The 110,405-nt window shown below is 64.5% G+C and carries 107 protein-coding genes and 2 tRNA genes (2 of these 109 only partly in view); 59 read left to right on the top strand and 50 right to left on the bottom strand.

The annotated features are described in order from the left end of the window. From AC54AG_RS03600 to AC54AG_RS03565, 8 genes are all read right to left on the bottom strand, one after another. A protein-coding gene (locus AC54AG_RS03600) for an ABC transporter permease (protein ID WP_035822080.1) crosses the window boundary here: on the bottom strand, positions 1 to 165 show its start. Its footprint begins 600 nt before the window's first position; only the first 165 of its 765 coding nucleotides appear in the window; it begins with the start codon at positions 163 to 165; its stop codon lies off the left edge, out of view. 2 nt (positions 166 to 167) lie between these two features. Beyond that, positions 168 to 1,412, bottom strand: a complete 1,245-nt coding sequence (locus tag AC54AG_RS03595; protein ID WP_035822077.1) for an ABC transporter substrate-binding protein — start codon at positions 1,410 to 1,412, stop codon at positions 168 to 170. Between the two features lie 17 nt (positions 1,413 to 1,429). Next, positions 1,430 to 2,224, bottom strand: a complete 795-nt coding sequence (locus AC54AG_RS03590) for an ABC transporter ATP-binding protein (protein WP_496629513.1) — start codon at positions 2,222 to 2,224, stop codon at positions 1,430 to 1,432. Beyond that, positions 2,221 to 3,306, bottom strand: coding sequence for an acyl-CoA dehydrogenase family protein (locus AC54AG_RS03585; RefSeq protein WP_496629512.1), 1,086 nt, complete (start codon positions 3,304 to 3,306; stop codon positions 2,221 to 2,223). Before AC54AG_RS03585 ends, AC54AG_RS03590 begins: the two co-directional genes overlap by 4 nt. Position 3,307: 1 nt before the next feature. Beyond that, complete coding sequence (locus AC54AG_RS03580; RefSeq protein WP_072455073.1) at positions 3,308 to 3,862, bottom strand: carboxymuconolactone decarboxylase family protein; 555 nt, start codon at positions 3,860 to 3,862, stop codon at positions 3,308 to 3,310. Positions 3,863 to 3,991: 129 nt separating this feature from the next. After that, on the bottom strand, positions 3,992 to 4,912 hold the full coding sequence (locus tag AC54AG_RS03575) for an AraC family transcriptional regulator (RefSeq protein WP_139090772.1): 921 nt from the start codon (positions 4,910 to 4,912) through the stop codon (positions 3,992 to 3,994). A 93-nt stretch (positions 4,913 to 5,005) separates the two neighbouring features. Then, on the bottom strand, positions 5,006 to 5,845 hold the full coding sequence (locus AC54AG_RS03570) for a symmetrical bis(5'-nucleosyl)-tetraphosphatase (protein WP_496629511.1): 840 nt from the start codon (positions 5,843 to 5,845) through the stop codon (positions 5,006 to 5,008). Positions 5,846 to 5,969: 124 nt separating this feature from the next. Next, positions 5,970 to 6,104, bottom strand: a complete 135-nt coding sequence (locus tag AC54AG_RS03565) for a hypothetical protein (RefSeq protein WP_331777077.1) — start codon at positions 6,102 to 6,104, stop codon at positions 5,970 to 5,972. Positions 6,105 to 6,285: 181 nt separating this feature from the next. Here AC54AG_RS03565 and AC54AG_RS03560 point away from each other — a divergent pair, with 181 nt between their 5' ends. From AC54AG_RS03560 to waaA, 4 genes are all read left to right on the top strand, one after another. After that, positions 6,286 to 6,594, top strand: a complete 309-nt coding sequence (locus AC54AG_RS03560) for an H-NS histone family protein (protein WP_070301219.1) — start codon at positions 6,286 to 6,288, stop codon at positions 6,592 to 6,594. A 103-nt stretch (positions 6,595 to 6,697) separates the two neighbouring features. Next, entirely contained in the window at positions 6,698 to 8,092 is a 1,395-nt protein-coding gene (locus AC54AG_RS03555; RefSeq protein WP_034746728.1) for a phosphomannomutase/phosphoglucomutase, read from the top strand. Between the two features lie 4 nt (positions 8,093 to 8,096). Beyond that, positions 8,097 to 9,119, top strand: a complete 1,023-nt coding sequence (gene waaC, locus AC54AG_RS03550) for a lipopolysaccharide heptosyltransferase I (protein ID WP_496629510.1) — start codon at positions 8,097 to 8,099, stop codon at positions 9,117 to 9,119. A gap of 18 nt (positions 9,120 to 9,137) precedes the next feature. Next, positions 9,138 to 10,412 carry a lipid IV(A) 3-deoxy-D-manno-octulosonic acid transferase gene (gene waaA / locus AC54AG_RS03545; RefSeq protein ID WP_496629509.1) on the top strand — a complete coding sequence of 425 codons (1,275 nt, stop codon included), beginning with the start codon at positions 9,138 to 9,140 and terminating at the stop codon, positions 10,410 to 10,412. Positions 10,413 to 10,514: 102 nt separating this feature from the next. Here the strand turns inward: waaA and AC54AG_RS03540 are convergent, their stop codons facing one another. The 11 genes from AC54AG_RS03540 to miaB all read right to left on the bottom strand — a co-directional run bounded on the left by AC54AG_RS03540 (position 10,515) and on the right by miaB (position 21,930). Continuing rightward, positions 10,515 to 11,438, bottom strand: coding sequence for a M48 family metallopeptidase (locus AC54AG_RS03540; RefSeq protein WP_496629508.1), 924 nt, complete (start codon positions 11,436 to 11,438; stop codon positions 10,515 to 10,517). Positions 11,439 to 11,482: 44 nt separating this feature from the next. After that, positions 11,483 to 12,223 carry a lysophospholipid acyltransferase family protein gene (locus AC54AG_RS03535; protein ID WP_034746739.1) on the bottom strand — a complete coding sequence of 247 codons (741 nt, stop codon included), beginning with the start codon at positions 12,221 to 12,223 and terminating at the stop codon, positions 11,483 to 11,485. Between the two features lie 16 nt (positions 12,224 to 12,239). After that, complete coding sequence (gene gmhB / locus AC54AG_RS03530; RefSeq protein ID WP_072455078.1) at positions 12,240 to 12,827, bottom strand: D-glycero-beta-D-manno-heptose 1,7-bisphosphate 7-phosphatase; 588 nt, start codon at positions 12,825 to 12,827, stop codon at positions 12,240 to 12,242. Then, positions 12,827 to 14,929, bottom strand: a complete 2,103-nt coding sequence (gene glyS, locus AC54AG_RS03525) for a glycine--tRNA ligase subunit beta (RefSeq protein WP_496629507.1) — start codon at positions 14,927 to 14,929, stop codon at positions 12,827 to 12,829. Before glyS ends, gmhB begins: the two co-directional genes overlap by 1 nt. Before the next feature lie 39 nt (positions 14,930 to 14,968). Further along, positions 14,969 to 15,886 (bottom strand): glycine--tRNA ligase subunit alpha, encoded by a 918-nt coding sequence (glyQ, locus tag AC54AG_RS03520; RefSeq protein WP_034746745.1) that lies wholly within the window; start codon positions 15,884 to 15,886, stop codon positions 14,969 to 14,971. 147 nt (positions 15,887 to 16,033) lie between these two features. Further along, the gene (gene lnt / locus AC54AG_RS03515; protein ID WP_496629506.1) at positions 16,034 to 17,614 is read right to left on the bottom strand and encodes an apolipoprotein N-acyltransferase; all 1,581 of its coding nucleotides are present in this window, start codon (positions 17,612 to 17,614) and stop codon (positions 16,034 to 16,036) included. Between the two features lie 16 nt (positions 17,615 to 17,630). Then, positions 17,631 to 18,509 (bottom strand): CorC family transporter, encoded by an 879-nt coding sequence (locus tag AC54AG_RS03510; RefSeq protein WP_034746750.1) that lies wholly within the window; start codon positions 18,507 to 18,509, stop codon positions 17,631 to 17,633. A 117-nt stretch (positions 18,510 to 18,626) separates the two neighbouring features. Next, positions 18,627 to 19,049 (bottom strand): DUF4259 domain-containing protein, encoded by a 423-nt coding sequence (locus AC54AG_RS03505; RefSeq protein WP_496629505.1) that lies wholly within the window; start codon positions 19,047 to 19,049, stop codon positions 18,627 to 18,629. Between the two features lie 4 nt (positions 19,050 to 19,053). Next, a complete protein-coding gene (gene ybeY, locus AC54AG_RS03500; protein ID WP_034746756.1) occupies positions 19,054 to 19,518 on the bottom strand; it encodes an rRNA maturation RNase YbeY in 465 nt (154 codons plus the stop codon). Then, positions 19,502 to 20,566, bottom strand: coding sequence for a PhoH family protein (locus tag AC54AG_RS03495; RefSeq protein WP_034746759.1), 1,065 nt, complete (start codon positions 20,564 to 20,566; stop codon positions 19,502 to 19,504). Before AC54AG_RS03495 ends, ybeY begins: the two co-directional genes overlap by 17 nt. Further along, positions 20,563 to 21,930, bottom strand: coding sequence for a tRNA (N6-isopentenyl adenosine(37)-C2)-methylthiotransferase MiaB (miaB, locus tag AC54AG_RS03490; RefSeq protein WP_496629504.1), 1,368 nt, complete (start codon positions 21,928 to 21,930; stop codon positions 20,563 to 20,565). Before miaB ends, AC54AG_RS03495 begins: the two co-directional genes overlap by 4 nt. A gap of 662 nt (positions 21,931 to 22,592) precedes the next feature. On the opposite strand from miaB, the gene AC54AG_RS03485 reads away from it, so the two are divergent. Beyond that, complete coding sequence (locus tag AC54AG_RS03485; RefSeq protein ID WP_034746769.1) at positions 22,593 to 22,919, top strand: hypothetical protein; 327 nt, start codon at positions 22,593 to 22,595, stop codon at positions 22,917 to 22,919. A gap of 152 nt (positions 22,920 to 23,071) precedes the next feature. On the opposite strand, the gene AC54AG_RS03480 is transcribed toward AC54AG_RS03485, so the two are convergent. Together AC54AG_RS03480 and AC54AG_RS03475 are read right to left on the bottom strand one after the other, a co-directional pair. Further along, positions 23,072 to 23,917 (bottom strand): HDOD domain-containing protein, encoded by an 846-nt coding sequence (locus AC54AG_RS03480; RefSeq protein ID WP_496629503.1) that lies wholly within the window; start codon positions 23,915 to 23,917, stop codon positions 23,072 to 23,074. Further along, positions 23,914 to 24,252, bottom strand: a complete 339-nt coding sequence (locus AC54AG_RS03475) for a hypothetical protein (RefSeq protein WP_257620210.1) — start codon at positions 24,250 to 24,252, stop codon at positions 23,914 to 23,916. The genes AC54AG_RS03480 and AC54AG_RS03475 overlap by 4 nt, the downstream gene beginning before the upstream one ends. Positions 24,253 to 24,459: 207 nt before the next feature. Between AC54AG_RS03475 and AC54AG_RS03470 the strand changes: the two genes are divergently transcribed. The 4 genes from AC54AG_RS03470 to AC54AG_RS03455 are packed head-to-tail and all read left to right on the top strand — an operon-like array spanning position 24,460 to position 27,203. Next, on the top strand, positions 24,460 to 26,025 hold the full coding sequence (locus AC54AG_RS03470; protein WP_496629502.1) for a sensor histidine kinase: 1,566 nt from the start codon (positions 24,460 to 24,462) through the stop codon (positions 26,023 to 26,025). Positions 26,026 to 26,038: 13 nt separating this feature from the next. Next, complete coding sequence (locus AC54AG_RS03465) at positions 26,039 to 26,626, top strand: DUF1697 domain-containing protein (RefSeq protein ID WP_496629501.1); 588 nt, start codon at positions 26,039 to 26,041, stop codon at positions 26,624 to 26,626. Next, positions 26,626 to 27,027 (top strand): DUF3224 domain-containing protein, encoded by a 402-nt coding sequence (locus tag AC54AG_RS03460; protein WP_496629500.1) that lies wholly within the window; start codon positions 26,626 to 26,628, stop codon positions 27,025 to 27,027. Before AC54AG_RS03465 ends, AC54AG_RS03460 begins: the two co-directional genes overlap by 1 nt. Further along, positions 27,024 to 27,203 carry a hypothetical protein gene (locus tag AC54AG_RS03455; RefSeq protein ID WP_034746783.1) on the top strand — a complete coding sequence of 60 codons (180 nt, stop codon included), beginning with the start codon at positions 27,024 to 27,026 and terminating at the stop codon, positions 27,201 to 27,203. The genes AC54AG_RS03460 and AC54AG_RS03455 overlap by 4 nt, the downstream gene beginning before the upstream one ends. A gap of 70 nt (positions 27,204 to 27,273) precedes the next feature. Here AC54AG_RS03455 and AC54AG_RS03450 read toward each other — a convergent pair whose 3' ends face one another. Continuing rightward, positions 27,274 to 27,681 carry a hypothetical protein gene (locus tag AC54AG_RS03450; protein WP_496629499.1) on the bottom strand — a complete coding sequence of 136 codons (408 nt, stop codon included), beginning with the start codon at positions 27,679 to 27,681 and terminating at the stop codon, positions 27,274 to 27,276. A gap of 334 nt (positions 27,682 to 28,015) precedes the next feature. On the opposite strand from AC54AG_RS03450, the gene AC54AG_RS03445 reads away from it, so the two are divergent. The 4 genes from AC54AG_RS03445 to AC54AG_RS03430 are packed head-to-tail and all read left to right on the top strand — an operon-like array spanning position 28,016 to position 30,130. Then, a complete protein-coding gene (locus tag AC54AG_RS03445) occupies positions 28,016 to 28,369 on the top strand; it encodes an ArsR/SmtB family transcription factor (RefSeq protein WP_034746789.1) in 354 nt (117 codons plus the stop codon). Between the two features lie 7 nt (positions 28,370 to 28,376). Further along, on the top strand, positions 28,377 to 28,802 hold the full coding sequence (locus AC54AG_RS03440) for a YeeE/YedE family protein (protein ID WP_070301235.1): 426 nt from the start codon (positions 28,377 to 28,379) through the stop codon (positions 28,800 to 28,802). Then, complete coding sequence (locus AC54AG_RS03435) at positions 28,799 to 29,230, top strand: DUF6691 family protein (protein ID WP_496629498.1); 432 nt, start codon at positions 28,799 to 28,801, stop codon at positions 29,228 to 29,230. The genes AC54AG_RS03440 and AC54AG_RS03435 overlap by 4 nt, the downstream gene beginning before the upstream one ends. Before the next feature lie 42 nt (positions 29,231 to 29,272). Then, positions 29,273 to 30,130 carry a ChaN family lipoprotein gene (locus tag AC54AG_RS03430; protein ID WP_496629497.1) on the top strand — a complete coding sequence of 286 codons (858 nt, stop codon included), beginning with the start codon at positions 29,273 to 29,275 and terminating at the stop codon, positions 30,128 to 30,130. Between the two features lie 3 nt (positions 30,131 to 30,133). Here AC54AG_RS03430 and AC54AG_RS03425 read toward each other — a convergent pair whose 3' ends face one another. Further along, positions 30,134 to 30,961 carry an IclR family transcriptional regulator domain-containing protein gene (locus AC54AG_RS03425; RefSeq protein ID WP_496629496.1) on the bottom strand — a complete coding sequence of 276 codons (828 nt, stop codon included), beginning with the start codon at positions 30,959 to 30,961 and terminating at the stop codon, positions 30,134 to 30,136. Between the two features lie 165 nt (positions 30,962 to 31,126). Between AC54AG_RS03425 and AC54AG_RS03420 the strand changes: the two genes are divergently transcribed. The 7 genes from AC54AG_RS03420 (at position 31,127) to AC54AG_RS03390 (ending at position 38,126) form a co-directional block, all read left to right on the top strand. Next, positions 31,127 to 31,825: a 3-oxoacid CoA-transferase subunit A gene (locus AC54AG_RS03420; RefSeq protein WP_219327888.1), complete on the top strand. Its 699-nt coding sequence runs from the start codon at positions 31,127 to 31,129 to the stop codon at positions 31,823 to 31,825. A gap of 10 nt (positions 31,826 to 31,835) precedes the next feature. Continuing rightward, positions 31,836 to 32,477: a 3-oxoacid CoA-transferase subunit B gene (locus AC54AG_RS03415; protein ID WP_072455091.1), complete on the top strand. Its 642-nt coding sequence runs from the start codon at positions 31,836 to 31,838 to the stop codon at positions 32,475 to 32,477. A gap of 41 nt (positions 32,478 to 32,518) precedes the next feature. Beyond that, on the top strand, positions 32,519 to 33,721 hold the full coding sequence (gene pcaF / locus AC54AG_RS03410; protein WP_496629495.1) for a 3-oxoadipyl-CoA thiolase: 1,203 nt from the start codon (positions 32,519 to 32,521) through the stop codon (positions 33,719 to 33,721). Between the two features lie 153 nt (positions 33,722 to 33,874). After that, the gene (locus AC54AG_RS03405) at positions 33,875 to 35,170 is read left to right on the top strand and encodes an MFS family transporter (RefSeq protein WP_496629494.1); all 1,296 of its coding nucleotides are present in this window, start codon (positions 33,875 to 33,877) and stop codon (positions 35,168 to 35,170) included. 76 nt (positions 35,171 to 35,246) lie between these two features. Further along, entirely contained in the window at positions 35,247 to 35,942 is a 696-nt protein-coding gene (locus AC54AG_RS03400; RefSeq protein WP_072455094.1) for a fumarylacetoacetate hydrolase family protein, read from the top strand. Between the two features lie 18 nt (positions 35,943 to 35,960). Next, positions 35,961 to 36,284: a thioredoxin family protein gene (locus AC54AG_RS03395; protein WP_496629493.1), complete on the top strand. Its 324-nt coding sequence runs from the start codon at positions 35,961 to 35,963 to the stop codon at positions 36,282 to 36,284. A 555-nt stretch (positions 36,285 to 36,839) separates the two neighbouring features. Next, a complete protein-coding gene (locus tag AC54AG_RS03390) occupies positions 36,840 to 38,126 on the top strand; it encodes an MFS transporter (RefSeq protein WP_070301241.1) in 1,287 nt (428 codons plus the stop codon). Between the two features lie 60 nt (positions 38,127 to 38,186). Here AC54AG_RS03390 and AC54AG_RS03385 read toward each other — a convergent pair whose 3' ends face one another. The 9 genes from AC54AG_RS03385 to AC54AG_RS03345 all read right to left on the bottom strand — a co-directional run bounded on the left by AC54AG_RS03385 (position 38,187) and on the right by AC54AG_RS03345 (position 48,377). Next, positions 38,187 to 39,755 carry a histidine-type phosphatase gene (locus tag AC54AG_RS03385; RefSeq protein ID WP_496629492.1) on the bottom strand — a complete coding sequence of 523 codons (1,569 nt, stop codon included), beginning with the start codon at positions 39,753 to 39,755 and terminating at the stop codon, positions 38,187 to 38,189. 119 nt (positions 39,756 to 39,874) lie between these two features. Then, positions 39,875 to 42,355, bottom strand: a complete 2,481-nt coding sequence (locus AC54AG_RS03380; RefSeq protein WP_496629491.1) for a TonB-dependent siderophore receptor — start codon at positions 42,353 to 42,355, stop codon at positions 39,875 to 39,877. A gap of 79 nt (positions 42,356 to 42,434) precedes the next feature. Further along, positions 42,435 to 43,421 (bottom strand): FecR family protein, encoded by a 987-nt coding sequence (locus AC54AG_RS03375; RefSeq protein WP_496629490.1) that lies wholly within the window; start codon positions 43,419 to 43,421, stop codon positions 42,435 to 42,437. Beyond that, the gene (locus AC54AG_RS03370) at positions 43,418 to 43,945 is read right to left on the bottom strand and encodes a sigma-70 family RNA polymerase sigma factor (RefSeq protein ID WP_070301244.1); all 528 of its coding nucleotides are present in this window, start codon (positions 43,943 to 43,945) and stop codon (positions 43,418 to 43,420) included. The genes AC54AG_RS03375 and AC54AG_RS03370 overlap by 4 nt, the downstream gene beginning before the upstream one ends. Positions 43,946 to 44,127: 182 nt before the next feature. Beyond that, a tRNA-Met gene (locus AC54AG_RS03365) sits at positions 44,128 to 44,204 on the bottom strand. A gap of 59 nt (positions 44,205 to 44,263) precedes the next feature. Continuing rightward, positions 44,264 to 44,340 (bottom strand) — tRNA-Met (locus AC54AG_RS03360). A gap of 91 nt (positions 44,341 to 44,431) precedes the next feature. Then, the gene (gene miaA, locus AC54AG_RS03355) at positions 44,432 to 45,379 is read right to left on the bottom strand and encodes a tRNA (adenosine(37)-N6)-dimethylallyltransferase MiaA (RefSeq protein WP_496629489.1); all 948 of its coding nucleotides are present in this window, start codon (positions 45,377 to 45,379) and stop codon (positions 44,432 to 44,434) included. Positions 45,380 to 45,458: 79 nt separating this feature from the next. After that, a complete protein-coding gene (mutL, locus tag AC54AG_RS03350) occupies positions 45,459 to 47,369 on the bottom strand; it encodes a DNA mismatch repair endonuclease MutL (protein WP_496629488.1) in 1,911 nt (636 codons plus the stop codon). A gap of 69 nt (positions 47,370 to 47,438) precedes the next feature. Next, positions 47,439 to 48,377, bottom strand: a complete 939-nt coding sequence (locus AC54AG_RS03345) for a peptidylprolyl isomerase (protein WP_496629487.1) — start codon at positions 48,375 to 48,377, stop codon at positions 47,439 to 47,441. A gap of 248 nt (positions 48,378 to 48,625) precedes the next feature. Here AC54AG_RS03345 and AC54AG_RS03340 point away from each other — a divergent pair, with 248 nt between their 5' ends. Both AC54AG_RS03340 and AC54AG_RS03335 read left to right on the top strand, forming a co-directional pair. Next, entirely contained in the window at positions 48,626 to 49,276 is a 651-nt protein-coding gene (locus AC54AG_RS03340) for a VTT domain-containing protein (RefSeq protein WP_034746831.1), read from the top strand. Between the two features lie 157 nt (positions 49,277 to 49,433). Beyond that, positions 49,434 to 50,465 carry a carbonic anhydrase gene (locus AC54AG_RS03335; protein WP_496629486.1) on the top strand — a complete coding sequence of 344 codons (1,032 nt, stop codon included), beginning with the start codon at positions 49,434 to 49,436 and terminating at the stop codon, positions 50,463 to 50,465. Here the strand turns inward: AC54AG_RS03335 and AC54AG_RS03330 are convergent. From AC54AG_RS03330 to tsaE, 3 genes are read right to left on the bottom strand one after another with little or no spacing between them, the layout of a single operon-like run. Beyond that, positions 50,462 to 51,298, bottom strand: a complete 837-nt coding sequence (locus AC54AG_RS03330) for a D-hexose-6-phosphate mutarotase (RefSeq protein WP_496629485.1) — start codon at positions 51,296 to 51,298, stop codon at positions 50,462 to 50,464. The two genes, AC54AG_RS03335 and AC54AG_RS03330, sit on opposite strands and share 4 nt — an antisense overlap. Before the next feature lie 14 nt (positions 51,299 to 51,312). Continuing rightward, positions 51,313 to 52,710 carry an N-acetylmuramoyl-L-alanine amidase gene (locus tag AC54AG_RS03325; RefSeq protein WP_496629484.1) on the bottom strand — a complete coding sequence of 466 codons (1,398 nt, stop codon included), beginning with the start codon at positions 52,708 to 52,710 and terminating at the stop codon, positions 51,313 to 51,315. Then, entirely contained in the window at positions 52,674 to 53,162 is a 489-nt protein-coding gene (gene tsaE, locus AC54AG_RS03320; RefSeq protein ID WP_034746843.1) for a tRNA (adenosine(37)-N6)-threonylcarbamoyltransferase complex ATPase subunit type 1 TsaE, read from the bottom strand. Before tsaE ends, AC54AG_RS03325 begins: the two co-directional genes overlap by 37 nt. Positions 53,163 to 53,240: 78 nt before the next feature. Between tsaE and queG the strand changes: the two genes are divergently transcribed. Further along, a complete protein-coding gene (queG, locus tag AC54AG_RS03315; protein WP_496629483.1) occupies positions 53,241 to 54,332 on the top strand; it encodes a tRNA epoxyqueuosine(34) reductase QueG in 1,092 nt (363 codons plus the stop codon). 6 nt (positions 54,333 to 54,338) lie between these two features. On the opposite strand, the gene AC54AG_RS03310 is transcribed toward queG, so the two are convergent. Continuing rightward, positions 54,339 to 54,716, bottom strand: coding sequence for a DUF3052 family protein (locus AC54AG_RS03310; protein WP_496629482.1), 378 nt, complete (start codon positions 54,714 to 54,716; stop codon positions 54,339 to 54,341). A 113-nt stretch (positions 54,717 to 54,829) separates the two neighbouring features. Here AC54AG_RS03310 and AC54AG_RS03305 point away from each other — a divergent pair, with 113 nt between their 5' ends. The 3 genes from AC54AG_RS03305 to AC54AG_RS03295 all read left to right on the top strand — a co-directional run bounded on the left by AC54AG_RS03305 (position 54,830) and on the right by AC54AG_RS03295 (position 57,000). Beyond that, positions 54,830 to 55,486 (top strand): PadR family transcriptional regulator, encoded by a 657-nt coding sequence (locus AC54AG_RS03305; RefSeq protein WP_496629481.1) that lies wholly within the window; start codon positions 54,830 to 54,832, stop codon positions 55,484 to 55,486. Positions 55,487 to 55,508: 22 nt separating this feature from the next. Further along, on the top strand, positions 55,509 to 56,336 hold the full coding sequence (locus AC54AG_RS03300) for a siderophore-interacting protein (protein ID WP_496629480.1): 828 nt from the start codon (positions 55,509 to 55,511) through the stop codon (positions 56,334 to 56,336). A gap of 160 nt (positions 56,337 to 56,496) precedes the next feature. Next, positions 56,497 to 57,000, top strand: a complete 504-nt coding sequence (locus AC54AG_RS03295) for a carboxypeptidase-like regulatory domain-containing protein (protein WP_175560524.1) — start codon at positions 56,497 to 56,499, stop codon at positions 56,998 to 57,000. A gap of 167 nt (positions 57,001 to 57,167) precedes the next feature. Here the strand turns inward: AC54AG_RS03295 and AC54AG_RS03290 are convergent, their stop codons facing one another. Continuing rightward, entirely contained in the window at positions 57,168 to 57,752 is a 585-nt protein-coding gene (locus AC54AG_RS03290) for a response regulator transcription factor (RefSeq protein ID WP_070301256.1), read from the bottom strand. A 39-nt stretch (positions 57,753 to 57,791) separates the two neighbouring features. Continuing rightward, positions 57,792 to 59,804, bottom strand: a complete 2,013-nt coding sequence (locus tag AC54AG_RS03285; RefSeq protein ID WP_331777049.1) for a sensor histidine kinase — start codon at positions 59,802 to 59,804, stop codon at positions 57,792 to 57,794. A gap of 136 nt (positions 59,805 to 59,940) precedes the next feature. Here AC54AG_RS03285 and AC54AG_RS03280 point away from each other — a divergent pair, with 136 nt between their 5' ends. From AC54AG_RS03280 to AC54AG_RS03255, 6 genes are all read left to right on the top strand, one after another. Continuing rightward, on the top strand, positions 59,941 to 60,933 hold the full coding sequence (locus tag AC54AG_RS03280; RefSeq protein ID WP_496629713.1) for a TRAP transporter substrate-binding protein: 993 nt from the start codon (positions 59,941 to 59,943) through the stop codon (positions 60,931 to 60,933). 116 nt (positions 60,934 to 61,049) lie between these two features. After that, positions 61,050 to 61,622 carry a TRAP transporter small permease gene (locus AC54AG_RS03275; protein WP_034746865.1) on the top strand — a complete coding sequence of 191 codons (573 nt, stop codon included), beginning with the start codon at positions 61,050 to 61,052 and terminating at the stop codon, positions 61,620 to 61,622. Further along, a complete protein-coding gene (locus tag AC54AG_RS03270; RefSeq protein WP_034746868.1) occupies positions 61,619 to 62,899 on the top strand; it encodes a TRAP transporter large permease in 1,281 nt (426 codons plus the stop codon). The genes AC54AG_RS03275 and AC54AG_RS03270 overlap by 4 nt, the downstream gene beginning before the upstream one ends. Before the next feature lie 425 nt (positions 62,900 to 63,324). Continuing rightward, on the top strand, positions 63,325 to 63,825 hold the full coding sequence (locus AC54AG_RS03265; RefSeq protein ID WP_496629479.1) for a methylated-DNA--[protein]-cysteine S-methyltransferase: 501 nt from the start codon (positions 63,325 to 63,327) through the stop codon (positions 63,823 to 63,825). Then, entirely contained in the window at positions 63,822 to 64,739 is a 918-nt protein-coding gene (xerD, locus tag AC54AG_RS03260; protein ID WP_225242529.1) for a site-specific tyrosine recombinase XerD, read from the top strand. Before AC54AG_RS03265 ends, xerD begins: the two co-directional genes overlap by 4 nt. Positions 64,740 to 64,819: 80 nt before the next feature. Next, positions 64,820 to 65,017 carry a hypothetical protein gene (locus AC54AG_RS03255; protein ID WP_070301258.1) on the top strand — a complete coding sequence of 66 codons (198 nt, stop codon included), beginning with the start codon at positions 64,820 to 64,822 and terminating at the stop codon, positions 65,015 to 65,017. A 69-nt stretch (positions 65,018 to 65,086) separates the two neighbouring features. Here the strand turns inward: AC54AG_RS03255 and AC54AG_RS03250 are convergent, their stop codons facing one another. The 3 genes from AC54AG_RS03250 to AC54AG_RS03240 are packed head-to-tail and all read right to left on the bottom strand — an operon-like array spanning position 65,087 to position 70,575. Next, complete coding sequence (locus tag AC54AG_RS03250; RefSeq protein WP_496629478.1) at positions 65,087 to 66,364, bottom strand: TolC family protein; 1,278 nt, start codon at positions 66,362 to 66,364, stop codon at positions 65,087 to 65,089. After that, a complete protein-coding gene (locus AC54AG_RS03245; RefSeq protein WP_496629477.1) occupies positions 66,351 to 69,458 on the bottom strand; it encodes an efflux RND transporter permease subunit in 3,108 nt (1,035 codons plus the stop codon). The genes AC54AG_RS03250 and AC54AG_RS03245 overlap by 14 nt, the downstream gene beginning before the upstream one ends. Continuing rightward, positions 69,451 to 70,575, bottom strand: coding sequence for an efflux RND transporter periplasmic adaptor subunit (locus tag AC54AG_RS03240; RefSeq protein WP_496629476.1), 1,125 nt, complete (start codon positions 70,573 to 70,575; stop codon positions 69,451 to 69,453). Before AC54AG_RS03240 ends, AC54AG_RS03245 begins: the two co-directional genes overlap by 8 nt. 234 nt (positions 70,576 to 70,809) lie before the next feature. On the opposite strand from AC54AG_RS03240, the gene AC54AG_RS03235 reads away from it, so the two are divergent. Continuing rightward, entirely contained in the window at positions 70,810 to 71,490 is a 681-nt protein-coding gene (locus tag AC54AG_RS03235; protein ID WP_070301262.1) for a response regulator transcription factor, read from the top strand. Then, the gene (locus AC54AG_RS03230; RefSeq protein WP_496629475.1) at positions 71,483 to 72,880 is read left to right on the top strand and encodes a HAMP domain-containing sensor histidine kinase; all 1,398 of its coding nucleotides are present in this window, start codon (positions 71,483 to 71,485) and stop codon (positions 72,878 to 72,880) included. Before AC54AG_RS03235 ends, AC54AG_RS03230 begins: the two co-directional genes overlap by 8 nt. Here the strand turns inward: AC54AG_RS03230 and AC54AG_RS03225 are convergent. The 4 genes from AC54AG_RS03225 to AC54AG_RS03210 form a co-directional block, all read right to left on the bottom strand. Continuing rightward, positions 72,872 to 73,180: a hypothetical protein gene (locus AC54AG_RS03225; RefSeq protein ID WP_338679676.1), complete on the bottom strand. Its 309-nt coding sequence runs from the start codon at positions 73,178 to 73,180 to the stop codon at positions 72,872 to 72,874. The genes AC54AG_RS03230 and AC54AG_RS03225 overlap by 9 nt on opposite strands. Then, positions 73,180 to 73,899 carry an MgtC/SapB family protein gene (locus AC54AG_RS03220; protein ID WP_205412515.1) on the bottom strand — a complete coding sequence of 240 codons (720 nt, stop codon included), beginning with the start codon at positions 73,897 to 73,899 and terminating at the stop codon, positions 73,180 to 73,182. The genes AC54AG_RS03225 and AC54AG_RS03220 overlap by 1 nt, the downstream gene beginning before the upstream one ends. 361 nt (positions 73,900 to 74,260) lie before the next feature. Continuing rightward, on the bottom strand, positions 74,261 to 77,377 hold the full coding sequence (locus AC54AG_RS03215) for an efflux RND transporter permease subunit (RefSeq protein ID WP_496629474.1): 3,117 nt from the start codon (positions 77,375 to 77,377) through the stop codon (positions 74,261 to 74,263). Positions 77,378 to 77,380: 3 nt separating this feature from the next. Beyond that, positions 77,381 to 78,619, bottom strand: coding sequence for an efflux RND transporter periplasmic adaptor subunit (locus tag AC54AG_RS03210; RefSeq protein WP_456130044.1), 1,239 nt, complete (start codon positions 78,617 to 78,619; stop codon positions 77,381 to 77,383). A gap of 392 nt (positions 78,620 to 79,011) precedes the next feature. Between AC54AG_RS03210 and AC54AG_RS03205 the strand changes: the two genes are divergently transcribed. Then, a complete protein-coding gene (locus AC54AG_RS03205; protein WP_496629473.1) occupies positions 79,012 to 81,546 on the top strand; it encodes a sensor domain-containing protein in 2,535 nt (844 codons plus the stop codon). Between the two features lie 8 nt (positions 81,547 to 81,554). On the opposite strand, the gene AC54AG_RS03200 is transcribed toward AC54AG_RS03205, so the two are convergent. Beyond that, a complete protein-coding gene (locus tag AC54AG_RS03200; RefSeq protein ID WP_496629472.1) occupies positions 81,555 to 82,526 on the bottom strand; it encodes an endonuclease/exonuclease/phosphatase family protein in 972 nt (323 codons plus the stop codon). Between the two features lie 37 nt (positions 82,527 to 82,563). Here AC54AG_RS03200 and ybaK point away from each other — a divergent pair, with 37 nt between their 5' ends. The 21 genes from ybaK (at position 82,564) to eutC (ending at position 103,805) form a co-directional block, all read left to right on the top strand. Continuing rightward, entirely contained in the window at positions 82,564 to 83,055 is a 492-nt protein-coding gene (gene ybaK, locus AC54AG_RS03195; RefSeq protein WP_219327864.1) for a Cys-tRNA(Pro) deacylase, read from the top strand. Positions 83,056 to 83,152: 97 nt separating this feature from the next. Continuing rightward, on the top strand, positions 83,153 to 83,797 hold the full coding sequence (gene plsY / locus AC54AG_RS03190) for a glycerol-3-phosphate 1-O-acyltransferase PlsY (protein WP_254798540.1): 645 nt from the start codon (positions 83,153 to 83,155) through the stop codon (positions 83,795 to 83,797). 89 nt (positions 83,798 to 83,886) lie between these two features. Next, positions 83,887 to 84,558 (top strand): DsbA family oxidoreductase, encoded by a 672-nt coding sequence (locus AC54AG_RS03185; RefSeq protein WP_456130046.1) that lies wholly within the window; start codon positions 83,887 to 83,889, stop codon positions 84,556 to 84,558. A 70-nt stretch (positions 84,559 to 84,628) separates the two neighbouring features. Further along, positions 84,629 to 84,919, top strand: a complete 291-nt coding sequence (locus tag AC54AG_RS03180) for a DUF427 domain-containing protein (RefSeq protein ID WP_034746917.1) — start codon at positions 84,629 to 84,631, stop codon at positions 84,917 to 84,919. 39 nt (positions 84,920 to 84,958) lie between these two features. After that, on the top strand, positions 84,959 to 85,918 hold the full coding sequence (locus AC54AG_RS03175; protein ID WP_496629471.1) for a DUF2157 domain-containing protein: 960 nt from the start codon (positions 84,959 to 84,961) through the stop codon (positions 85,916 to 85,918). Next, positions 85,915 to 87,576, top strand: coding sequence for a GDYXXLXY domain-containing protein (locus tag AC54AG_RS03170; RefSeq protein ID WP_496629470.1), 1,662 nt, complete (start codon positions 85,915 to 85,917; stop codon positions 87,574 to 87,576). Before AC54AG_RS03175 ends, AC54AG_RS03170 begins: the two co-directional genes overlap by 4 nt. A 102-nt stretch (positions 87,577 to 87,678) precedes the next feature. Further along, on the top strand, positions 87,679 to 88,911 hold the full coding sequence (locus AC54AG_RS03165; protein ID WP_331777037.1) for a metal-dependent hydrolase: 1,233 nt from the start codon (positions 87,679 to 87,681) through the stop codon (positions 88,909 to 88,911). 112 nt (positions 88,912 to 89,023) lie between these two features. Beyond that, positions 89,024 to 90,775 carry a cation:proton antiporter domain-containing protein gene (locus tag AC54AG_RS03160; protein WP_034746925.1) on the top strand — a complete coding sequence of 584 codons (1,752 nt, stop codon included), beginning with the start codon at positions 89,024 to 89,026 and terminating at the stop codon, positions 90,773 to 90,775. A gap of 80 nt (positions 90,776 to 90,855) precedes the next feature. Then, positions 90,856 to 91,764: an ion transporter gene (locus AC54AG_RS03155; protein WP_070301274.1), complete on the top strand. Its 909-nt coding sequence runs from the start codon at positions 90,856 to 90,858 to the stop codon at positions 91,762 to 91,764. 49 nt (positions 91,765 to 91,813) lie between these two features. After that, the gene (locus AC54AG_RS03150; RefSeq protein ID WP_496629469.1) at positions 91,814 to 92,794 is read left to right on the top strand and encodes a 3-oxoacyl-[acyl-carrier-protein] synthase III C-terminal domain-containing protein; all 981 of its coding nucleotides are present in this window, start codon (positions 91,814 to 91,816) and stop codon (positions 92,792 to 92,794) included. Between the two features lie 10 nt (positions 92,795 to 92,804). After that, positions 92,805 to 93,842, top strand: a complete 1,038-nt coding sequence (locus tag AC54AG_RS03145) for an NAD-dependent epimerase/dehydratase family protein (protein WP_319990771.1) — start codon at positions 92,805 to 92,807, stop codon at positions 93,840 to 93,842. Next, positions 93,835 to 94,665, top strand: a complete 831-nt coding sequence (locus tag AC54AG_RS03140; RefSeq protein WP_496629468.1) for an MBL fold metallo-hydrolase — start codon at positions 93,835 to 93,837, stop codon at positions 94,663 to 94,665. Before AC54AG_RS03145 ends, AC54AG_RS03140 begins: the two co-directional genes overlap by 8 nt. Further along, positions 94,662 to 95,975 (top strand): F390 synthetase-related protein, encoded by a 1,314-nt coding sequence (locus AC54AG_RS03135; protein WP_496629467.1) that lies wholly within the window; start codon positions 94,662 to 94,664, stop codon positions 95,973 to 95,975. The genes AC54AG_RS03140 and AC54AG_RS03135 overlap by 4 nt, the downstream gene beginning before the upstream one ends. 14 nt (positions 95,976 to 95,989) lie before the next feature. Continuing rightward, positions 95,990 to 96,613: a phosphatase PAP2 family protein gene (locus AC54AG_RS03130; protein WP_496629466.1), complete on the top strand. Its 624-nt coding sequence runs from the start codon at positions 95,990 to 95,992 to the stop codon at positions 96,611 to 96,613. Further along, entirely contained in the window at positions 96,610 to 97,725 is a 1,116-nt protein-coding gene (locus AC54AG_RS03125) for a sterol desaturase family protein (RefSeq protein ID WP_496629465.1), read from the top strand. The genes AC54AG_RS03130 and AC54AG_RS03125 overlap by 4 nt, the downstream gene beginning before the upstream one ends. Then, positions 97,722 to 98,840 carry a fatty acid desaturase family protein gene (locus tag AC54AG_RS03120; protein ID WP_496629464.1) on the top strand — a complete coding sequence of 373 codons (1,119 nt, stop codon included), beginning with the start codon at positions 97,722 to 97,724 and terminating at the stop codon, positions 98,838 to 98,840. The genes AC54AG_RS03125 and AC54AG_RS03120 overlap by 4 nt, the downstream gene beginning before the upstream one ends. Before the next feature lie 67 nt (positions 98,841 to 98,907). Then, the gene (locus AC54AG_RS03115; RefSeq protein ID WP_034746943.1) at positions 98,908 to 99,462 is read left to right on the top strand and encodes a GbsR/MarR family transcriptional regulator; all 555 of its coding nucleotides are present in this window, start codon (positions 98,908 to 98,910) and stop codon (positions 99,460 to 99,462) included. Next, positions 99,459 to 100,100 (top strand): DUF4166 domain-containing protein, encoded by a 642-nt coding sequence (locus AC54AG_RS03110; protein WP_496629463.1) that lies wholly within the window; start codon positions 99,459 to 99,461, stop codon positions 100,098 to 100,100. The genes AC54AG_RS03115 and AC54AG_RS03110 overlap by 4 nt, the downstream gene beginning before the upstream one ends. Further along, a complete protein-coding gene (locus AC54AG_RS03105; RefSeq protein WP_496629462.1) occupies positions 100,097 to 101,560 on the top strand; it encodes a TIGR01777 family oxidoreductase in 1,464 nt (487 codons plus the stop codon). The genes AC54AG_RS03110 and AC54AG_RS03105 overlap by 4 nt, the downstream gene beginning before the upstream one ends. Before the next feature lie 74 nt (positions 101,561 to 101,634). Continuing rightward, positions 101,635 to 103,023, top strand: coding sequence for an ethanolamine ammonia-lyase subunit EutB (locus AC54AG_RS03100; protein ID WP_496629461.1), 1,389 nt, complete (start codon positions 101,635 to 101,637; stop codon positions 103,021 to 103,023). 8 nt (positions 103,024 to 103,031) lie between these two features. Continuing rightward, positions 103,032 to 103,805, top strand: a complete 774-nt coding sequence (gene eutC, locus AC54AG_RS03095; RefSeq protein ID WP_496629460.1) for an ethanolamine ammonia-lyase subunit EutC — start codon at positions 103,032 to 103,034, stop codon at positions 103,803 to 103,805. 60 nt (positions 103,806 to 103,865) lie between these two features. On the opposite strand, the gene tsaD is transcribed toward eutC, so the two are convergent. Both tsaD and AC54AG_RS03085 read right to left on the bottom strand, forming a co-directional pair. Beyond that, complete coding sequence (gene tsaD, locus AC54AG_RS03090; protein WP_496629459.1) at positions 103,866 to 104,906, bottom strand: tRNA (adenosine(37)-N6)-threonylcarbamoyltransferase complex transferase subunit TsaD; 1,041 nt, start codon at positions 104,904 to 104,906, stop codon at positions 103,866 to 103,868. Between the two features lie 106 nt (positions 104,907 to 105,012). After that, complete coding sequence (locus tag AC54AG_RS03085; RefSeq protein ID WP_496629458.1) at positions 105,013 to 105,879, bottom strand: PEP-CTERM sorting domain-containing protein; 867 nt, start codon at positions 105,877 to 105,879, stop codon at positions 105,013 to 105,015. Between the two features lie 140 nt (positions 105,880 to 106,019). Here AC54AG_RS03085 and AC54AG_RS03080 point away from each other — a divergent pair, with 140 nt between their 5' ends. Further along, a complete protein-coding gene (locus AC54AG_RS03080; protein ID WP_496629457.1) occupies positions 106,020 to 106,427 on the top strand; it encodes a nitrite reductase (NAD(P)H) small subunit in 408 nt (135 codons plus the stop codon). Positions 106,428 to 106,544: 117 nt separating this feature from the next. Here AC54AG_RS03080 and AC54AG_RS03075 read toward each other — a convergent pair whose 3' ends face one another. Both AC54AG_RS03075 and AC54AG_RS03070 read right to left on the bottom strand, forming a co-directional pair. Next, the gene (locus tag AC54AG_RS03075; protein ID WP_034746960.1) at positions 106,545 to 107,606 is read right to left on the bottom strand and encodes a 3-deoxy-7-phosphoheptulonate synthase; all 1,062 of its coding nucleotides are present in this window, start codon (positions 107,604 to 107,606) and stop codon (positions 106,545 to 106,547) included. Between the two features lie 142 nt (positions 107,607 to 107,748). After that, positions 107,749 to 108,426 carry a hypothetical protein gene (locus AC54AG_RS03070; protein ID WP_034746962.1) on the bottom strand — a complete coding sequence of 226 codons (678 nt, stop codon included), beginning with the start codon at positions 108,424 to 108,426 and terminating at the stop codon, positions 107,749 to 107,751. Positions 108,427 to 108,583: 157 nt separating this feature from the next. Here AC54AG_RS03070 and ybiB point away from each other — a divergent pair, with 157 nt between their 5' ends. Next, entirely contained in the window at positions 108,584 to 109,576 is a 993-nt protein-coding gene (gene ybiB / locus AC54AG_RS03065; RefSeq protein ID WP_496629456.1) for a DNA-binding protein YbiB, read from the top strand. 56 nt (positions 109,577 to 109,632) lie between these two features. Then, positions 109,633 to 110,405, top strand: the 5' portion of a protein-coding gene (locus AC54AG_RS03060; RefSeq protein WP_034746968.1) for a BaiN/RdsA family NAD(P)/FAD-dependent oxidoreductase. 442 nt of this gene lie beyond the right edge of the window; 773 of the gene's 1,215 nt are visible here — the first part of the coding sequence; its start codon is at positions 109,633 to 109,635; its stop codon lies off the right edge, out of view.

Genomic DNA, 110,405 nt, shown 5'->3' with positions numbered 1-110,405 from the left:
TCCGCCCACCATCTCCTGGAACGCCAGCGCCGTGGGCAAGGGCGCAAAAGCGGTGGCGATGGGCGTGGATTTCTCCAGCGCCGTCACGCCCATCGACCACAGCAGCAAGGCACAGGCCAGCCCCACGAGGGGCAGGCCGAACTTCGTGAACAACTTGCTCGCCATCGTCAGACCGCCACGGTTTCGCTGCGCAGCAGGTTGGCCGGCAAGCCGAAGGCGGCAGGGCCGCCGACCGCCGTGATGGCCTTGCGCACGAAGCGGTCATCGACCAGGTCGCGCGCGGCGAACTTCGGATCGAGGTTGGCCAGGAAGCGCGTATCGCCTTCGACCTTGGTGCGGCCGATGGCGCGCACCAGCTCTTCCGTGTACGAGGCAAACGGATATGGCTGGAAGTCGATGCGGCGCTGCTGCCAGTTCTTGTGCACAATCAGGCCCTGCTTTTCGTAGCCGGCGTAATCGGTTGTGGCCAGCACCTTGGTCAGCACCTGCAGCGGATGCGGCGTGTAGCGGTGCTCGCCCACGTTCGACAGCAGCTTGGCCGTGTCGACCTGGTTCGAGCGCGTCCACAGCTGCGCCTTGACGATGGCATTGGTGACCTTTTGCGCCCATTCCGGACGCGTGTTGATGTCGCGCTCGGACAGGAAGGTGACGCAGCACGCGTGGTTCTTCCACACGTCGCCAGAGAAGCGCAGGATCTTGCCGATGCCGGCGTTTTCCGCCGCCGCATTGAACGGCTCTGCCACGATGTAGCCGGCGATCGACTTGCTGGCCAGGGCCGAGACCATTTCGGCCGGCGCCAGCACGATCAGGTTGACTTCATTCGGCTTGATGGCGGCGTTGCGCGCGCGCGTGACCGGCGTCAAGCCATTCGAGGACAGAATCTGCTGCAGCAGGATGTTGTGGATCGAGTACCAGAACGGGATCGCGACCGTGCGTCCGCCCAGGTCGGAGACCTTGTTGATCTCGTTGGCCACCGTCAGCGCGGACCCGTTGACGTGGTTCCAGGCGACGACTTTCGCGGGGAACTTGGCGCCGTAGCGCACCCACAGGGTGGCCGGCGACAGCAGGTGAATGACGTTGACCTGGCCGGCGACGAAGGCTTCGATGATTTGCGCCCAGCTGCGGAACAGCCGCGGCGTTTCCGCTTGCAAGCCTTCCGCTTCGAACAGCTTGCGGGCGTGGGCGACGAGCAGCGGGGTGGCGTCCGTGATGGGCAGGTAGCCGATTTTCACGGGCTGGTCGTCGCCCTTCGGTCCTTGCTGGGCCATGGCGTCGCCGGCGAACAGCAGCGGCGAGGCGACGCTGGCCGTGGCCAGGGCCGACATGCGCAGGAAGTCGCGCCGCGTCAGGCCGCAGTCGCAATCGGACGAGGCGCAGATGTGCAGGGGTTTGTTGTGGTCTTCGAATGTCATGGGAATGTTCCGGTCGATTAATTGGGAGCAAAGGCGGGCGCTTGATCCTGCTTTTGCAGCGCCTGCAGGGCGTCGAGGATGTCCATCTTGAGGGCGATGACGTCGGCGCTGTGGCCGATCCGTGGCTGGTCGATGGCGACGGGCCATTCGCGCACGATGTTGCCCGGCTTGCCGCCCATCAGCAAGATGCGGTCGGCCACGAGGATGGCTTCATCGATATCGTGCGTGACGAGCAGCACGGCCGTGTGCCAGCGGTGTACGACGTCGACCAGCAACGATTGCATCTCGGCGCGCGTGATGGCGTCGAGCGCGGAAAACGGTTCGTCGGCGAACAGCAGTTCCGGTTCGCGCGCCAGCGCACGGGCCAGGGCCACGCGCTGCGCCATACCACCCGACAGCGCGGACGGATACAGTTTTTCGCGGCCCTTCAAGCCCACCGCTTCGATGGCTTGCGCCACGCGCGCCTGGTGCGCCTCGCGCGTGAGCTTGGGCTGGTGCTTGAAGTCCAGGCCGAAGCCGGCGTTGCCCGTGACGTTCAGCCAGGGCAGCAAACTGGCTTGCTGGAAGACGAGGGCGCTGCGCGGGTTCGGTTCGCGCATGGGAGCGTCGAGGAACTGAATCTCGCCCGTGGATGGCGGCTGCAAGCCGGCCAGCACGCGCAGCAGGCTCGATTTTCCGCAGCCGCTGCCGCCCAGCAGGCAGACGATTTCGCGCTTGCGCACACCGAGCGAGACGTGCTGGAACACGGGCGCCGTGCCGGGGTAAGCGTAGCTCAGATCCTGCGCCTGCAAGGCCCAATCGGCAACGCTCATGCCTGCGCTCCCGCCGCCTTGGCCGCCTGCTGGCTGTCGAACAGCTGCAAGGCCGCCTGCAATTGCGTCAGGCTGGGGGTGACGATGGGGATGAACGACGATTCGCGCCAGCGGCGGGCAAAGCCCTGCTGTTCGGCGTTCAGGTAGGCGCGTCCGCCCATCGCTTGCAGTTCCAGCATCAGCGCCTGCTGCAGCACATCGGCCAGCTGTATGCGCAGGCGGAACATGGCTGGCGCCTGCGTCTTGAAGCGGCCATCATGCACGCCGGCCAGCAGGGTGGCGACAGCTGCCTCCAGAGTCGCTCGCAGCGCTTCGATGCGTGGCGTGAGCTGGTTGCGCGAGCCGGCGGAAATCTGCGCCGCTTTGGCCAGGCTGGCGCGCGCCAGGCCGATCGACAGGCCGCACTGCATGCCGAGGAAAGCCGGGCGCACCTGCGGCAGCCAGGCTGGCGCATTGTCGCTGATGATGTCCGCGGCGGGGATGTGCACCTGCGCCAGCTTGACGGAGGCCGTATTGCTGCCGCGCAGGGCGATCAGGTCCAGGTCGTCGCTGCGCTTGACGCCTGCGCTGCCGCTGTCGAAGGCGATGATGACGGGTGGCGCGCCGTCGTTCGGCGCCACGGCGGCCGCCGCGACAAAGCCCGCCTTGCGCAAGTTCGTCACCCAGGCCAGGCCGCCGTCGACGAGCAAGCCGTCGCCGTGGCGCGCGCCCGTGATTTGCAGCTGCTCGATGCCGGACAAGAATTTCATGGCGTTCGACAAACCGCTGGCGCCTGCCTGCGTGCCGGCCAGCAGGCCGGGCAAGCGGCGCTCGGCCAGCGCGCGGTTCTCGCTTTGCAGCAGGAATTCGATAAAGCAGCGCTGGCCCCAGAAGACAAAGGCGGCCGTCACCGATTGCTCGGCCACTTTGGCGATGGCGTCGATGGCGTCGCGCACGTCGCCGCCCGCGCCGCCGTGTTCCTGTGGCACGCCGATGGCCAGCAGCTTGTCGCCAGCGAGGGCCGGTAATACGGTTTCAGCCAGCTCGGGCGATTGGTCGAGCTGGTCGGCATGCATGTGCAGCCAGTGAGTGAGGTTCGCCATGTCAGACGGCGCCAGGCAGGTAGGGCGTCAATTGCGGATTGACGGGCGTGCCGGCCAGGCTGTTGGAGAAATTGCACAGGGTGGCCAGGCTGATGCCCAGCACGACTTCCAGCGCCTGCTGCTCGTTGTAGCCGGCGGCCAGGAAGGCTTGATATTCCACGTCGCTGACGGCGCCGCGCGTGGCGATGACTGCCGTGGCGAAAGCGGCGACGGCGTCCAGCTTGGCGTCGTTCGTCGGCTGGCCGCGCTGCAGGGCGCGTACCGTGTCCGGTGTCTGGCCCGCTTTTTTCAGCGAGATGGCGCTATGGCCTGCGATGCAGAAATCGCAGCCGTGGATGCGCGCGGCCGTGATCTGCACCACTTCGCGTTCCATTAACGTCAGGCTGGCGCGCGCATTGATGCCGGAGACGGTCAGATAGGTTTCCAGTGCCAGCGGGGCATTGGCCAGAACGCCGATCAGGTTGGGCAGGAAGCCATTGTTGGCGATGGCCTTTTCCACGAAGGGGCGGCTATCGGCCGGGGCGGTATCGAGAGTGTGCAGCGTCAGACGGGACATGGGGTACCTTGCTAAGTTAGTAAGTCACCCGGCCATTATATCGGCCATGCCGTGCACGCAACAGACGTCAGCGTCGTCCTTTTGTGCTCGTTCGTCTGCGATTGTGTGATCCTTGATTTCGGCAGGCGCTTAGCTGGCCAGCTGGCGCAATCTCTGGTCGCGCCGGTAAGCGCCAGGCTGCTCGCCCGTGACCCGCTTGAAGGCGCGCGTAAAGGCGGCGTGCGAGCGGTAGCCCACCAGTTCGGCCGCGCGTTCGACGGAGACGCCGTCGTGCAGCCGGCGCGCGGCGATCTTCATGCGCAGCAGGAGCAGGAACTGGGCCGGCGAATGGCCGCTGGCGCTGGCGAAATGCTTGCAGAAGCTGGCACGCGACATGCACGCCGCCTTGGCCATGTTCTCGATCGACCAGTCGTCGGCGGGCGCGTCGAGCATGCGTTCGAGCAGCGGCGAAAATGCGGGCTGGTGCAGCAGCGACAGCAGGCCGGCCGCCACTTGCTCGCCCTGCGCCACGTGGCGGATCAGGTAAAAGAACAGCAGCTCGACCAGGCGCGCGATCAGCGGCGACGGCTGTTCCGGATCGCCGCCTGCTTCCGCCAGGATCAGGTCGAACAGCGCGGCGGCGGCGCTGAAGGCGGGCGCGTCGCCGCGTATCAGCAGATACGGCGGAAACGAGTCGACGATCAGCGCGGAGAGGGCGCCGCGAAATTGAAAGAAGCCGCAGGCCAGCGCCGTCGCCGGCTGCTCCGTGGGCGTTTGCAGCGGCAGCATCGCTTGCGCGCTGACCGCTTGCAGCGGGTCGCTGTGGGGGCTGAGAAAGTGCGGCAGGTCGCGCAGCAGGAAGACGCCGTCGCGCGGGCCGAGCGCGATCGGCGCCGCGCCATCGAGGTGCAGATAGCAGTGGCCATCGAGCACCAGGTGAAAGCTGCCCAGTTCCCGGCCCGCCGTGGAGGCGCGCCAGCGGCCGCAGTACTGGCCCACATGCAGGACGGCGGTGTCGAGTTCCAGGCTGCCGAGCAGCCAGCGCGCCAGTCTGTCGGTATCAGGATGCATGGGATGGCAAAGGCAAAAGCTCCATCATACGGGCCAGGCGCGGCATGGCCAACGACCGATTTCGACTAAGCATATGCGCGCCGCGCTTGCCACTTAGCGTTTGCCGCTGTGCTGCTGGAACGTGGGGCAGTCGACCTGCAGCAGCGAGCGGTCTTGCAGGCACACGGCCGACAGTTTTCCGCCCCACACGCAGCCGCTATCGAGGCCGATCAGGTGCGGCCGCAATTGCAGTCCCAGCGCCGACCAGTGGCCGAAGACGATGGTGTCGCCGGCGCTGCGCCGTCCCGGCACGTCGAACCAGGGCAGCAGACCGGAGCCGGGCGGCGGGCTGCCGCTTTCCTTCATCTTGAAGTCCATCACGCCGTCCGGCGTGCAAAAGCGCAGCCGCGTCATGGCGTTGACGATGCAGCGCAGCCGGTCGGCGCCCTGCAGGTCGTCGCGCCAGGCGGCCGGCTCGTTACCGTACATGGTGCGCAGGAAGGCCACCCAATCATCGCTGCGCAGCATGCTGGACACTTCCCCGCTCAGGGACAGGGCCTGGGCCGCGCTCCATTGCGGCAGCAAGCCCGCGTGCACGAGCACATGGCCGTCGTGTTCCAGTGCCAGTGGCCGCTGGCGCAGCCAGTCGATCAACTCGTCGCGGTCGGGCGCCTCAAGGATTTCGGCGAGGGTGTCGGATGCATGCTCGGGGCGGATGCCGTTGGCCACGGCCAGCAAGTGCAAGTCATGGTTGCCCAGGACGCTGTCGGCCAGGCCCTGCCGCGCCAGCGCATGAATGTGGCGCAAGGTGGCCAGCGAGGCCGGGCCACGATTGATCAAGTCGCCCGCGAACAGCAGGCGGTACGGACCATCCGCCGCCGCCTGGATCCGTTCGATCAGTTCAACGGTTTGGTCACGGCAGCCTTGCAGATCGCCGATAAAGTAAGTTTTCATATGTGCCGGGGTGAAGTGGACTACGCGCCTGCATTATAAGCATGCCTGCCCTTTGATGTTGGGACATTGCCGGCAGATGACTGATTGCGCGCATGGCGGGCGGGAAGAAAAAAGCCGGTGCCGATTATGTTGGATGGGGATTTGAATTGGCCGCATTCCCTGCGGTCATATACCGCTCATAATCCGCCGGCACGGCTGCCGGAATGAATCGCCGCGCCACGCCAGCCTTGCCGGCATGCCGGAATGCCATTTCATTCATGTTTATTCACCTCCATGCGCGCTTCCGTTATATTCTTCATTTAATCTTAATGTTGGGCCGCTAAATAAGCCGGGAGCCGTGATTCAATTGGCGACGGATTATGCAATGGTGCGCAAATGTTTATGCAATGTAGTATATTCCACGTGATTTTATTATTTAAATTAATATAAAGGATGTACCAATGGATCTGTCTACGATGACGATGCTGGAATTGCGCAAACTGGAAGATAATGTCAAACAGGAATTGAACAGCCGCGAGCGCGAAGACTTGAACAAGGCGCGCGAACAGATCATGGCCATCGCGCAGCAGGCGGGCATTCCGCTGAAACAGCTGATACTCGATGGTTTGCACCCGCGCACGGGCAAAGTCGCGGTACGTTACCGCCATCCTGACAATACCGCTGAACAATGGACAGGCCGCGGCCGCCAGCCGCTGTGGGTCAGGCAGTGGGTGGAATCGGGCAAGTCGATCGATCTGCTGCGCGTATAATTCGGTATACTCTTGGCGCAGTAGCAAGCTGCCAGCCGCACGCTGCACCTTGCCAGGCACCCTATTTATTCCTTATTCGCCCCTTACTTATACCGCCCACACCATGCTTCCATTGTCCAGAACGATCTTCAAGGCCTACGATATTCGCGGCATCATCGCTAAAACCCTCGATGCCAGCGTGGCGCACAAGATCGGCCAGGCATTTGGCCAGGCCGCCCTGGCCAAGGGCGAGCAGCGGGTCGTGATCGGCCGCGATGGCCGTTTGTCGGGACCGGAATTGACGGCGGCGCTGGCGCAGGGCTTGCAAGCGGCAGGCGTCGACGTGATCGACCTGGGCGTGGTGGCCACGCCGATGGTCTACTTCGGCACGAATGTGCTCGATACGCGCTCCGGCATCATGGTCACGGGCAGCCACAATCCACCCGACTACAACGGCTTCAAGATGGTGCTGGCCGGCGAAGCGATCCACGGCGAAGCGATCCAGGCGCTGTACCACAGCATCGTCGCGCACGACGGCAGCGCCAGCGCCAGGGACGTTGCCAATCCGGGCACCTATGCCACGCACGATATCCGCGCCGCCTACATCGAGCGCATCCTGGGCGACGTCAAGCTGGCGCGCCCGATCAAGATCGCCGTCGACTGCGGCAATGGCGTGGCCGGCGCATTCGCGGGCGACCTGTTCCGCGGCATGGGCTGCGAAGTCATCGAACTGTTCTGCGAAGTCGATGGCAATTTCCCGAACCACCATCCGGACCCGGCGCATCCGGAAAACCTGCAAGACCTGATCCGCTGCCTGGCCGAGACGGATGCGGAAATCGGCATCGCCTTCGACGGCGACGGCGATCGCCTGGGCGTGGTCACCAAGGATGGCCAGATCATCTACCCTGACCGCCAGATGATGCTGTTCGCCGCCGACGTGCTGACCCGCCACCCTGGCGCGCAGATTTTGTATGACGTCAAATGCACGCGCCACCTGGCGCCGTGGATCAGCAAGCATGGCGGCGTGCCGCTGATGTACAAGACGGGCCACTCGCTGGTGAAAGCCAAGCTGCGCGAAACGGGTGCACCGCTGGGCGGCGAAATGAGCGGCCATATTTTCTTCAAGGACCGCTGGTACGGTTTCGACGACGGCCTGTATTCGGCCGCGCGCCTGCTGGAAATCCTCACGCGCGAAGCGGATCCCTCGAGCTTGCTGAACTCCCTGCCGCAGTCCGACAGCACGCCGGAACTGCACCTGGAACTGAAGGAAGGCGAGAACGTCGCGCTGATGGACATGCTGCGCCGCGACGCCGTCTTCCCCGGCAATGAACAGATCATCACCATCGACGGCTTGCGCGTGGAATACGCGGACGGCTTCGGGCTGGCCCGTTCGTCGAACACCACGCCGGTGATCGTCATGCGCTTCGAAGCGGAAACGCCGGCAGCGCTGGCGCGCATCCAGGGTCAGTTCAAGAGCGTGATCCTGGCCGCCAAGCCTGACGCCGTCCTGCCATTCTGACAGCATGGCCGGTCAACCTGGCGCACAGGCGCCCTTGAAAATCCTGCTGGTGCGGGTGTCTTCGCTGGGCGATGTGCTGCATAACCTGCCAATGGTGGCGGACATCGCCCGCCATTTCCCGAACGCGACCATCGATTGGGTGGTCGAAGAGGGCTACACCAGCCTGGTGCGCCTGAACCCGCGTGTAAACACCATCTTTCCGTTTGCGCTGCGGCGCTGGCGCAAGAGCCTGGGCAAGAAAGAGACGCGCGCGGAAATCGCCGCCTTCTTCCGCAGCCTGCGCCAGACGCACTACGATTATGTGTTCGATACCCAGGGTTTGCTCAAGACGGGCATCATCATGGGCGCCGCGCGCCTGGCGCCGGGAGGACAGAAGGTCGGCCTGGCCAATGGCAGCGAAGGCTCGGGATACGAAGGCATCTCGCGCATTTTTCACACGAAAAGCATTCCTCTCGATCCGCGCACACATGCGGTAGCGCGCGGCCGCCTGGTGGCCGCCGCGGCGCTCGGCTACACGGTCGACACGCCGGCCGATTTCGGCTTGCCGGAAGTGCCGCGTAGCGAGCCGCGCCCGGACTGGATGGGCGAAGCGCCCTACTGCGTGTATTTCCACGGCACGGCGCGCGACGCCAAGAAATGGGCACCGGAAAACTGGATCGCCCTGGGCCAGGCACTGGCACCGATGCCGATTTTGCTGCCCTGGGGTTCGCCCAAGGAAAAGGCGGAAGCGGAAGTGCTGGCGGCCGGCCTGCCGAACGCGCGCCTGCTGCCGAAACTGTCGATGGGCGACGCCACCCTGCTGGCGCGCCATGCGGCGCTGGTGGTCGGCGTCGACACGGGCCTGACGCACATCGCGGCCGCCTTCGTGCGCCCGACGGTGGAAATCTATGCCGATTCGCCGCTGTGGAAAACGGAAGGCAACTGGTCGCCGAAAATCATCAACCTCGGCGACAAGGGCGCGCCGCCCGGCGTGCCGGAAGTGCTGGCCGCGGTACGGCGCCTGCTGGCAGACTATCCTCCCGCCTGACTTTAACATTCAATAAACATGCGACTTCTTTATACCCTCGCCTGGTGGCTGGCCTTGCCCCTGGTGCTGGCGCGGCTGTGGCTGCGCGGACGCCAGGAACCCGGCTACCGCCAGCACTGGGGCGAGCGCCTGGGTTTTTACGGGCGCCAGCCGGCGTCTGCTACAAACACCATCTGGCTGCACGCCGTCTCCGTCGGCGAGACGCGCGCGGCCGAGCCGCTGATCGATGCGCTGCTGGCCGCCTGGCCCGCGTGCCGCATCGTTCTCACGCACATGACGCCGACGGGGCGCGCCACGGGTAAATCTTTGTTTGCCAAACACGGCGCGCGCCTCGTGCAAAGCTATCTGCCATACGACACGGGCGCCATGCCGGCCCGTTTCATCCGCCATTTTGCGCCGCGCATCTGCATCCTGATGGAGACGGAAGTGTGGCCGAATCTGATCCACCAATGCAATCGCTACAAAGTGCCCGTGGTGCTGGCCAATGCACGCCTGTCGCAGCGCTCGCTGGGCAAGGCGCAGCGACTGGGCAAACTCATTGCCGACGCGGCGCGCGGCATCACCCTGGTGGCGGCGCAGACGCAGGACGACGCCGATCGCGTGCGCCAGCTGGGCGTGCGGGACGTGGTCGTCACGGGCAGCATCAAGTTCGACGTCGTTGTGCCCGAAGCGGCCCTGGCGACGGGGGCGGCGCTGCGCAGCGCCATCGGCCAGCGCCCGGTGCTGCTGTGCGCCAGCACGCGCGAAGGGGAAGAGCAGCTGATCCTCGATGCCTATATCCGCTCGGGCTTGCCCGCGAATGCCTTGCTGCTGATCGTGCCGCGCCATCCGCAGCGCTTCGACGAGGTGGAAAAATTGATCGCGGCGCAGGGCCTGACAGTGCAGCGTAGGTCCGGCCTGGCGCAGGACGATGCCGTTGCGGCGGGCACGCAAGTGCTGCTGGGCGACTCGATGGGCGAGATGTTTGCGTATTACGCGGCCTGCGATTGCGCTTTCGTCGGCGGCAGCCTGCTGCCGCTGGGCGGGCAAAACCTGATCGAGCCGGCGGCCCTGGGCAAACCCGTGCTGATCGGCCCCCACACCTTCAATTTCGCGCTGGTGACGGAGCAGGCGATTGCCGCCGGCGGCGCCGCGCTGGTGGCGGATGCCGGTGCGCTGATGGCGCAGGCGTCGGCCTTGCTGCAGGATCCGGCGCGTTTATCGTCGATGGGAGAAAAAGCGCTGGCGTTTGCCAACCAGCACCGGGGGGCCACGCCACGGACCATCGCGGCCATCAAGCCTTTGCTGCCGTGATGGGCGCGCGGCCAACAATGGCGTCGGATTGCGCGCGCTGCGCTAATCCGACCTACGTGACTGTAGGTCGGATTAGCTCGTAGAGCGTAATCCGACAGGCACCTACGTAAACAGCACAGGCAACTCCTGCGAGCGTTTTCTGAGCGCCTGCTTGGCGCCATCATAATCGGGATAAATCGATTCCACGGTGGCCCAGAAGCGGGGGCTGTGGTTCATTTCCAGCAGGTGCGACAGCTCGTGCGCCACCACGTAGTCGATCAGCGGCAAAGCGAAGTGGATCAAACGCCAGTTCAGGCGGATCTTGCGCTCGATGGTGCAACTGCCCCAGCGCGTGCCGGCCGACGATAGCGACAGCGAATCGTAGCGCACGCCCAGCTTGTCCGCATATACGTCCAGGCGCGCCTCGAACAGCTGGCGCGCTTCGTGCTGGAACCAGCCTTTCACTTTTTCCTTCAGTTGCTGCTCGCTGCCCGTGGGCGTGACCCATACGTGCAATTCATTCGTCTCGCGCTGGAAGCTGGCGCGGTGGCGCGGCGCCTGGTGCAATCGCAAGGTGATCTCGCCACCGAGGTAGGGCAGCACGGCGCCATCGACCCAGGCCACGGGCGGGCGCTGCTGGCGCTGCACCTTGCGCTCGCCCCGTTCCAGCAGCTTCGAGACGATCCAGCCTTGCTTGGCGCGGATGGCGTTGTCGATTTCGGCCAGGGTGACGCGCTTGGGGGCCGTCACGCGCAAGCCGTTGTCGTCGATCATGAAGCCGATGGAACGGCGCGTGGAGCGGCGCAGCGCGAATTCGACGAGGTGGTTGCCCAGCTGCAGCTGGCGCAATGGCGGGCCATCGGCGGTGCGTGGCGGAGAAGGCAGGGGAGGCGGGGCAGGACGAACGATGGGCGGCGCGGGCGCCACTACCGGTGGCGCCACGGGCGGCGCTGGCGGTGCCGTGGGGCGCACCGCCGGGGGCGTGCTGGTCGAGACGTCATGCGCGAACAAATCCAGTTGCTGGTCGCCGACCTTGATGGTCTTCATCTGCTGGCGCAGTGTCGGCTCCTGGATGACCGCGCTGATGCCGTCTAGCCAGCGTTGTAGGCGTGAGGCGAAATGACGCGCATTTCTGATTCTATCCAATTTTCCACCTGTTGCATCATGCTGTCCGGGGTTTGCCCTTCCGGCGAAATCGGTTTGCCTATCGAGACGGTGATCAGTCCCGGGCGTTTGAGGAATGACTGCTTGGGCCAGCACTCGCCTGAATTGTGCGCAATCGGCACCACCACGGCGCCCGTGGCAATGGCCAAACGCGTGCCGCCGCTCTTGTACTTGCCCGCCTGGCCCACGGGAATGCGGGTCCCTTCAGGGAACATGATAATCCATTGGCCATCGGCCAGCCGGCGCTTGCCATGCGCAACGACGCTCTTGAATGCATGCTTGCCCTGTTTGCGGTCGATGGGGATCATGCGCAGCAGCGCCATGGCCCAGCCGAAGAAGGGGATGTACAGGATTTCCTTCTTGAACACATACACGAGCGGGCGTGGCAGGCTGGGAAGCAAGAAGATGGTTTCCCATGCCGACTGGTGCTTCGACAGCACGATGGCCGGCGCGTCGGGGAAGTTCTCGGCGCCCTTGACTTCATAGCGGATGCCGCAAATGACCTTGGCGCACCACAGGATAAACACGTTCCAGCGCGAGGTGACCCAATAGCGCTTGTTGTAGCTCAATGGCGCGGCAAAAAAGCACACGCAGGCCCAGACGATGGTGGCCACGATCATGATGATCATGAACAGCAGTGATCGCAGGAACAGGGAAATATTACGCAATGCGGTTCTCCGAAGATTAGATACTGAATGCTACGGTGGGCGCCGGTGTGGCTGGCGCCTTGAGCAGGTGGCTGACCACGGCCGCCAGGTCGGGGAAGACCTGGGTACCAGGCGGCAGGCCACCCGTCTCGTTGGTTTTTTCGCCCTTGCCCGTCAATACCAGGTAGGGCACGCAGCCGCTGATGAAACCGGCCTGCAGGTCGCGCAACGAATCGCCGACCGTGGGCACGCCTTTCAGGCTGGTGTTGTAGCGCTGCGAGATTTCATGGAACATGCCCGGTTTCGGCTTGCGGCAGTCGCAATTGTCCGCGCCCGCGTGCGGGCAAAAGAAGATGGCGTCGATATCGGCGCCCACCTGCTGCGCCAGGGTATGCATCTTCTGGTGGATCGCGTTCAGCACCGTCATGTCGAAGTATTCGCGCGCGATGCCCGACTGGTTCGAGGCGATCACCACGCGATAGCCAGCCTGGTTCAGGCGGGCGATCGCTTCGAGCGAGCCGGGGATCGGCAGCCATTCGGCCGGCGACTTGATGAAGTCCGGCGAGTCATGATTAATGACGCCGTCGCGGTCGAGAATAATCAGTTTCAGCGCCGGAGTACCCATTATGCCGCCAGCTTGGAAATATCGGCCACGCGGTTCATCATGCCGTGCAGGGACGAGAGCAAGGCCAGGCGGTTGTTGCGCAGGGCGACATCCTCGGCCATCACCATCACGTCATTGAAGAAGCCATCGACGTCGTCGCGCAGCTGCGCCAGCGTTTGCAGGGTGCTGGTGAAGTCGCCCTTGGCAAAGGCCGCGTCGACTTCCGGCTGCACGCGAGAGACGGCGGCGGCCAGTTTTTTCTCCGCTTCGTCCTGCAGCAGCGCCACGTTGACGCCGCCGGCGGCGACCTGGCTCACGGCTTCCTCGTTCTTTTTCAGGATGTTCGTGATGCGCTTGTTGGCGGCCGCCAGCGAGGCGCTTTCCGGCAAAGCGGCAAACGCCTGCACGGCTTCCAGGCGCTGCACGATGTCGTCCAGGCGGTCCGGATTCTGTGCCACGACGGCTTCGATTTCATTCGGCGAGAAACCGCGCTCGCGCAGGATGCCGCGCAGGCGGTCCAGCATGAAGGTGGTGACGTCCGCGACCGGGTCCTTGAAGCCGGGCACCGCTGCGAACTGCGCGGCCGCATCCGCCAGCAAGCCCTGGATCGACAATGGCAGGCGTTTTTCCAGCAGCATGCGCAGCACGCCCAGCGCATGGCGGCGCAGCGCGAACGGGTCCTTGTCGCCCGTGGGCGCCAGGCCGATGGCCCAGATGCCGACCAGGGTTTCCAGCTTGTCGGCCAGGGCCACGGCGGTGCCGGTGGCGGTGGACGGCAGGCTGTCGCCGGCAAAGCGCGGCTGGTAGTGTTCGGAGGCGGCCAAGGCCACTTCTTCCGGCTCGCCGTCATGGCGCGCGTAGTACGTGCCCATGATGCCTTGCAGTTCGGGGAATTCGCCCACCATGTCGGTCAGCAGATCGGCCTTCGCCAGCAGGGCGCCGCGTTCGGCCAGTGCCACGTCGTACTGCAGCTTGGCGGCGATCGCGCCGGCCAGCGACTTGACGCGCTCTGTGCGTGCCGCTTGCGTGCCCAGCTTGTTGTGGTAGACGACGTTGGCCAGCAGCGGCAGGCGCGATGCCAGCGTTTTCTTCTTGTCTTGCTCGAAGAAGAACTTGGCGTCGGACAGGCGCGGGCGCACGACGCGCTCGTTGCCGCCGATGATGTGCTCGGGCGTGTCCGTCTCGATGTTCGAGACGATCAGGAAGCGCGAGCGCAGCTTGCCTTCGCTATCGGTCAGCGCGAAATATTTCTGGTTCGTCTGCATGGTGAGGATCAGGCATTCCTGCGGCACGGCCAGGAATTCTTCCTCGAAGTGGCATTCATACACGACCGGCCATTCGACCAGGGCCGTCACTTCATCGAGCAGCGCTTCGGGCATCAGCACCTGGTCGGCACCGGCCTTGTCCAGCAGCTGGGCGCGGATGCGTTCCTTGCGTTCTTCGTTGCTGGCGATGACGCTGGCGTTGAGGATCAGCGATGGCGCATAGTTTTCCGCGTGCGCGATGGCGATCGGTTCGCCATCGGTCAGGAAGCGGTGGCCCAGGGTGGTGCGGCCGGCCGTCAAGCCCAGCAGGGTCAGGGGCAGGATATTGATGCCGTGCAGGGCGATCAGGCTGTGGGCAGGGCGCACGAATTGCACGGTGGTGCCGTCCGGGCGCTGATAGCTCATCAGCTTTGGAATCGGCAGCTTGGCGGCCGATTCGGTCAACGCCGCTTGCGCGCCGGCGGCGAGCTGGCTGCCTGGCGCCGTGTACGTGTAGAAGAAGCTTTCAGCCTTGCCGTCGGCGGCGCGTTCCAGCTCGGCCACCGTCAGGTCGGGGAAGCCCAGCGCGGCCAGTTTCTTGGCCAGCGGCGGCGTGCCGTTGCCGTTCGCGTCCAGCGCCACGGAGACGGGCAGGACTTTTTCGCGGATCGATTTGTCGGGCGAGACTTCGCGCACGTTGGTGATGGAGACGGCCAGGCGGCGCGGCGAGGCGTAGCTGGTGGCGACGCTGTCGGCTTCGAGGAAGTCGCGCGCTTTCAGGCCGTTGACGATGCCGGCCGTGAAGGCGGCGCCCAGTTTGGCCAGCGCTTTCGGCGGCAGTTCTTCGGTCAGCAGTTCGATGAGCAGTGTTTGGTTCATGGTGTTCTTGTCTGGTACGGCGGTGTATGAGCTAGGCGATCAAGCGGCGGCGGGTTGGTCTGCGGCGGGCAGCATCGGGAAACCGAGGCGTTCGCGCGAGTCGTAATACGCTTGCGCCACCAGGCGCGACAGGGTGCGCACGCGGCCGATGTAGGCGGCGCGTTCCGTCACCGAGATGGCACCGCGCGCATCGAGCATATTGAAGCTGTGCGACGCTTTCATGATTTTCTCGTAGGCGGGCAGGGTCAGTTGCAGCTCGATCAAACGCTTCGCTTCCGCTTCGTAGTTGCCGAACTGTTCGAACAGCAGGTCTGTATTCGCGTGCTCGAAGTTGTAGGTCGATTGCTCCACTTCGTTCTGGTGGAAGACGTCGCCGTAGGTCAGTTTTTTCGTAGTGCCGTTCTCTTCCCACTCGGTCCACACCAAGTCATACACGTTTTCCACGCCTTGCAGATACATGGCCAGGCGTTCGATGCCGTAGGTGATCTCGCCCAGCACGGGCTTGCAATCGAGGCCGCCCACTTGCTGGAAGTAGGTAAATTGGGTCACTTCCATGCCGTTCAGCCAGACTTCCCAGCCCAGGCCCCAGGCGCCCAGGGTCGGGCTTTCCCAGTCGTCTTCGACGAAGCGCACGTCATTCTGCTTCAAGTCCAGGCCCAGCGCGGCCAGCGAACCCAGATACAGGTCGAGGATGTTTTCCGGCGCCGGCTTCAACACCACCTGGTACTGGTAGTAATGCTGCATGCGGTTCGGGTTTTCGCCATAGCGGCCATCTTTCGGGCGGCGCGACGGCTGCACATACGCGGCGCGCCAAGGCTCCGGGCCGATCGCGCGCAGGAAGGTGCCGGTGTGGAAAGTGCCGGCGCCGACTTCCATGTCGTAAGGCTGGAGCAGGGCGCAACCTTGCTTGTCCCAATAGGTTTGCAAGGTCAGGATAATTTGTTGAAATGTGAGCATCGTATGAGTTCGCCGCGCGGGAGGCTGCGCTTTGTTAAGGTTTGCTTGAAGCCCGGACGCATGCTTGGCAGCGCGTCCGGGCCGGGGTTTTGCTAATTTTAGCGGTTTTTACGGGCCCACTGTGACTCTTCGGGCAATATCGGCCGCTTATTGCTGCGCGGCGCGGCCACGGCGGGCGGCGCGCGACAGCAGGAAGGCCGTCAGCAGGGCCAGCGCGGCCAGGGCCAGCACCAGTTTGTTGCCGTACAGAATGTATGGCGTCATGCCGCCCATGCCTTGCACCTTGGCCGCCAGGGTCGCTTGCTGCTCCGGCGGCAGCAGGCTTTGCACGACGCCTTTGCCGTCGATGACGGCGGTGGCGCCCGTGTTCGTCGAGCGCAGCATGGGGCGGCCCGTTTCCAGGCTGCGCATCTGCGAAATCTGCAGATGCTGCGGGATGGCGATCGAGTCGCCAAACCAGGCCAGGTTCGAGATATTGAGCAGCACGGACGCCGACTGCTTGCCATGGCGGTGAGCGCTGGCCAGCTGGCCGGCGATTTCTTCGCCAAACAAGTCTTCGTAGCAGATATTCGGCAGCACCAGCTGGTCGCGCACGGGCAAAGGCGCTTGTACTTCCGCGCCGCGGCCCATGTCGCCCAGCGGGATGGCCATCATGGCGACAAACCAGTGCAGGCCGGGCGGCACGAATTCGCCGAACGGCACCAGATGGTGCTTGCGGTACTGGTAGTACGGTCCCGGCGTGCCGTTGGGCGTGATGCCCACGGCCGCATTGTAGAAGCGCTGCTGCTCGTCGAGCACGGGCATGCCGACCAAAATCGTGCTGCCCGTCTGCTGTGCATAGGTGCCCAGGCTATCCAGATAGCCTGGCGGCAGCTGGTGCGGCAGCACGGTGACGGCCGTTTCCGGCGTGGCGATCAGGTCGGCCGGCGCGCTGGTGATGGCGCTCTGGTACATCTGCAGGGCGCCCAGCACGAAGCCGGGATCGAATTTCTGCTGCTGCGGCACGTTCCCTTGCAGCAGGCGCACGGTGATCGGGCGTCCGACAGGGTGGGTCCACGCCACGTACTGCAAGCCGATGCCGGCCGCGTACAGCGCGATGACGCCGCCCAGCGCAAACCAGCGCGTGCGGTGCGTGAGTAGCAGCAGGGCGCCGGCGGACAGCGCCGCCAGCCAGCCCAGGCCATACGCGCCGACGATGGGGGCAAAGCCGCCCAGCGGGCTGGTATTGTGGGCGTAGCCGGTGGCCAGCCACGGGAAACCCGTAAACAGCCAGCCGCGCGTCCATTCGAACAGGGTCCACGTGGCGGGCAATACCAGCAAGGTCATGGCGGGCAGCGACAGTACCCAGCGCTGGCGCAGCCAGGCGGCCGCGCCCATGGCCAGGGCCACGTAAATGGCCATCAAGAGGGCCAGCAAGGCTACGGCGATGGCGGCGATCGGCGCGGCCATGTCGCCATAGCGGTGCATGGAAATATACAGCCAGTGCGTGCCGGCCGCACACCAGCCGAAGCCATAGGCCCAGCCGATCAGCGCGCCGGCCTTGACGTTCGATGCGCGCAGCACCTGGTAGAACAGCACGCCCAGGCTGAGGATTTGCAGCGGCCAGTAGCCGAAAGGGGCGAACGCCAGCACCGCGACGGCGCCGGCGACGGCGGCAGTCAGCATGCGCGCCCACGTGCTGCGGGGCGGTTTGGCGGGGGCGTTGGGGTCGGCGCGTCTGAAACGCATTTACAGCACGCGCATGTCAGAGTTCCAGTTCCGGCACGTTGGGCAGGCGCTCGACGAGCAGCACGTGCACCTGGCGCGCATCGGCGCGCAGTACCTCGAAACGCAGATTGCCGAGGTCGAAAATATCGCCCTTGTGCGCCATGCGGCCCAGATACTTCGACACGAGGCCGCCGATGGTGTCGACGTCGTCGTCGACCAGATGGCTGCCCACTTCTTCGTTGAACTGTTCGATCTCGGTCAATGCCTTGACACGCCAGCGGGGGCCGAACTGGCCTTCCTTGAGCGAGAGGATATTGTCCTCGGCTTCGTCGAAGTCGTATTCATCCTCGATGTCGCCGACAATCTGTTCCAGCACGTCTTCGATGGTGATCAGGCCGGCGACGCCGCTGTATTCATCGACGACGATGGCCATGTGATTGTGGTTGGCGCGGAAATCGCGCAGCAGCACATTCAGGCGTTTCGATTCGGGGATAAAGATGGCGGGGCGCAGCATGTCGCGCACGTCGAAAGTTTCTTCTGCGTAATAACGCAGCAAGTCTTTCGCCAGCAGGATGCCGATGACCTTGTCGCGCTCGCCTTCGATCGCGGGGAAGCGCGAGTGGGCGGTGGACAGGACTTCCGGCATCCATTCCTCGATCGGCTTGCTGATGTCGATGACATCCATTTGCGAACGGGGAATCATGATGTCGCGCGCGCAGAGATCCGATACCTGGAACACGCCTTCGATCATCGACAGGGCGTCGGCGTCGATCAGCTTGCGTTCATGCGCATCGTGTAGAACTTCGAGCAATTCTGCACGGTTCTCTGGCTCGGGGGAAATGAGTGCGGTCAGGCGTTCAAACAGTGACCGGTGGGGCTTGACGTCAGTTCTGACGCCACTAGGGTGCTCGGGCATAGGAGGCGTGAGCCGTTGTTGCGAAGGGATATAGGATACACCAAAAGTGGGGCCATACCGGATTTCCCCGCTTTTGATGCAAATTTAATACGTTGAAGTGCGCCGTTGCGCGATCTTTTACGCCGCTTCCGGGCCCAGCACGCGCGCGCGCAAGGCCGCCACGTCGGCCTGCCAGTCGGCGAAATGCTCGCTGTCCTGCCACAGCTGGCGCAGCTCCGACGACTCTGCCGTGATGCGCTCGAAGGCCAGGCGCGCTTTTTCCAGCAGCGGCGGCGTGACTTTCTTCTTGCAGGCGGCCACCCATTCGTCTACTTCCGCGGTGGCCGGGTCGTTTTCTCCCGGCTTGCCCAGGAGGCGCGCGATCACGTCCAGCGCGGCCAGCGCTTCGGCGGCAAACGGCGCCTCGAGTTCCGCTTCCTGGCTGTCGATGACGTTGTCGAGCGTCGTCTCGACCAGTTCCAGGGTTTTATATTCGTGCAAGTCCTGCGCCCAATCCATGGCGTAGTCGTTGCCGAAGGCGTCGGTGGCCCAGGTTCCCATGCGCTTACTCCTTGTACGGGTCGGTAATGCCGAGTTTTGCGAGGATTTCCGTTTCCAGTCCCTCCATCTCGGTGGCTTCCTCGTCATCCATGTGGTCGTAGCCTTGCGCATGCAGCACGCCGTGGACGATCAAATGGGCCGTGTGCTCTTCCACGCTCTTCTTCTGTTCCGCCGCTTCCTTTTCCAGCACGTCCGTGCACAGGATGATGTCGGCGCGCGTCGGCTCGTCGTCGCCCAGTTCTTCGCCTTCGTTGTAGGCGAACGTCAGCACGTTGGTGGCATAGTCTTTTTCGCGGTAGTCGCGGTTCAGGGTGCGGCCTTCTTCCGCGTCGACGAAGCGGATCGTGAATTCGGCCGGCGCGAACAGGGCCGCCTTGACCCAGCGGCGCACTTTCGGGCGCGTGATCAGGGTTTCCAGGCGGGTGTCCGGGTATTGCACGGATAGGGACAGTTTATTTTTTTCGGACATTTTTGGCGGCAGCTGGTTTCAATAAGGAGGGCAAGTGGGCGGCATCGGCATTGGCCGCCTGCGCCGTTTCATAGGCGTCGACGATGCGTGCGACCAGCGGATGGCGCACCACGTCGGTGCTGTTAAATTGCGTGAAGCCGATGCCGCGCACATCTTTCAACACGTGCACGGCGTCGATCAAGCCGCTCGTCTGGCTCTTGTGCAGGTCGACTTGCGTCACGTCGCCCGTCACCACGGCCTTGCTGCCAAAGCCGATGCGCGTCAAAAACATCTTCATCTGTTCGACGGTGGTGTTTTGCGCTTCATCGAGGATGACGAAAGCGTGGTTCAAGGTGCGTCCGCGCATATAGGCCAGCGGGGCGATCTCGATCACCTGTTTCTCGAACAGCTTCTGCGTGCGGTCAAAACCCAGCAAATCGTACAGCGCGTCGTACAGGGGACGCAAATACGGGTCGACCTTTTGCGCCAGGTCGCCCGGCAAGAAGCCCAGGCGCTCGCCCGCTTCGACGGCGGGGCGCGTCAAAATGATGCGCTTGACGGCGTCCCTTTCGAGCGCGTCGACGGCGCAGGCGACGGCCAGATAGGTTTTGCCCGTGCCGGCAGGACCGACGCCGAAGCTGATGTCGTGTTCGAGGATGTCGCGCAGGTAGGCGATCTGGTGCGGCGTGCGCCCGCGCAGGTCGGAGCGCCGTGTTTTCAGCACGGGGCTGGCGATGTCCGGTTCGACGAAGGTGCTGGCCGGCGCGTTGGCGTGGTGTTCGGAGGCGGCGGACAGGCCCGCGCGCTGTTCCACTAGGGCCAGCTGCACTTCTTCGAGCGGCACGACCTTGTTGGCGATGGCGTAGAACTGCTCGAGGATTTCCACGGCGCGTTCGGCATTGCTGCCGCCGACGATGAATTTCTCGCCGCGGCGGAAGATCGTCACGTCGAGGGCGGCGGAAATCTGGCGCAGGTTTTCATCGAGCGGTCCGCACAGGTGCGCCAGGCGCGTGTTATCGAGCGGCTCGGGGATGAAGTAATGCGGCTGTATCGGGGCTTTGGTTTTCAACTGGCTCTTTTCAATGCGGGGGCGCTGGCGACCAATTCGCCGCGCAGGGTGTAGGAATGGCTTTCGGTGATGCGCACGTCGACCAGCTGGCCGATCAATTGCAAACCGTCCGGGCCGGCGTCGAAATTGACGACGCGGTTGTTTTCCGTGCGGCCTTGCAGTTCACTGTCATCGGTGTCCTTTTTGGAACGGCCTTCGACGAGGATGGTTTGCACCGTGCCCACCATGGCCAGGCTGTACTTGCGCGTGTTGGCGTCGATGGCCGCCTGCAGCTGCTGCAAGCGGGCCAGTTTCACCTCGTGCGGCGTGTCGTCTTCCAGGCTGGCGGCCGGCGTGCCGGGGCGCTTGCTGAAGATGAAGCTGTAGCTGTTGTCGAAGCCCACGTCCGCGATCAGCTTCATCATGGCGTCGAAGTCAGCCTGGGTCTCGCCGGGGAAACCCACGATGAAGTCGGAGGAAATGGCCATGTTCGGGCGCACGGTGCGGATGCGGCGGATGATGGACTTGTATTCGAGGCCCGTGTAGCCGCGCTTCATGGCGCCGAGAATCTTGTCGGAGCCATGCTGCGCGGGCAGATATAAATGGTCGACCAGCTGCGGGATTTTTGCGTAGGCGTCGATCAGGCGCTGCGTGAATTCCTTCGGGTGGCTGGTGACGAAGCGCATGCGTTCGATGCCGGGAATGTCGGCCACGTATTCGAGCAGCAGGGCGAAGTCGGCGATCTCGCCGCCTTCCATCGCGCCCCGGTAGGCGTTCACGTTTTGCCCCAGCAGGGTGATTTCCTTGACGCCCTGGGCGGCCAGGCCCGCCACTTCCGTCAGCACGTCCTCGAAGCGGCGCGACACTTCCTCGCCGCGCGTGTAGGGCACGACGCAGTAGCTGCAGTATTTGCTGCAGCCTTCCATGATGGAGACGAACGCCGAAGCGCCTTCCACCTTGGCCGGCGGCATGTGGTCGAACTTTTCGATTTCCGGGAAGCTGATGTCCACTTGCGCATCGCCGCTGGCGCGGCGCAATTCGATCATCTGCGGCAGACGGTGCAGGGTTTGCGGGCCGAAGACCATGTCGACATACGGCGCGCGCTTGACGATGGCGTCGCCTTCCTGCGACGCCACGCAGCCGCCCACGCCGATCAACAGGTGCGGCTTGGCCAGTTTCAGCTCGCGCAGCCGGCCCAGGTCGGAAAACACTTTTTCCTGCGCCTTTTCACGCACGGAGCAGGTATTGAGCAGGATCACATCGGCGTCTTCCGGCGTGTCCGTGCGCACCAGGCCATCGGAGGCGCCCAGCACGTCGGCCATCTTGTCCGAGTCGTACTCGTTCATCTGGCAGCCGAAGGTTTTAATGAATACTTTTTTCTGCATGGAGTCAGGCGCTTATCGGTAAATGTGGCTGCAAATAAGTGTGGCGGAAAATAAGCTGGGCAGGCGGCTTGCGCCGTGCGCCGCTCGGGGCGGGAGGCGGTGGATGACCGGCCGGGCGCCTCTGGCTGCCCGGTGGCAGGCTCGCTGCAAGTTCAGGCCATAGTTTAGCGTAAATCGCGGGCACGGGCCATGTCGTGCTGACCTTGCAGACAAGATTGCCGCTTGTATATGCCGCCATGTGTCGTGATGCTCAAAAGCATTTATTGCCGTACGTCACCATTGATTTGTAACAAGTTGCTGCAAAGCCTTGTGTGCGCCCGCTGGCATCCTAATGTGTTGAAATAGCATCGTTGCCAAGCCAACCAGCAGCTTGATTGATATTTAACAATCAGGAAGTTTGCGCGAGGCGCAGATGCCGCGTGTTTGGGCTAGTATATTGTCTTATATGCAATTCATTTTGGTGGATTGCAGTGTTGTTTACTCACGCGGCAAGTTGCGTACGTTGGCTGGGCGTGGCTGTGCGAGTCCTGTGCGGGCAGTGCGATAAGGAGGAAGGGCGGGGGAAGGCTGAATCAGTGGGAAAGACGTTTATTTAAACACTCTAAGCCAGCCTTAAGTTCGTATCGGCATTATTTTCTACATTCACCAGACGAGGAAAAATCATGGCACATCATGCATTAGCATCGCAAGAGAGTTACAACCCGAACCACCTGCTGGATATTCTGCTGAGCAAGATGCAGCTGAAGAACGATGCAGCCCTGTCGCGTCTGCTTGAAGTGGCGCCACCGGTCATCAGCAAGATCCGCCACCACCGCTTGCCGGTTGGCGCCTCGCTGCTGATCCGCATGCACGAAGTAACGGGCATGAGCATCCGCGACCTGCGCGACTTGATGGGCGATCGCCGCACCAAGTACCGTCTGTCCGACGCCCAGGGCCGTCCAAAAGCGGAAGACCGCGGCGATGCGCAAGAATCGAATTACGCGCACTGATGTGGCGGTTGTACGCTGACTGTGCCGCTTGCGTAGCTGCTGGCGGCAACAGGCTGGCGTGGACCGGGCAGCATGGACCGACCGTCGTACCCCTAACGGCTTTCGCTTCGCAGCGAGGGCCGTTTGCGTTTGCGGCATTGTGAGGATATTGCTTAGCTCAGCAGTGCCGAGGTGATTTCGTCGTAGCGCAGCTCCGTTTCGCGGAACAGCTGCAGATACGCGTCTTCGCCCAGGCCCAGCGCATCCCAGGCCACCGGCGAGACGCGCGGCACCATGTCGTCGCCCGCCTGTGCCAGGTCGAGCGCGCAAACAACCGCATTGGCCACGTGGATCAGCGACGCGAGAAAGCCTGCCCCCGGCGTTTCCGGCTGCAGGTAGTTGCCCAGCGCCAGGCGCATGGTGTCGGAAAAATTCCAGTGTTCGGCCAGGGCCACGCCCGCCTGCACGTGGCCCACGCCCAGCACGGCCTGCTCCGCTTCGAGCAGGCTGCAATCGTGCGCGGCCTGGTGCGCGATGGCTTGCGCGTAGTGCGCGGGAAAGCTGCTGACCAGCACCAGGCGGCCGATGTTGTGCAGCAAGCCGGCCGTGAACGCGTAATCCTGGTTGAAACGGATCTGCCGCGCCAGCACCTTGGCGCAGGCGGCCGTCGCCACCGAATGACGCCAGAAGGCCTTGTCGTCGAAACCGGGGCAGCGTCCTTCCGGGAAGCAACCGGTGATGGCAGCCGACGTGATCAGGCTGCGCGTCGTCTGGAAGCCCAGGTAGGTGATCGCCTGCTGGATGGTGGTGGCCTTCACTTGCAAGCCATAGTGGGATGAATTGGCCAGGCGCAGGGTTTTCGCCGTCAATGCCTGGTCGTACGACACTTTTTTGGCCAGCACGGAAATATCGACGTCTTCCTGATCGATGCTGTTGAGCAGCTCCATGACGACGGCGGGCAAGGAAGGCAGGTCATCGAGGTGGGCAACGATATCGTCGAGCGTCAGCTGCGTGCTCATGCGGACTCTCCCGTGCCCAGGCGGTACGCCGTGACATAGCTGCGCAGCAAGGTGGTGGCCGCGTCCAGGGGATCGTCGGGATCATGCTTGCGGAACAGGTAGGCCAGCCGTTCGCTGTCGGCCGCCTGCTGCGCGGCGATTGCTTCCGGAGTAGGGGGCGGCGCCTGGATCGGCAGCATGTCGATGTTGTGGCGGGGCATCAGGGCCAGCATGTTTTCCGTCAATACGGCGCCTTGCGGCAACAGCACTTGTCCATGCGCATCGAGCAAGACATCCGACAAGATCATGCCGGGACGAACTTGTTCCAGGGGTAGATGTTGATGCGTGACCGCCATGACGACTCCTTAGATGATTGCGGGATATTACCATTGCCATGCCGCAATGTCTCAACCTGCATCAAAGTCCCTATCGAAAGTGGAAATACTGTAAATCTTGCCAATAAGCATGTCATACCGTACATTTGATTCAGGCCCTTGTATTACCGACGTATCTGCGCCCGCGCCGCGGGCCGGCGGCAGGCCTGGCCCGGGGAGTGTTGATTGATGGCGAGTATCCAAGTCCGGCTGACCCTGCTTTTTGTCGTGATCGTCACCTTGGTGCTGGGCATTTCCGGCAGCTATACCCAATATACACTGAGCCAAGAACTCGAATCGGGCAGCGCGCGCCTGCGCAGCGGCGTGCTCACGCGCTTGCAGACGAGCTTGCCCTCCGCCCTGTGGGACCTCGATAAATCCAAGGTCGACAGCATCGTCGCGGCCGAAATGCTGCCGCCGGAACTGGTCGGCATCCGCGTCTACGACGCCTCGGTCGGCCTGTTCGCGGGCGAGGTGCGCGACGCGGGCGGCACCCTGGTACCTTTGAGCGCCGACGTGGCCATGGGCGGCACGCCCGTCGAGGCGCCGCTGGTGTTCCGCGACGCCGTGGCGGCGGCCACGGGCGGCAAGCCGGTGATCGTCGGCAAGGTCATCGTCAATTTCAGCCGCGCGCAGATCGATGCGGCCCTGCATGCCGAAGTGCGGCGCAAGGTGCTGGAAGTGTTGCTGCTTGACATCATCCTCGTGGGCGCCCTGGCGCTGAGCCTGCGCATCGTCTTCGAGCCACTGAAACAGTTGCGCGACGGCTTGTTCGACCTGGCCACGCGCGGCAGCGACGAGGTCGAAGAGCTGCCGGAAAACCGGCGCGACGAACTGGGCGACGTGATTCGCGGCTTCAATGCCGTGCAGCGCAAGCTCAAGTCCATCATCGAGGGCAGCCGCGAGGCGGAAGACATGGCGCGCCGTTCGCAGCAGGCAACGGCGCAGGCCATGGACGAGCTGCGCCGCACGCAGGAATCGTTGCTGCAATCGGAGCGCCTGGCTTCGCTGGGCAGCCTGGTAGCCGGCGTGGCGCATGAAATCAACACTCCGGTCGGCATCGCCCTGACCAGCGCCTCGGTGCTGAAGGAAGCCACCGATGACATCAGCGCGGCCGTGGCCGGCGGCAGCGTGAAGAAGACCGACATCGTGCGCTACCTGGAAACGGCTGGCGAAAGCGCGCGGCTGATCATGAACAATGCCTACCGCGCCGCCCATCTGATCCACAGCTTCAAGCAGATCGCCGTCGACCAGGTCAGCGAGGCGCGCCGTTTGTTCGAATTGCGCGACTATATCGGCGAGGTGATCTCGAGCCTGCAGCCGACCCTGAAAAAGACGCGCATCAGCATCGATATCGACTGCCCGCCCGACATCATGCTCGACAGCTATCCGGGCGCGCTGGCGCAGGTACTGACCAACCTGGTGTTGAACTGCGTCGAGCACGCGTTTGATGCGGACACGGCCGGCAACATCCATATCGGCGTGCGCCGCGATGGCGACGCGATCGCCATGCAGGTGCGCGACAACGGCCGCGGCATCGCGCCCGACATGCTCGACCGCGTGTTCGATCCGTTTGTCACCACGCGGCGCGGGCAGGGCGGCACGGGACTGGGCTTGAATATCGTGTTCAACTTGATTGCCAAGCAGTTTGGAGGCACCATCACGGTCAGCAGCACCTTGGGGCAGGGTGCGGCGTTCCTGCTGCGCCTGCCCACGGTGACGCCGTTGCCGGAAAGCACCAACAGCCAGGCATAGGCAAGGAGACAGCATGGCACAGATAGAAAACAGTCAGCAAGTGGCGCTGTTGCGCGGGATTAATGTGGGCCGCGCCAAGCGCGTGGCCATGGCCGACCTGCGCAAGCTGCTGGGCGACCTGGGTTTTGCGCAGGTGCGCACCGTGCTCAACAGCGGAAACGTCGTGTATGACGGTGGCAAGGTAGCACCGGCCGAGGCCGCTGCCAGCATCGAGGAAGCGCTGGTGCTGAAGCTGGGCGTGGCGGCCAGGGTGACGGTGCTGTCGGCCAGCCAGTTTGCCGAGCTGGTCGAACAAAACACCTTGGCGCCGGCGGCCGATGCGGCCCGCTTGCTGACCCTGGTGCTGAACAATCCGGCCGACATCCAGCGTCTGGCGCCGCTCTTGCAGCAGTCGTGGCAGCCCGAAGCGCTGGCGTTGGGGCGCTGGGCCGCATATGCGTGGTGTCCCGATGGCGTGCTGGCCAGCAAGGTGGTGGCGGCGCTGGGCGTGCTGCTGGGCGACGGCGTCACCTCGCGCAACTGGGCCACCATGCAAAAACTGCATGCGCTGCTGAGCGAACCCGATGCGCCAGCCACATCTTCATTTTCCAAGGAGCACTGATGCCTTCCATTACCGGTACCTTCGACGTCACCATCACCCCGCAAACCTTGTCGGACACGGCCGCGCAATCGGGACTGGGACGCTTGTCGCTCGACAAGCGCTACCACGGCGCGCTCGAGGCCAGCGCGCAGGGCGAGATGCTGAGCGCGCGCGCCAGCGTGAGCGGCTCGGCAGGCTATGTGGCGCTGGAACGGGTGGAGGGTACTCTGGACGGACGCCGCGGCAGTTTTTATTTGCAGCACAGCGGCACGATGACGCGCGGCGTGCCCGCCTTGTCGGTGACGGTGGTGCCCGATACGGGGACGGAGCAGTTGCAAGGACTCAGGGGCAGCCTGGCCATCCGCATCGAGGACGGCAAGCATTATTATGATTTCACGTATGACATTGTTGAGACGCAATGAACTGGGATATCGTCAAGGGTGTCCTGATTGTCCTCGTCGCCATCAGCGTGGTGGTGACGGCCTTCGTGCTCATTTCCGCCTCGGGCCCGGACAAGGCGGGCTGCATCGCGCGGGCCCTGAAGTCGGGTATTCCCGTGGGGAACATCGAACGGGTCTGCCGCCTGCTCGACAAATGATGGCGCCATAACAAAACATTCCGCACCAGGCGGAATGTTCTTCAGCAGCGCCTTGCCAGTGCAGGCGCCGTCAATTATCGAATTTTTCCTGTTTTTCGCCGTGCAGGCTCAAGGCCACCAGGCCCAATCCCACCAGCAACATCGAGTACATGCTCGCTTCGGGCACGGGGGCCGGCACGTTGGCTTGCTGTGCGGGTGCGGCCGTCATGGGCCTCGGTGGCGCCAGGGCTACATGGCGCGCGCCACTGGTGCTCCAGTGCGGTGCCGCCGTCGCGCTGCTGCTGGCCAGCAGGCGTGCATACGGCAAGTCCGGCGTTTCCCAGCCGGGATTATTATTCAAGCTGATGCTTTCATCGATCATCACGCGTTCGCCGGCTTCGTGCAGCTTGCTGGCTGTCGTGTCGCTGATTGCCGCCATGCTCCATGTGCTGGCCGACAGCGCCAGCAAGGCCATGCATAACGACTGATAGATTCTCATCGTGCTCTCCCTGTTGTTCACCGCGCGGCGCAGCCGAAACCGGCTAGCGCATGGACGGACAATTCGCCTGTACGGGGGCGTATCATGGTTTTTCTGCTGTTCTCCCATTACAGCATAGATCGTGACAATTTTGATACGCTTATTTCCTCTTTATTACGAATATTTGTCATTTTGATAGCGTAAACGTGATCGCTGCCGCACACTTTGCATAAGCACGCTATCGACGAAAAAACACTGTTGTTTTTTTGTGCGAATCGTCAGCACGAAAACAATATATTGATTAGTATATTGTTTATCGCACGCTATTCAACATGACCGCCTGTGGGAGGGCAAGATGGAGACAGTCGCAACACAACACGCCGAATACAACCTCGACGCCATGCGTGGCTCGGCCTACAAGGCCAGCTCGCTGCTCAAGGCCATGGGCAATGCCGACCGGTTGATGCTGCTGTGCCAGCTGTCGCAGGGTGAACATTGCGTCAGCGACCTCGAGCAAAAAGTAGGCATCGGCCAGCCGACCCTGTCGCAGCAGCTGGGCGTGCTGCGTGAAGAGATGCTGGTGGCCACGCGGCGCGACGGCAAGCAGATTTATTACCGCGTCGCCAGCGCGCCCGTGCTGGCCGTGCTGCAAGTGCTGTACGCGCAATTTTGCGCGCCGCGCGCCCCGTTCAATGACGAAGCGGACTGACCCCGCCATGACCATAGACTGGCAGCACTTCACGCCGTGGGCCTCGCTGGCCGGCGGCATGCTGATCGGCCTGGCGGCTGCGCTATTGATCCTGTTCAATGGCCGCATCGCCGGCATCAGCGGTATCGTCGGCGGCTTGCTGCGCCCGCGCAGCGGCGACCTGGGCTGGCGCATCGCTTTTCTTGCCGGCCTGATCGGCACGCCCTTGCTGTACCAGCTGTGGCAAGCCTTGCCGCCCGTGCAGATCGACGCGGGCACGCCCGCTCTGATCGTGGCGGGCCTGCTGGTGGGCGTGGGTGTGCGCTATGGCGCCGGCTGCACCAGCGGCCACGGCGTGTGCGGGCTGTCGCGCCTGTCCCCGCGTTCGCTGGCGGCCACGTGTGTCTTCATGGCGGCCGGTTTCCTCACCGTCTATCTGTTGCGCCACCTATGAATAAACTGATTCTTTCCCTGTTGAGCGGCCTTGTCTTTGGCCTGGGCCTGATCGTCTCCGGCATGTCCAATCCGGCCAAGGTGCTCGCTTTCCTCGACCTGGCCGGCGCCTGGGATCCGTCGCTGGCGCTGGTGATGGGCGGCGCCATCGGCGTGGCCTTGCCCGCCTTCTGGCTGGCGCGGCGGAGAACCAGGTCGCTGCTGGGCGAGCCCATGCAGTTGCCGGTATCGCGGCACATCGACCGGCGCTTGCTGCTGGGCAGCCTGGCCTTTGGCGCGGGCTGGGGCATCGCCGGTTTCTGTCCCGGTCCCGCCCTCGTGTCGCTGCTGGCGGGCCAGCCGAAGGCGTGGATGTTTGCCGGCGCCATGCTGGCAGGCATGGCGGTGTTTGAAGTGCTGGAGCGCCGCAAGCTGCCCGCGCCGGCCTGAGGCGGTACAATCTGGCGCATCGCCACTTTGGATACCGCTTACATGACCACCGTGATTTTCCGTGCCGGCGCGCGCGCCGCTCTGCTGTGCAGCATGCTGGCGCTGGCCGCCTGCGGCAGCCTGCTGAAGAAGGCGGCGCCGCCCCCACCCCCGCCCGTGGCTGACGCCTTGCCCAATCCGCAAGTGCTGCTGCTTGGTGAAGTCCCTGACAATGCGCAAGGCCAGCGCCTGCGGGTCGAGGAATTGCGCCGCCGCCTGGCGGCCGGCTGGCGTCCCGTGATCGTCATGGAGCAGTTCGACCGCGAAAACCAGGACTTGCTGACGCGCGCCGCGCGCGAATGCGCCGACCCCGACTGCATCATCCGCGTGATGGAACAGCCGCGCTGGGACTGGAGCGTGTACCGTCCCGTGCTGGACCTCGTCATCAGCTACCAGCTGACCCTGGTCGCCGGCAATTTGTCGCCGGCCGATGCCTCGCGCATCGTGCGCGACGGCATCCAGTGGTCGATGCCGCCCGCCATGGTGGCCACGTACCTGGCCGCGCCCGTGCCGGCCGATATCCTGGAAGGGCAAAAGAAGGAAGTGCAGGCGGCCCGCTGCAATATGCTGCCCGACATGATGGTGGGCGGCGTCGTCAACGCGCAAGTGGCGCGCGATATCTGGATGGCCAAGCTGATCCGCGACCAGGCGCCGCGCGACGTGGTGCTGATCGCCGGCAATGAGCATGTGCGCAAGGATATCGGCGTACCCCGCTGGCTGAAGCTGGCCGACCCGCAACTGAACGTGCGCAGCATCGGCTACCTGGAGCAGGGGACCACCGGCTACAAGGGCACGTTCGACCTGACGCAAACGATGCCGGCGCAGCCGCGCCCGGACCCTTGCGCCAAATTTAAAAAGTAAACGCTACTGCTGCACCCGCACGAGGGCGCTGACCCGGCTTGCCGTATCGAGCAGTTTCGGCAAGCTGTGTTCCAGCAGGTGCGCCACGGACGGCCCCGCCGTCTGGCCGCTGACGTTGATCGCCGCCACCACCTTGCCGGCCCGGTCGAACACGGGCGCGGCCAGAGCGATCAAGCCCTGTTCCAGCTCTTCCTGCACCAGGCACCAGCCCTGGCGCCGCACTTGCGCAATCTCTTCCATCAAGACGTCGACATCGACCTTGGTCGCCGGCGTGATTTTCAGCAGCGCCATCTTCGACAGCCGTTCGCGCAGCACGTCCGGCGCCAGGCCCGATAGCAACACTCTGCCCATCGAGGTGCAGTAGGCGGGCAGGCGGCTGCCGATGCCCAGGTTGATCGACATGGTGCGGTGCGCGGACAGGCGCACGACATACACGATGTCGTCGCCGTCGAGCACTGTGGCCGAGCACGACTGGCGCAAGGTCTGCATCAATTCTTCCAGCAGCGGCTGCGCCTGCGTCCACACGGGCAAGGATGACAGATAGGCGTAACCGAGGTCGAGCACCTTCGGCGTCAAACGGAACAGCCGCCCATCCGCTTCCACGTAACCGAGATGCAGCAAGGTGTGCAGGATGCGCCGCGCGCCGGCGCGCGTCAGCTGCGCCCGTTCCGCCACTTCGCTCAGGGTCTGCTGCGGCGCGTCCGCGCCAAAGCTGCGCAGCACGGCCAGACCCCGCGCGAACGATTGCACATAGCTGTCGCCGGGACGCGGCGCGGCGTCGGCATCGACGGTTTCTTCGGCGGGAACGGAGGTGCTGCTGCGTGCGGTCATGGCAATTCCAATTGGTCAAGGTGGCAATTATAGCCATGGCGCTGGCGAAAACGGCAAATTGACAAGCGCCCCGATCAGGCATATTCTCACGAATAAGTTCTAAATACGAATATTTGTTCGTTATACGAACAAGTGGCAGATGGATTTGATTGGGAGGAGACCGCAATGATCGACAAACTGCGTTCCAGCGTGCTTGATGCGCTGGCCGATATCCACGATGGCGCCACCGTCATGATTGGCGGCTTTGGCGGCGCGGGCCAGCCGGCCGAGCTGATCGACGGCTTGATCGCCCAAGGCGCGCGCGACCTCGTCATCGTCAACAACAATGCGGGCAATGGCGACACGGGCCTGGCTGCCCTGCTGAAAAACGGGCAAGTGCGCAAGATCATCTGCTCGTTCCCGCGCCAGGCCGATTCGCACGTGTTCGACGCGCTGTACCGCGCGGGCAAGCTGGAACTGGAACTGGTGCCGCAGGGGAACCTGGCCGAGCGCATCCGCGCCGCCGGCGCCGGCATCGGCGGCTTTTTCACGCCCACCGGCTATGGCACGGACTTGGCCAAGGGCAAGGAAACGCGCGAGATCGATGGCCGCATGTATGTGTTCGAGTCGCCGATCCACGCCGATTTCGCGCTGATCAAGGCGGAGCAGGGCGACCGCTGGGGCAACCTGACTTACCGCAAGACGGCGCGCAACTTCGGCCCGATCATGGCCATGGCCGCCAAGGTCAGCATTGCTTCCGTGCACGAGGTGCTTGACTTGGGCAGCATCGACCCCGAGCACGTCGTCACGCCGGGCCTGTTCGTGCAGCGCATCGTGCAAGTGCCGCGCACGGCCACCGGCCCCGCCGGCTTCAAAGCAGCCTGAGGAGTATCAAGTGAATAAATGGAATCGAGACCAGATGGCGGCCCGTGTGGCGGCCGACATCCATGAAGGCAGCGTCGTCAACCTCGGTATCGGCTTGCCGACCCTGGTGGCGAACCACTTGCCGGCTGGCGCGGACATCATCCTGCACAGCGAAAACGGCGTGATCGGCATGGGCCCCGCACCGGCGCCCGGCGAGGAAGACTACGACTTGATCAATGCGGGCAAGCAGCCCGTCACATTGCTGCCCGGTGGCAGCTATTTCCACCATGCCGACAGCTTCGCCATGATGCGTGGCGGCCACCTCGACATCTGCGTGCTGGGCGCGTTTCAAGTGTCCGCCACGGGCGACCTGGCCAACTGGCACACGGGCGCGCCGGACGCCATTCCCGCCGTGGGCGGGGCCATGGACCTGGCCATCGGCGCGAAAAAAACCTGGGTCATGATGGAATTGCTGACCAAGACGGGTGAAAGCAAGCTGGTGCAGGCCTGCACCTATCCGCTCACGGGTATCGGCTGCGTCAGCCGCATCTACAGCGACCTGGCCGTGCTCGACCTGTCGCCCGCCGGCGCCACGGTCGTCGAATTGGTCGATGGCTTGAGTTTTGAACAGCTGCAAGCGTTGACGGCCGTGCCGCTGACGGACGGACGTTAATTCAGTATCAATACGCAAATCACTTTCTTGGAGGAAAGAACATGACTCACGCTTATATCTGCGACGCCCAGCGCACGCCATTCGGCCGCTATGGAGGAGGACTCGCCGGCGTGCGCGCCGACGACCTGGGCGCCGTGCCCATCCGTGCCTTGATGGCGCGCAATCCGAATGTGGACTGGACTGCCGTCACTGACGTGCTGTACGGCTGCGCCAACCAGGCGGGCGAGGACAACCGCAATGTGGCGCGCATGGTCGCCCTGCTGGCTGGCTTGCCCGACAGCGTGCCGGGCGCCACCCTGAACCGCCTGTGCGGCTCGGGCCTGGACGCCATCGGCAGCGCCGCGCGCTTCATCAAGAGCGGCGAAGCGGGTTTGCTGATCGCAGGCGGCGTGGAAAGCATGAGCCGCGCGCCATTCGTCATGGGCAAGGCCGACAGCGCCTTTTCGCGCGGCATGAAAATGGAAGACACGACCATCGGCTGGCGCTTCATCAATCCGTTGATGAAAGCGCAGTACGGTGTCGATTCGATGCCGGAAACGGCGGAAAACGTGTCGTCCGACTTCGGTATCAGCCGCGCGGACCAGGATGCGTTCGCGCTGGCCAGCCAGGTCAAGGCCCTGGCGGCGCAGCAGGCGGGCGTGTTCGACAGTGAAATCTGTCCCGTCAGCATCGCGCAAAAGAAAGGCGATCCCATCGTCGTTGCCCGTGACGAGCACCCGCGCGCCACCACCCTGGAGATCCTGGCCAAATTGAAGCCTGTCGTGCGCGCGGACGGCACGATTACCGCCGGCAACGCCTCGGGCGTCAACGATGGCGCGGCGGCGCTGCTGCTGGCCGACGAGGCGAACGCGGCCCGTTTTGGCCTGACACCGCGCGCCCGTGTCGTGGCCATGGCGACGGCCGGCGTGGCGCCGCGCATCATGGGCATCGGCCCTGCGCCCGCCACCCTGAAAGTGCTGGCCATGACGGGTTTGACCCTGGCCGACTTCGACGTCATCGAACTGAACGAAGCGTTTGCCGCGCAAGGCCTGGCCGTGCTGCGCCAGCTGGGCTTGCCCGACGACGATGCGCGCGTCAATCCGAACGGCGGCGCGATTGCCCTCGGCCACCCGCTGGGTGCCTCCGGTGCGCGCCTGGCCATGACGGCCGTCAACCAGCTGCACCGCACGGGCGGCCGCTATGCGCTCTGCACCATGTGCATCGGCGTGGGACAGGGTATTGCATTGGTGCTGGAACGGGTCTGATTCCACACGCCCGCAGGCGAAAAAAAGTTACCAGCGATACGTATTAACGCGTATGCCGGGCGGCTTTTTGACTCTGATCAAGGGCGTATGATGCAAAACCAGCCCGGGCAACCGGGCTGGCGTTGGCTTTTTCACACGAACAAGAAGACTGATATGACATCCCACGATACTCCGCATGACGTTGCGCAGCTGACTTCCCGGCAGCGCATCAAGGCCATCATTGGCGCTTCCTCCGGTAACCTGGTCGAATGGTTCGACTTCTACATTTACTCGTTCTGCGCGCTGTACTTTTCGCACGCGTTCTTCCCTTCCGGTAACCCGACGACGCAGCTGCTGCAGACGGCAGGCATCTTCGCCGCGGGCTTCCTCATGCGCCCGGTGGGCGGCTGGCTGTTCGGCCGCATCGCCGACAAATACGGCCGCCGCCAGTCGATGATGATTTCCGTGCTGATGATGTGCGGCGGTTCCCTGATGATCGCCGTGCTGCCGACCTATGACACCATCGGCGCCTTCGCCCCGTTCCTGCTGCTCGTGGCACGCTTGTTCCAGGGCTTGTCCGTGGGCGGCGAATACGGTACCAGCGCCACCTACATGAGCGAAGTGTCGGAATCGGGCAAGCGCGGTTTCTTCGCCTCGTTCCAGTACGTGACCCTGATCGGCGGCCAGCTGCTGGCCTTGCTGGTGCTGGTGGTCTTGCAGCAACTGTTGACCCTGGAAGAGCTGCGTGCCTGGGGCTGGCGCATCCCGTTCGTCTTTGGCGCCTTGGCGGCTCTCGTGTCGCTGAACCTGCGTAAATCCCTGACGGAAACGACCACCGCCAGCGAGCGCAAGGACAAGGATGCGGGCAGCCTGCGCGGCTTGCTCAAGCACAAGCGCGCCTTCATCACGGTGCTGGGCTTTACGGCCGGCGGCTCGCTCGTGTTCTACACGTTTACCACCTACATGCAGAAATACCTGGTCAACACGGCCGGCATGGACACCAAGACGGCCAGCGCCGTCATGACCTGCGCTCTGCTCGTCTACATGATTCTGCAACCGGTGTTCGGCGCCTTGTCCGACCGCATCGGCCGCCGTACCTCGATGCTGTTCTTCGGCGGCCTGGCCACCCTGTGCGTGTTGCCGATCATGCATGCCCTGAAAGACATCACCAGCCCGTACGCGGCGTTTGGCCTGATCGTCATTGCGCTGGCCATCATCAGTTTCTACACGTCGATCAGCGGCTTGATCAAGGCGGAAATGTTCCCCGTCGAAGTGCGCGCGCTGGGCGTGGGCCTGTCGTATGCGGTCGCCAACGCCATGTTCGGCGGTTCGGCCGAATACGTGGCGCTGCAGTTCAAGGCCTGGCACGTGGAAGAGTATTTCTACTGGTACGTGACCGTCATGTGCCTGATTTCCTTCATCGTCGCCATCCGCATGCCGGACCCGAGCCGCTCGGGCCTGCTGAAGTAAGCTTGTCGTAAAATGGGGGACACTGCGGTGTCCCTTTTTCATCACCGCTTTTTTATCGTGCCGATCAGGAGTTTTCATGTCGTATGTCATTCCCGCACCGATCCAGCCCAGCGTTCCCGTCACGGGCAGCGCCGACAGCTTTCCCGTCCACCGCATCTATTGCGTGGGCCGCAACTACGTCGACCACGCCAAGGAAATGGGCCACACGGGCCGCGAGGCGCCGTTTTTCTTCATGAAACCAAACGATGCCGTGCTGCCCGTGCCTGCGGGCACGACGGGCGAACTGCCGTACCCGGCGCAGACGCAGGATTTCCAGCACGAGATGGAACTGGTGGTGGCCATCGGCAAGGGCGGCAGCGATATCGGCGTGGCCGACGCGCTGAGCCACGTGTGGGGCTATGCGATCGGCCTGGACATGACGCGCCGCGACGTGCAGGGCGCAGCGAAAAAACTGGGCCGCCCGTGGGACACGGGCAAGGCCTTCGAGCACTCGGCGCCCATCGGCCCCATCACCCCGGCCGCGCAGGCGGGTGACATTGGCCATGCCGCCATCACCCTGCACGTGAACGGCGAGCTGCGCCAGGCGAGCACCATCGACATGCTGATCTGGAACGTGGCTGAAACCATCGCCGACCTGTCGACCTATTTCACTTTGCAGCCGGGTGATCTGATCTACACGGGTACGCCGGCCGGCGTGGCGGCCGTGCAGCGCGGCGACGAGCTGGTGGGCGCCATCGATGGCCTGGGCACCTTGCGCGTGAAAGTGGTCTAAGTTCTCAAGGAGACTGACATGATGAACGACCCGTATTCCGTAGCACAACCCACGCGCGCCGAGATCGACGCCTTGACCGGGCCGGCCCTGCTGGAATTCGGCACGGGCTGGTGCGGTCACTGCCGCGCCACCCAGGCGCCGCTGGCCGCCGCGTTTGCGCAGCACTCTGGCGTGCCGCATATCCGCGTGGAAGACGGCCCCGGCCGCGCGCTGGGACGCGCGTTCCGGGTGAAGCTGTGGCCGACCCTGGTTTTTTTGAAGGATGGCCAGGAAGTGGCGCGCCTCGTGCGCCCGCTCGACAGCCGCGAGATTGAGCAGGCTTTTGCATTGATTGATGCGTAGGTCGGCTTAGCGCAGCGTAAGCCGACATCACCGCACATGCTCCAACACAACTTCTTGCCGCACCGCACCACTGCGCGTATCATAAGCCGCTTACAGCAAGATCAACCGCATCCTTAGGGATGCAGCGCGATCATCGCCGGCCCGCTCCACCCGGAGGGGCCGCAGGCAAGGATTCACCACAAATGACCGATGCCGCGATGCCGACGCGCGGGTCTGGTACGGAATGCCTGGCGATACGCCGGGCCTGATACACGTCGCCCACCCCCTGACGCCTTTCCTGCCGTGCCCCGGGTAACCGGATGGCGCACGACCGTTGTTTCTCTAAATCAGCACTGATCACGGCGCGATAGCGCGCGTTGGTACACCGTTGTCTGCCGTTAACAACGGCGTGTTACGGCGTGGAATTTGTTTGCGAATTTAATAGCAAATTCGCAGCAATTACGCCCGAGCACAGCTATGATATGTGAACCGCGCGCCTAGACAACGTGCTGTGCTGCTGCCTGAAAAAACATCCAGAGAATGGCCTTTAGACACCCTCCCCAAGGAGCGCAGTAAATGAGCACCCCCCCCAAGAAAAATTCCCCCGGCACGGTGCTGTTCGCCAGCCTGATCGGCACCACCATCGAGTTCTTCGACTTTTATATCTACGCCACCGCCGCCGTGCTGGTGTTCCCGAAACTGTTCTTCCCCGCCGGCGACCCGTCGGCCGCCGTGCTGCAGTCGCTGGCCACGTTCGCCATCGCCTTCTTCGCCCGCCCCATCGGTTCGGCCGTGTTCGGCCACTTCGGCGACCGTATCGGCCGCAAGGCCACCCTGGTCGCAGCCTTGCTGACCATGGGTATCTCGACCGTCATCATCGGCTTGCTGCCGACGTATGCCGCCATCGGCACCCTGGCGCCGCTGCTGCTGGCGCTGTGCCGTTTCGGCCAGGGCCTGGGCCTGGGCGGAGAGTGGGGCGGCGCGGTGCTGCTGGCCACGGAAAACGCGCCACCGGGCAAACGCGCCTGGTACGGCATGTTCCCGCAGTTGGGCGCGCCGATCGGCTTTTTCCTGTCGGGCGGCATCTTCCTGCTGCTGAGCGAAACGATGACCGATGAGCAGTTCTTCAGCTACGGCTGGCGCATCCCGTTCCTGGCCAGCGCGCTGCTGGTCATCGTCGGCCTGTACGTGCGTCTGAAGATCACGGAAACGCCGGACTTCCAGAAAGTCATCGACAAGAACGAAGTCGTCAAGCTGCCGGTCGCCACCGTGTTCCGCCAGCATGGCCGCATGCTGTTCCTGGGCACCATCATCGCCCTGGCCACCTTCGTGCTGTTCTACCTGATGACGGTGTTCGCACTGAGCTGGGGCACGACCAAGCTGGGCTTCACGCGCAAGGAATTCCTCATCGTGCAGCTGTTTGCCGTGCTGTTCTTCGCCCTGACGATTCCATTCTCGGCCGTGCTGGCCGACCGCCGCGGCCGCCGCGCCACCCTGATCTGGGTCTCCGTCGCCATCGCCATCTTCGGCCTGGTGCTCGCGCCGATGTTCGGTTCGGGCGTGACGTGGGAAGTGACCGTCTTCATGGCCGTCGGCCTGGGCCTGATGGGCATGACCTACGGACCGCTGGGCACCATGTTGTCCGAGCTGTTCCCGCCCGAAGTGCGCTACACGGGCGCCTCGCTGACGTTCAACCTGGCCGGCATCCTCGGTGCCTCGCTGGCGCCGTACATCGCCACCTGGCTGGCCACCAACTACGGCTTGCAATACGTGGGCTACTACCTGTCGCTGGCGGCCGTGCTGACCCTGGGCGCGCTGCTGATGGTGGGCAAGCCGCGCGAGGGCAAGGAAGCCTGGCAGTAACTGCTTGCTACATGATGGTCGAAAGCCGCCAGTTGCATAAGCTGGCGGCTTTTTTTGTGCCTACGGCGTTGCCACGTGGCCGTAGCAGGCTTTCAGTCCCGCATAGTCGTAGAAGACGCTGCCGGGCGCGATGCGCGTGCCGTCGCAAGCGGCCTGGAAATCGGTTTCCTTTTCGTTGTACAGCAGGCGCACGATCAGTTGTCCTGCGCCGTTGCGGTACACATCCCACTGCATGTTGGCCGCCAGCGGCGAGATGCTCTGGCCGCGCCATCGAGGGCCGTCATGGATGTCGCTGGCCGATGCCGGCAGCGGTGCCAGCGCCTCTTTCAAGCCCATGGCCGACGCGAGCGGGATGATCATTTCGGCGTGCGTGAAGCGCAGCTTGGCCGCGTGGCGCACATCGCCGCTGGCCAGCGCATCGACTTCCTTGAAAAAATCGTCGCGCAAGGCCAGCGCGAAGCGCCAGGTCACGCCTGCGCTGGCCGTGCTGCCCGGTCCTTTCTGGTAAAAATCCTCGTGGTCGGCGATATCGACGTAGTAGCGTGCATCCTCGGCGGGCATGTAGCGGCTGAAATCGGCCGGCACTTCATGGCGCATGCCGGCGGCGATCGCATACAGTTCATATAGTTTTGTCGCGGCCGCATTCAGGCTGCGGATGGCGGTCTTGCCGCTGCCCGTCATGGTGCGCGTGAGCTGGCCGTCCGCGCTGGTGAAGGTGTAGCTGCCCGTGTCCGCATAGCTGGCGGCGCCGCGCTCGAGCTGGTCGAGGAAGGCGGGCGCAAACAGCCGCTCGAGCACGTGGCGCGCATGCGCGGCCGCCGCAGGCAGCCTGGCGGGGGCATCCATCAGCGCGTGCAGCTGCTTGGTTCTTTCGTAGTACTGGTAGGCCTGGCTGGCGGCATAGGTGGCGTAATACGGGTTGGCGCGATCAGCGACAAGATCCGTCCGCGGCGCCAGCTTGTGCGCGTACAGCAGGAAGCGGTTGACGCCATCCGCTTGCGGTACCGCCTTGCGTCCCTGCGGATACGGCGCCGGCGCGGGCGGCAGGTAGAGCAAGGGCGCCAGCGCGGGCGCGTGCTCGAGCAGCGACTGCGTGAAAAAGCGGGCGCTGTCGCGCGCGCGGTCCACGCCGGAATCGATGGTGACGAGCTGGCGCGGCGCCGTCGCTGCGTCCTGGCCCACTTGCGCAAACAGGGCGGGCAGGCGCGCCAGCATGCGCACGGCCAGCTGCCGATGTTCCTCGATGCCCGTCTGCGACAGATTGCCGTAGCCGGGTTTCTCGATGCCGGCCACGCCATAACCAAGCAGCGCGTTGGCCTTCATCAGGGCCAGGATGTCGGGACCCAGTTCGCGCCCCAACGGCGTGAGCGCATCCTGCGCGGCGGCCTGCTGCCACATCGCATACAGGGCCGCGTCGCTCTTCATGCCGGTCAAGCCGCGCGAGCCGTGGCGCGCCACCAGTTGCGTGTAGATGGGCTGGAAGCCGGCCGGCGGCGCGGCATAGGTGGCCGGGTCCTGCTGCGGCGCATATGGCGTCTTGGTCTGGTAATGGCCTTCGATGGCCAGGACGGGACTGGCGTACAGGGCAAGGGCCAGCGCAATGCTGGACAGGGGTAGCAGTAAGGGCATGGTTTTTTCGTGGTGAATATTTCTCGTACGCCAGCCTAGCACTGAACGAAAAAAAGCGGAAAAAAAGGCGGGCACGGCTGAATGCCGGCCCGCCTGTGCCGTCAGCGCAGCGCGTCAGCCTACCACTTCGGCGTGTACTTCAGGGTCAGCTGCACGTTGCGCGGGTCGCCGAAGTGGTTATTGCCGCCCGTGTCGTTATACGACGGGATCACGTAGCGCTTGTCGAACAGGTTGTTGACGTTGACGGCCAGCGACAGCTGCGGCGTGGCTTGCCAGGCCAGGCGCGCGTTCCACAGCGAGAAGCCGGCCACGTCGAACGAGCGGCCGAAGTCCAGCGTGTGGCTTTGCATGTTCACGCCGGCGCCGACGCTGAACTTGTTCCACTCGCCTGGCAGGGTATAGCCGGACCACAGGCGCAGCATGTGCTTCGGCGTCCACGTCGAGAAGACCTCGCCCTTGTTGTCCGGGTCGTCGAGGTAGGTCGTCGTCGTGTAGGCATAGCCGGCCGACAGCTGCAGGCCGCGCGCCACTTCGCCGGACACTTCCGCTTCCAGGCCCTGGCTGCGCACCTTGCCCGAGGCGCGCGAGCAGTACCAGCCGTCGCAGGCGAAACCGGCGGCGTAGTCGTTGACGGCGCGGTCCTTGTGCTCGTAGCGGAAGACGGCCAGCGAGGTGTTGACTTTGCCGTCCAGCAGCTCGCCCTTGACGCCAGCTTCATAGCTGTCGCCCGTGACCGGTTTCAGGACCTGGCCCGCCGCGTTGCGGTTCGTCTGCGGCTGGAACACGCCCGCATAGCTGGCGTAAGTGGACCATTGCGGCGTCAGCGCATACATCAGGGCCGCCGATGGCGTGAACTTGGCCGTGACCCTGGTGCTGTCCGCCGTGCCGCCCTTGGGCGCATACTCGAAGTCATACCAGCTGAAACGCCCGCCCAGCAGCGCTTTCAGGTTGCTGGTCAGCTGGCCGTTCCAGGTGCCGTACAGGCCTTTCTGGCGCATGTCGTAGGTGCTGCTGGAGCTCACGCCGCGCGCGGCGATGGTGTCGAAGTCCTGCCATGGACGGTGGTGGTTGATATTGAAGATCTGCGCGCCTTGCGTCCAGGCGCGCGCATAGCGGTCGTCGGAGTGGAACTTCACATAGCTGGCGCCCATGACGACTTCCTGCGCGATGCCCAGGCCATCGAATTTGCCGCGCACGAAGGCGTCGATGCCGCGCTTCTGGTTCTTGAAATCGGTGGAGAAGTCGCCGTACATGGAACCGCTGCCATCGGCCTTGATGGTGCCGGCCATGCGCTGGTGGGTCGAATTGGTGCGTTCATTGACGCCCAGCGCGGCCGTCTTGAAGGTCCACCGGCTGTTGAAGTGGTGCTCGAGGTCCAGGTTGACGGTGGTTTGTTCCACCTTGCTGCGGTTCCAGTCGGCGCCCGTATAGGTCGAGCGGGGCAATCCCAGTTCGCTGCCGTCGGCGTAGCGCGCCAGGCCGATGAACATCGGGCGGCCGCGCCCGTTGACGTTGCTCACGGCCAGGCCCACGGTGGTGGCGGGGCCGAGGTCGTAGTCGAGCGCCGCATACACGGTGTGGTTCTTGCTCCACACCTGGTCGATGAAGGAATGGCTGTCGTCTTCATCAATGATGGCGCGCCCACGCAAAGTGCCTTGCGCATTCAGCGGCGTGCTGACGTCGAGCTGGGCGCCGTAGTGGTCCCACGAACCGGCGCGGCCCGTGAGTGCGACCTGGCGCGTGGCCAGCGGGCGCTTGCGCACCAGGTTGACGGAGCCGCCCGGGCTGCCCGTGCCTTCGAGCAGGCTCGATGCGCCGCGCAGCACTTCCAGGCGGTCGTAGATGACCATGTTTTCCTGGCCCCAGTTACCCAGCGCATAGGTGTTGCGGTCGATCGGCACGCCGTCGTACTGCCACTGGTCGATCTGGAAGCCGCGCGAGGTGATCACCACGCCCGCGCCCACGCCATGCACGCCGACCACGCCGGTGACGTTGTTGACGGCTTCGCGCAAGTCCGTGATGCCCTGGTCGTCCAGGCGCTGGCGCGTCAGCACGCTGACCGATTGCGGCATGTCCTTCATCGACTGCTCGCCCTTGCCGAGGGTGATCTTGCGCGCCGTGTAGGAGCCGCTGCCTTCCGTGGTGGCGCCTTGCTCGGCCTGGCCGACGATGGTAATCGACGGCATGGTGCGCTCGGCCGCCGAGGCGGCGCTTGCCGCTGCCGTGGGCGCGGATGCCGGCGCGGCCACCAGCACATAGCCGGTCGCCGTCTTGCCGATGGCGTAGCCGCTGCCGCGCAGCAGCACGGCAAAGCCGTCGTCGATGGCGTAGCTGCCCTGCAGGCCGGCCGTCTGCAGTCCCTGTACCTTGGCTGCGTCGATGACGATGGATACGCCCGCCTGCTGCGCATAGCGGTTCAGGGCGGCGGCCAGCGGACCGGCGGGGATGGCGTAGCTGGCGGTGGCAAGGCTGGCCTGCGCCTGGGCGGCTGCCTGGACGTGCATGCCGGCGCCAGCGAGCAGCAGGGCGGCCAGGGCCAGGGGATGGAGCCGCGTGCGCAGCGCGCGCGGCGAGGAAACGGTAAGGATACGAGCGGACATGGTGACAGCCTTTTTTGATTGATCTCAGCTGCCTTGACGCACGAGATGCGCAAAGTGGAACCGCGAACGCAAAAAATATTTACTTTTTGGCGGGGGCGTCCACCATCACCAGGTAGCGCGTCAGCATGCGGATGCGCAGCTGGGGGAAATTGTCGATCAGCAGCTGCAGCGCCTTGTCCGTGTCGTCCAGCGGCAGTACGGCCGCCACGCGGATGCCGGCGATCTGCGCGCGGTCGTAATGCAGCTGGCCGTGACGGTGGCGGGCCAGCTCGTCGAGCACGTCGGCCAGCGGCAAGTCGTCGACCACCAGCTGGTGCGCGCGCCACGCTTGCTGCACGCTGGCCGCATCGATGCTGGTCAGTGGCCCGACGCCATCGTCGGTGATGCGCGTGCGCTGGCCCGCCTGCACCAAGACGGCCCGATGCTGCGGCACCTGCGCCGATACTGTCGATTCGAGCATGCTCAGGATGGTGGCATCGTCTTCCCTGCGCACGGCAAAACGCGTGCCCAGCGCGCGGATCGCCGCCTGCTTGCTGTCGACGATGAAGGGGCGCTGCGCATCCTTGGCCACATCGACGAGGATGTCGCCAAGCACCAGTTCTACATGCCGTTCGCCCGCATTGAAGCGTACGTTGACGGCGCTGCCGCCGGCCAGGGTCAGGCGGCTGCCATCGGCCAGGGTGTGCGTCTGCCATTGTCCCGTGGGGCTGCGCAGGTCGGCCAGCAGGTAGGCGGGGCGCTCGCCGAGGACCAGCGCGCCGGTCAGCACCAGCACGGCCACGGCGCTGGCGGCGGCCAGCTGGCGCAGACGCTGGCGCTTGGGCGCGATGGCGGCCAGGGCGGCGCGCGCGGGGCGATGGTCGCCGCCGGCCGGCTCGCGCACGGCATGCAATTGGCGCAGCAGGTTTTCCATGCCGGCGGCCACTGTCGCGTGCAGCGGATCGGCCGCCTTCCACGCGGCGAAGCCGGCCCGCGCCATGTCGCGCTCGGCCGTGTCGTCGGCGCTCAGCTGCACGATCCAGCGGGCGGCCTGCTCGGCGGCGATATCGGTGCGCGTGCCGCTCATGCCGCCATGGCCGGGCAGGCGTGGCGGCAGGCCAGCAAGGCTTGCACCAGGTATTTTTGCACCATGCGCGTGGAGACGTTCAGCTGCGCGGCGACGGCGGCCTGCGGCTGTTCTTCCAGGTAGTGCAGCAAAAAGGCCTCGCGCGCCTTGGCGGATATTCCGTCCAGCGCTGTGGCGATCTGCCCGAGCGCCTGTACGGCCATCAGGATCTCGTCCGGCGAGGGCGCACCGGGCAGGCTGTCGGCCAGCAGGACCAGTTCCGCCAGGTAGCTGCGTTCGAGTACTTGCCGGCGCGCGCGGTCGAGCAGCAAGCGCTTGGCCGTCGTCGACAGATAGGCGCGCGGCTCGCGCATGCCGAACAGGGCGTCGCGCGAGGCGATGATGCGTAAAAAAGTGTCTTGCGCCACGTCGGCCGCGCCATGCGGGCAGCTGAGTTTCTTGCGCAGCCAGCCCACCAGCCAGCCGTGATGCTCGCTGTAGAGCGTGTGCACTTGCTGTTGCAGGCTGGGCTGGATGGCGGACATGGGGGATGAATAATATAAATGAGAATTATTCTCATTGTAAGCGGCAGAGGCGACTTGTCACAATCCCCGATTGCATGTGGATGGGGCTGGTGTTGCGCGCAGGCCGCATGCGTGGTGCTGCCGGAAATGAAAAAACCCGCCGCTGCACGGGGCAGGGGCGGGTTCTTCATATTGCAAATTCTTGGTGGTGATAGGTGGACTTGAACCACCGACCCCAGCATTATGAATGCTGTGCTCTAACCAACTGAGCTATATCACCAAACAGACCGGTCAGACCGGATGCTCGTTTTGACCAGGGGAAACCTGATCGATGTTCTTTGGTGGTGATAGGTGGACTTGAACCACCGACCCCAGCATTATGAATGCTGTGCTCTAACCAACTGAGCTATATCACCCAACAGCCGAGCATTATCCAGTCTTCCCATTTCCTTGTCAATGCCGGCCATGAAAAATCTGTGGATTTTTTGTGTGCTACAGCGTTCATGATTATTTCATCAACGGCTGGATCTGCGCCAGCATGGACGAGGCCGGATCAGGGCCCAGGCAGTCGATAACGATGCGTTCCGGCATAGCCCGTAACCAGGTCAGCTGGCGCTTGGCCAGCTGGCGCGTGGCGATGATGCCCGTCTCGCGCAGGGCGGCGCGGTCGATGCGGCCATCGAGGTAGTCCCAGGCCTGGCGGTAGCCCACGCAGCGCATCGAGGGCAGGCCCGGGTGCAGGTCGCCGCGCCGGCGCAACCCATCCACTTCATCGAGCAGGGCGTCGTTTTTCAGCATCAGGTCGAAGCGCGCGGCGATGCGCGCATGCAGCACGGCGCGGTCCGACGGCTCGAGCGCGAACGATTGCAATTGAAACGGCAGCACGGTCTTTTCGCGGCGGTCCAGCAGGGCCGACATGGGCTGGCCGGACAGGGCGATGATTTCCAGCGCGCGGCCGATGCGCTGCGCGTCCTGCGGCGCCAGGCGCGCTGCCGTGACGGGATCCTGCTCGGCCAGGCGCGCATGCATGGCGGGCCAGCCGATGGCGGCCGCGTCTTCTTCCAGCTGGGCGCGCAGCACGGGATCGGCGCCGGGCAAGTCGTCGAGGCCATCGGCCAGGCCCTTGAAGTACAACATGGTGCCGCCGACGAGCAGCGGCAGCTTGCCGCGCGCCGAGATCTCCGCCACCAGGCGCAGGGTGTCGTTGCGGAACTGCGCCACGGAATAGGCGTCGAGCGGGTCGATGATGTCGATCAGATGATGCGGTACGGCGGCCAGTTCTTCCTTCGACGGCTTGGCCGTGCCGATATCCATGCCCCGGTAGACGAGGGCGGAATCGACGGAGATGATCTCGGACGGAATCGCTTGCGCGATGGCCAGCGCACTGGCCGTCTTGCCGCTGGCCGTGGGGCCCATGATGGCGACGGCCAGGGGGAGGGTATGGGTATTTGTCATGATGCTTTTTTGATGTGCTTGCGATGGGGGCCCCAAGGCAAAGGCTGGGGTCAGACCCGGCGGGTCTGACCCCGGAATTTTATTGGCCGCGCAGGAACAGTTTATCTAGCGCGTTGATCTCGACCTGCACCCACGTGGGCCGGCCATGGTTGCACTGGTCGGCGCGTTCCGTGCTCTCCATCTGGCGCAGCAGGGCGTTCATTTCCTGCACCGACAAGATCCGGTTGGCGCGCACGGCCGTGTGGCAGGCCAGGGTGCCCAGCAATTCGTTCTGGCGCTCGATCAGCACGCGCGAGCCGCCGTATTCGCGCACGTCGCGCAGCACGTCGCGCGCCAGGGTTTGCGCGTCCGCGTTCTTGAGCAGGGTCGGCACGCTGCGCACGGCCAGCGTGGTGGGCGACAGGGCGGCGATGTCGAAGCCCAGCGCTTTCAATGTGTCCTGGTTTTCATTCGCCGTCGACACTTCGATGGCGTCCGCGTAGAACGTGACGGGGATCAGCAAGGATTGCACCTGCATGTCCTGACCGGACACTTGCGCCTGCAGCGCGTTTTTCAGCTGCTCGTACAGGATGCGCTCGTGCGCCGCGTGCATGTCGACCAGCACTAGGCCCTTGGTGTTTTGCGCCAGGATGTAGATGCCATGCAGCTGGGCCAGGGCAAAGCCCAGCGGATACTCTTCGCGCGCCATCGCTTCGGGCGAGGCGATGTACGGCTCCACCTGCGTGATCGGCGAGGATGCAGCACCGCCGCCGCCGAACAGGGCGCCATAGGCCGCCGTGTCCTGGGCCACGCCCGGCGCGTCGGCAAAGAAGGGACGTGCCGCGCCGGGCGAGGCGGGCGCGAAGGTGTTCGTGAATTGCGCGCCGAACGAGGTCTGCGTCTGCTCGCGGCGCCAGATGCCGGGTCCGCCCAAGCCCGCGCTGGCGGTATCGCCGCTCAGGGTGGAAGCGGCCGGCAAAGGCGCCGGTACGCTGCCAAAGGCCGTGGCCGACGTCTGCGCCAGCGCGCGCTGCACGGCGTGGAAGACGAACTGGTGCACGGAACGGCTGTCGCGGAAGCGCACTTCGATCTTCGACGGGTGCACGTTGACGTCGACCAGGGCCGGATCGAGGTCGAGCGCCAGCACGTACGATGGAAAACGGTCGCCGTGCAGCACGTCCTGGTAGGCCATGCGCACGGCGTGCACCAGCAGCTTGTCGCGCACGAAGCGCCCGTTCACATAAAAGAACTGGCCATCGGCGCGCGCCTTCGATGCCGTCGGCAAGCCGGCAAAGCCGTGTATGCGCAGGCTGCCGGCCGACTCGTCCAGTGCCAAACGCGCTTCGGCGAAGTCGTTGCCGAGGATGTGCGCGCTGCGCTTGGCCAGTTCGCTGATGTTCCACTGGTCGATGGTGCGGCCATTGTGCGACAGCGAGAATGATACGTCCGGGCGCGCCAGCGCGATGCGGCGCACGACTTCGGCGCAATGGCCGTATTCCGTCTGTTCCGATTTGAGGAATTTTCGCCGCGCGGGCGTGTTGAAATACAGGTCCTGCACGTCGACCGTGGTGCCGTGCGCTCCCGATGACGGCGAGACGCTGCCATTGTGCGAGCCGACGATTTCCCACGCATGCGCCGCGTCCACCGTGCGCGATGTCACGGTGACGGCGGCCACCGAGGCGATCGAGGCCAGCGCCTCGCCGCGAAAGCCCAGGGTGCCCACGTTTTCCAGGTCGTGCAGCGAGGCGATCTTCGACGTGGCGTGGCGCGCCAGGGCCAGCGGCAGCTGATCCTTGTCGATGCCGCTGCCGTTGTCGGTAATGGCGATGCGTTTCACGCCCCCTTCTTCCAGCCGCACCGTGATCTGCGTGGCGCCCGAGTCGAGTGCGTTTTCCAGCAGTTCCTTGACGACGGCCGATGGCCGCTCGACCACCTCGCCGGCGGCGATTTGCGAAATCAACTGGTCAGGCAAGGCCTGGATCGGGCGGTGGGGCGTAATGGGAGCGTTCATGCGCCAATTATACCGGGGTCAGACCCGTCGGGTCTGACCCCAGCCCTTGCTCTTGGGCTAAAAGTTGGCCTACTTCCCCACCTCCCGCACCGGTATCGGCGCATTGCACACGTCGACGTGGCCGGCCGTGACCTTGCTCCACGGGCCGCCGCGGTGGCGCTGGGCTTCCAGTACGGCCTGGTAGGCGGCGCTGTCGGTGCGCATCACTTCCAGCTTGCTGCGCTGCTCGGGCGGCACGCTGGCGGCCAGGCGGATGGCCTTGATCGGCACGTTTTTCTCGGGGCTGTCATAAAAGCCCATGGGCCCCGTGCCGCGCGGCAGGGTGGACAGCAATGGCATGCCGGAGACGACCCTGCCGACGACGGTGATGTCGCGGTCCAGGTGGCGCGGGGACTGGCCGATGACGGCGTACAGCTCCGTGCCGCCGCCGCTGTCGCTGGCGCTGTCGCGGCCCACGCCCACGGTGGCATAGCAATGCGTGAGCCAGGCCGTGCCGGTTTTCGGATCGCGCGCCGATGGGAAACCGTTCGAATGGCCCACTTGCGGCGCATAGCCGTCGGCGTCCGGCAGGCGCGTGAAGCTCTTGATATTTTTCAGCGGTACCGTGAATTCGCCGGGCAGGGTGCGCTGGGCATGCTGGATCGGCTTGGGATTCTTCTCGTTCGGATCGCCCCACTGCGCCACCCAGTTGTCCTGCGCGCGCGTGATGGCCAGGCCGTCGTAATACTGTTCCGCCACCAGGGCCTTGATATTGGCCACGTGCTTGGGCGCAAAGTCGGGCGCCAGTTCGATCACCACGCGGCCGGCGGGAATGTCCAGGTACAGGGTGTTGTCCGGATCCAGTGGACGCCAGTCGGACGGTTTCGAGGCCTTGATCACGTCGGCCAAGGTCGCCTTGGCGGGCAGTTCGGCGGGCGCCTTGATCTGGACGGGGGCGGCGTGGGCGGCCAGCTGTGCAAGGCCCAGTACGGTGGCCATGGTCAGGCCGCTCAGTGGGTGTCGATACATGTTTTCTCCTGGTCGGCGCGGGTTGCGCCGTGCAGAAAGTGTATACCGGAATGGCAATATTTCGTCGTAAAAACATTGCATACCGTAATCCTGAGAGTTGCCTGCCGATATGGCGTTTCCTTAACCTTTACTTAAATTGCCACACGCGCAAGGGCGCCGCATAATTAATCCAGAAATATCGGCCCGGGGACTGCCGTTGCGCGGGCCGGGTGGTGTATGATTCCGCCGCTACCTTTAGGGAAAAATATATGGATTTTGTGCAATTCCTCGACATGATCGTGCATGTCGACAAGACGTTGGGTATCTTGATCGAGCAGTACGGCACCCTCGTGTATGCGGTGCTGTTTGCCATTATTTTTTGCGAGACAGGCCTCGTGGTGCTGTTTTTCTTCCCTGGAGATACCTTGCTGTTTATCGCCGGCGCGTTTTGCGCGACGGGACAGATGCACCTGGGCTTGCTGATCTTCCTGCTCGTCACGGCGGCCATCACGGGCAATACGCTCAATTACTGGATAGGCGAGGCCATCGGGCAGAGGGTGTTTACCCACGATTACCGCTGGATCAACAAGGACGCCATGCGCCGCACGCATGAATTCTTTGAAAAGCACGGTGGCAAGACCATCATCCTGGCCCGTTTCGTGCCGGTGGTGCGTACCTTCGCCCCGTTCGTGGCCGGCATTTCCGACATGACGCATGTGCGCTTCCAGATGTACAACATCACGGGCGCCCTGTTGTGGGTGGTCGGTCTGGTCACGGCGGGCTACTTCTTCGGCAATATCCCGTGGATCCGCGACCATCTGACCTTGATCGTGCTGATCGGTGTCGGCGCCGCCGTCGTGCCGGTGGTACTGGGCGGCATGTGGAAACTCTACAAGCGCATGGTCGGCAAGTCGGCGTAATTGCTGCAAAGATCCAGGGCAAGCATGCTGCGGCGCCGTCCGCAGCTGGCCCTGGATCCCGTTTTCTCTTCGGTACTTCTGTTTTGCTCCTGCCCTGATTCAAGTTTTGTTGCTTTATAGCCGTAAACCAGAAGGTATTCTCACTTTCTGGATTTCCATGCGACATTTGAGCGCCCTGTTAGCTTGCAGCCTTGCCGTGATGACGGCCATGGCAAGCGCCAAAGATGCCCCCGCCCCGGCGAGCGCCACCGCATCCGCGCCCATGTCGGCCTCGGCGCGCGCGGCCGCCATGAAAACCCTGACCGAATCGGTGAAGGGCAAGGAGGCCAAGGCGCCTGTCGTCGTCGCGCCCACGGCGCGCGAAAAGGAGGAAGCGGCCGAAGTCGACCTGTCCGAACGCATCGCCGCGCGCCTGGCGGAAATGCGCGCCACCCAGGCGGCCCGCGCCGCCGCCCGCGCCAAGCGCGCCGCCGTGGTGAAGGCCGCGCCGCCGCCACCGCTACCCGTGCCGCGCGGCACGCACTGGTCGTACGAGGGCGACAGCGGTCCGGCCAACTGGAGCAAGATCAATGTCGACTGGGGCAAGTGCGGCAATGGCAGCCGCCAGTCGCCGATCGATATCCGCGACGGCATGAAGGTGGAGCTCGAGCAGATCAGCTTTGACTACCGCCCGTCGTCGTTCAACGTGGTCGACAATGGCCACACGGTGCAGGTGGGCGTGAGCGGCGGCAATTACATCACGGTGCAGAACCGCATGTTCGAGCTGCAGCAATTCCATTTCCACCGCCCGTCCGAAGAGCGTATCAATGGCAAGGCCTTCGAGATGGTGGTGCACCTCGTGCACCGCGACGCGGAAGGCCGGCAAGCCGTGCTGGCGCTGCTGCTCGAACGCGGTGCGCCGCAAGCGACCATCCAGACCGTGTGGAACAACCTGCCGCTGGAAAAATTCGAGACCATGCAGCCGACCATCCTGCTCGACCCGGCCGAAATGCTGCCGGCGCGGCGCGACTACTACACGTATATGGGATCGATGACGGAGCCGCCTTGCAGCGAAGGCGTGCTGTGGATGGTGATGAAGCAGCCGGTGCAGGCATCGCCGGCGCAGATGGCGCTGTTCAGTCGCCTGTATCCCTTGAATGCGCGCCCGGTTCAGCCGACCAATGGACGCATCATCAAGGAATCGAATTAAATAAACTCAAGGCGCTGGTGCCCGGTCCATTCGGCGCCGGCTGCCAGCGTATCGGGCTGGATCAGGGCAGGTTCGATGCAGATGAAGCGCGGCTGCTCGTCGTCGGCCAGGTCGGGCAGGGCGGCCGCGTCTTGCGCGCCCGGGTTCCACACGACGGCGTCCGTAAAGCCCTGCTGCTCCAGGCGCAGGGTATGGCGGCCAGACTGCAGGCTCAAGGCGCCCGGCAGCTGGTAGTAGATGCGGTCGAGCTTGTCCGAAAATTGCAGCACTTCTTCCGCTTGCAGGGCATCTTGCGGCGTCTCGTCCGAATAGCGCACGCGCTGCAAGCCTTTGATGCGCGCTTCGCTCAAATCATCAATCGAAAAATACGTATGCAGGGCGGCCGAAAACGGAAACGCCTGCTCGCCCGTGTTGTGCACGGACAGGTCCAGTTCCAGCGCCTGCGCCTTGACGGCCACGCGCAGGCGCAGGGTGAAGGCCCAGGGCCAGCTGGCGGCGATCGCTTCGGGCAAGTCGGCCTGGGTCAGGACAAACTGCGCCCACGCGGCACCACCGCTGTCGCCGCTCGATTCCAGCTGCCACGTCGCCACGCGCGCAAAGCCGTGGCGCATGCCCGTGCCGCGCGCGCCGAACTGCGGGAAGATCACGGGTACGCCGCCGCGGATGGCGCGGCTGCCGTCGAGGGCGGAATCGCGGCTGCAGAACAGGCGCTCCTGGCCATCGCTGGTCTGCCACGAGACCAGGTGGCCGCCGTACAGGGTGACGGTCGCCTGCGCACCATCGGCCGCGCGGATGGTCACGGCCGGCAGCTCGCCAAAGATACTCTCGCTCATGCTAGGCTTTCATGTCAGGTCAAGCGGCTTTTCGCCAGCGGCGGATTCTTCGCAAAATAATTCTTGATGCCCGTGACGATGGCGTCGGCCATCTGGTCCTGGTAGCCGTTGTCGGTCAGCTTGGCTTCCTCTTCCGGATTCGAAATGAAGGCCGTCTCGATCAGGATGGAAGGGATGTCCGGCGCTTTGAGCACGGCGAAGCCGGCCTGCTCGACGGAACCCTTGTGCAGGCGGTTGATGCCGCCGATTTCGCGCAGCACGGCCTTGCCCAGCTTCATGCTGTCATTGATCTGCGCCGTCGTCGACAGGTCGAGCAGCACGCTGGCCAGCTGTTTGTCGTGGTTCTTCACGTTCACGCCGCCGATCAGATCGGCCTGGTTTTCCTTGTTGGCCAGCCAGCGCGCGGCCGTCGAGGTGGCGCCCTTTTCGGACAGCACGAACACTGACGAGCCGCGCGCCGTCGGCTGGATGAAGGCGTCGGCGTGGATCGAGACGAACAGGTCGGCCTGCACCTTGCGCGCTTTTTCCACGCGCATGCCCAGGGGGACAAAGAAGTCGGCGTCGCGTGTGAGCATGACGCGCATGTTCGGCTGCAGTTCCAGCTTGGTCTTGAGGCGCTTGGCGATGGCCAGTACCACGTCTTTTTCGCGGCTGCCCCGGCTGCCCATGGCGCCCGGGTCTTCGCCGCCGTGGCCGGGATCGAGGGCGATGGTAATCATGCGCACCACTTTCTGGCCAGGCAGGGGGCGCGCTTCGGGGCGCTGTTCCGGGCGTACGTCGGCTACGGGCGGCACGACCGGTGTAACTGGCGCGACGGCGGCCACGGGCGGCTTGCCGCTCTCGGGCAGAGGCAGCGCGGGCGGCGGTGTGTGCGTGTCGGCCATCGGTGGCTTGGCCGGGTCGCTCGACCAGTCGCCCTTTTCGATCATCTGCGCGATCAGGTCCGGTTCGCGCACGGGATACAGGTCGAAGATCAAGCGGTGGTTATAGGAGCCGGCCGGCGGCAGGGTAAACAGCTGCGGCGTGACTTCCTCTTTCAGGTCGAACACCAGGCGCACGACGTTGGGCCGGTTCTGGCCCACGCGCACCTGCTTGATGTACGGGTCGTTCGACTGGATCTTCGCCACCAGGCCCTTCAAGGTGGGATTGAGTTCCAGCCCCTCGATGTCGACCACCAGCCGTTCCGGATCCTTGACGATGAAGTGGGTCGCCTTGAGGATGCTGTCGTTTTCCAGGGTGACACGCGTGTAGTCCTCGGCCGGCCAGACGCGCACGGCGAGAATTTGCGCCGCCATCGCCGACATGGGCGCGAACACGGACAACAGCAGGGTGCCGCCGGCCTTGAGGACCGTGCGCCGGGTGATGGGCGAGGAGATCAAAGGTTCGGGGCGAATTTGAGACGGTGAAGGCATGACAGACCCAATTCAGAAGACGCTTGCAATTCTACATCACGTCCTGTACCCGCAACGTTCAAATAAATATTCAGGTCGGCCGGCGGCAGTACCGGTTCGGCTTTCTCCGGCCATTCGACGATGCAGATATTGCGGCCGTCGAAGTCTTCGCGAAAGCCTGCATCGAGGAATTCCTCGGCGCTGCCCATGCGGTACAGGTCGAAGTGGATGACGTTGACGCGCTGGCCATCGAGCTGCACCGTGTACGGTTCGGACAAGGTGTAGGTGGGGCTTTTCACGTGGCCCGCATGGCCGGCCGCGTGCAGCAGGGCGCGCGTGAGGGCCGTCTTGCCGGCACCGAGGTCGCCGTGCAGGTAGATCGCCAGGCCCGGCGCCAGCGCGCGCGCCAGCGCGGCGCCCAGCGCGGCGGTGCCGGCTTCGTCGTGGAGGTGGGCTTTGAAGTGTTCGGTCATTATCTTCGGTATCGCATAAAATGGAGGCTGCTGTCATTGTAACCGCCCGCGCGCCTGCCGTTTTCCGTAAAGTCCCTTATGTCCGCCACCGTCACCGATCTCGCCGTCCTGGCGCGCACCATCAAGGAATGGGGGCGCGAGCTGGGTTTTGCCGAGGTGCGCATCGCCGACGTCGACCTGTCGCACATGGAAGCGCCCTTGCAAGCCTGGCTAGCTGCAGGGTATCACGGCGAAATGGATTACATGGCCAGCCACGGCATGAAGCGCGCGCGCCCGGCCGAACTGGTGCCGGGCACGGTGCGCGCCATCAGCGCCCGCATGAATTATCTGCCGCCGGCGCTGGGACCGGACTGGCGCGAACGCGAGGCGGCGCGCGACGCCGACCCTGAAGCGGCCGTGATCTCCGTGTACGCGCGCGGCCGCGATTATCACAAGGTGATGCGTTCGCGCCTGCAGCAGCTGGCCGACCGCATCAAGGGCGAGATCGGCGACTTCGGCTACCGCGTCTTCAGCGATTCGGCGCCCGTGATGGAAGTCGAGCTGGCGCAAAAAGGGGGATTGGGCTGGCGCGGCAAGCACACCTTGCTGATCAACCGCCAGGGCGGCTCCTTCTTTTTCCTCGGCGAGATCCTCATCGACGTGCCGCTGCCCGTCGACCCGCCGGAAACGCCGCGCTGCGGCCAGTGCTCGGCATGCATCACGGTGTGCCCGACACAAGCCATCCTGGGGCCGTACCAGCTCGACGCGCGCCGCTGCATCTCCTACTTGACCATCGAATTGAAAGGCGCCATTCCCGTCGAAATGCGCCCCTTGATCGGCAACAAGGTGTATGGCTGCGACGATTGCCAGACCGTCTGCCCGTGGAACAAGTTCGCCCAGCGCGCCGTCGTGCCGGACTTCGACGAGCGCCACAGCCTGGGCAGCGCCGGCATGGTGGAGCTGTTCGCCTGGACGGAAGAGGAATTCAACCGCCGCATGGAAGGCAGCGCGATCCGCCGCATCGGCCACGAGCGCTGGCTGCGCAACCTGGCCGTCGGCATGGGCAATGCGGCCGCCAAGGCCAAGGGCCAGGCCGCCATCGTCGCGGCCCTGCTGTCGCGCCGCGAGCACCCGTCGGCCATCGTGCGCGAACATGTGGAATGGGCGCTGGCGCTGCACGGCATCGCCTAGACCGTCTTAAACCTGCTTCAGGCGCAGCGCCGACCAGGCAGCGTCGATGGCGACCATCGCCACGCTGTCGAGCCCTGATTCCTGCGCATACAGGCGAATATCGTCGCGGTGGATGTCGCTGCCCGCCTTCACGCCGCCCTTGCGGTACGCCACCCAGAGGGCGCCTCCTGGCGCCAGGCGCGCTTGCGCCGCTGGCAGGAATTGCTCCAGTTCCGCGCGGCTGCGCGCGAACAGCAGGATCCAGTCGGCATTTTCACCTTCCCGTACCACCCGCTCGGCCGGCAACTGCGCCAGCAATGCCTCATGCTCGCCGCCGTCATTGAGCACGCCCAGGGCCGTGGCATTTTTCACATACATTTTTTCAGCAACGGTTTTTTCGGACATGGCATCGGCGTGTGGAGTGGGGAAAGACGAGCATAACAAATTTCTCCTTGACTTATCGATATATCGTTATAAAATAGCGATACCTACTAACGATATATCTTTAAAGAGAAAACATGAGAAACTCACACCATACAGAACACGGCCACGGCGGTCATCATCATCACGGCCATTGCGGCCAGCATCACCACCACCATCATGGCGAGCATCGCCACGAATACTACATGCATGGCCGCGGCCCGCGCGGCTTCGACGAGCGCGGTGATGGCATGGGCGGTGGTCCTGGCGGGCGCGGTGGACGCGGCGAGCGGGCCGAGCGCGTCTTCGGCCGCGGCGACCTGCCGCTGATCGTGCTGGCGCTGATCGAAATCAGCCCCCGCCACGGCTATGAAATCATCAAGGCCATCGAAGAGCGTTGCGGCGGCGCGTACGCCCCCAGCCCGGGCGCCGTCTACCCCACCTTGACCCTGCTGGAAGAGCAGGACCACGTGACGTCGTCCGAAAGCGCCAGCGGCAAGAAGCTCTACACGATCACGGACCTCGGCCGCGCATATCTCGACGAGAACCGCGCCCAGGTCGACGGCATCCTGGCCCGCCTCGACATGTTTGCCCGCGTCCAGGCGCGCAAGGCCTTGCCCGAGCGCGTGCACCAGGCCATGCACACCTTGAAGCATGCGCTGCTGCTGAACAAGACCAATTGGAGCGACGCGGAAGCCGAGCGCGTCTCCGCCGTGCTGGAACAGGCGGCGAACGCCATCGTCGACGGCCACTGAGCCCACTTTACAAGGATACCCAATGACTACTGTATCAACTACAGCGCCACGCCCGCACGCCATCGAGCGCGTGCGGCACGACTTGAAACTGCGCGTGCTCACCGTCGTGCGCACCGAGCAGCTGACGCCGCACATGCGCCGCATCACCTTGGCGGGAGGCGACCTCGATGGCTTTGTCTCGCCGGCGCACGACGACCATGTGAAACTGTTCTTCCCCGCCCCGGGGCAGACTACTCCCGTGTTCCCCGTGCTGGGCAATGGACCGAATCCCATCCAGTATGCGGAAGGCGCGCGCCCGATCGCCCGCAACTACACGCCGCGCCGCTACGACGCCGCGCGGCGCGAGCTGGAAATCGACTTCGTGCTGCATGGCGACGGCCCCGCGGCCAGCTGGGCGGCGCAAGCGCAGCCGGGCCAGACCCTGGGCGTGGGCGGTCCGCGCGGCTCGATGCTGGTGCCGCTCGACTTCGACTGGTATGTGCTGGTGGGCGACCAGACGGCCTTGCCGGCCATCGCCCGCCGCCTGGAGCAACTGCCGGCCACGGCACGGGCCATTGCCGTGATCGAGATCGTCGAAGACGGCGAGCAGATCGCGCTCGATTGCGCGGCGCAGCTGGACGTGCGCTGGGTCGCGCGCAACGGCCGCAAGGGACCGCTGCTGCTGGAAGCGCTGGCGCAGGTCGCCTTGCCGCAGGATGGCGACGGCTATGTGTGGGTGGCGTGCGAGCATGCGCAGGTGCAGGGCTTGCGCGGACATTTTATCGAAGCAGGGGTGCCGAAGCAGCATCTGCATGTGGCCAGTTACTGGAAGCATGGGGCGGCCGAACATCATGAACATCACGATGAGTGATGGTGGTGGTGTCGGTTTACGCGCGTTGCGCTAAGCCGACCTACGCCTGATGTGCCGCGCCAGCCGGAGGCCCGCTTCGCGCATGAGACGATTGCCTGGTTTTTAACTTTCCAATTGCATATAATATTTTTTTATAGAAATAATATTCAAGGGGAAAATGTTGAAATTACTGTCTTTGAGCGTGCTGGCCGCAGTGCTGATGGGATGCTCGACGCCGCGTCCACCCGTTGTCATGCCGGAATTCCAGCAGGCGGAATATGACGCCTTGCAAAAAACCGGTACTGGCGGTGTCAAGGGCCAGGCCTTCATGAAGACCAAGGGCGGCGAATTCAAGAAGGCCGGTGGCGAGAAGGTCACTTTGCGTCCGAAGACGGAGTATGCCCGCAAGCTGGCCATGCTGCCTGCCTCGCTGTACAAGCGTCAGGTGGTCGGCACCGTCAGCCCGAAGATCCGCGACTATGACCGCACGACCATGGCCGACAGCGACGGCCGGTTCGAATTCACGGAAGTCCCCGATGGCACCTATTACGTCACCACCAACGTGACGTGGTCGGTGTTCTATCCGGGCGCCTTCACGCCCGTCGAAAGCAAGCAGGGCGGTACGCTGACCTCCGAAGTGACGGTGGCGGATGGCAAGGTCTCGACGGTCATGCTGACGCGGTAAGCCCCGTTTCCGTTGTCGCCAACAACCGCGCCCGCTTTACCTTCGTCTTGAGTGGTGGTGTCGGCTTACGCGCGGAGCGCTAAGCCGACCTACGCCGGCCTGCTTTGCAAGTGGTGTAGGTTGGATTAGCGGCGCGCCAGCGCCGCGTAATCCAACATCAGCGTCTATTACTTCAACAACCCAGCCAGCTCCACCGCCGTCTTGACCTGCATCTTGTCGAAGATATGCGCGCGGTGGACTTCCACGGTGCGCATGCTGATGCCCAGCTTGTCGGCCACCACCTTGTTCATCTTGCCCGCCAAAATCAGGTCCAGCACTTCGCGTTCGCGTGTCGACAAGGTGGCCAGGCGCGCGTGCACGGCGGCCAGTTCGCCGGCCTGGCGCGAGTTGGCCAGGCCTTGCTGCACGCGGTCCATCAGGTCGTTGTCGTTGAACGGCTTTTCAAAGAAATCGAATGCGCCCCGTTTCAGGCTGTCGACGGCCATCGGCACGTCGCCGTGGCCGGTGAGGAAGATCACGGGCAGGCGCGCCGTCAGGTCGCGCTTGACCAGCTGGTCGAACATGGCGATGCCGTTCATGTCGGGCATGCGCACGTCGAGCAGCACGCAGTCGCCGGCGGCGTCGAAGTTGCCGTCCAGGCTATCGAGAAATTGCTGGGCACTGGCGTAGCTGCGCGCCTCGATGCTGCGCGAGGCGGCCAGCCAGGACAGGGAGTCGCGTACGACCTCTTCGTCGTCGATGATGTGTAGCATGGGGTCTCCGGCTTGTCGTTATGCGTTATTAGTTATTCGTTAGTGCGGCGTGCTTGGCGCGGCCGGCACGCTGAAGGTAAAGATCGTTCCTCCGGCGGGGTTGGCGCCGAAGGTCAGCGCGCCGCCGTGAAATTCGATGGCGGTGCGGCAGATGTTCAGGCCCATGCCCATGCCTTCGGACTTGGTCGAGAAAAACGGCGAAAACAGCCGCTCGGCCACGTCCTGGGGAATGCCATGGCCATGGTCGATCACGTCAACCGTCACCATGCCCTGCTGCGCGTCGTGGTTGGCCCGCAGGCGCATGATACGCCGTCCCGGCGCCGCATCCTGCATGGCCTCGATGGCGTTGCGCGTCAGGTTCAGCAGCACTTGTTCGATCATCACGGGGTCGGCGCGCAGCAGCGGCAGGTCCGGCGGCAGCTCTTCCTGGATGGTGACATAGTATTTGCGCGCCTGCAGGTCGATCAGCGCGCGGATGCCGTCGATCAGGGTGCGGATGGCGATATCCTGGCGCTGCGGCTCGCTCTTGCGCACGAAATCGTGCACGCTGCGGATGATCTGGCCGGCCCGCTGCGCCTGCGCGCTGGCCTGTTCCAGCGCCGGCTTCAAGGTGCCCGGATCGACGGGGGCGTCATGGTCGATGGCGCGGCGGATCAAATTCAAGGCGCCCGTCGTGTAGCTGGAAATGGCCGCCAGCGGCTGGTTCAATTCGTGCGCCAGCATCGACGCCAGCTCGCCCATGGTGGCCAGGCGCGAGCTCGTTTGCAGCTTTTCCTGCTGCTGGCGATTGAGTTCCTCGACCCGCTTGCGGTCCGAGATGTCGAGCACGGACCCCATCCAGCCCGTCTGCTGGCCGTTCTTGTCCACCAAGGGCGCCTCGAATATCAGCACGGGCACGCGCGTGCCGTCCGGGCGCTGGAAATAGGTTTCGAACTGCGGCGTGGGATTGCCGGCCAGGGCCTTGACGAAGCGCTGCTGGTATTCCTCCAGCGCTTCGGGCACCCAGTAGGGCATGGGCGGCAGGCGTCCGAGGATTTCCTCGGGCGGATAGCCGACGATCTGGCAAAACGCGGGATTCACATACGTGACCCTGCCTTCCAGGTCGCGCGCGCGCATGCCCGTCACCAGCGAGTTTTCCATCGCCGTGCGAAACAGCATCTGCTGGCGCAGCGCGCCTTCGGCCACCAGGCGGCGCGAAATATGCCGCCACAGGGCAAGCAAGCTCCACAGCAAACCCAGCGACAGGGCGATGACGGAGCCGACCAGCAGATTGGGCAGCAGCTTGGGCTGGCTTTTCACGCTGTCGGTAAACAGGGTGATGCTGGCGCCGGGCACGTCGAGCGCGCGCTTGTGCGTGTACACGCCGTGGCCGGGGCCGGCGGCGGCGCGCCGCGCCAGCACCTTGTCGTCGCGGTCGATCAGCGAAATCTGGTTATCCTGCGCAAACCACCACGGCACCATTTCATCGAGCAGGCTGCTGATCTGGTAGGTGGCCACCAGGCTGCCCACATAGCGCTGGCCATCGAACAGGGGCTGGTGGTAATCCATCAGCATGGCGCCCGGCGGCGCGTCGGGAAAGCCCGTCTGCTGCGAAGGTTGGGCATACTGGCCCCGGTGCAAACGGCGCGCATTGTCGGCCGCCGTCAGCGAGGCCGGAGAAAACGACAGCGCGTGCGGCAGGCTGTTGTCGCTGGTGGCCAGCACCTTGCCGCTGGTGTCGAGCCACAGCACGCGCTGCAATTCGCGGCCATTGCGCAACATCTGCTGCAGCCGTTCGTGCACTTTTTCCGCGCCCAGCGAGCCGCTGGCGATGTCCACGCCCAGGTTGAACAGACTTTCCTCGTTGCGCGCCAGCTGGAAGCGGATGGTCTGCTCCACCCACAGCGTATCGGCGATCAGCTGCTCCTGGCGCTCGTTGCTCTCCATCTGGCGCGCCTGCCAGGGCAGCCAGAACAGGATGGACAGGAACAGCAGCAGCAGGATGACGGGCAGCAGCCAGCGCATCGGGCTCGATAGCTTGAAGCGGCGCGCAAGGGTGGGGGGAGTCGGCATGGCTGGCAGGGTAGCGGCTTATCGGGAACCGGCTATTGTGGTTAACCACAATAGCCGAAGCAGTTTCTTTGGCACAATATTCAAGTAGACAAATAATAAAGTTTTTTAAAAAACCACTCAGGAGACAAAAATGCAGATGAAAACCATGTTCGTCGCGCTGTGCGCGGCCATTGGCGCCACCGCCGGCGTCCACGCTTACGCGCAAGCCCCCATCGTTATCAAGTTCAGCCACGTCGTGGCGACCGACACGCCGAAAGGCCAGGCCGCCGAGCGCTTCAAGCAGCTGGCCGAAAAAGCCACGAACGGCAAGGTCAAGATCGAACTGTACCCGAACAGCCAGCTGTACAAGGACAAGGAAGAACTCGAAGCGTTGCAGCTGGGCGCCGTGCAGATGCTGGCGCCGTCGCTGGCCAAGTTCGGCCCGCTGGGCGTGAAGGAATTCGAAGCGTTCGACCTGCCCTACATCTTCCCCACCAAGACGGCGCTGTACAACGTCACCGAAGGCGAAATCGGCAAGAGCCTGCTGAAAAAACTGGAACCCAAGGGTATCACGGGCCTGGCTTACTGGGACAACGGCTTCAAGGTGATGTCGGCCAACAAGCCGCTGCACATGCCGGCCGACTTCAAGGGCCTGAAAATGCGCATCCAGTCGTCGAAGGTACTTGACGCGCAAATGCGCGCGCTGGGCGCCAATCCGCAAGTGCTGGCCTTCTCGGAAGTGTATCAGGCGCTGCAGACGGGCGTGGTCGACGGCACGGAAAATCCGCCATCGAATATGTACACGCAAAAGATGCATGAAGTGCAAAAGCACGTGACCGTGTCGAACCATGGCTACCTGGGCTATGCCGTCATCGTCAACAAGAAATTCTGGGATGGCTTGCCGCCCGATATACGCGGCCAGCTGGAAAAAGCCATGCGCGAGGCGACCACGTTTGAAAAAGCCATCGCCCAGCGCGACAACGACCAGGCCCTCGAGGCCATCAAGAAAGCGGGCAAGACGCAGATCTATACCCTGACGGTGCAGGAACAGGCCGAGTGGCGCAAGGCGCTGGCGCCCGTGCAGAAGGCCATGGAAGCGCGCATCGGCAAGGATCTGATCTCGGCAATCAACAAGGAAAGCGCGAAGTAAGCGCGCTGGCCGCGCCACCCGGCGCGGCTGTCAGGGGCATCCCTGTCTTTCTGTAGCAACGGCACCTGCGCGTCCTGCGCGGGTGCCAGCGTACCCGCATTCTTTGAAAGTCCACCATGAAATTTCTGGATCACCTGGAAGAGTGGCTGATCGCGACCCTGATGGGCGCGGCCACCTTCATCATCTTCGTTGCGGTCGTGCACCGCTACCTGGCGGGCCTGCCGATACCGGGCCTGCAAGACTTCCTGATTCAAATCAATACCAGCTGGGCCCAGGAACTGTGTATCTACATGTTCGTCTGGATGGCCAAGTTCGGCGCCGCATATGGCGTGCGCACGGGCATCCACGTGGGCGTCGATGTGCTGATCAACCGCATGAACCCGCGCTGGCGCGACCGCTTCATCGTCTTCGGCCTCGGTGCCGGCGCCCTGTTTACGGGCATCGTGGGGACCCTGGGTGCCAGCTTCGTGTGGTCGATCGGCCACACGGACCAGACGTCGGCCGACATGGAAATCCCCATGTGGCTGGTGTACCTGGCCGTGCCGCTCGGTTCCTACCTGATGTGCTTCCGCTTCCTGCAAGTGATGGTGCATTTCATCAAGACGGGCGCCTTGCCGAAACACGACCACTCGCACGTCGAGGGCCTGGAAGACGAACTGACGGCTGAAGAAAAAGGAGCCAAGGCATGAACGCGCTGATCATTTTTGTGTTGCTGCTGGCGCTGATGCTGACCGGCATGCCGATTTCCATTTCGCTGGGCCTGACGGTACTGACGTTCCTGTTTACTATGACCAGCGTGCCCATCGAATCGGTGGCCCTGAAGATTTTCACGGGCATCGAGAAATTCGAGATCATGGCCATCCCGTTCTTCATTTTGGCCGGTAACTTCCTCACGCATGGCGGGGTGGCGCGGCGCATGATCAACTTCGCCAGCTCCATGGTCGGCCACTGGCATGGCGGCCTGGCGCTGGCCGGCGTGATGGCGTGCGCGCTGTTTGCGGCCGTGTCCGGTTCCAGCCCCGCCACCGTGGTGGCGATCGGCTCCATCATCCTGCCGGCCATGGTCAAGCAGGGCTATCCGCGCGGTTTCGGCGCCGGCGTCATCACCACCTCGGGCGCGCTGGGCATTTTGATTCCACCGTCGATCGTGATGGTGATGTATTCGGTCAGCACGAATACCTCGGTGGGCAAGCTGTTCATGGCCGGCGTGATTCCCGGCATGATGCTGGCCATGCTGCTGGGCCTGACGACGTGGTTTTTGGCGCGCAAGCACAACTATCCGCGCATGAAAAAGGCCAGCTGGGGCGAGCGCTTCGTCACGTTCAAGAAGAGCGCCTGGGGCCTGCTGCTGATCGTCATCGTCATGGGCGGCATCTATTCGGGCGCCTTCACGCCGACGGAAGCGGCCGCCATGGCTGCCGTGTACGCCTTCATCATCGCCGTCTTCGTCTACAAGGACTTGAAGATCAAGCAGGTGGGCAAGGTCTTGCTCGATTCGGCCGCCATGTCGGCGATGCTGTTGTACATCATCACGAATGCCGTGCTGTTCTCGTTCCTGATGACCAGTGAAAACATCCCGCAAGCGATGGCCGAATGGATCACGGGCAAGGGCCTGGGCGTGATCAGCTTCCTGCTGGTGGTCAACGTGCTGCTGTTGTTGGCTGGTAACGTCATGGAACCGTCGTCCATCGTGCTGATCATGGCGCCTATTCTGTTCCCCGTCGCCATGAAGCTGGGCATCGATCCCGTGCACTTCGGTATCCTGATCGTGGTCAACATGGAGGTCGGCATGTGCCATCCGCCCGTGGGCTTGAACCTGTACGTGGCGTCCGGCATCACGAAGATGGGCATTTCGGAGCTGACCGTGGCCGTGATGCCGTGGCTGCTGACGATGCTGGCCTTCCTGGGCCTGATCACCTACGTACCACAAATCTCGCTGTGGCTGCCAAATTTAATTTACAACTAAAACAGTTGTCCCCGTCATGGTGCAAAAAAAGTCGATCCGGCCGAATAAATGCGCTATGATGGGCAGCCTTAAGGGGAAACACGTATATGCATATGCGCCCCGGTAGCAAGGCTGAAATACAGAATTGGCAACAAGGTTAGTGGGGGAGTGGTCTATAAAAACGGTATTGATACCGGGGATATATTGAGGAGACACACGTTTCACAGAAGTTGTTGAGTCATAGCTGTCTGCGGCCACAAGCCGGCACCGGCGGACCCAAACGACCGGGAACGTGAAGCAATATTTGAAGCGCACCGACTGGTGCGCTTTTTTTTCGTGCGCAGGAAACGTCCGCCGGCGCGCCCAAAGTCGGTGCATAATTCCCGTGGCGTCGTTTCCCGCGCCGGCAGGTTGCATATATGCCACACTTGAATAATGATCAGCAGATGAAAAAACAACAGGGCAGTGAACTGTTCAGCGCCATCGTGGCCGCGCCATTCGGCGCCATGGGCGTGCGCGCGCAGGATGGCCAGGTATGCGAACTGGTCTATCTGCCGCCGCACTTTGACGAGAAAGACGCGCAGGATGCCGTCTCCGAGCGGGCCTGCCAGCAACTGGCGCGCTATTTCCGCGATCCTGATTACGTCTTCGACCTGCCGCTGGCCGCTTCGGGCAGCGCCTATCAGCAACGGGTGTGGGCGGCGATCAGCGGCATTGCGCGCGGCCAGGTGCGCACGTATGGCGACGTGGCGCGCCTGATCGGCTCGGCACCGCGCGCCGTGGGCCAGGCTTGCGGCGCCAACTGGTTTCCCGTGGTGATCCCTTGCCACCGGGTCACGGCCGCTGGCGGCCTGGGCGGCTTTGCCCATCACGACGATGCGACGGGTTTCCACCTGGGCGTCAAGCGCTGGCTGCTGGCGCATGAAGGCGTGGCGGCTTATCTATGATGAACAGCCTGCTGGCGCCCGACAACGCTACCCTGATCGATGAATTCTGCGACAGCCTGTGGCTGGAAGACGGCCTGTCGAAAAACTCGCTGGATGCCTACCGGCGCGACATGCGGCTGTTTGCGCGCTGGCTGGAAGTGGCGCGGCCCGGGCGCGAGGGCCTGTACGAGGTGTCCACGGCCGACATCGAGGCGTATTTCGCTGCCCGCCACGACGAGAGCAAGGCGACGTCGTCGAACCGGCGCCTGTCCGTGCTCAAGCGGTTTTACCAGCTGGCCCTGCGGCACAAGCATATCGCCGCCGACCCGTGCCTGAAGATGGTCTCGGCCAAACAGCCCGCGCGCTTCGTGCATACCCTGAGCGAAGCGCAGGTGGAAGCGCTGCTGGCGGCGCCCGACGTGAGCACGCCGCTGGGCCTGCGCGAACGCACGATGCTCGAACTCATGTATGCGAGCGGCTTGCGCGTGTCGGAACTGGTGGACTTGAAATCCGTGGAACTGAGCCTCAACGATGGCGTGCTGCGTATCACGGGCAAGGGCAGCAAGACGCGGCTGGTGCCGTTCGGTGAACAGGCGCGGCTGTGGATCGAGCGCTACCTGAAGGAGGCGCGCGGCATCATCCTCGACGGGCAAATGGACGACGCGCTGTTCGTCACGCGGCGCGGGGGCGCCATGACGCGGCAAATGTTCTGGGTCATCATCAAGAAACATGCGCTGAGCGCCGGCATCACGGCGCCGCTGTCGCCGCACACGCTGCGCCATGCGTTCGCCACCCATTTGCTCAACCATGGGGCGGACTTGCGTGTTGTGCAATTGTTACTGGGACACTCCGATATTTCCACCACGCAGATTTACACGCATGTGGCCCGCGAACGGCTGAAACTGCTGCATGCGCAGCATCATCCGCGCGGCTAAACATTTGGTGTTTGCTCCAACTACGTCATAATGTGCCTTATATGCTTATCTGTAACATCTAAAAACTAAAGAGGTAGTAAATGGCCAAGACAAATTTCCAATACGAAAAACGGCAAAAAGAGCTGGAAAAGAAGAAGAAAGCCGAGGAAAAAGCCAGGCGCAAGCTGGAAGCGAAGAACAATCCGAAGCCGGCCGAAGGTGAAGAGGGTGCCGAGGGTGAAGAGCCCGAAGCGGACGATGCGGACGACGCTACCGACGCGCCTGCCCAGCCCCAGTAATTCCCCATGCTTGACGACCGGTGCGGCACCATCGCCGCGCCGGTAACTCCTCGTTCTACTTTCTCCCCGCTACAAGCTCGGCCGCTGGCCGATCGCCAGTTGCAGCTGCGTGCTGGCGATGGCCGCATCGGCGCGCGCCTGCACATAGCCCTGGTAGGCTTCATCGGCCGAACGCTGCGCCGCCAGCCATTCCAGCAGCGACGCATTACCGCTGAAGTAGGACAGGCGCATGCCATCGACCACCTTTTGCGCATCGACCAGCACGCCGTCGCGGTAGCGCGCCAGCCTGTCCTGCGCCGAACGCAATTGCCGCTGCGCCGTGCGCACCTGCGTTTCCACCGTCAGTTCCGCCTGGCGCAAGGCCAGCATCGCCTGCGTGACACTTGCTTCCGCCTGCACGATATCGCCCGTGTCGCGCCGCGACAGGGGGATGGGAATGGCCAGCGAGATGGACAGGGCGCGCGAGCGGGCCGCGCCTTCGACGGGATTGCCGCTGCCATCGATGCCGTCATGGTAGCCGCGCGCGGCGGCAAGGCCCACGGTGACGGTCGGATCGACGGCGCGGTTGGCGCGCACGAGGGCCGCGCCGTCGCGCAGATTGTCGACGGTGGCGCGGGCGATGCGCACGTCGCTGCGGGCCTCGAGCGCCTGCGGCACCAGCACCTTTGCATCCTTGTCGGCATGCGCGGCGAAGTCGCACGCCAGCTGCGCGTCCGGAAACAGCGCATCGAACTGGCGCCCCAAGGGCGGCGACAAATTCAGCATGGCGCTGTCCGCCTCGCTGCGCGCCTGCGCCACCTCGGCCTGGAACTGGTCGCGTTCCACGCGCGACTGCAGCAGCTCGATGCCGCCCACGTCGCCCGCCTTGCGCCGCACGGCGTTCGCCTCGACCACTTTCGACAAGGCCGCCATGGTCTGCTCCTTGCGCGCTGCGACGTCGCGCGTGCGGCACGCTTCCGTGAACGCGGCGGCGGCCGTGCCATACAGCTCGCTCTTGAAGCCGGCCACCGTTTCCTCGGCCAGCGCGACACTGCTGTGCGCCGCTTTTAACCGCGCGGCGCGCTTGCCGCCCGTCTCGATGGCCATGCTGATGGCCGGGTTCCACGTGACGGGACGGTGCTCGGCGCTGCGCACGGTTTCGCGCGTGGCACCCAGAGTGAACTCCGGGTCGGGACGCAAGCCGGCGATGCCGATGCCGGCCTTGGCCGAGACGATGCCTTCCTGCTGCGCCCGCAGTTCCAGGCTGTGGCTTTCCACGGCGGACAGGTAAGTGTCAAAGCTCAAGGGCGTGGCAAAGGCGCCGGGCGCGATCAGCCAGGCCGCCAGCAGTACATTAAAACGTGTCATGGGGTTCTCCTTCGGTATGCGTCTGGCGTTTTTGCAGGTGCGCCTCGATCAGGTAATACAGGGCTGGCAACAGCAGCAGGGTGAGGGCAGTGGCCGTCACCAGGCCGCCCACGACGACGGTCGCCAGCGGGCGCTGCACGTCGCTGCCCAGGCCCGTCGCCAGCATGGCCGGCGTCAGGCCCAGGGCGGCCACGGTGGCCGTCATCAGCACGGGGCGCATGCGGTCGCGCGCGCCTTCGAGCACGGCGTCGCGCAAGCTCTTGCCCTCGTCGCTGCGCAAGCGGTTGATCTGCGCCAGCATCAGCACGGCATTCAGGACGGCCACGCCGAACAGGGCGATGAAGCCGACGGCGCTCGACACATTCAAGGTCATGCCGCGCAGGTGCAGCGCGGCCAGGCCGCCCAGCATGGCCAGCGGCACGGCCAGCAAGACCAGCGCGGGCTGGCGCAGGTTGCGGAACTGGCCAAACAGCAGCAGGAACATGGCGCCCAGGGTCATCGGCAGGATCAGGGCTAAACGGCTTTGCGCGCGCTGCAGGTTTTCGAACTGGCCGCCCCATTCGACGCTGATGCGCTGGTGCTCGCCTGCCACGGTTTGCGCCACCAGCGGGCGCGCTTCAGCCAGGAAGCCCGCCAGGTCGCGCCCGCGGGCGTTGAGACGCACGATGATGTGGCGCCGCCCCATTTCGCGCACGATCACGCTCTCGCCCGAGGTGGTGCTGATGGTGGCCACCTGCGCCAGCGGGACCTTCGCACCGTTGGCTGCCGTGAGCTTCAGGCTGGCGATGGCGTCCGGGCTGGAGCGCGTGGCGGGCGGAAAGCGCACGGCGATGTCGTAGCTTTTCTCGCCCACATACACCTGGCCGATGGGCGCGCCGCCGATGCCGGTGGCAATCAGGTCGGCCACGTCGGCCGCATTGATGCCGTAGCGCGCCGCCTTCGCGCGGTCCAGTTCCACCTTCAGGTTGGGCAAGGGCGGCTCCACGTCCACGGCCACGTCGGAGGCGCCGTGGACGGTTTTCAAAACATTGGCCACCTTGCCGGCGATGGCGCGCACTTCATCGAGATCGTTGCCGAAGATTTTCACCGTCAGGTCGCTGTGCGCGCCCGACAATTTATCCTGCACGCCATCGATCATCGGCTGCATGAAGGCCACGGTGATACCCGGCATGCGTGCGAAGCGTGCATTCATTTTCGCGATCAGCTGCTGCTTGCTCATGCCGGACTTCCAGCTTTTGTACGGATGCAGCCCCACGCTCGCTTCGATGTGCGACGGCGTCCAGTAATCGGTGCCGTCGTCGTTGCGCCCCGTCTGCGTGACGATGGTCGACACTTCCGGGAATTCCAGCGCGGCGCGCCGCAGTTCGCTGGCCATTTCGGATGCCTTGTCGAGCGTGATCCCGGGTGGCATCTGCACCTGCAGCCACAAGGAGCCCTCATCGAGGTACGGTAAAAAGTCGCGCCCGATGCTGCCGCCCAGGATGGCAAGCGCTGCGAGCGATCCTGCGCACACCATCGCCACCCAGCGCTTCTTGCCCACCATGCGCTCGAGGAAGCGGCCATACGCGCCCGCCAGCGTGTCCAGCGCGCGGTTGTGTGGCATGCGGCGCGGCTTGCGCAAGGCCAGCCAGGCCATGCCCGGGATCAGCACCAGCGCCACGACCAGCGCGCCCACGAGCGCGGCGCCCACCGCATACGCCATCGGCGAAAACAGCTTGTATTCGATGCGCTGGAAGGCGAACAGTGGCAGATAGGCGGCGATGATGACGGCCATGCCGAACATGATGGGACGTGCCACTTGCAGGGTCGCGTCGATGGCGTCCTGCAGGCTGAGGGGCCGCTCCTGATCCCGTTCGCGGCGGCGCAGCATGTTTTCCAGCACCACCACGGAACCATCGACGAGGATGCCGAAGTCGATCGCGCCCAAGGACAGCAAATTGGCGGGAATTTTAAAGTGGTGCATGAAGATGAAGGCGATCAGCAGGGCCAGCGGAATCGTCAGCGCGACGATGGCGGCCGCGCGGGGGCTGCCCAGGTACAGCAGCAGCACGAGGGCGACGAGCAGCATGCCTTCGCCCAAGGTAAATCCCACCGTGTGCAAGGTAGCGTCGATCAGCGAGCTGCGGTCCAGGTAGGGCACGATCTTGACGTCCTTCGGCAGCACGTTGGCGTTCAAGTCGTCCACGGCCGCATGGATGCCGGCCAGCGCTTCGGACGGATTGAAATCCTTGAGCAGCAGGGTGATGCCTTCGATGGTGTCGGGCTTGTCGTCCTTGCCGAGGATGCCGCGCCGCTCCACGTTGCCGTACGCGAGCTTGCCCAGATCCTTCACCAGCACGGGCACGCCATCCTTGCTGCTGCTGACGACGACGTTGCCCATGTCGTCGAGCGAATGCAGCAAGCCCACGCCGCGCACCACGTACGATTGCTGGCCGCGGTCGATCACGCTGCCGCCGCCGCTGATGTTGTTGGCATTGATGGCGTCCTTGACCTGCGCCAGCGAGAAGCCGTAGCTGTCCAGCTTTGCGGGATCGAGTTCCAGCATGAACTGCGTTGTCAGGCCGCCGAAATTGCTGACGTCCGCCACGCCGCGCACCTGCTGCAAGCGGGGGATCACGGTCCAGAACTGCAGCTCGGACAGTTCGCGTAAAGACCGTGTTGTCGATTCCAGCGTGTAGCGGTAGATCTCGCCCGTGGGCGAGGTATAGGGATCGAGCCCCGGCTTGGCATCGTAGGGCAGGTTCACGCTGGCCAGGCGTTCCTGCAGCCGCTCGCGCGTGAAGTAGCCGTCGCTGCCATCCTCGAACACGACCGTGATCAAGGACAGCGCGAACAGGCTGCGCGTGCGCAGCACGTGCATGCCGGGCGTACCGAGCAGGGCCCGTTCCAATGGAATCGTGATCTGCTGCTCGATTTCCTCGGCGCCCAGCCCCGGCACCTGCGTGACGATTTGCGAGGTGACGTCGGCGATGTCGGGATAGGCTTCGATGGGCAGCTGCTTCCAGCAATAGACGCCATAGGCGGCAACGAACAGCAGCACGAGCCAGACGATGCCGCGCCGCTGGCAGCAGGTGGCGATGAAACGGTCAATCATTGAGCAGCACTCCTTCCTTGACGACGATGCGTTCACCCGCGCGCAAGCCCGAGACGATTTCCACCTGGTCTCCATGGTTGGCGCCCACCTGCACCGTGCGCGGCGTGAATACCAGCGGGCTGCGTTCCACCATCACGCGCGTCGATGGTCCGCTTTGCAGCACGGCGGACGCGGGCACGAGCAGGGCGCGGCGGCTGGCGCCGGCGAATCCCGCGTGGGCGAACATGCCCGGCTTGAAGGCGCCGGCGCGGTTGTCGATGGCCACGCGCACCTTCACCGTGCGCGTCTCGGGATCGAGCACGGCGCCGACATAGGCGACCTTGCCCTCGAAAGCCTTCCCGGGCCAGGCGTCGACGGTGATGCTGGCCGTTTGTCCCACGGCCACCTGCGCCAGGTCCCGCTCGGCCACGTTGGCCGACAGCCACACGGTGGAGAGGTCTGCCACCGTCATGACGGGTGCGTTGATATCGTTCCAGTAGCCGCCCTGGGCGCCTTCCATGGCGATCACGGTGCCGGCGATGGGCGAACGCAAGACATAGTCGCGGCGGGTGCCGCGCGCGCCGGCGCCGTACTGGGCCAGCTTGTCGGCGCTGGCCTGGGCATCGCTGCCGGCCTGCGCAAAGGCGGCCTGCGCCGCTTCGTACTCCTTGCGCGCGGCGATTTCCGCATCGAACAGCGTCTTCTGGCGCTCGAGTTCCTGGCGCGCCTGCAGCAGGATGGACTTGGCCTTGCTGTCGTCCGCGTAGGCGGCGCTCAGTTCCGCCGAATCGAGCGTGAACAGCGGTTCGCCCGCCTTCACGCTGTCGCCCAGTGAACGCTGCAAGCGCGTGATCCGGCCTGCCAGCGGCGGCGTGATTTTCACCAGCTTTTCCGGCATCGCCTCGATGCTGCCGGGCGCCTGCGTCTGCGTGGCGATCTCCTGTTCCTGCACGGCGGCGATCTGCAGGCGCTGGCGCAGCGGCGACATCTTGTCGACGGCGATGCTGCCATCATCCAGGTGCATGGCCTGGGCGGGCGGCGTGGCTGCCGCTGTCGGCTTGGCGCAGCCGGCCAGGGCCGAACAGGCGAGAGCGAGGGCGCAGCTGGCGCCCAGGGCGTTGCGGGTGGTCGTGTTCATCCCGTGTTTCCTTGTTATTGATGGTGATGGGGCATGCGTGGATGCCGTGCCCAGGCGGGCAAGAGAGGGGCGCAGGTGGCGCAGGCAGCGTCACTACAGCGCCGGGAAAGCATAGCAATGTGCTCCTGAAGAAGCGCCCAAGAACGCCTGAATCATTCTTCAGGTTCCGTGTGCGCACGCTGCGGCGCGGTAAAATGCCAGCATGGAAAACAAGGCGCGACGCGAAAGGCAGGCATGAGAATCCTCCTGGTGGAAGACGACCGCAAGGCGGCGCGTCTGCTGGCCCGCGGCTTGCAGGAAGAAGGTTTTGTCGTCGATGTGGCGCACAGCGCGGAAGAGGGCGAGGATGAAAGCTACGCCGTCGACTACGATGCGATCGTGCTGGACTGGATGTTGCCGGGCAAGCAGGGCATCGACTTTTGCCGCGACCTGCGCACGCGCGGCATCCAGACGCCCGTGCTGATGCTCACGGCGCGCGACGCCACGGCCGACCGGGTGGCGGGCCTGAACACGGGCGCCGACGATTACCTGACCAAGCCGTTCGAATTCGAGGAGCTGCTGGCGCGCATCCGCGCCTTGCTGCGCCGCTCCGACATCAGCCGCCCGCTGGTGCTGGCGCTCGCCGATTTGACACTCGATCCCGTCAGCCACCAGGCGACGCGGGCCGGCGCGCCTCTGGTGCTCACTCCCAAGGAATACGCGATTCTGTTGATCCTGCTGCGCCAGGCGGGCGAGGTGGTCAGCCGCGCGCGCCTGGCCGAACAGATCTGGCAGGCGGACCTGATCGGCATCGATAACCTGATCGATGTCCACGTGCGCAACCTGCGGGGAAAAGTGGATGCGCCGGGCTTGCCGCCCTTGATCCATACGGTGCGCGGCCGCGGTTTCCGGTTGGCGGAAAACAACGGTGGCTAGCTTTCGCAAACGCCTATTGCTGGTGCATCTGGCCGTCATCCTCGCCATCGTCGCCTGCACGGCGCTGGCCGGCTACTGGGGCTTGTCGCGCGCCGTGCACGGCCAGCTCGATGCGGCACTGCTGGCACTGGGCGAGACGGAAATGGCTATGCTGCCGGCCGCGCCGCGCCAGCCCGTGCAGGTGCACGAGGTGGCGCCGGGACTGGCGCCGCCGTCGTTGACACGGCTCGATCGCCTGGTGCAGATCATCGATGGCGAAGGCCGCGTGCTGGCCCGCAGCCGCAACCTGGAGGCGGCGCAGCTGCCCGCGCCGTCCGCCCTGCTGGCGCGCCTGGCGGCCGGCGAGACCGTCTTCGAGACCCTGCCCAAGTTCGGCGAAGAGCCGCTGCGCATGGTGTCGATCCCCGTGCCCTCGTCCGGCGCGGGCCTGGCCGTGCAGGTGGCCGGTTCGCTCGACGACACCAACCACGTGCTTGCCGCGGCCACCGTGCTGTTTGGCGCCATGGCGCTGGCCTTGCTGGCGGCCGTGGGGCTGGCCGGCGAAATGCTCACGCGCCGCGTGCTAGGCGCCATCGATGACGTGGTGGACCAGGCGCATTCGATCGGCGAAGCCAGCCTGCACCAGCGCCTGCCCCATCCCGGCACGCACGATGAAATCGGCCGCCTGGTCGACACCCTGAACGCCATGCTGGACCGCCTGGAGGACGGCTACGATGCGCAGCGCCGCTTCACGGCCGACGCCTCGCACGAATTGCGTTCACCCCTGTCGCGCCTGCGCACGGAAATCGAAATCACCCTGCGCCGCCCGCGCGAAGCGCCCGAGTATGTCGATGCGCTGGCGTCCTGCCTCGATGAAGTGCAGCGGCTGACGACCCTGGTGGAAGAACTGTTGATGCTCACGCGCCTGGACGTGGGCCAGGAGCGTAATGCCGTGGAAACCATCGCGCTCAATCCCCTCGTGCGGGCGGCCGCGCAGCGCCTGGAAAAGGCGGCGGCGCAGCGCGGCATCCGCATCATCTTCGATGACAGTGTGGCCGTGCAGGCGCGCGTGGCGGCCGGTCCCGTGGATCTGGTGCTGGCCAATCTGCTCGATAACGCCGTCAAGTTTTCGCCGCCCGACAGCGTCATCGCCGTGCATGTGGCGCGCGATGGCGCGCATGCGATTGTCGGCGTGGCGGACGCGGGGCCGGGCATCGGCGTGGAAGACTTGCCGCATCTGTTCGAGCGCTTTTACCGGGGCGCGCAGGCGCGCGCGGGCGAGGCGCCCGGTTTCGGCCTGGGCCTGGCCCTGTCGCAAGCCATCGTGCACGCGTACGGCGGCAGTATCGAGGCGCAGAACCGCCCGCAAGGCGGCGCGCTGTTCCTCATGCGCCTGCCGGCGTCAGATTGAGGGCGCGACGCCTTCCCAGCGCACTTGCCGCACTTGCGGCCAGGCGCCCGCGCGGTTGACGAAGCGCACCAGCACGGCGCGCTGCACGGCCTGGCACAGCACCGTGGCGATCAGCTGCACCACCTGCCTGGCTTCGTCCCAGCTGCGCAGCATTTGCGACGGCGCCAGGCCCGCGCCTTTCAGTTCGGCCAGCAGCAGGCGCACGACGTGGTCCGCTTGCGCCGCAGGGCAGGTGACGGTCAGGCGGTAGGTGGCGACAGCCGGCCCACGTTTGGCAAACCAAAGGAAGAACTTTTTCATCACACACCTCGCTCAGCGACAAATTCCGCGTTGTTCACGAGCGCCCAGCGCACGGCCGAGACGCTGCCTTCCAGGCTCACCTGGCTGACGATCTGCTCCAGCAATCCCAGGCTGGACAAGGGCGTGAGCAAGTCGGCCCGCACTTCGATGCGTCCCGCGTGCGCGGCATCCTCGCTGTGCAAGGATTGCAGCATCAGGGCCGGCATGCCGCTGATCAAGCGCAGCATCAGCTTGCGCACCTGGACTTCCTGCTCCGCCTCGCATACGGCCGTCACGCGGTAGATGCTTTCCGTCTCGATGCCCGCTTCGCTGCCGTGCGCGTTGATGCGCTGCGCCAGGTGGCGCAGCACGAGGTTGGCGATCAGCACGAAGCCCGTGCCGATGGCCGCTTCCAGCGCAAACCCCAGGCCGCACAGGATGCCGATGGCTGCCGAGCACCACAGGGTGGCGGCCGTGTTCAAGCCGCGCACCGTCATGCCTTCGCGCATGATGACGCCGGCGCCCAGAAAGCCGATGCCTGACACCACCTGCGCGGCGATGCGCATATGGCCAGAGGCATCGCCTTCGAGCACGGAAACCATCACGAACAGCGAGGCGCCGACGGACACCAGCGCGTTCGTGCGCAGGCCCGCCATGCGCTGGCGCAGCTGGCGTTCGGCGCCGATCATGGCGCCCAGGGTCAATGCCGCGGCAACGCGCAGCGCAAAGTCAAATACCACCATTATTTCTCCCGGCTGGGGAGGAACAGGCGAGTGCATAAGGCGAAGACTATCCGCCCGGATTGGGGCAGCAGACGACAACGGTGGAACGAAGAGGGGGAAGTGGCGGCGAGAGAATACTGCCGCTGGTAAAACCGCACCTTGCCGAGGGCAAGGCGGGCGGAATGCGCGCGTCTTGCCTAAGGCCGATCGCCGATGGTCAATCGACTACTGTCACTGGAACAAGCACCCACGAGTCACTCCATATCATTGATAACGGGGACAGTCTAGCCAGTGGGGCTGCTTTGGTCAACTGAAGCTCTCTTCAGGAAGCCGCCGCGTCGTCCCCGCCAATGCGGGGACGGTGAAGGCGACCGGTGGATCAGTGGGCGTGTGCCTTGGCGTCGTCGGCATCGGCGTGGGCATGCTCGCCGCCGCCAAAGAAGCGCGCGGCGCGCTTGCCCAGGCTATCGAGGTAGGTGTAGGCGACGGGCACCACCACCAGGGTCAGCAAGGTCGAAGTGATCACGCCGCCGATGACGGCGCGGCCCATCGGCGCCTGCGATTCGCCGCCATCGCCCATGCCGATGGCCATCGGCAGCATGCCGAAGACCATCGCCAGGGTCGTCATCAGGATGGGGCGCAGCCGCACTTGGCCCGCTTCCATCAGCGCCTCGAACTGCCCCAGACCTTCGCGCTGGCGCTGGTTGGTGAAGTCGACCAGCAGAATCGCATTCTTGGTGACGAGGCCCATGAGCATGATGAAGCCGATCACGGAGAAGATGTTCAAGGTGCTGCCCGTAATGAGCAATGCAGCCAGCACGCCGATCAAGGAGAGCGGCAAGGACACCATGATAGCGATCGGCTGCAAAAAGCTGCCGAATTGCGAGGCCAGCACCAGGTAGATGAAGATCACGGCGATCCCCAGCGCCATCATCGCGCCGCCCATGGTTTCGGCCATCTGCTGCGCATTGCCGGCCACGTCGAAGCGCACGCCCGGCGGCAGGTCGATCGATTGCATCGCCTTTTGCACATCGGCGTCGACGTCGCCGGCGGGACGGCCCTGCACGCCCGCATAGATCGCGACGCGGCGCTGCAAGGCCTGGCGTTTGAGCACTTGCGGGCTCGATGACGGCACGAAGTCGACCACCTGGCGCAGCGGAATCATGACGGGCTTGCCGTTCGCGTCAAGCTTGCTCGACGCCAGCGACAGGTCGGCCAGGTCGGCCACCTTTTGCCGGCCCAACTTGGGCAGCTGCACGTTGACGTCGTAGTTCTGTCCGTCGGACGCCAGCCAGTGGCTGACCGTGTCGCCGGCGACAAACGGGCGCAGGGCATTGCCGATCTGCTGCACCGACAATCCCAGGTCGCTGGCCAGTTCGTTATTGATCTTCACGGTGGTCGACGGATTGGCGCCTTCCTGGCTGTATTCCATGTCGGCCAGGCCCTTGATGTTGCGCATCTTGTCCATCAGCGTGTGCGCCACCGCATCGAGCTTGCCTTCGTCCGTGCCGAGGATGGCGATGAAGATGGGACGCTGGCCGACGGACAGGGTGATGCCGGCAATCGGCGCCAGGCGCTCGCGGATCAGTTTTTCCAGTTCCTGCTGCGAGCGGCGCTTGTGCGTCTTGATGTCCGTCAGCTTCAGGTTCACCTCGGCCGCATTGCGTCCATCGGGCGTGCCGATATTGGCCACCAGGCTGTCGATCTCGGGGAATTCCTTCAGGGCCGTTTCGATCTGGCGCACTTTGCTATCCGTATATTCGAGGCTGGAGCCGACGGGCGTCTTGAAGCGCAGGTTGACCCAGCCCTGGTCCGTCTCGGGGAACATCTCGCCGCCGATCATGGGCACGAGCATCAGGCTGCCCGTGAACAGGGCCACGGCCGTGGCCAGTGTCGTCTTGCGCCAGCGCAGGGCCAGGGCCAGCACCTTGCCATACCAGACGTGCAGACGGTCGATGCCCGTCTCGATCCAGGCCATGAAGCGGCCCAGCCACGGCACGTATTTGAAGCGGTCCTTGACGGGGTCGCGCCAGACGGACGACAGCATGGGGTCGAGCGTGAAGCTGACGAACAGCGACACGAGCACGGCGACGGCCACGGTGATGCCGAACTGCAGGAAGAAGCGGCCGATGATGCCGTCCATGAAGGCGACGGGCACGAATACGGCGACGATGGCGAATGTGGTGGCCATCACGGCCAGGCCGATTTCATTGGTGCCGTCGTTGGCCGCCTTGTAGTGGTTCTTGCCCATGCCCAGGTGGCGCACGATGTTTTCGCGCACGACGATGGCGTCATCGATCAACAGGCCGATGCACAGGGACAGCGCCATCAGGGTCAAAAAGTTCAGGGTAAAACCGAAGGCCTTCATGGCGATGAAGCTGGCCAGCACGGAGATCGGCAGGGTCAATCCCGTGATGATGGTCGAGCGCCACGAGTGCAGGAACAGGAAGACGATCACCATGGTCAGCACGGCGCCTTCGATGATGGTGCGCTTGACGTTATTGAGCTGGCTTTGCACGCGTTCCGATTCGTCGTCGAGCACCCGCAGAGTGATATCGGGCGGCAGGGTCTTTTGCAGGGCGGCCGCCACTTTCAGGATGCCGGTGCCCACTTCCACCACGTTGGCATCCTGCACCTTGGTGATTTCCATCGTCACGGCCTGCTGGCCGTTCATGCGCGAGATCGACAGTTCTTCCTGTTCGCCATCGACGACGGTGGCTACCTGGTCCAGGTAGACGGGGCCGACGGCGCGGCGCGCGACGATGATCTTGCCGAATTCGCGCGCATCCTTGATCTTGCCTTCCACGCGCACCAATTGCTCGGCCGCGCCATGGCTGATGGAGCCGGCCGGCAAATTGGTATTCGTGGCCTGGATGGCGCGGATCACTTCATCGACGCCGATGCCCTGGGCATTGAGCTCGATCGGCTTCATGCTGATGAGGATCTGGCGCGCGCGCAAGCCGCGCAGCTTGACTTGCCCCACGCCGGCCACGCCCTGGAAGCGCTTGCTGATGATCTGCTCCGTCATGGTCGACAGCGCGCGCAGGTCATGTCCGGTGGAGGTCAGCACGATGGTGGCGATGGGGCGCTCGTTGTCGCCTTCGGCGCGGGCGATGAAAGGGTCCTTGGCTTCTTTCGGGAAGCGCGGGCGCACCAGGGCCACCTTGTCGCGCAAGTCCTGCATGGCCTTGTCCATGTTCGTCGACAGCTCGAATTCCAGGTAGACGCCGGCGCGTCCTTCCCACGAGTTGGCGCGGATGGTCTTGATGCCGCTGACGGTGTTGACGGCGTCCTCGATGGGGCGCGTGATATCGTTTTCCACGGCTTCGGGCGAGGCGCCCGGGTAGTTCACTTCAATGGCGGCGAACGGGAACTGCACGCTGGGCATGCTCTCCACGCCCAGGCCACGGTAGGAGAAGATGCCCAGTACTACCAGCGCCACCATGACCATGGTGGCGAAGACGGGATTTTGAATACTGACTTTGGTCATCCACATGGCTCAGTCCTTCCGTGCCAGCACGGCTGCCGGCGCGGCGGGAGCGGGAGCGGCGGCGGGCGCGGCGAAGGTCACGCCGTGGCCAGGTTTCACGCCATCGAGCTTGGCGACGATGACTTTCGCGCCCGGCACTAGGCCGGACGTCACTTCCGCATAGCCTTCATCCTCGTTGCGCAAGCCCAGGGTGACGGGCTGGGCGACGACCTTGTTGTTGACCAGCGCATACACGACGGGGCCCTGTTTTTCATTGCGCACGGCCGTCAGGGGCACCAGCGGCGCCACGGGCGAGCGCTCGGTGACGATGCTGCCCTTGGCGAACATGCCGCCGCGCAGCGCGCCATCGCCATTGTCGACGGCGATGTAGACGAGCATGGCGCGCGAGCCGCTCTCGGTGGTGGGATTGATGCGCGTGACCTTGCCGGCGAAGTCGCGCGCGCCGAAGCCGTCGACCTTGAAGTGCACATCCTGGCCCAGCTTGATGCGGGGGATTTCCGCGCTGGGCACGGGCGCTTCCAGGGTCAGCTGCGCCAGGTTGACGATGGTGTAGACGGGCATGTCGGGCGAGACTTTTTCGCCGGCCTGCAGGTGGCGCTTGCTGACGATGCCGGCCATCGGTGCGCGGATTACCGTGTCGGCCACCGCGATGCGGGCGATGTCGACCATGGCGGCGGCGGACTTGACGTTGGCGCGCGCCAGGTCGACGGAGTTTTGCGTCGTGTCGTAAGCCGTCTGCGAAATGTATTTTTGCTTGAGCAGCGCCTGGCTGTTCGCTTCATTCTTGCTCGCCATCGACAGGCGCGCCTGCGCTTCGTCGAGCATGGCTTGCTGCTGCGTCAGGCGGGCGCGCTGGTCGGCCGCGTCCAGGCGCACGAGGATTTGCCCATTGGCTACTTGCTGGCCTTCCTGCAAGGTCGTTGCCTCGATCACGCCGGAAACCTTGGCCTTGATGGTGGCCTGGGTCACGGGCGCCAGCGAGCCGGACAGGGGCAGGCTGATACTGAGGGCGCGCGCATCGATGGCGGCCACGTCGCCCTGCGCCAGTTCATGCACGGGCGTCTTTTCCTGCTCCTTCTTCTTGCTCGCCTGCTGCTCGGCCGCCTTGGCGGCTTGCTGCTTCGACTGCATCACCGTCCAGCCGCCGCCGGCCAGGCCCAGCACGACGAGGATCAAGACGGGCGTGCGCCAGCGCCGGCGGCGCGTGGCGGCAAGGGGGGAGGCGGGGGGCAGGGTCTCGTTTTTCATAGGTTTTTTAGTCAGGAGCGGCGCAGGGGTTCGGCGCCAGGTCTCGGTGCGGCCGGCCTGCGGCAGGCCGGGGGAATTCGGGTAGCGCATCACCGTGGCGGCCGCAGACAGCACGCCTGCCGCTGCGCCCGTTCACGGCGATGCGCATGTTGCCACTTTAGGAAGATTCAAGCCGGGCCGCCATCGCCATGCGACAGATTGCACAAAATCGGGGCTGGAATGCAAAAAACGGCGACCGGAGACCACGGCCAGCATGCGCGCCATGCGCGTCACGATGCTTGCGCATCCTCAAGAAGCCGATTCGCCGGCGCGCAAGAATGGTCGGGATGGTTGCGCCACCGGACAGGCCATACGCCCGCCGGTTGCCGCGCGGCCGCGCCACAGGGGGCCTGATGTCTGATCGGATTGCCGGAGCCGCCCCGTCGCCGGGCCGTTTGCTGGCCGCGGCCGAACCGCAGGCGGGGCCGGCCGGCAAGGCGCTCGATTTGCTGTCGATCATCGTTGCCGCGATCGAACAGGCGCCCGGCCTGGCCGTGCGCGGCATCGACCGCGACGGCATGGTGCGCTACTGGAGCGCTGGCGCGGCGCGCCTGTATGGCGTGGCGGCCGAATTGGCGCTGGGCCAGCCGTGGGCCACAGTGGCCGCCGCGCTGCCCGGCGCCGCCAGCGTGGCCGAGGCGGCGGCGGGCGAACTGGCAGCCGTGTGGGAAAGCGGCAAGGCGCGCAGTACGCGCCTGTGGAAGCTCGCTGCCGACGGGGCCGCGCCGCGCTGCATCTGCTCCACCGTGTTTCCCGTCATCCAATCCGGGCGTGTGCGGCAAGTGGTCTGCGTCGATGTCGACATCACGGCCGGCGGCCACGACGGCGCCGCGCAGGGCGCGTTGTTGCTGATGGGCGACAATTTCCGCCAGCTGTACGAGAAATCGGCCGACGCCATTTTGCTGTTGCGCGACGAGCATATCGCCGAAGCGAATCCGGCCGCCATTGCCCTGTTCCGATGCGAAGACCGGCCACGGCTGCTGGGGCGCCGCCTCAGCGACTTTTCGCCCTTGCGCCAGCCCGATGGCGCATTGTCCTCGTTGCGCGGCACGCAGCTGGCCGCGCAAGCCCATGCCGACGGCAACTGCCGCTACGACTGGCGCTATCAGACATGCACTGGCGAGCTGTTCTGGGGCGAAGTGCTGCTCACGTCCGTCACGCTCGACCACACCTATCTGTTTTATGCCGTGATCCGCGATATTTCCTCGCGCAAACTCGCCGAGCGTGCCCTGTACCTGTCGGCACAGGTGGTCGAACATGCGCGCGAAGCCATCGTCGTGATGGATCCGCAACAGCGCGTCGTCAGCATGAATCCCGCGTACAGCGAGATCAGCGGCTACAGCCTGGACGATATGCTGGGCAAGCCTTTTGTGTTGCACGGCGTGGAGCCGGACGCGCCCGCGTTTTTCGACCACGTGTGGGATGAGGTCGAGGCGAACGGCTATTGGCAAGGCGACATCCTGGGCCAGCGCAAGGCGGGCGGGCGCTACCCGGCCTGGCTGTCGCTGACGGCCATCCGCGACCCGCAGGGGCAATTGAGCAATTACCTGGCCATCCTCAGCGATATCAGCGAGCGCAAGAAGAACGAGGAACACACGCGCCACCTGGCCGAGCACGATTTCCTCACCGATTTGCCGAACCGGGTGCTGCTGCTGGACCGGCTGTCGCTGGCGCTGGCGGCCGCGCGGCGCAAGCTGAGCATGCTGGCCATCCTGTACCTGGACCTCGACCACTTCAAGCACATCAACGACAGCATGGGCCACCACGTGGGCGACTTGCTGCTCAAGGAAGTGGCACGGCGCCTCGTGCGCTGCGTGCGCGGCGTCGATACGGTCAGCCGGCACGGCGGCGACGAGTTCGTCATCATCCTGGCCGAGGTGGGCGGCATCGACCAGGTGGCCCACGTGGCGGCCAGCCTGCTGCATGCCGTGACGCAGCTGTACCAGCTGGGCGAATATGAACTGCACGTGTCGACGTCGATCGGCGTGGCCATCTTTCCCAGCGATGGCGACGGCATCGATACCCTCGTGCACAACGCCGACATCGCCATGTACCACGCGAAGGAAAACGGGCGCAACAATTTCCAGTTTTTCAATGCCGAAATGAATGCGCAAATCGTCGAGCGGGCCAGCCTGGAGCAAGGCTTGCGCGAAGCGCTGGGCCGCGATGAATTCGTGCTCGAGTTCCAGCCCGCGCTCGATGTTGCCAGCGGGCAGATCCTCGGCGCCGAAGCGCTGCTGCGCTGGCGCCACCCGCAATTGGGCGTGCTGCCGCCCGAGCGCTTCATCGCCGTGGCCGAGGAATGCGGCTTGATGGTGTCGATCGGTAACTGGGTGCTGCGCCACGCCTGCCTGCGCGCACGCGCCTGGCACGATGCGGGCCATGCCTGGAGAGTGGCCGTGAATCTGTCGCCGGCGCAATGCCTGCACAATAATTTATTGCTCAGCGTACAAGAAGCGCTGGCCGCGTCGGGTTTGCCTGCCGCCAGCCTGGAACTGGAAGTGACGGAATCGTTGCTGATGAAGGGCGGCGCACGTTTGGCCGGCGTGCTGGCGCAGTTGCGCGCGCTGGGCGCCAGGCTGGCCATCGACGACTTCGGCACCGGCTATTCGCGCCTGGCCAATCTGCGCCATTACCCGGTGGACAAACTCAAGATCGACCCCTCGTTCCTGCCTGCCGCTGCGGACGGCGCGGCGGGAGAGTCCGACACGGCGGTCGCCGCCACCATCATCGCCATGGCGCGCGAGCTGCAATTGACGGTGATCGCCGAAGGCGTGGAAACGGCGCAGCAACTCGCGTATCTGCGGGGGCAGGGCTGCCAGCAATACCAGGGGCGCTTTGCCAGCGCGCAAGTCGAAGGCAGTGCTATGGGGAAGTTACTACATTAGTGAATGAGTTAATGGATATTTCCCAGCAGCTTGATGCGCGCCAGCACCTGGCCATGGTCGGATGCATGCGGCAAGCCCAGCAGCAGATGGTCGTTGAGATACGTCACTTCCTGCAGCACGCCGATGGCGCGCGGCGAGGCCGGATGAAAATGTTCGGACACGAGGATGTGGTCGATCGTCATGTAGGCGCTGTCGTGGATATTCGTGTAGCCCACGTGGCGCAAGGCATCCTGGCGCAGCTGGATGGCGTTGGCGTCGTACAGGCGCGCGCGCATTTCCGGCATGTCACCATGCGGTTCGCACGGCGCGCCCGCGCCCATGACGATGGCCGTCGTGACGGCATTGGCGATGTCGTTGAAGTCGCCCAGCACGATGCGGGGACGGCCGCTATGGCCCAGTTCGCTTGCCAGCACGCGTAGGGCCACGGCCTCCGCGCCGCGCCGCTGCAGCGAGCGCAGGTTGGCCAGCGCGTAGGCGGCCGCATCGTTGCCATCGCCATGGCGGTAGTCGGGCCGGCGCGATTTCAAGTGCACGACGACCACGTCCGTGAGCTGTCCGCCAGGCAAGATGACCTGCACGTGCAAGGGCGCGCGGGCGAAGCGGCAGGCCTTGTCCTCGGCGGAGACGCTCACGCCGGCGGGAAAATCCGCCCAGGCCACACCGGCGCCCACCAGCGGCAGGCGCGACACGAGCGCCACCGTGGGCAGCATGCGTCCGGCAATATCCATCGCGTCGTAACCGGCCACGGTGGCTTCGCGGTAATGGCGCGTGCGCGACAGCACGTCGCGCAGGGCCGCTTGCGAGAAAATTTCCTGGAAGCCGATCACGTCGGCGTCGAGCAGGTCGATCTGCCGCGCCGTCCACTCCGCCTTGGCTGCGTATTGCGCCGGGCTCAACGGTTCCAGGTTGTCATACAATTTCGCCCCGGCGGGGGCAAGGTTGCAGACATTGAATGTGGCAAAGCGGATTTCTTCCTGCATAATTAGCACTCCTCACTGAACGATCAGCGTATCACGCATGGCTAAAAAAGAGCATATTTCCGAAACCCAGGCGACGCAGTTGCTGCGCAAGCATCAAGTTTCCTTCGAAGAACACCCGTATCCGTATGAAGAGCACGGCGGCACCAGCGTGTCGGCGCGCGAACTTGGCGTGCCCGAACACGATGTGATCAAGACCCTGGTGATGCAGGACGAGGCGGCCAAGCCGATGATCGTGCTCATGCATGGCGATTGCAAGGTGTCGACCAAGAACCTGGCGCGCTCCATCGGCTGCAAATCCGTCGAGCCGTGCAAGCCCGACGTGGCGCAGCGCCATTCCGGCTACATGATCGGCGGCACCTCGCCGTTCGGCACGAAGAAAGCCATGCCCGTGTACGTGGAGCAATCGATCCTGGAATTGCCGCGCATCTACATCAATGGCGGGCGGCGCGGTTTTCTCGTCTCGCTGGCGCCGCAGGTACTCGTGGATTTATTGAAAGCCAAGCCGGTGCAGTGCGCCTTGCAGGATTAAGAAAACCAGTCCCCGCCCTGTCCTTGGACTGGGCGCTGGTGTATATTCTGCTGCGCCAGCCTCGATGCTGGTGTAATAAACACAATAAAGGGAAGAAATGAATCCAGTAATCACAACCGTGGCAATGACAGTGGCCGCTTACTTGCTCGGCTCGATATCGTTTGCCGTGGTGATGAGCAAGGTCTACGGCATTGCCGACCCGCGCACCTATGGCTCGAAAAATCCGGGCGCCACCAACGTGCTGCGCAGCGGCAACAAGGGCGCGGCCATCATGACCCTGCTGGGCGATGGCGCCAAGGGCTGGCTGGCCGTGTTCCTGGCCGACCATTTTGCCGGCGCGCTGGGCGTGGGCGACATGGCCGTGGCCCTGGTGGCCATCGCCGTCTTCCTCGGCCATTTGTGGCCCGTGTTCTTCCGCTTCGTCGGCGGCAAGGGCGTGGCGACGGCGCTCGGCGTGCTGCTGGGCATCAATCCATGGCTGGGCCTGGCAACCCTGGCCACGTGGCTGATCATCGCCTACGCATTCCGTTATTCTTCGCTGGCAGCCCTGGTGGCGGCCCTGTTCGCGCCGTTTTACTATGGCTTGCTGTTCGGCGTCGATCCCATCTTGCTGTCCGTCATCGTCATGAGCGTGCTGCTCGCTTACCGCCACAGCCAGAACATCGCGAACTTGCTCTCTGGCAAGGAAAGCAAGATCGGCGGCAAGAAGGATGCGGCCAAGGCGCCCGTTAAGAAAAAGTAAAATGCCGGGGTCAGACCCGTCGGGTCTGACCCCAACCTTGCGGCGCCGCGCGGTGCGGCCGCCACCGACTCGCGCAAAGGCTGCCCACCATGACTGTTTCTACCTCCTCCGCCACTCCCACTCCCGTCCGTATCGATTTCGTTTCCGACGTTTCCTGCCCTTGGTGCGTGGTCGGCCTGAAATCGCTGGAGCAGGCGCTGGACAAGCTGCAAGACACCGTCCAGGCCGACATCCACTTCCAGCCTTTCGAGCTGAACGCCAACATGCCGCCCGAAGGCGAGGATATCGGCGAACACATCGCCCGCAAATACGGTTCCACTCCGGAACAGATGGCGCAATCGCGCGAAGCGATCCGCGCGCGCGGCGAACAGCTGGGCTTTACCTTCGCCATGGACAAGCGCGGCCGCATCTACAACACGTTTGATGCCCACCGTCTGTTGCACTGGGCCGCCCTGGAAGGGCGCCAGAAGGAACTCAAGATGGCGCTGTTCGATGCCTATTTCACGCAAGGGCAGGACCCATCCTCGCACGAGGTGCTGCTGGCCGTGGCCGGCAAGGTGGGGCTCGATACCGTGAAAGCGGCCGACGTGCTGGCATCGAACGCCTATGCGGACGAGGTGCGCGCGCAGGAACAGTTCTATCAGCAGAACGGCATCAACTCGGTGCCGGCCGTCATCATCAACGAGCGCCATTTGATTTCCGGCGGCCAGCCGCCTGAAGTGTTCGAGCAAGCCTTGCGCCAGATCATCGCCGGCGCCTGAACCGGGCGCCAATGGCGCGCGCCATGACGGTTAATTTCGGCTACACTCCGCAGTGAAGGAGGATAGCCAAATGCCAACAGCCCGCTGGAATGGCGCCGTCATCGCGCAAGCGACCGATGCGCAGGTGCAAGTCGTTGAAAACAATATATATTTTCCTTTGTCTGCGGTGACGCAGGACTACCTGCGTCCCAGCAGCCACACGAGCGTCTGCCCCTGGAAGGGCACGGCCAGCTATTACGACCTCGTCGTCGACGGCCAGGTCAATGCCAACGCGGCCTGGTATTACCCCAAGCCCAAGGATGCCGCCAAGCAAATTGCTGGCCACGTCGCCTTCTGGCGCGGCGTCAGCGTCGAGCGCTGACACTTTCTTTCCATACTAAAAATCAATAGAAAGCAGACGATGGATTTACGCCTCGCCGTGTACCAACTCGCCTCGGCCCATGCGCTCGATGCCCAACAAACCCGGCAGTTGCAGGAAGTGGCCGGTTTCCAGCGCGAACCGGCGCGCCTGGCCTACTGGCTGCCGCGCGGCGTGGCCGTGCTGGGCGCCGCCTTGCTGGGCATGGGCCTGATCTGCTGGGTGGCCGCCAATTGGGAAGACTTCGGCCGCATGGGCCGCTTTGCCCTGCTGCAAGGCATGTTTGCCGCTGCCTGCGTGGGCGCGTTTGCCGTGCCCAAGGCGCGCGTTCCCTTGTTGCTGCTGGCCTTGCTGGCCATCGGCGGCCTGTTCGCGTATTTCGGCCAGACCTACCAGACGGGCGCCGATCCGTGGCAGCTGTTCGCCCTGTGGGCCGTGCTGGCCTTGCCCCTGTGTTTTGTCGCGCGCAGCGATGTGCTGTGGACGCCGTGGATGCTGGTACTGTCGACGGCCGTCACGCTGTGGATGCAGGCCCATGTGCGCCATAGCTGGCGCATCGATTCGTCCGACCTGAGCATTTTCCTCAGCGGCTGGCTGGCCGTGCTGCTTGCCTGTGCGTTTGTCTCCCCCCTGCTGGCGCGCTGGACGGGCGCGGGCAGCTGGGCCCTGCGCCTGGGCCTGGTGCTGGCCACCATCCTCATCACGGGCACGGCCGTCAGCGCCCTGTTCGGCAATGAGATCGAGTCGCCGTACTGGGCCGGACTGGGCTTGCTGCTCGTCGCCGGCGTCCTGCTGGCCACGGGCCGGTTCTTTGACGTGTTCGGCCTGAGCGCCGTGGCGCTCGGTATCAACACCTTGCTGGTGGGCGGCCTGACGCACGTGCTGTTCAACGGCCATGGCGACGGCGTCGGCGCGCTGACCGTGCTGGGCTTGCTGGCCGCCGTGCTGCTGGCGCTGACCGTGCAAGGCATACTGTGGCGCACGCGCCGGGAGGCGGCATGAGCAATATCAATACTCAACGAACCGATGCGCTCGCCACCCTGATCGACGACGCCACGCGCGCCGGCCTGCTGCCGCCCAACGCCACCCGCCCCGTGCAGGATGTTCGGCCGTGGCCGCTGGTGCTGATGACGGCCTTCGGCGCCTGGCTGGCCGCCATTCCCCTGATGATTGCGCTGGGCGTGGGCCTGGAAAGCATCGTGCGCCACGGTCCCGGCGCGTATGTCGTGGCCGCCATCGTGCTGGTCGTGGCCGTGCTGCTGATCCGCACGCGCGGCGTGGCGCTGTTCGTCGAACAACTGGCCGTGCCCTGCCTGCTCGTGGGCGGCGGCCTGCTCGGCTATGCCCTGTACCGCGACTATTCCACGCAGACGGCGTCGCTGCTGCTGTGCCTGGCGTGCCTGGTGGTGGCCGCCGCCTTGCCGCGCGACTGGCTGCGCGTGCTGCTGGGACTGGTCGCCTGCGGCTTGCTGGGGCTGGGCATCGTCGATAGCACGCGCGACTGGATTTTCGAGAACGACCCCACGGAACTGTATTTTGCCTGGATGCTGGCCCTGGCACTGTGGCTGGCCGCCCACTGGCTGCAGAAGCAAGCGTTCAACGACGGCCGCGGCGCGCCCGTCGCCGCCTTCCTGGAATCGCTGTCGACGGGGTGGGTATTGGCGATCCTGCTGGGGCTGGTCTTCTGGTCCGGCATGACCTTCATGCTGGGCGGCGCGTTGGGCGGAGGCTTTGCCGGAGAAGTGGCGCGCGAAGTGACCCGGCACCAGGGTATTGCCTGGTATGCGCAGGCCTTGAATGGCGTGTCGCTTGTATTGGCCGCGGCCGCTGCCGCCTGGACGGGGTGGCGCTGGCCCGCGCTGCGCCAGTTGCCCGCCATCGGCGTGGCGCTGGTGCTGATCGTGCTGGCGTGGTTCATGCCGGGGCTGGGTCCGGTGCTGCTGATCCTTGCGTATTGCGTGACGAGCGGGCGCTCGCGCGTGGCCGTGGCGGCCGTGCTGGCGGCGGCGTGGATCATCGGCAGCTTTTATTACCAGCTGGCCTGGCCGCTGGCCAGCAAGGCGGCGCTGCTGGCGATCGCGGGCGCCGTGCTGTGCGCCCTGTCGTGGCTGGCCACGCGCGGCGCCGTGCTGCACCTGGTGGAAAACAAACCGGCGGACGTGGCGCTTGAGCGCCGCTTCTTGCGCCTGGGCGTGCTGGGCGGATTGCTGCTGGTGCTGCTGGTCGCCAATGGCGGCATCTGGCAAAAAGAGCAGCTGATTGCCAAGGGGGAAGCTGTCTTCGTAGCGCTGGAACCGGTCGATCCCCGCTCGCTGATGCAGGGCGACTACATGCGCCTCAATTTCGTCAATCTGGGCGTGCTGAGCACGTTGGCCAGCGTGGAGCGGGCGCCCGGCCGGCCCTTTGTCGTGGCCAGGCGCGATGCGCGCGGCGTGGCGGAACTGCTGCGCCCCTACACCAAAGAGGCGCTGGCGCCCGGCGAATTCCTGCTCGAGCTGACGCCGAAGGATGGGAACTGGGTGCTGGTCAGCGATGCCTGGTTCTTCAAGGAAGGCGAGGCGGCGCGCTGGGAAAAGGCGCGCTATGGCGAGTTCCGCGTGCTGCCCGATGGCCGCGCCTTGCTGGTGGGCATGCGCGGGGAAGATTTACAGGCGCTGTAGCCGCTTGATTGAACAAACCCAATGGCAGAATCCGGGGTCGTAACCTGAGGGTACGACCCCAGCCTTTGCTCTTGGGGTGGCCGCATCCTGTAAAATTGCCCGATGGATAATATTACGCATTCGGTCATCGGCCTCGGGGTCGGCGAACTGGTACACCGCAGCCTGCCGCCCGAGCCGCAAGCCCCCGCACAGCGCACCCGGCGTGCGCTGTTTCTCTTTACAGCATGGTTTGCCAGCAACGCGCCCGATCTCGACCTGGTGCTGACCAAGTTGTTGCCACGCCCCTTCGGCTACATGCTGCACCACCGTGGCCACACGCACACCTTGCTGCTGGCCTTGCCCCAGGCGCTGCTCTTGCTGGCCTTGCTGTGGCTGTTATGGCCGGGCGCGCGCCGTCTGCTGAAGGAAAGCGTGCCCGCCCGCATCGGTCTGGCCGCTTGCCTGCTGCTGGGATTCTGCTTGCACATGAGCATGGATTTCCTCAATTCCTATGGCTTGCACCCGTTCTATCCGTTTGACAGCCGCTGGCTGTATGGCGACATGGTCTTCATTGTCGAACCGATGTTCTGGGTGCTGCTGGGCGTGCCAGTGATCATGTCCTTGCGCTATGGCATCGTCAAAAGCGTGCTGCTGGCGGGGCTGGCGGCGGCCCTGTGTTTCTTCACCTATAAAACCTATCTGGCGCCCGCCTCGCTGGCCGTGCTGCTGGGGCTGGGCGTGATCCTGGCCGTGCTGCAGGGACGGGCCGGCGAACGGGGACGCGGTCCATTGCTGCTGGCTTTCGCGCTGGCCGCCACCTTCATCGGTACGCAGGGCGTGGCGTCGGCCCTCGGCCGTACGCGCATCGAGGCGGCCGTGCAGCGGCTCGATCCCGGCACGCGCGTGTGGGACGTGTCGATGACGGCCTTCCCCAGCAATCCGCTGTGCTGGATCTATGTCTCGCTCGACAGCAAGACGGACGTGTACACCCTGCGGCGCGGCACCCTGAGCCTGCTGCCCGCATCGCTGGCGCCCGCCGCCTGCCCGGCCGGGCTGGCCGAGACGGGCAAGAAGGAGCAGCAACTGGCGCCCGGCATCGCCGTGTCCGCCCGTGCGGAGGGCAGCCTGGCCGCCTTGCGTGCCTTGCAGGAAGACAATTGCTATGTCGACGCCTGGTTCCGCTTTGCGCGCATGCCCAGGTTGAATGCGGACAAGCTGACGGACGTGCGTTTCAATCCTGGCATGCAGCCCAATTTCACGACCGTCGAATTGCAACAGTTCCGCAGCCGGCCATGCCCCGCCTATGTGCCGGGCTGGGACCGTCCCCGCGCGGACATGCTGGCGCCGCCGAAATAGAGAACGGCTGTGTTGCTTTTAGGCAAAAAATATCGCGGGTGCGCCTGTTTTGCCACGACCCAGCATGCAATAATTGCCAATTCGGCATGGATATCATTAAGTTAGGACTATTTTGGAAGAGCAGCACGCCTTACCGTATTTGCGAGAAACCCTGCTGTTTCTCGCCCTGGCCGGGATTTTTATCCCGCTATTGCAACGCCTGAAGGTCAACCAGGTGCTGGGCTTCCTGGCCGTGGGCGCCCTGTTCGGCCCGTTCGGCTTCGGCCTGTGGGCCGGCGATTTTACGTGGCTGACGTATTTCTCGTTCGTGCGGGCCGAGCAGGTGAGCGGCCTGGCCGAGCTGGGCGTGATGTTCTTGATGTTCATGATCGGCCTGGAACTGTCGACGGAACGGCTGTGGGCGCTGCGGCGCTGGGTGTTCGGCGCGGGCGTGGGGCAGGTGGCCGTCAGCGCTTGCCTGATCGGCGGCGTGGCGTATTATTTTGGCCTGTCGCTGGAAGCGTCCATCGTGCTGGGCCTGGTGCTGTCGCTGTCGTCGACGGCCGTCGTGATGCAGTTGCTGACCGATCAGCGTTCCTTGCAGACGCCGGCCGGCCAGGCGGGCTTTTCCATTCTGATGTTCCAGGATTTGATGGTGGTGCCGCTGTTCATCCTGATCGACGTCTTCGCCAGCGGGCGCAGCGACGACCTGGCGTATCTGCTCAGCTTTGCGGCCGTGAAATCGGCGGGTGCCATCCTGCTGATCTATCTGCTGGGACGCCGCGTGATCCGCCCGCTGTTCCAGTTCTTTGTCAAGAAGCACCAGCCCGACGTGTTCATGGCCCTGACCTTGCTCAGTACCCTGGGCATCGCCGGCCTGACGTATCTGGCGGGCCTGTCGATGGCGCTGGGCGCCTTGCTGGCCGGCCTGCTGCTGGCGGAAACGGAATTTCGCCACGAAGTGGAAGTGACGATCGAGCCCTTCAAGGGCTTGCTGATGGGGCTGTTCTTCATGTCCGTGGGCATGCAGATCGACGTGCGTGAAATCCTCAAGTCGCCCGTGCTGATTCCCTTGGCCGTGCTGAGCCTGTTTGCGCTGAAGACCTTGGTCATCAGCGTGATTTTCCGCATCGGCGGCTTTCACTGGGGGCGCGCCGTGGAAACGGGCGTGCTGCTGGGTCAGGGCGGCGAATTCGCCTTCATCGTCGTCGCGTATGCGCTCGGCACCAAGCTGATCGGCCCGCAGGTGGCGCAGTTCGTCATGCTGGTGGTGGGCCTGAGCCTGTTTGCCACGCCGGCCTTGGCCAAGGCGGCGCGCGCGTTCGGCAACTGGTGGGAACAGCGCCACCACCATCAGCTGGCCGACCTGGCGCACGGCGCGCTGCCGCCGCAGGGCAGCACCGTCATCATCGCCGGTTTCGGCCGGGTGGGGCAGTTGCTGGCCAAGGTGCTGACGGAGCAGGATATCGCGTATGTGGCGATTGAAAACGACGCGCGCCTGGTGACGACCCTGCATCCGCGCGGTTTCCCCGTGTATTTCGGCGATGCGTCGCGCGCGGAACTGTTGCAAAAGGTGAATGCGGACCGGGCTGCCGCCGTCGTGCTGACGATGGACCATGCGGCCTCCGTGCTGCATGCCGTGAAATCGATCCGCCGCGAATATCCGCAGCTGCCCGTGTATGCGCGGGCCCGTGACGAGGCGCATGCCGTGGCCCTGATACTGGCGGGCGCCACCCTGGTCGTGCCCGAGGCGCTGGAGTCGGCGCTGCAGCTGACGGCCACGGTATTGCACGAGGTAGGCCTGTCGGAAGCGCGCACGACGGACATCGTGCAAGCCGAGCGCGACCGGCGCAATGCCGTGCTGCTGGCGAAAAAGCTGTCGTAGTGCTGCCGTAGCGCAACAGTGCGTGTCGCCGTGCTTTGTCAATTATCTATACAATAATAGTATATGAGCACATCAACCACATGAAAGCCGCGACGAAAAGCGGAGCGGCGCCCCTGACGCCGCAGCAGCTGGCGGCGCAGGAAACGCAGCAAAAATTTGGCAAGCCCGAGCGGGGCTGGCGCGAGAAGGTGTACACCGTCATCTTCGAGGCGGAAACGCGCACGGGCCGCGCCTTCGATTTGCTGCTGATCGCCGCCATCCTGATCAGCGTGACGGTGGTCGTGCTCAGCAGTGTCGCCTCTGTGGCCGAGCGCTATGGCACCTGGCTGACGGCGCTCGAATGGTTTTTCACGATTTTATTCACCATCGAATACTTCGCCCGCCTGGCGTGCCTGCAGCATCCGGTGCGCTACGCCAAGAGTTTCTTCGGCGTTATCGACTTGCTGGCCATCGTGCCAACCTACATCGGCTTGCTGTTGCCGGGCGCGCACGTACTGATCGACGTGCGCATTTTGCGCCTGCTGCGCATGTTTCGTATCCTCAAGCTCACGTCGTATGTGCATGAATACACGGTGCTGGGGCGGGCCTTGCTGGCCAGCCGGCGCAAGATCCTCATCTTCCTGTCGTTCGTCATGATGGTAGTCTTTCTGCTGGGCACAGTGATGTATGTGGTGGAAGGGCCGGAAAACGGTTTCAGCAGTATCCCCACGTCGATATACTGGGCCATCAGCACCATGACCACGGTGGGTTTCGGCGATATCACGCCGAAGACCGACATCGGCCGCACCATCGCCTCGCTGATGATGTTGCTGGGCTGGGGCATCCTGGCAGTGCCCACCGGCATTATCAGCGCCGAGATGACGGTACAGCGCAGCTCCAAGCTGGTCACCACGCGTACCTGCCCCACGTGCCTGAAAGAAGGGCTCGACGACGATGCCAATTTCTGCAAGAACTGCGGTGTCGCATTGCCGCCGCTGGCCCGCGATTAGCGCCTGAACCCTTCATCCACCGTTTTTACTTTACTTTTTTAAGGCCAACATGATTCCAGTTCGCCTGATCGCGACGGGCAAGGCCGTGCCGTCGCACAGCGTTACCTCCGCCAGCCTGGACCTGAAACTGGGTCATCCGACCGGCTACACCTTGCGCAAGAGCGGCGTGCTGTCGCGCTTTGTCGCCGCGCCCGACGAATCGCAAAGCCAGCTGGGCGCCGCCGCCCTGCTCGATGCGCTGAAGAATGCCAGCCTGCGTCCGGCCGACATCGATCTTCTGATCTGCGCCTGCGGCGTGCCCGAGCAGGCGTTGCCGAATACGGCCTGCTTCGTGGCCGAACATGCGGGCTTGCCGCCTGGCACGCAAAGCTTCGATGTCAACGCCAGCTGCCTCAGTTTCATGGCTGCCTTCCGCGTGGCCGCGTCCATGCTGGCCGGCGGCGCCTATCGGCGCATCGCCATCGTCTCGTCCGACCTCGCGTCGCGCGGGGTCGACTGGAGCGAGCCGGAAGCGTCGATGATCTTTGGCGACGGCGCCGCCGCCGTCATCGTCGAGCGGGGCGACGGCAGCGCTGGCATCCGCGCCTACAAGATGGGCACGTATCCGGAAGGGCGGCGCTACTGCGAAATCCGCGGCGGCGGCACCGAGCGCAACCCGCGCAACGGCTGCGAACCGGGCGACTACCTGTTCCGCATGGATGGCAAGGCCGTGTTCCGCCTGGCCGTCAAGGTGATGCCGGATTTCCTCGCAGAATTGATGGCCGAATCGGGCGCGGGACTGGATAAAGTCGACGTGGTCGTGCCACACCAGGCCAGCCCGCTGGGCCTCGCGCATGCGGCGCGCATCCTCGACGTTCCCGATGCTAAAATCATCAAGATCTTTGAAACGCATGGCAACCAGGTGGCCGCGTCCTTGCCCACCGCCCTGCACGAGGCGGTGATGACGGGGCGGGCCGTGGCAGGCCAGCGTTTGCTGATGATGGGCACGGCCGCTGGCCTGACCATCGGCGGCATGATACTTGACCTGTGAAGGTGGGGCGATGAGGCGGATACTGGTCACGGGAGCGACGGGCGGGCTGGGGCGCAATGCCGTGCGCACTCTGCTGGCGCAGGGCGTGGAAGTGCGCGCCACGGGCCGCAACGCCGCCGTGGGCCGCGAACTCGAACGCATGGGCGCGCAATTCGTCGCGCTCGACCTGGCGCAGGCCACGCCGCGCCAGGTCGATGAACTGGTGCGCGGCATGGACACCGTCTGGCACTGCGCCGCGCTGTCGTCGCCATGGGGCGCGGAACGCGACTTCATCGCCGCCAACGTCACGGCCACGGCCCAGCTGCTGCGCGCGGCCGCCAGCCTGCACGTGGCGCGCTTCGTGCACATCTCCACCCCGGCCATCTATTTCGACTACCGCAACCGCTACGAGGTGCCGGAAAGCTTCCGTCCCGACGCCTTCGTCAACGCGTATGCACGCAGCAAGGCGATGGCGGAAAAACTGGTGCAGGAGTGCGTCGACCGCCAGCGCGGTATGACGTGCGTGATCCTGCGACCACGCGCCATCTTCGGCCCGCACGACCAGGTCCTGATTCCGCGCCTGGCGAGGGTGCTGCAGGAGCGCGGCGGCAAGCTGCCGTTGCCCAATGGCGGCGCGGCCACCATCGACGTCACCTATGTCGACAACGTCGTGCATGCGATGTGGCTGGCCACCGTGCACAAGACCATCGCTTCGGGCGCCGCCTTCAACATCACGAATGGCGAACCGGCGCGTCTGTGCGATATCTTGCGCACCCTGTTCTGCGACCATCTGCAGCAGCCGTTCGAGATCGTCAGCGTGCCTTACCGCGTGCTGGCGGCGGTCGCGCGCCTGATGCAGTTCGCCTCGCGCTTCACGCGCCGCGAGCCATCGCTGACGCCCTACAGCATAGGCGCGCTCAGTTTCGACATGACGCTCGATAATGCCAAGGCACGCAAGGTGCTCGGCTACCGTCCCATCGTCAGCCTGCAGGACGGCATCGCCCGCACGGCGCAGTGGATGCGCCAGGAAGCGGCGGCGCACAAGGTGGGCAAGGAGCGCAATGGCTAGCATCACCGCGTTTCGCGTCGGCCACTGCACGCATCCTTCGTGCATGGTCCTGAAAGGCAGCGGGCTGGCCAGCCGCTGCTTCCCTTCGCGCGCCTACCTGATCGAAACGCGCGCGGGCCTGTACCTGTGGGACACGGGCTACGCCGAACACTTCCGCGCGGCCACGTCGAAAGGCGTGTACCGCATGTATGCGTGGGTGACGCCGATTTTCTTCGACGAGAACGAGTCGCTGCAGGGCCAGCTGCGCGCGCATGGCGTCTCGCCCGGCGACATCCACACCCTGCTGCTGTCGCACTTTCACGCCGACCATATCGCCGGCATGCGCGACTTTCCCGGCGCGCGGCTGATGGCGTCCAAAACCGGTTGGGACGCCGTGCGCGGCCTGTCCGGCGTGGCCGCCGTGCGCCAGGCCTTCGTGCCCGAGCTGCTGCCGAACGATATCGCCGACCGCCTCGCCTTTGTGGAAAGCGTGCCCGAAACGGCCCTGCCGGCGGCCCTGCTGCCATTCACGCACGGGCGCGACGTCAGCGGCACGGGCGAGATCTACATCGTTGACTTGCCCGGCCACGCCATCGGCCATCTGGGCGCCTTCGTGCTGCAGGAGGGCGGCTGGACCCTGCTGGCGTCGGACGCGGCCTGGGTGCCGGAAAGCTTCCAGCAGTTGCGCGGACCATCGGAACTGTCTTTCATCATCCAGCACAAGCGCGCGCCGTACTACGCCACCCTGAACCGGCTGCACCAGTTGCACCAGTCGGGCAATGCGCAGATCCGCATCACGCATGAAGATACGGTCGACTACATTGCCGTGGCGGGCCGCCCGTGAAGCGTATCGTCTGGCTGTTGCTGTCGTACTGGCGCACGCGCCGCTTGCGCTTTGCGGACCGCGCGCAGCTGGCCGCCTACCAGCGGCGGCAACTGGCCCGTTTTATCGACACGCTGTGCGCGCGCAGCCGCTACTTTGCCCCATACCGCAACTTGCCGCTGGCGCAGTGGCCGACGATGAACAAGGCGCTGATGCTCGAGCATTTCGATGCCATGAACACGCAAGGGGTGACGCTGGCGCAGGCGATGGATGCGGCCATGGCGGCCGAGCATAGCCGCGACTTCACGCCGGCCGTGGGCGACATCACGGTGGGCCTGTCGTCGGGCACTTCGTCGCGGCGCGCCGTGTTTACCGTCAGCCCCCGCGAAAAGGCGCAATGGGCGGGCGTGATGCTGGCCAAGGCGCTGCCCGACGGCCTGTTTTCCGGCGAGCGCGTGGCCCTGTTTCTGCGCTCGAACAGCAATCTGTACACGGCCGTACGTTCGCCGTGGCTGACCTTTGCCTTTTACGATCTGTTCGAACCGTTCGACGCACTGTGCGCGCGGCTGGCGCAATACCGGCCATCCGTCATCGTCGCGCCGGCCCAGGTGCTGCGCCAGCTGGCCCTGCGCGTCATCGACGGCAGCCTCGCGCTGGCGCCGAAAAAAGTCATCTCCGTGGCCGAAGTGCTGGAAGCGCAGGACCGCACGCTGATCGTGCAGGCGTTTGGCGCCGTGCATGAAATCTACCAGGCCACCGAGGGTTTCCTTGCCAGCAGCTGCGAGCACGGCGTGCTGCACCTGAACGAAGAATACGTGCACATCGAGCCGCAGTGGCTCGATGCGGAAGACGGTGAACCGCGCCGTTTCGTACCCGTGATTACGGACTTTACGCGCATCACGCAGCCCATCGTGCGCTACCGCCTGGACGATATCCTGATCGCGCGCGCCGCGCCATGCCCGTGCGGCCGCGCCACGCGCGCCATCGATGGCATCGAAGGGCGCTGCGACGATATGTTGTTCTTGCCATCCTTGCCATCTGTGCAAGGCGGCTCACCGGTCGCCGTGTTTGCCGACGTGCTGACGCGCGCGTTTGCGCAAGCCTTGCCGGCCGATGCCGATTACCGCCTGGTGCAAACGGGCGAAGCTGCCCTGCAGCTGCATGCGGCGCTGGACGATGCGGGCCTGGCCGCCCTGCGCACGCACCTGGCAACGGTGCTGCAGGGCCTGGGCGTGGCTGTCGATAGCCTCGCCTGGACGGCGAGCAGCGAACTGCCTCCCTTTGACCCCACCATGAAACGGCGCCGCATCCGGCGCCTTGCCACCGCATGAAATCTGTAGACACCATGACGCTGTATTCCCGCCTGCTGCACTTGCTGGCTGGCTGGGGCAGCGTCGGCCTCGTGTATTTTTCCAGCGATTTGCTGCAAGGGCAGGGGGTACTGCTGCCCGAAACGGCCATCGACCGCGCCATCCCCTACAGCGACTCTGCCATCTGGCTGTACCTGTCCTTCTTCATCCTGATCCCGTACGCCTACCTGGCGGCCGATGCGGCCCGCGTGCGCTGGCTGGCACGCGCCATGGCGCTTTCCGCCATCCTGTGCGGCGTGGTCTTCCTGCTGTATCCGACCACGCTCGCCTACCCGTCCGTGGGCGAGGGCGGCGCCTGGAGCACGCAGGCGCTGCGCATGCTGCAGGCGGCGGACTCCACGCAAAACTGCCTGCCGTCGCTGCACGGCGCCCTCACCCTGCTGTGCGTATGGGCCCTGTGCGACAAACGCCACTTGGTTCGTTCCGCGCTGGCCCTGGTGCTGGGCGTGGCTATCTGCTACGCCATCATCGCGCTGCGCCGGCACGTGAGCATCGACCTGGCCGCCGGCCTGTTTGTTGGCATCGCTGGCGGCATGCTGGCGAAAATGCAGGTATCCTTGGCTGCCCGCCGCGCCGTTTCCATCAACACCGCACCATGATGAATCCATTTGCCCTGTCGTTCCTGATCATGCTGGCCTTCGTGCTGGCCGAACTGCTGATACTCAAATGGGTACGCAAGACGCCCGTGCCGTGGAAGGACGTGATCTTCAACCTCAATTCCGGCCATATCCTGATGTGGGTGTTCCGCGGCGTGGAAGTGGCGGCCTTCGCCCTGCTGCTGCGCCATGCGAACCTGCACGTCGTCGACCAGTGGCCCGTGGCGGCGCAATGGATATTCGCGTTTTTTGCCTGGGACTTGTGCTTTTACTGGATGCACCGGCTGCACCATAAAATCCCCTTGCTGTGGGCCGTGCACGTGGTGCACCACCAGGGCGAGCATTTCAACCTGTCGCTGGGCGTGCGCAATTCCTGGTATTCGTCGCTGACGAATTTCCCCTTCATCGCCATCCTGGCCGTACTGGGCGTGCCGCTGGAAATCTTCCTTGTTGTCTCGTCGCTGCATTACACGGTGCAGTTCTATAACCACAATGCGCTGGTGAACAAATCCGGCATCCTCGATCGTTTCATGGTCACGCCGTCGCACCACCGCGTGCACCACGGCACCGATAAACGCTACATCAACCGCAATTTCGGCGGCACCCTGCTGCTGTGGGACAGGCTGTTTGGCAGCTTCCAGCCCGAACTCGAGGGCGTGGAAATGCGCTATGGCGTGAAGGGCATGACACCCACGCACAACCCGCTGCTGGCCAGCAACGGCAAACTATTTACATGGCTGCGCGCGCGCTTTCCCCACTGGCAGTCGCGCGGCACCTTCCACGTGCCCGAGCTGTTCATCGGCATCGGCGGCGTGATCCTGTTCGGTCTCGTGATCTATTACGTCAACCATGAAGCGGTGCTGGCTGGCGCGCAGCAGGCGATCCTGTTCGCGCTGATCTTTGGCGGCACCCTGGCGCTGGGCGGCCTGTCCGACGCGCGCCGCTGGGGCGCCATCGCCTGGGTCACCATCGCGCTGGCCATGCCGGCCCTCTACCTGGGCTGGTATGGCGCGCGCGACGTGTGGGGCATGGTCTTCCTGGCCGCGCTGCTGGCGCATGGCCTCGACGGCGCGCGCCGCCTGTGGTGGCCGGCGGCAGCGGGGACGCGCGCGTGACGCAGCCTGTACCTTCGCTGCCGCCGCTGCGCTTCCAGCCCGCCCGCGATTCGGCCTTCCGCCGCGAATTGCGCGCCCGCGCCGACGCCTACCTGGCGGATGAAGGAACGCACCGCTTCGGCGACGCGCGCCTGCATGCGAAAACCGTGTTCCTGGCCGCGCTGGCGGTGGGCCTGTATGCGTTGGCGCTGAATGCCGGCAGCACCTGGCCGTTTGTCGCCAGCTATGTGGCTTGCCTGGTCGCGGCCATGGCGCTGGCCATGAATACCCTGCACGATGCGGCCCACAGCGCCATCTTCCGCCGGGGCTTCCTGAACCGCGTGCTGATACGCCTGGTGGGCTTGCCCGTGGGCGTGGATACGGATTTCTGGACCATCCGCCACGTGCACTTCCATCACACGTATGCGAACGTGGAAGGCTATGACCTCGACACGGAGCCGAACCCCTTCCTGCGCCAGACGCCGTTCCAACGCTGGTCGCCCCAGTACCGCTATCAATACCTGTACTGGCCCGTGGTGGCGGCCTTGTCGCTGCCGTACCTGAACTGGTATGGCGACTGGATGGACCGCTTCGGCAAGACACCCGTGGCCGCGCACAGCCGCTTGCAGGGCTGGCGCGGCTGGCTGTCGTTCCTCGGCTGGAAGCTGGGCCACGTGGCGCTGGTGCTGGCGCTGCCCATGTGGGTACTGCAGCAGCACGGCATAAGCTGGGGCGTGGTGCTGGGCGCGTATTTCCTGGGCCAGATGATCGCCTCGTGCGCGCTGGTGGCGCTGATCCTTGGCACCCACTGGGCCGAAGTGGAATTTTTCCAGCCGGGCGTGGACGGCACCTTGCCGCACGACTGGTACCAGCACACGTTTTATACGGCCTGCGACTGGACGCCGAAACCGCGCGCGCTGCGCTGGCTCGGCTATTGGCTGGGCGGCTTGAACCTGCACCTCACGCATCACCTGTTCCCCACCTGGAACCACCGCCACTACCCGGCGCTGGCGCGCATCCTGGCCGAACTGGCGCCGCGCCACGGCCTCGTCTACCGCGAACTCGGCTACGGCCAGCTGCACGCCTCGCAGCAGCAGTTCCTGCGCGCCATGGGCCAGCCGCCCACCCGCACCTGACGAATCGCGCTTGACTCGGTTTCCGTTCCGTCTTACATTTCTGTAGCGACAGAAATAAGAGAAAATCATGGAACTGAGTCCGACCACGCAGAAGTACATTTTGCATTGGGGTGAAATGGGCACGCGCTGGGGCGTCAACCGCACGGTGGCGCAAATCCACGCGCTGCTGTTCCTGGCGAATGAACCGCTGACGGCGGAAGATATCGCGGCCAGCCTGAACGTGGCCCGCTCCAACGTCAGCAACAGCCTGAAGGAATTGCAAAGCTGGGGCCTGGCGCGCAGTACGCACGTGATGGGGGACCGGCGCGACCACTTCGTCGCCCTGCAGGATGTGTGGGAAATCTTCCGCGTCATCATGGAGGAGCGCAAGCGGCGCGAGATCGATCCCACCCTGACGGTGCTGCGCGAATGCGCGATCGAGGGCGAGCACGATGCGGCGATACCGCCGGCCACCCTGGAACGCATGGGCGAAGTGCTGGCGTTCCTGGAAATGCTCAGCAGCACCTACAGCGATTACAAGAATTTGCCACCGGCGACCCTGCAGCGCATGCTGTCGATGGGCGGCAAGGTAGCCAAGTTCCTCAGCCCGGAAGACAAACCTGGCAAGCGCGCAAAATCATGAACGGCCCTTCGGAAGGAGAACTGTTCAAAAAGGTGATGGGCGCGCAATGGCTCACGCTGCACCCGGACATCCGCCGCCGCTTCGAGAAAAATCCCGCGCCGGGCCAGCCCCTGTATTACCGGGGTGAACTCAGTGAACTCACCAGCTCGCGCCTGGGAAAATTCCTCGGCTGGTTGACGCGCCCCTTCATCGACGGCGCCCTGATTCCGCATGACGATCACGATTTTCCCGTCGATATCGAAGTCTATTCGCGCCCCGGCTGCCCCTTCATCTTCAAGCAGCGCACCTACCGTCTGCATGGCCGCGCGCCGATCCGCTTCACATCCTACATGGCGGAAAGCGCGACAGGTGAAGTGCTCGAATACGTGGGCATGGGCCTGGGCATGAAGCTGGTGCTGCACGTGGAAGACGGCAATCTGCACTTTACCAGCGACGGCTATTTTTGGGATCTTTTCGGCTGGCGCATGCCGCTGCCCGGCATGCTCACGCCCGGCAAGACCTTTCTGTGCCACCGCAATGAAACGCCGCAGCAGTTCAACATCCGCATCGAAATTCGCCACGCGCTGTTCGGCACCACGTTCACGCAGGCGGGCGTGTTCCGTGAATCGGCCGCACCGGAAATGAAGGAGACACCATGAATACGCATCTGCTGGCCCTGCAACTGATGGCGGCGCAAGGCTGCCTGGGCGCCTTCGACACCATCTACCACCATGAAATCACGGAGGCGCTGCCGCAAAAGGCGTCGGCGCGCCTTGAATTGACGATCCACGCGACGCGCGCCTTGATCTACAGCCTGCTGTTCGTGGGCCTGGCCGCGTGGGAGTGGCATGGCGCCTGGGCCTGGGTGCTGGTCATCGTGTTTGGCGTGGAAATCGTGCTGACCCTGTGGGACTTCGTCGTCGAGGACCAGACGCGCCTCTTGCCCGCCACGGAGCGGGTCACGCACACGGTGCTGGCGATTAACGCGGGCGCCTTCATCGCCCTGCTGGCCCTGAACAGCAGCGAATGGGCGAGCTTGCCGACGGCCCTCATGTGGCAACCGTATGGCTGGCTCAGCGTCTTCCTCGCCCTGTGCGGTGTGGGCGTGGGCTTGTCCGGCCTGCGCGACGCGTATGCCGTTTGGCAGCTGGGACGGCGCCAAGTGCAAGAGACGGCAGAGCAAGAGGAGCACCTGCGCTTTGCCAGCACGCCGCAATCCGTGCTGGTGACGGGCGCCACGGGTTTCATCGGCCAGCAGCTGGTTGCCGCCTTGCTGGCCGACGGCCATGCCGTGACGGTGCTGACGCGCCAGCCGAAGCAGGCCGCGTGGACCTTTGATGGCCAGGTGCGCTGTATCCAGTCGTTCGACGAATTGGCGGACGCGCAGCGCATCGACATGGTCGTCAATCTGGCCGGCGCGCGCATCGTCGGGCGGCGCTGGACGGAGGCGCGCAAGACGGCCTTGCGCCGCAGCCGCGTCGCGCTGACGCAGGCACTGGTGGCGTGGATCGCCCGCGCGCAGCACAAGCCGCGGGTGCTGCTGTCGGCGTCTGCCATCGGCTACTACGGCGTGCAGCCGCAGGGCGACGACACGGAATTGACGGAGGAGAGCACGCCGCAAGCCATCTTCATGTCGCAGCTGTGCCAGGAGTGGGAAGCGGCCGCGCGCCAGGCGGAGAAATTTGGCGTGCAGGTGGGCTGCATGCGCTTTGGCCTCGTCTTCGGCCACCAGGGTTCGCTGCCGCAAATGCTGCTGCCGGTCCGCTTCGGCGTGGGCGGCCCGCTGGGCAGCGGCAGGCAATGGGTCACGTGGGTGCACGTGCGCGACGTGATCCGCGGCATCGCCCATCTGGCGCGCCGCAGCGAAGAGCAGGCCGTGAGCGGCGCATACAACTTCTGCGCGCCGGAAGCCATAGCGCAGCGCCGCTTCGCCCAAGTGGCGGGCGCCGTGCTGCACCGCCCCAGCTTCATGCCCACGCCGGCCTTCGTCATGCAAGCCTTGCTGGGTGAGCAGGCCGATTTGCTGGTCGAAGGCCAGCGGGTCGCGCCGCGCCGCTTGCTGGCCGACGGCTTTGCCTTCCGCTATCCGCAGCTGGAAGGGGCGCTGCGCAGCCTGTAGCCGCCGTTCTGAGCGTAGAATGAGGCATGCTCCGGGGTCAGACCCGCCGGGTCTGACCCCATCAGGAGACGCCCATGCCCTCATTCAGCCATACGATAGACAGCCATGTTTACCAGTTCGCCAGCCTGAAAGAGCTGCTGGCCAAGGCCACGCCGCTGCGTTCGGGCGACGTACTGGCCGGCGTGGCGGCTGCCAGCGCGCGGGAACGGGTGGCCGCGCAGCTGGCGCTGGCGGACGTGCCGCTGCCGCTATTCCTCAGCGAGGCGCTGGTGCCGTACGAGGAGGACGAGGTCACGCGCCTGATCATCGACTCGCACGCGCGCGCCGCCTTTGCGCCGATTGCGCACCTGTGCGTGGGCGATTTCCGCGACTGGCTGCTGGACGATGCAACGGATACGCAAACGCTGGCGCGTGTCGCCGCCGGCATCACACCGGAAATGGCGGCCGCCGTCTCAAAAATCATGCGCTTGCAGGACCTGGTGCTGGTGGCCCGCAAGTGCCGGGTCGTCACGGCCTTTCGCAATACCCTGGGCCTGGAAAACCGTTTGTCCACGCGGCTGCAGCCGAACCACCCGACGGACGACGCCACAGGCATTGCCGCCTCCGTCGTCGATGGCCTGCTGCTGGGCAGCGGCGACGCCGTGATCGGCATCAATCCGGCCACCGACAATGTGGCACAGGTGGTCTCGCTGCTGCACCTGCTCGACGCCGTCATCGACCAGTACCGGATTCCCACGCAGTCATGCGTGCTCACGCACATCACCAATACCATCGAGGCGATACGCCGCGGCGCGCCCGTCGACCTCGTGTTCCAGTCGGTGGCGGGTACGCAGGCGGCCAACCGCAGCTTCGGCATCGACCTGGCGCTGCTGGCCGAGGGGCGGGCGGCGGCCCTGTCGCTGGGGCGCGGCACGGTGGGCAACAACGTCATGTATTTCGAAACGGGGCAGGGTAGCGCGCTGTCGGCCGGCGCCCACCACGGCATGGACCAGCAGACGTGCGAGGCACGCGCGTATGCGGTGGCGCGCGCGTATCAGCCGCTGCTGGTCAATTCCGTCGTGGGCTTCATCGGCCCCGAATATCTGTACGACGGCAAGCAGATCATGCGCGCGGGGCTGGAAGACCATTTCTGCGCCAAGCTGCTTGGGCTGCCCATGGGCTGCGACGTGTGCTACACCAACCATGCGGAAGCGGACCAGGACGACATGGACGCCTTGCTGACTATGCTGGGCGTGGCCGGCTGCAATTTCATCATGGGCGTGCCGGGCGCGGACGACATCATGCTCGGTTACCAGAGCACCTCGTTCCACGACGCCCTGTATGCGCGCCGGGTGCTGGGCTTGCGCCCTGCGCCGGAATTCGCGGCCTGGCTGGCGCGCATGCAGATCACGGATGGGCAGGGCCGCTTGAGCGAAGCGCTGGCGCCGGCTTTCCAGGCGGCCCTGCTGCGCCTGGACGACTAGGAGGGCGCATGGACGAAACCAACCCTTGGCAGGCCCTGCGCGCGCATACGGCGGCGCGCATCGCGCTCGGGCGCCGTGGCGTCAGCGTGCCGACCAAGGCGCAGTTGGCGTTCCAGCTGGCCCACGCGCAGGCGCGCGACGCCGTGCACCTGGCGCTCGATGGCGAGGGCCTGGCGCGCGTTCTCGCCGCGCAGGGGCAAGATTGCGTGCAGCTGCACAGCGCCGCCGCCACGCGCGCCGACTATCTGCAACGCCCCGACCTGGGGCGCCGGCTCGACGAAGGCTCACGGGCGCGGCTGGCCACCGCTGCTACGGGAGTCGACCTGGCGCTGGTGGCGGCCGATGGCCTGTCGGCGCTGGCCGTGCAGCGTCACGCGGCACCGTTCCTGGCCGCCCTGCGCGAAAGGCTGGCGCTGGAGACGTGGACGCTGTCGCCGCTGCACATCGTGGCGCAGGGACGGGTGGCCGTTGGCGACGAGGTGGGGCAACTGTTGCAAGCGAAGGCCGTGCTGGTGCTGATCGGCGAGCGGCCGGGCTTGAGTTCCCCGGACAGCCTGGGCCTGTACCTGACGTGGGCACCTGCAGTGGGCTTGCTGGACGAGCGCCGCAACTGCATTTCGAACGTGCGTCCGGAGGGGCTGGCGTATGCGCAGGCGGCGTACCGGCTGCATTATTTGCTGTCGCAGGCGTTCAGCCGGCAGCTATCGGGCGTAGGATTGAAGGATGAAACGGTGGCGGAAGGGAGCGTGGCTGCGGGGCGGAATTTTTTGCTGGCGAAGTAGGCGCTGGAGAAAAAGCGACAAACGGCAGGGGACAGGCCCGACGGGACTGTCCCCAAACGATTAAACTTCGCGGATTTCGTCCAGCGCCCAGCGCGGGCGCACGTTGAACGAGTAATCGTGCTTGGCGGCGTCGGGGTTGATCTGCAGGCGCATGGCGCCGGCAAAGGCGATCATGGCGCCGTTGTCGGTACAGAATTCCAGCTCCGGGTAATACACTTTAAAACGCTTCTTGGCGGCGGCCGCGTTGAGCGAGGCGCGCAACTGCGCGTTGGCGCCCACGCCGCCGGCGATCACCAGGCGTTTCAAGCCCGTGTGCTTGAGGGCAGCCACGCATTTGGCTGTCAGCACGTCGACGATGGCGTCGACGAAGCCGCGCGCGATATTTGCCTTGTCCTGCTCGCAGATATTCGCGATGACTTTTTCTTCATGGTTTTTCACCACCGTCAGCACGGCCGTCTTCAGGCCGGAAAAGCTGAAATTGAAATCCTTCGAATGCAGCATCGGGCGCGGCAGTTTATACGCGAGCGGATCGCCGAATTCGGCCAGGCGCGAAATGGCGGGGCCGCCAGGATAACCGAGTCCCAGCAGCTTGGCCGACTTGTCGAACGCTTCGCCGGCCGCATCGTCGAGCGTTTCGCCCAGCATCGTGTACTGGCCCACGCCATCGACGCGCATCAGCTGCGTGTGGCCGCCCGACACCAGCAGGGCGATGAACGGAAATTCCGGCGGCTCGGACGCCAGCAAGGGCGACAGCAGATGGCCTTCCAGGTGGTGGATGCCCAGCACCGGCTTGTTGATGGCCAGGCCCAGGCTGCAGGCAACGGAGGAGCCGACCAGCAGCGCGCCGGCCAGGCCAGGACCTTGCGTGTAGGCGATGGCGTCGATCTCGGGCAGGGTGATGCCAGCCTTGGTCAGGGTTTCTTCGAGCAGCGGGATGGCGCGGCGGATATGGTCGCGCGACGCCAGCTCCGGCACCACGCCGCCATATTGCTCGTGCATGGCGACTTGCGAATAGAGGGCGTGCGACAGCAGGCCGCGTTGCGTGTCGTACAAGGCCAGGCCGGTTTCGTCACAGGAGGATTCGACGCCAAGAACAATCATGAAGGTGCTAAATAGGGAGGAGTAATCCGCCATTGTAATGGAAAGCCCACCAGCAGGTTCCAGGGTGCAAGCGCCGCGTGGCATTTGCACCCATGCTCAAGCGCGATCAGGCAGCGCGCGCGCGTTGACGGCGGCTGACGACCCATGGCAGCAGCAGGCCGCCCAGCAGCATCATCCAGGTCGACGGTTCTGGTACCGGCAGAGCGGTGGTATGGATAGTCAGGAAGGAATTTTCGGCGCCCAGCCAGCCACTCGATGATATTTTCCGTTCGTCGCCAAACTCATTGTAGTAGTAGCCATAGCCCAATTGGAGGAACAGGTTGCCTTCGAGGCTAAGGCTGACAGTATCAGGCAGATCCAGCAGGCCGGTATTAAAGCTGAGCAGGCCGCTTCCCTTGATATTTTCCTCCTTCGCTCCCACGAGACTGAGCTGCTTGCCATCTGTGCCGCGCACAGACAGATAGGCCGTGGCGACGCTGGTGGCATGGCCAGGTTGTCCGCTGTAACCTGGCGGCGCCTCGCTGTCCTGCAATAGACCGGACAGTTGCGATGAATAGGAGAAGCCGGTGATCTTGTAGCCAGGCTTTGCCGTCAGCTGGAATGATTGCGTGCCTAGGAGGGGAACCGAGTTGTACTTGTTCAAGCCCGCGCCGAAATCCAGGGTAGCCGCTCCCGGTGTGCTGGAAACGAGCGTGGGACTTGCAGGTTTGTCGAACCAGTATTGAACTTCCGCCGGATAGTTGATGGTGATGGAGCCGAGATCGGCGGGAGGAGCGGCATGCGCGCCAGGCATCATCAGGAAGGCGGCGAAACCGATTGCGGCAAGTCGTGTGGAAGGATGCATATGAACCTCTTTGTTGGACAGTGGGAAATCTTCATCGAAATGATGCTTAAAATGCATGCCAATAATACATGTATTTAGTAAAAAAGCATCGGTGATTGTTTTCGTTTGCCGCATTGCCTTTGTTTTCATGCACTGTTTTCCGGCTATTTTTGCGCCGTGCTGGTGCGTCATTGCCTGACATGGTGAGGTACCACCTCGGCGCCTCTGCGACACCGTTCATGGCACCACTCTTGCTTATGCATGCGTGTGCCTTTTCAAGGGAGTTCACGATGCCAGAACAATGGAAAATGATTTGCCGCCTGAAGGACATGCCGCTGGAGGGCGCGCGCATGGTGCAGCGGGGCCTGGCGTGGCAGGATTTACCGGGTGTGGCGCTGTTTCGCGCAGCTGACGATACGGTGTACGCGCTGCTCGACACGGTGCCTTGCCTGGGCGGCCCGCTCGCGCATGGGGTGCTGATGGAGAAAAATCTGATGGGGCCGAAGAACAGCTGGATCATCGAGCTTGATTCGGGCCGCCTGGTGGCGCCCGTGCAGGGCATGGCGCGCATGTACGCCGTGCGCATCCTGGACGGACGCATCTACCTGGACTTGAAGGAGCTCAATGTCCCGGCCAGCAAGGCCGAGCAGGCGCTGGCCGGCTCGTTTGCGCTGCTGCCGCATGTGCAGATGGCATGATATGTCTCGTGGTGGTGTCGGCTTGCGCGCTGTGCGCTAAGCCGACCTACGGCCGGTCGAGTAGGTCGGATTAGGCCCACAGGGCCGTAATCCGACAACATTGTTGGCCGTAATATTTTACGCCGGGCGATTGACGAGATGCGCATGCGCATCGCGCAGCATGGCCACCGTCGTGTCCCAGTCGATGCAGCCGTCGGTGACGGAGCAGCCGTAGGTCAGTTGCGACAGGTCTTGCGGGATCTTCTGGTTGCCGCCGACGATGTTCGATTCGATCATCACGCCCACCAGCGAGCGGTTGCCCTGGCGGATCTGGTTGACCACGTCGCCCATCACCAGCGGTTGCAGTTCCGGCTTCTTGTAGCTGTTCGCATGCGAGCAGTCGACCACCAGATTGGCCGGCAGCTTGGCCTTGGCCAGCGCCTGTTCGGCGATGGCGATCGACACCGAATCGTAGTTCGGACGGCCGTCGCCGCCGCGCAGCACGACGTGGCCATACGCGTTGCCGCGCGTGCGCACGATGGCGACGTTGCCTTCGCCATTGATGCCCAGGAAGGAGTGCGGGTGCGCCGACGACAAAATCGCGTTGACGGCGATGCTGATGTCGCCATCGGTGCCGTTCTTGAAGCCGACCGGGGTCGACAGGCCCGACGACATTTCGCGGTGCGTCTGCGATTCCGTCGTGCGCGCGCCGATGGCGGTCCAGGCGATCAGGTCGCCCAGGTATTGCGGCGAGATCGGGTCCAGCGCTTCGGTGGCGGTGGGCAGGCCCAGTTCGCACACGTCGAGCAGGAACTGGCGCGCCTTTTCCATGCCTTCATTGACCTTGAACGAATCGTCCATGTACGGGTCGTTGATATAGCCTTTCCAGCCCGTGGTGGTACGCGGTTTTTCGAAATACACGCGCATCACCAGCAGCATCGTGTCCTTGACTTCCTCTTGCAGCGCTTTCAGGCGGCGCGCGTAATCGAGGCCGGCGACGGGGTCGTGGATCGAGCATGGGCCGACGACGACGAACAGGCGCTGGTCCTTGCGGTCGATGATGTTGCGCAGCGCTTCGCGGCCGCGGCTGACGGTGTCGAAGGCGCTCTCCGACAGGGGCAGCTTGGCGTGCAGTTCGGCCGGTGTCGGCATGGGCGCGAAAGAGGTGACGTTGATATTTTCGATGTCTGGCGTATTCATGATTCTGGCTCGGCTTTCGCGATTGCGTTCTTTAAGAGGCAATAGTGTAGCGGAAATGCGGCCTGGCGGCGGGGATGGGGCCAAAACGGCAATGGTTCAGTTGTTTTTATGGCAGGGCCGGCACGCTGCCGGCCCTGTGCGTTCAATGGCCGCCGGCCAGGCTGGCGCCAACGCTGTAGCGGGCGATGCGCTGGTAGTTGCCGGCCAGCTCGGGCGGCCGGGGCAGGCCGGGATGGCGCTTTACATGCTCGAGGATGGCGCTTTCGTGCTGGCGTATCTGCGCGTCGAGGCAGGCGATCTGCTGGCGCAGCAAGGCGTGCAGCGCATGCTGGCCAGCCTGCAGATGCACATTCAGGCGCGCCGATTCCTGCTGGCGCACGCCTTCGATGGCGTGCAGGCGGCGCAGCCACAGGCGCAGTTCCACGTAGGCGGGCGAGGGCGGCGTCCAGCGCGCGGGGCGCCTGTGCGCACAGTAGTTGGCCAGCACCACGGCGCTGTGCGCCGCGTCATCGGGCAAGCCCTGGCCGCGCAGATAGTCGTTCAGTTGCGCGGGCTGGGCATCGCAAACCACCATGCCCATGTCGGCCAGCATGCGGGCGGGCGCCTCGCTGTACGGCATATCGAGGCGCATGCAGACGCGCAAGCCGATGACGGGCACGTCGTTCCTTTGCAGCCAGCTGCGCAGCCAGCGGTAGCCGGCCACGTCGTTTTCCAGCACTTTGCACAGCACTTCGTTACCCGAGAGCAGCACGGCTTTCAGCAGCAGCTTGCTCGTTTCGATGCCGACGAAGGCTGTTTCCCGTTTGATCGCGTGTTCCATGATGAGTCCCCCTGTGCAGTCTTATACGCAGCGGCGGCGCGTTTGGATGCAGCCGCGATGCACCTTCATCGAAAAATTGCTTGAAAGACTGTTGCATAGTCGCCTAAGCCGCCTGCCTGCCCGTCTGCAAGGGGAAAAATCCGTGTAAGCTGGCGCCATGACGACTGTTTCCATACCCCATACCGATGTGGCCGGTGAGCCATTCCCCGCAGCACGTTTCATCAAGGAAATAGGACGCGGCAAGAACGGCGCGCGCAGCATGACGCGCGACGACGCCTGCGCCCTGTACCGCGCCATGCTCGAGGGCCGCGTGTCGGACCTGGAGCTGGGCGGCATTTTATTGTCGATGCGCATCAAGGGCGAGTCAGTGGACGAGATCGCCGGCTTCCTCGACGCTGCCGAAGCCTCATTTGCCCCGCTGGCCGCGCCGGCCGGCGAATTTGCCCCGATCATCATTCCCAGCTACAACGGCGCGCGCAAGATGGCCAACCTGACGGCCTTGCTGGCGCTGCTGCTGGCGCGCGCGGGCGCACCCGTGCTCGTGCATGGCGTGACCAGCGACCCGGGCCGCATCACGACGGCCGAAGTGCTGGCCGCGCTGGGCGTGCCCGCTTCCAAGGACCATGCGCAAGCCGAGGCCACCATGGCGCGCGGGGAGGCTGCCTTCCTGCCCATCGAGGCCCTGGCGCCGCGCCTGGCCTGGATGCTGTCGCTGCGGCGCGTGCTGGGCGTGCGCAATTCCACGCATACCCTGGTGAAAATCATGCAGCCGTTCGCCGGTCCTGCCCTGCGTCTGGTGTCGTACACGCATCCGGAATATCTGGAAATGCTCGGCGAACATTTCCTCACCGCCTCTGATCCCGCGCGCGGCGACGCTTTCCTCATGCGTGGCACGGAGGGCGAGACGGTGGCCAACGCCAACAAGGCGCAGCAGATCGACTGGTTCCATGGCGTGGAACGCACGGTGCTGGTGGAAAAGCAGTTGCTCGTGGAAGAGTTGCCGCATTTGCCGGCCGAGCGCGATGCGGCCACCACGGCGGCCTGGATCGCGGCCGTGCTGTGCGGCGAGGTGCCCGTGCCGCCGTCGATCGCCGAGCAGGTGACGCAATGCTTGATAGCATCGCGGCAGATTGCGGCACGGCCGCGCTAGCCGCGTCGCCGCAGTTTACAATGGCGTCTTTGTAATCAGCGGTGACCGGAATTCTTATGGCAAAACAATTTGATGTGGCAGTGATCGGCGCGGGCGCGGCCGGCATGATGTGTGCGGCGGTGGCCGCCCAGCAGGGCAAGCGCGTGGTGTTGATCGATCACGCGGCCAAGCTGGCCGAAAAGATCCGCATCTCCGGTGGTGGACGGTGCAATTTCACCAATATCAACGCCACCCCGCAGAACTTCCTCTCGGAAAACCCGCATTTCTGCAAGAGCGCGCTGTCGCGCTACACGCCGCAGGATTTCCTCGCGCTGGTGAAAAAATACCGGATCGGCTACCACGAGAAGCACAAGGGCCAGCTGTTTTGCAATGAATCGGCCGAGCAGATCATCGACATGCTCAAGGACGAGTGCGCCGCTGGCGGCGTGCACTGGCGCATGCCATGCAAGATCGACAATGTTGCTCAGCAAGCGGATGGCGGTTTCGTGCTGCAGACCGATAGCGGCGACATCGAGACGGCCAGCATCGTCATCGCCACGGGCGGCCTGTCAATCCCGAAGATCGGCGCCACGGATTTTGCCTACCGCATCGCCAAGCAATTCGACTTGACGATGGTCGAACCGCGTCCGGCCCTAGTGCCGCTGACGTTCGATGCAGCCAGCTGGGCGCCGTTCGCGGAATTGTCCGGCATCGCCCTGGAAGTGGATGTGGAAACGGGCAGTCTGAAAGGCCGCAAGGCGACGGGCGCGCGTTTCCGCGAAGACTTGCTGTTCACGCACCGCGGCCTGTCGGGCCCGGCGATCCTGCAGATTTCCAGCTACTGGCTGCC

It is taken from the genome of Janthinobacterium sp. BCJ23 (assembly GCF_059617945.1).
This window is presented reverse-complemented; position numbering and strand designations above follow the sequence as displayed.

What these genes read in the sequence shown, in the direction of transcription:
- AC54AG_RS03510 (WP_034746750.1), bottom strand. Translation starts at nt 18,509, where the DNA reads ATGCCCGAGCACCCTAGTGGCGTCAGAACTGACGTCAAGCCCCACCGG.
- AC54AG_RS03395 (WP_496629493.1), top strand. Translation starts at nt 35,961, where the DNA reads ATGATGAACGACCCGTATTCCGTAGCACAACCCACGCGCGCCGAGATC.
- AC54AG_RS03385 (WP_496629492.1), bottom strand. Translation starts at nt 39,755, where the DNA reads ATGCCCTTACTGCTACCCCTGTCCAGCATTGCGCTGGCCCTTGCCCTG.
- queG (WP_496629483.1), top strand. Translation starts at nt 53,241, where the DNA reads ATGTCCGCCACCGTCACCGATCTCGCCGTCCTGGCGCGCACCATCAAG.
- AC54AG_RS03485 (WP_034746769.1), top strand. Translation starts at nt 22,593, where the DNA reads ATGGCACATCATGCATTAGCATCGCAAGAGAGTTACAACCCGAACCAC.
- AC54AG_RS03330 (WP_496629485.1), bottom strand. Translation starts at nt 51,298, where the DNA reads ATGAGCGAGAGTATCTTTGGCGAGCTGCCGGCCGTGACCATCCGCGCG.
- mutL (WP_496629488.1), bottom strand. Translation starts at nt 47,369, where the DNA reads ATGAACGCTCCCATTACGCCCCACCGCCCGATCCAGGCCTTGCCTGAC.
- AC54AG_RS03460 (WP_496629500.1), top strand. Translation starts at nt 26,626, where the DNA reads ATGCCTTCCATTACCGGTACCTTCGACGTCACCATCACCCCGCAAACC.
- AC54AG_RS03440 (WP_070301235.1), top strand. Translation starts at nt 28,377, where the DNA reads ATGACCATAGACTGGCAGCACTTCACGCCGTGGGCCTCGCTGGCCGGC.
- xerD (WP_225242529.1), top strand. Translation starts at nt 63,822, where the DNA reads ATGATGAACAGCCTGCTGGCGCCCGACAACGCTACCCTGATCGATGAA.
- AC54AG_RS03445 (WP_034746789.1), top strand. Translation starts at nt 28,016, where the DNA reads ATGGAGACAGTCGCAACACAACACGCCGAATACAACCTCGACGCCATG.
- AC54AG_RS03110 (WP_496629463.1), top strand. Translation starts at nt 99,459, where the DNA reads ATGAACGGCCCTTCGGAAGGAGAACTGTTCAAAAAGGTGATGGGCGCG.
- AC54AG_RS03305 (WP_496629481.1), top strand. Translation starts at nt 54,830, where the DNA reads ATGAGAAACTCACACCATACAGAACACGGCCACGGCGGTCATCATCAT.
- tsaD (WP_496629459.1), bottom strand. Translation starts at nt 104,906, where the DNA reads ATGATTGTTCTTGGCGTCGAATCCTCCTGTGACGAAACCGGCCTGGCC.
- lnt (WP_496629506.1), bottom strand. Translation starts at nt 17,614, where the DNA reads ATGCGTTTCAGACGCGCCGACCCCAACGCCCCCGCCAAACCGCCCCGC.
- AC54AG_RS03435 (WP_496629498.1), top strand. Translation starts at nt 28,799, where the DNA reads ATGAATAAACTGATTCTTTCCCTGTTGAGCGGCCTTGTCTTTGGCCTG.
- glyS (WP_496629507.1), bottom strand. Translation starts at nt 14,929, where the DNA reads ATGAACCAAACACTGCTCATCGAACTGCTGACCGAAGAACTGCCGCCG.
- AC54AG_RS03070 (WP_034746962.1), bottom strand. Translation starts at nt 108,426, where the DNA reads ATGGAACACGCGATCAAACGGGAAACAGCCTTCGTCGGCATCGAAACG.
- AC54AG_RS03430 (WP_496629497.1), top strand. Translation starts at nt 29,273, where the DNA reads ATGACCACCGTGATTTTCCGTGCCGGCGCGCGCGCCGCTCTGCTGTGC.
- AC54AG_RS03155 (WP_070301274.1), top strand. Translation starts at nt 90,856, where the DNA reads ATGAAAGCCGCGACGAAAAGCGGAGCGGCGCCCCTGACGCCGCAGCAG.
- miaB (WP_496629504.1), bottom strand. Translation starts at nt 21,930, where the DNA reads ATGCAGAAAAAAGTATTCATTAAAACCTTCGGCTGCCAGATGAACGAG.
- AC54AG_RS03265 (WP_496629479.1), top strand. Translation starts at nt 63,325, where the DNA reads ATGAAAAAACAACAGGGCAGTGAACTGTTCAGCGCCATCGTGGCCGCG.
- AC54AG_RS03505 (WP_496629505.1), bottom strand. Translation starts at nt 19,049, where the DNA reads ATGGGAACCTGGGCCACCGACGCCTTCGGCAACGACTACGCCATGGAT.
- AC54AG_RS03475 (WP_257620210.1), bottom strand. Translation starts at nt 24,252, where the DNA reads ATGGCGGTCACGCATCAACATCTACCCCTGGAACAAGTTCGTCCCGGC.
- AC54AG_RS03345 (WP_496629487.1), bottom strand. Translation starts at nt 48,377, where the DNA reads ATGTATCGACACCCACTGAGCGGCCTGACCATGGCCACCGTACTGGGC.
- AC54AG_RS03300 (WP_496629480.1), top strand. Translation starts at nt 55,509, where the DNA reads ATGACTACTGTATCAACTACAGCGCCACGCCCGCACGCCATCGAGCGC.
- AC54AG_RS03585 (WP_496629512.1), bottom strand. Translation starts at nt 3,306, where the DNA reads ATGGCGAACCTCACTCACTGGCTGCACATGCATGCCGACCAGCTCGAC.
- AC54AG_RS03215 (WP_496629474.1), bottom strand. Translation starts at nt 77,377, where the DNA reads ATGTGGATGACCAAAGTCAGTATTCAAAATCCCGTCTTCGCCACCATG.
- AC54AG_RS03205 (WP_496629473.1), top strand. Translation starts at nt 79,012, where the DNA reads ATGTCTGATCGGATTGCCGGAGCCGCCCCGTCGCCGGGCCGTTTGCTG.
- AC54AG_RS03465 (WP_496629501.1), top strand. Translation starts at nt 26,039, where the DNA reads ATGGCACAGATAGAAAACAGTCAGCAAGTGGCGCTGTTGCGCGGGATT.
- AC54AG_RS03270 (WP_034746868.1), top strand. Translation starts at nt 61,619, where the DNA reads ATGAACGCGCTGATCATTTTTGTGTTGCTGCTGGCGCTGATGCTGACC.
- ybiB (WP_496629456.1), top strand. Translation starts at nt 108,584, where the DNA reads ATGACGACTGTTTCCATACCCCATACCGATGTGGCCGGTGAGCCATTC.
- ybaK (WP_219327864.1), top strand. Translation starts at nt 82,564, where the DNA reads ATGGCTAAAAAAGAGCATATTTCCGAAACCCAGGCGACGCAGTTGCTG.
- AC54AG_RS03590 (WP_496629513.1), bottom strand. Translation starts at nt 2,224, where the DNA reads ATGAGCGTTGCCGATTGGGCCTTGCAGGCGCAGGATCTGAGCTACGCT.
- AC54AG_RS03390 (WP_070301241.1), top strand. Translation starts at nt 36,840, where the DNA reads ATGAGCACCCCCCCCAAGAAAAATTCCCCCGGCACGGTGCTGTTCGCC.
- AC54AG_RS03210 (WP_456130044.1), bottom strand. Translation starts at nt 78,619, where the DNA reads ATGAAAAACGAGACCCTGCCCCCCGCCTCCCCCCTTGCCGCCACGCGC.
- AC54AG_RS03100 (WP_496629461.1), top strand. Translation starts at nt 101,635, where the DNA reads ATGCCCTCATTCAGCCATACGATAGACAGCCATGTTTACCAGTTCGCC.
- tsaE (WP_034746843.1), bottom strand. Translation starts at nt 53,162, where the DNA reads ATGACCGAACACTTCAAAGCCCACCTCCACGACGAAGCCGGCACCGCC.
- AC54AG_RS03370 (WP_070301244.1), bottom strand. Translation starts at nt 43,945, where the DNA reads ATGTCCGCCATCCAGCCCAGCCTGCAACAGCAAGTGCACACGCTCTAC.
- AC54AG_RS03275 (WP_034746865.1), top strand. Translation starts at nt 61,050, where the DNA reads ATGAAATTTCTGGATCACCTGGAAGAGTGGCTGATCGCGACCCTGATG.
- miaA (WP_496629489.1), bottom strand. Translation starts at nt 45,379, where the DNA reads ATGACAAATACCCATACCCTCCCCCTGGCCGTCGCCATCATGGGCCCC.
- AC54AG_RS03420 (WP_219327888.1), top strand. Translation starts at nt 31,127, where the DNA reads ATGATCGACAAACTGCGTTCCAGCGTGCTTGATGCGCTGGCCGATATC.
- AC54AG_RS03125 (WP_496629465.1), top strand. Translation starts at nt 96,610, where the DNA reads ATGATGAATCCATTTGCCCTGTCGTTCCTGATCATGCTGGCCTTCGTG.
- AC54AG_RS03075 (WP_034746960.1), bottom strand. Translation starts at nt 107,606, where the DNA reads ATGAATACGCCAGACATCGAAAATATCAACGTCACCTCTTTCGCGCCC.
- gmhB (WP_072455078.1), bottom strand. Translation starts at nt 12,827, where the DNA reads ATGGGTACTCCGGCGCTGAAACTGATTATTCTCGACCGCGACGGCGTC.
- AC54AG_RS03085 (WP_496629458.1), bottom strand. Translation starts at nt 105,879, where the DNA reads ATGAAAACAAAGGCAATGCGGCAAACGAAAACAATCACCGATGCTTTT.
- AC54AG_RS03240 (WP_496629476.1), bottom strand. Translation starts at nt 70,575, where the DNA reads ATGAACACGACCACCCGCAACGCCCTGGGCGCCAGCTGCGCCCTCGCT.
- ybeY (WP_034746756.1), bottom strand. Translation starts at nt 19,518, where the DNA reads ATGTCCGAAAAAAATAAACTGTCCCTATCCGTGCAATACCCGGACACC.
- AC54AG_RS03380 (WP_496629491.1), bottom strand. Translation starts at nt 42,355, where the DNA reads ATGTCCGCTCGTATCCTTACCGTTTCCTCGCCGCGCGCGCTGCGCACG.
- AC54AG_RS03325 (WP_496629484.1), bottom strand. Translation starts at nt 52,710, where the DNA reads ATGCCTTCACCGTCTCAAATTCGCCCCGAACCTTTGATCTCCTCGCCC.
- AC54AG_RS03235 (WP_070301262.1), top strand. Translation starts at nt 70,810, where the DNA reads ATGAGAATCCTCCTGGTGGAAGACGACCGCAAGGCGGCGCGTCTGCTG.
- AC54AG_RS03375 (WP_496629490.1), bottom strand. Translation starts at nt 43,421, where the DNA reads ATGAGCGGCACGCGCACCGATATCGCCGCCGAGCAGGCCGCCCGCTGG.
- AC54AG_RS03575 (WP_139090772.1), bottom strand. Translation starts at nt 4,912, where the DNA reads ATGCATCCTGATACCGACAGACTGGCGCGCTGGCTGCTCGGCAGCCTG.
- AC54AG_RS03290 (WP_070301256.1), bottom strand. Translation starts at nt 57,752, where the DNA reads ATGCTACACATCATCGACGACGAAGAGGTCGTACGCGACTCCCTGTCC.
- AC54AG_RS03580 (WP_072455073.1), bottom strand. Translation starts at nt 3,862, where the DNA reads ATGTCCCGTCTGACGCTGCACACTCTCGATACCGCCCCGGCCGATAGC.
- AC54AG_RS03165 (WP_331777037.1), top strand. Translation starts at nt 87,679, where the DNA reads ATGGATAATATTACGCATTCGGTCATCGGCCTCGGGGTCGGCGAACTG.
- AC54AG_RS03150 (WP_496629469.1), top strand. Translation starts at nt 91,814, where the DNA reads ATGATTCCAGTTCGCCTGATCGCGACGGGCAAGGCCGTGCCGTCGCAC.
- AC54AG_RS03425 (WP_496629496.1), bottom strand. Translation starts at nt 30,961, where the DNA reads ATGACCGCACGCAGCAGCACCTCCGTTCCCGCCGAAGAAACCGTCGAT.
- AC54AG_RS03405 (WP_496629494.1), top strand. Translation starts at nt 33,875, where the DNA reads ATGACATCCCACGATACTCCGCATGACGTTGCGCAGCTGACTTCCCGG.
- AC54AG_RS03280 (WP_496629713.1), top strand. Translation starts at nt 59,941, where the DNA reads ATGAAAACCATGTTCGTCGCGCTGTGCGCGGCCATTGGCGCCACCGCC.
- waaA (WP_496629509.1), top strand. Translation starts at nt 9,138, where the DNA reads ATGCGACTTCTTTATACCCTCGCCTGGTGGCTGGCCTTGCCCCTGGTG.
- AC54AG_RS03565 (WP_331777077.1), bottom strand. Translation starts at nt 6,104, where the DNA reads ATGAATGAAATGGCATTCCGGCATGCCGGCAAGGCTGGCGTGGCGCGG.
- AC54AG_RS03470 (WP_496629502.1), top strand. Translation starts at nt 24,460, where the DNA reads ATGGCGAGTATCCAAGTCCGGCTGACCCTGCTTTTTGTCGTGATCGTC.
- plsY (WP_254798540.1), top strand. Translation starts at nt 83,153, where the DNA reads ATGAATCCAGTAATCACAACCGTGGCAATGACAGTGGCCGCTTACTTG.
- AC54AG_RS03145 (WP_319990771.1), top strand. Translation starts at nt 92,805, where the DNA reads ATGAGGCGGATACTGGTCACGGGAGCGACGGGCGGGCTGGGGCGCAAT.
- AC54AG_RS03185 (WP_456130046.1), top strand. Translation starts at nt 83,887, where the DNA reads ATGACTGTTTCTACCTCCTCCGCCACTCCCACTCCCGTCCGTATCGAT.
- AC54AG_RS03400 (WP_072455094.1), top strand. Translation starts at nt 35,247, where the DNA reads ATGTCGTATGTCATTCCCGCACCGATCCAGCCCAGCGTTCCCGTCACG.
- AC54AG_RS03570 (WP_496629511.1), bottom strand. Translation starts at nt 5,845, where the DNA reads ATGAAAACTTACTTTATCGGCGATCTGCAAGGCTGCCGTGACCAAACC.
- AC54AG_RS03180 (WP_034746917.1), top strand. Translation starts at nt 84,629, where the DNA reads ATGCCAACAGCCCGCTGGAATGGCGCCGTCATCGCGCAAGCGACCGAT.
- AC54AG_RS03080 (WP_496629457.1), top strand. Translation starts at nt 106,020, where the DNA reads ATGCCAGAACAATGGAAAATGATTTGCCGCCTGAAGGACATGCCGCTG.
- AC54AG_RS03225 (WP_338679676.1), bottom strand. Translation starts at nt 73,180, where the DNA reads ATGAAAAAGTTCTTCCTTTGGTTTGCCAAACGTGGGCCGGCTGTCGCC.
- AC54AG_RS03310 (WP_496629482.1), bottom strand. Translation starts at nt 54,716, where the DNA reads ATGTCCGAAAAAACCGTTGCTGAAAAAATGTATGTGAAAAATGCCACG.
- eutC (WP_496629460.1), top strand. Translation starts at nt 103,032, where the DNA reads ATGGACGAAACCAACCCTTGGCAGGCCCTGCGCGCGCATACGGCGGCG.
- AC54AG_RS03200 (WP_496629472.1), bottom strand. Translation starts at nt 82,526, where the DNA reads ATGCAGGAAGAAATCCGCTTTGCCACATTCAATGTCTGCAACCTTGCC.
- AC54AG_RS03560 (WP_070301219.1), top strand. Translation starts at nt 6,286, where the DNA reads ATGGATCTGTCTACGATGACGATGCTGGAATTGCGCAAACTGGAAGAT.
- AC54AG_RS03245 (WP_496629477.1), bottom strand. Translation starts at nt 69,458, where the DNA reads ATGATTGACCGTTTCATCGCCACCTGCTGCCAGCGGCGCGGCATCGTC.
- AC54AG_RS03285 (WP_331777049.1), bottom strand. Translation starts at nt 59,804, where the DNA reads ATGCCGACTCCCCCCACCCTTGCGCGCCGCTTCAAGCTATCGAGCCCG.
- AC54AG_RS03455 (WP_034746783.1), top strand. Translation starts at nt 27,024, where the DNA reads ATGAACTGGGATATCGTCAAGGGTGTCCTGATTGTCCTCGTCGCCATC.
- AC54AG_RS03340 (WP_034746831.1), top strand. Translation starts at nt 48,626, where the DNA reads ATGGATTTTGTGCAATTCCTCGACATGATCGTGCATGTCGACAAGACG.
- AC54AG_RS03480 (WP_496629503.1), bottom strand. Translation starts at nt 23,917, where the DNA reads ATGAGCACGCAGCTGACGCTCGACGATATCGTTGCCCACCTCGATGAC.
- AC54AG_RS03450 (WP_496629499.1), bottom strand. Translation starts at nt 27,681, where the DNA reads ATGAGAATCTATCAGTCGTTATGCATGGCCTTGCTGGCGCTGTCGGCC.
- AC54AG_RS03130 (WP_496629466.1), top strand. Translation starts at nt 95,990, where the DNA reads ATGACGCTGTATTCCCGCCTGCTGCACTTGCTGGCTGGCTGGGGCAGC.
- AC54AG_RS03140 (WP_496629468.1), top strand. Translation starts at nt 93,835, where the DNA reads ATGGCTAGCATCACCGCGTTTCGCGTCGGCCACTGCACGCATCCTTCG.
- AC54AG_RS03595 (WP_035822077.1), bottom strand. Translation starts at nt 1,412, where the DNA reads ATGACATTCGAAGACCACAACAAACCCCTGCACATCTGCGCCTCGTCC.
- pcaF (WP_496629495.1), top strand. Translation starts at nt 32,519, where the DNA reads ATGACTCACGCTTATATCTGCGACGCCCAGCGCACGCCATTCGGCCGC.
- AC54AG_RS03105 (WP_496629462.1), top strand. Translation starts at nt 100,097, where the DNA reads ATGAATACGCATCTGCTGGCCCTGCAACTGATGGCGGCGCAAGGCTGC.
- AC54AG_RS03255 (WP_070301258.1), top strand. Translation starts at nt 64,820, where the DNA reads ATGGCCAAGACAAATTTCCAATACGAAAAACGGCAAAAAGAGCTGGAA.
- AC54AG_RS03170 (WP_496629470.1), top strand. Translation starts at nt 85,915, where the DNA reads ATGAGCAATATCAATACTCAACGAACCGATGCGCTCGCCACCCTGATC.
- AC54AG_RS03115 (WP_034746943.1), top strand. Translation starts at nt 98,908, where the DNA reads ATGGAACTGAGTCCGACCACGCAGAAGTACATTTTGCATTGGGGTGAA.
- AC54AG_RS03540 (WP_496629508.1), bottom strand. Translation starts at nt 11,438, where the DNA reads ATGAAGACCATCAAGGTCGGCGACCAGCAACTGGATTTGTTCGCGCAT.
- glyQ (WP_034746745.1), bottom strand. Translation starts at nt 15,886, where the DNA reads ATGCTCACATTTCAACAAATTATCCTGACCTTGCAAACCTATTGGGAC.
- AC54AG_RS03175 (WP_496629471.1), top strand. Translation starts at nt 84,959, where the DNA reads ATGGATTTACGCCTCGCCGTGTACCAACTCGCCTCGGCCCATGCGCTC.
- AC54AG_RS03250 (WP_496629478.1), bottom strand. Translation starts at nt 66,364, where the DNA reads ATGACACGTTTTAATGTACTGCTGGCGGCCTGGCTGATCGCGCCCGGC.
- AC54AG_RS03555 (WP_034746728.1), top strand. Translation starts at nt 6,698, where the DNA reads ATGCTTCCATTGTCCAGAACGATCTTCAAGGCCTACGATATTCGCGGC.
- waaC (WP_496629510.1), top strand. Translation starts at nt 8,097, where the DNA reads ATGGCCGGTCAACCTGGCGCACAGGCGCCCTTGAAAATCCTGCTGGTG.
- AC54AG_RS03335 (WP_496629486.1), top strand. Translation starts at nt 49,434, where the DNA reads ATGCGACATTTGAGCGCCCTGTTAGCTTGCAGCCTTGCCGTGATGACG.